Raw genomic sequence first — 115,343 nt, 5'->3', positions numbered from 1 at the left:
AGACCCTCCAGACGTTGGAGAAGACGGATGAGTTCTTTTTTGCGAGGATCCGCGATCTGACGTATTACGCCTACTACTCTCGTCCCGCTGTCATCACGGCGATCAACGCGAATCTGGAAGCGGGCAAGGACCTGAGGAACTCCCCGCAGCCGTTTGGCTATTCGGACACGATGGATGACTGGGATGAGCAGCTGCTTAGTCGCGTCCGGGGCACCTACACCCGAACCGAAGACGTACGTCCGGTGGAGGTACCGGCGGATTTACTGAAGTCACATGCAACGCCCTTCCAGGAAAGCCAGGTTTGAGCATGAAGAGAAGCAATGAAACCGATGTGCTGGTGATCGGAGCCGGTGCAGGCGGTGCTGCTGTCAGTAAGCGCCTAAGCGATGACGGCTTCAAGGTGATCTGTCTTGAGCAGGGCGACTGGCTGCACCCCTTGGACCATCCGCATATGTACGACTCATGGGAGCTGGAACGGGTCCGGTCCTGGGACTGGCATTCAAACGTCCGGAAATTTCCGGAGGACTACCCGACCACCGGAAACGCCGCACCGATGATGATGAACGGTGTGGGCGGGTCGACCCTGCATTATGCCGGAGCCTGGCCGCGCTTCAAGCCCGTTGACTTCCGCAAAGGCACCGAGCACGGAGTTGAAGGCACCATTGACTGGCCCATCAGCTACGAGGACCTTGAGCCCTTCTACGCCATCAACGACGCCGAGATCGGGGTCGCCCGCCGAACCGGCGACCCCGGCAACCCTCCACGGCCCGAAGGTTGGGGGCCCGCCAGCAAGGGTGGCAAAATCGGCAACAAGATGGGTGCCGGATTCGACAAACTGGGTTGGCATTGGTGGCCTGCCGACAACGCCATCCTGACGAGGGAAAAAGACACCAGGCTTGCGTGTAACGACTGCGGATTCTGCCTCGGGGGCTGCCCCCGCGGATCCATCGCATCCACCGATGTCACCTACTGGCCGCAAGCCATCCGCAACGGCGTGGACCTGCGCCCCAACGCCCGCGTCGAGCGGGTCAACGTAAAAGACGGCAAGGCAACCGGGGCGACCTACATCGACCGCCTCAGCGGAGAACGTCATGAGGTGAAGGCAAAGATCGTCGTTATGGCTGCCAACGCCATCGGCACCCCCCGGCTGCTTCTCATGTCGGCACAAGCCGGCCACCCCGACGGTCTCGCAAACAGCAACGGCATGGTCGGACGGCATCTGATGTTCCACAGCTGGTCCTTCGAAGATTTCTGGTTCGACGAGCCCCTCGACGGATTCAAGGGACCAGAACCGGCCGTTTCATATTCCCAGGAGTTCTATAACACGAAGACCGATCGCGGCTTCGTCAACGGCTTTTCGCTGCAAGTCGGCACCGCTCTGGGACCGGCCAACAGTGCATTGGGAACCAACACAGGCAACATGGCCCCATGGGGCGAGAACCACAGGGAATTCTTCAATAACCACTTTGCCCGGCATGCACTTGTTTACGTCCAGGGAGAGGACCTTCCTGTCGCCACCAACCGGGTGACACTCGACAACGACGTCGTCGACTCATCCGGGCTCCCGGTTCCTCAAGTTCACTATGACCTCCACGACAATGACCGGAAACTGATCGAATGGGGACGCGCCCGCGCCCATGAAGCGGCTCAGGCGGCCGGCACCGTCATCGACAGTGCCAGTACCGGAATCGGAGGAGTGGACGGCCCTCCCCCGGGCTGGCACATCATGGGTACCTGCCGCATGGGCAACACGCCGGAAGATTCCGTCACGAACAAGTGGAACCAGACCTGGGACGTACCCAATCTGTTCATCACGGACGCCAGCTCCCTGACGACCGGCGCCGCAGTCAACCCCACCAGCACGCTCCAGGCCGTCGCCGTGCGCGCCGCAGAGTACATCAAGCGCCGCTTCCCTGAAATCGTCGGGCAGCACAAGACTCCCAGCAACGCGGACGCCCCGGGGTTCTGATCCGGAAACCACCTGTCCTTGCAGCAGGTCCGCTGTTCCCGTGCGGCCCTGCTGCAAGGACTGCAAGCAGTTCCCTGCTTGCAGCACACATGACCACACACATGACGAAGGAGTCAGAATGTCTGTCCGAACAAGAGCGGCTAACCGGCTGAGCACAAAAATTGCCCTACTCACGATTCCAATCCTGCTGACAACCGCCTGCGCAGGAGGCGGCACCGGGCCCTCCGGAGCGGCCGGGCTGACGAAGATCGGCTTCGCCCAGGGGAACTTCGGCAATGGGTGGTACGAGGTGAACGCCAAGGGTGCGACCGATGAAGCTAAAAAACTTGGACACGATCTGGAAGTAGTCAGCGGCGGCGGCGACCCGGTAACCCAGAATTCGCAACTGTCTAACTTCATCACCAAAGGCGTTGCCGGCCTGATCATCAATCCCACCGATCCGCAGGCACTCTCAAGCAATCTTTCCCGCCTAAAGGATGAAAAGATCCCCTTTGTGCTGGTCAACGCGGGAGTCAAGCCGGAACTGCTGGCGGACAGCTACTGCTATGTAACGGAAGACGAAAAGGTTAACGCTGGCCTGGTCGGCGCCGAGATGGCTCGGGCACTGAAGGCCAAACAGGGAGCAACTAAGCCCGTCAAGATTCTTCTGGTCCTCGGGTTCGCGGGAGACACCAACTCTGCTAACCGCGAGGCTGGTTTCAAGGAGGGCTACGCCTCCGTCGCAGGTGCTCCCCCGGCCCAGTACCTCGAGAATGTCTACGGGAAGTGGGCTGCCGATACGGCCGTTGCGCCAGTCAGATCCGTTGCCACCGGAAACCCCGATCTGCAGGGCATGTTCGTCGGTACGGATTCCATGCTGCCGGGCGTTCAGCAGGCCCTGACATCCGTGAACATGTGGGGCAAGGGCGAAGTTGCGATTGCCAGCTATGACGGGCAGATGAAGGTGGTCAAGCAGATGAAGGAGGATCCGAACTCCCCGGTCATCGCTACCGTCGCGAACCTCCCCGCTCAACAGGGAATAATCGCGGCCCAGATGCTGGAGAGGGCCCTTAAAGGTGAAGACAAGAACGCAGCGTGCCCGGGTAACAAGATATTCGTCAAACCCACCCTCATCACACACGAAAACGCCTCCTCCTACTACAAAAGCGATTCGGACTACTGAAGCAGACATCAGAGCGAAGTCTGACGGCTCAGTGAGGAGAGGAGGAACATGCAAGAAGCAACCGGACCGCGCACGCCTGTGTTGACCCTTCGGGGGATATCCAAAAAGTATGCGGACGTTCAGGTACTGACGAACATTGATCTTGATGTCCACGCCGGAGAAGCAGTCGGACTCCTGGGACAGAATGGTGCAGGGAAGTCGACGCTGATCAAAATAATCTCAGGGGTTGAAAAGCCTTCCCAAGGCCGGATATTTCTGGACGGCGCGCCGGTGGATTTCCGTTCCACCCACGAGGCCCAAAACGCCGGCATAGCCACCATTCACCAGGAAATCATTCTCGTCCCTCAGATGAGCGTGGCCGAGAACCTCTGTTTGTCAGACCTGCCCCGAAAAGGAACGGTCCTGGATCGTCGAGCCCTCTACCAGGAAGCCCGACAGGCCATTACCGCCCTGGGTTTTGATCTCGATGTCCGGGCTCCGGCCGACCAACTGACCGCGGCGCAAAAGCAGGTTGTTCTCATCGCTAAGGCGCTGAGGCAGAAAGCCAGGATACTGCTGCTGGACGAACCGACAGCAACGCTTCCCGCACCCGATGTGACCAAACTGTTTGAGCTCCTCAGAAAACTTAAGCGGGAGGGAACAGGGATCATCTACATTTCGCATCGGATCGATGAGATGTACGAAATCTGCGACCACATCATGGTGCTGCGGGACGGCAAGCATGTGATGACAGAGAGGACCGCTTCACTGCCTCGTCAGGACGCCGTGCGGAAGATGCTCGGGACGGACCCGGTCAGCTCGCTGGAGCCAACACAGGAACGATCACGTGTATCTCCGCTCGAACCCTCGAGGAAATGGAACTTTGCCCAAGCGACGCGTGAACGCTACCAGGAGGACGCTCACCCCGCATTTGAGGTCCGGAATCTTACCGATCCAGAGCTTCTTGACGACGTGACGCTAAGGGTCAGCCCGGGCGAATCCATAGCCGTGACCGGATTAGTGGGCAGCGGCCAGTCCGAACTTGCCGCCTGCCTGTTCGGTGACCGGAAATTCTCCTCGGGACACGTTTACGTTGACGGAAAGCGGTTGCGTACGGTGCATCCCCGGGCGCTTATTGCTGCCGGCGTCGGGTGGGTGCCCGATGATCGGAAAACCCAAGGCCTGGTCCTCAACATGGACCTGAGCGAGAACTTCTCCATGGCCAATCTCCAGATGATCGCCCCCCACGGCTGGGTCCAACGGAAACTCGAGAAACGGATAGCCGACAAGGCCATCAAAACCCTGAAAGTAAAGTGCCAGGGCAGCGGCCAGCAGGTAGGACGTTTGAGCGGCGGCAACCAGCAAAAAGTCGTCGTGGGAAAGTGGCTCACGGCCGGGGCAAAAGTCCTGTTGCTGAGTGAGCCTACCCGGGGAATCGATGTCGCTGCCCGGGAAGACATTTATAAGGAAATCAACGCGTTCCTGGCTGCCGGGGGGTCAGTCATCGTCTTCAGTTCTGAAATTGAAGAAGCACTCATGTGCCACAGAATCTACGTCATGGGAAACGGCGCCGTCGTGGCTGAGTTTGATCAGCACGATACTGACCTCAACCAGGTGATGTCGTTGCTCAGGTAGCTGCCACCCACGTATTGCGCCGGCCCACCCAGGGCACTAACAGTGACGACAATGGAGTCAATTTGATGATCAAAGCAGAAGAAACAGCGGCGAAACGGCCGCATACCAAGGAGCCTCTCCTTACGCCCCTCCTCGGAGTCGTGAAAAGCAAGGGCGTTCTCCTGATGGCCGTCGCCGCGATCCTGATTGCAGGATCCGCGATCTCCCCCTACTTCCTGACCAGCCGAAACATCAGCAGTATCATCCTGACAATCGCTGTCCTGTCGGTGGTCGCCGTCGGCCAGTTTCTCGTCATTGTCACAGCCGGAATCGACCTGTCCGTAGGCGCAACAACAGCCCTGACGACGGTGATGACAGCCGTACTACTGCGTGATGGGCTCCCCGTGGCGGCGGTTATCGGCATCTCGATTGCCGTCAGTTCCGCCGTAGGACTCATCAACGGGATGTTGGTCGTGTACGGAAGGATCACACCATTCATAGCAACCCTGGGCATGACCAGTGTCGTGCAAGGCATCGCGTTCCTCGTTCAAAACGGCACCCTGGTGCCCATTAATAACAAGGACTTCGTCGCCATCTTCGCCGGCACCATAGGACCGTTCCGCTCCGAGGTGATCATCTTCGTGGTCGTGACTCTGGCCGCCGCTGCACTCATGAGGTGGAGCATTTTCGGCCGGAGACTGTACGCATTAGGCGGTAATCCCCACGCAGCCCGGCTCTCGGGGCTGCCCGTCAACAGGGACATAATAACCGCCTACCTGCTGTCAGGCTTGCTGGCCGGCCTCGCCGGTTTGATGCTGGCGGCCCAGCTGCGCTCGGGCAACTCGTTGCTAGGCAGTGACCTGGCACTGAACTCCATTGCGGCGGCAGTCGTTGGTGGCGCTTCCCTCTTCGGCGGGACGAGCACACCGCTTGCGGCTGTCTTCGGCGGACTGCTCATCGGAACAATCTCCAACATCCTGGATCTGATCAGCATGCCTGTCCAAGGCCAGCTCCTGATCAAGGGAGCCCTGATTCTCGTCGCGGTCTACTTCACGTCCGGCGCAGGGCTCAGCCTGAGGCAGTGGATCCGGGACACATTCAAAAATCGGGGGAAAAGGGCTGGCCCTCCCAGACATCCGGACCCCTTGGCCGAATCCCAGGATGAGCTGCAATCTCTGAAGAAGTAGCCGGGCAAGTGGCCCGTGCAGCCATACCAAAAGCGCCACCAGCCTGAAACCAGATGCTTTAACGCAACGCAGGAGCAGGAAGCCCGTGGGGGAGGCAGCCCCGAAGATTCGTCAGACGTAGCCCGGCAGCCCGTCAGCTATACATAATGAGAAAGTGAGCCACCCATGAGTTTGCATGGATCCAAAATTGCCCTGTTGATCGAAGATGAGTACCAGATCCTGGAGGGCTGGTACCCGCTGCTCCGCCTGCAGGAGGCCGGGGCGGATGTGCGGGTCATCGGCAGCGGCACGAAGAGCAGCTACCACAGCAAGGAGGGCTACCCCATGGATGTTGACGCGGCCGCGGCCGACGTCAGTGCCTCCGACTTCGACGCCGTTGTCGTTCCGGGCGGCTTCGCGCCGGACAACATGCGCCTTCACCCTGAAATGATCGGCCTCGTCCGGGACATGAACGAGGCAGGCAAGCTCGTCACCGCCATCTGCCACGGCGGATGGGTCCTGGTATCCGCCGGTGTGCTCAAGGGCAAGAACGCCACCGGCTACCTGCCGATCAAGGACGACGTGGAAAACGCCGGCGGCACCTGGGTCGATGAGCCCGTGGTCGTGGACGGAAACGTCATCACCTCCAGGACCCCCGTCGATCTGCCCGACTTCAGCCGCGCGATCATCGCCCACCTCGAAGGCCGCCCGACCGAAACCGAACACGCCACACACGAGCACGCCGGCCTGGACAACGTCAGCACCGGCGGCTAAGGCAAGGCAGGAAGCCCGCCAGCAGAGCCAACCAGGGGCGGTCCCGACTACCAATACGTCTGGGGCCGCCCCTCCGTGCCACCCCAAGACATCTGTCGTGTCTTGTGCCAGGGGTAGCATGCTGCTGGTCCAGAAGGATTGGCTACCCGCCCAATGTGTTCGGCGGAGGGGCGGCGCTGGGGGTGACCGGCAACGATATTGTGATGCGGAGGCGGGTGCCGCCGGTCCTTGGTGGGGCGGATACGGCCCTGGAACCGGCACCGGCACCGGCATTCTCTCGGAGCGGTTCAAGGCCGACGTAGGTAGATCAACCTGCACGTAGTTTCCCGCCGCGTCTGCTTCGGCAATCACACGGCGTTGGTAATCCGTGGATGATCGCCGCCCGTACTGCCCAGGGGACACCGGCGTGGCTGTGACAGGCTCCGTCACTGATGTCCGGATCCGCCGGTTTAGCGGCACCTTCCACGTTTCATGGCGCCGGGTCCACAGCTGGCCGAATCGAGCCCGCCATCACGACATTCCGCACTGGCCGGCCGGCAGCGAGTCGGTTAATATTTTCAATGATCTCCTGGGATCGTCCTCTGAAGGTTTCTTCGGTGACCGCCGAGGAGTGCGGCGTCATGACGACGTTGTCCAAAGATTCGAACGGCAGCGTGCTTGGTTTACCGCGGCCATCGGCTGCGGGATACCGGTACCAGACATCAATGGCCGCGCCGGCTATGCCGTGACGTTCCAATGCGGCATAAAGTGCTTCTTCCTGCACAACGGGCCCGCGTGCCACATTGACCACGAGTCCTTCGGGTCCCAGTGCCTCCAGCTGGGCTGCTCCGATGATCCCAGTGGTCTCCGGTGTCAGAGGCGTGCTGATCACGAGAACGTCAGATTCAGTCAGGGCTTTGGGCAAGTGCTCGTTCGATCCGGCCCAGCGGAGCCCGTGCGCTTTCGCGTCGACTGATCCTGACCGGGTGATGGCGACGCCTTCGGCGCCGAAGGACTGCAGGAGCTTCCATGAGGCGGCCCCGATATGACCAAAGCCGAGGAATGTCACAACCGCTCCCCGCAACGTTTTGGGTTGGCGCAAGCCTCGGCAATAGACGCCCGAGTGCCAGTTGCCGTCCCGCAAGGCTGCGTCCTGGACGATGAAGTCGCGCCGGAGCGCAACGAGGACGGAGGCCACGTATTCGGCGACCGATCCTTCATGGTGGAAGGTGTTCGCGCACACAGCTCCCGGGCGGAGGGCCTCTGACTCGATGCCGTCGAAGCCGGCCCCGGCGGTATGAATCAGCCGGAGTCTGTTGGCCGCTGCTCCCATTGCCTTGGTCGGGCGCGGTCCGACGAAAACATCGGCGTCCTCGAGCGCGGGCAGCACGCCGGGATCATCCCAGGATCTGTGCCAGGAAATGACTGCTCCCGGAGCAAGCCCCCTTTCAAAGGCGGGGCGGTGGGCGAAGAGGTTGGGGTCGGCGATGACGATTTTCATAGTGTCGTTTCCTGCGGCTCTTGACTGAACATGCCCATCGTCGGGTTGCTCCGCGGCACCGGCACTGGCTCCCGAGATGGTGCAGCCTAGCCGCGGAAAGAGTATGGGGACTTTCCCGTCACGCCCGGCTCCAAGACGAAGATTGCACCTGCATGCGGCTGGTCTTGGAGCTGCCGGGGCGTAAGGCCGTTGCGGGCGGAGGTAATGAATAACTGATTGAGAGCGGGGCCGCCGAAGGCGACACTCGTAGGCCTGATAACGGGCAGGCCGAGTGTTTCCAATAACATGCCTTCGGGGCTGAAGCGCTGGACACAACCGCCGTCCCACATTGCCACCCATATGGTTCCCTCGGCGTCGACAGCCATTCCGTCCGGCGTGGCGACCGGGTGGGGCAGTTCCACGAGAACGCGCCCGTTGCTGATCTCGCCCGTATCTATATCGAAATCGTAGGCGTCCAGCCTTTTGGTGGTCGAATCCGTGAAGTAGAAGGTTTGGCCATCGGGGGACCAGTCGAGCCCGTTTGAGATGGACACGTTCGGGAGTACCGGCGTCACCTGGAGTGTGCTGCTGATCCGGTAGAGGCTCCCGGCCGATGGTGAGAGGTCGGTTGCCATTGTCCCGGCCCAGAGACGCCCGGCGGGGTCGCAGGCGCCGTCATTCATTCGGTTGCTGGGTGTGGCTTTTTCGATGGGAACGGCGAGCTCAAAGGTGTTTCCGTCAGGATTGATGAATCCGATCCCGTCACGAACAGCGCATACCAGTCCCCCACACACGCGGCGGGCAGCCATGCCGATCGGCTGGCCGACATCGATGCTGCGGTCCAGGCCCGATGCGGGGTCAAGGAAATGGATACTGCCGGCGAAGATGTCAACCCACAGGAGTTCCTGATGCTGCTCGTCCCACCACGGTCCTTCGGCAAGGTCGGCGTGGGCGTCCAGGGCAATATCCATGTGCCTGCGCGTCATGATCGGGCTCCTCCAAATGGCGGTTTTGATCCAACGAGGGCCAAGAAGTTCTGGTGTCGCGCAGCCATATCTGGACGCGCGACACCAGTTTCACCGGTTAGGCCATTCATGCAGCTGACGCGAACCGGGAATCAGTAAGCGTGTACTTTTCCAATGCCCCATCTGCAAAGTCGATGCCCAGCCCGGGAACCTCCCGTGCTTCAACGTATCCGCCGGTGGCGGTGAGAGGCTGTTCGAGCAGCCCGTCCCAGCCCGGGCCCCCGTAGGCGTCAAATTCGATCATGGGCGCATTTTCGCAGCTGAGGATCATGTGCAGCCCTGCAGCCAGAGCCACTCCGGTTCCGGAGCTGCAGGCAATGTGGGGAACACACAGTAGGTTCCAGGAACTGGCCATATCGGCCACCCGCTTGCATTCGGAGATTCCGCCAACGCTCGTGCAGTCCGGTTGCAGGACATCAAAGGTCCGCTTGCGGAGAAGGTCGAGGTACTCGTAGCGGGTAAGCAGTGACTCGCCGCCGGCGAGTTTGAGCGATACGCGGTCAGAAAGCCACGAATGATCGTCGATGTACTGGGTGAGGCTGCGGGAAAGAATCGGTTCTTCCAGCCACAGGACACCGAGTTGTTCGAGTTCAGTGGCAAGGGTAAGCGCCTCCCGGCGGTCGAAGGCCATGTTCGCATCGACCATGATGTCGATGTCGGGACCGACGGCATCACGGACGCGGGCGACCATGTCCACGCCCTTGCTCAGACTGGGCCCGTTGCGCAGCTTCATGGCGAAGAAACCCTGCTCAACGGCGGCTATAGATTCTTCGACTATTTCCTCGGTCGGCTTCAGCGATGGCGCGTAGTACGCTTTTACCTTCGACTTAGAGGCCCCCAGGAGACGATAGACAGGCTGGTTGCTGGCCTTGCCGAGAAGATCCCACAGGGCTATGTCGATGCCGCTGAGTGCGTAGGTCTCGATCCCCCGGCGACCCCACATGTGTGTGGCGTTGAGCATGTCCTGCCAGATGGACGCAATGTCCAGTGGGTCACGCCCGATGAGCATGGGACCCAACTGGTGGTTAATGATGGGACCTACGGTGGGGAAGTATTCTGCTGAGAACCCGGCTTCGCCGATCCCTTCGATACCTTCGTCGGTTTTTACCCGGACGATGATGCCGCCCTTGACGTTAACTTCCATCGCGCCCCAGCGAAGCGGCTCATCCAGCGGCACCCCGACGGGGAAGGCTTTTACCTCTGTTATTTTCATGTTCTTAGGTCCTTTCGCGGGTGTCGCGAGTCTGCGGAAGGCGGCCCGGCACATAGGGAATACCGGGCCGCTGCGTTCCGTGTTTAGGGTTTAGTGATCGCGGGGAACTGCCTGGTTCAGGTGCGGGATCAAGTCGTACCAGTCGTAGTCGCCGTCGTAGAAGTACTCGGTGGTGTCGTAAGTGCCGTCCATCGTGTCCTTGAGCGACTTCGGGCCGGGGAATCCGATGGTTTTCCACCCCATCTGATCCTTGTTGCCCCCGTACACCGGGTCGCTGTAGAAGCCCTGACGGGTGTGCAGGCACAGAGTGTCAAAAAACGGAAGGTTCTCATCGAACGAGCCTTGGAGGAAGGTCGTGACCGGTTCCTTGGTGCCGAGTGTGACCTTGATGGGCTTCGGTGCCCCTGAGAGCGCAATCAGCACCTGGTCCTGTTGCTCCTCCTCAAGGTCGACGAAGTCTTTTCCGTCCACGTTTCGGGAAAGCGCGTCCAAAGCCTTGACGCCTTCACGGTAGAGGTCCTGCATCTTGTATTGCCGGCCGCGCCACGCGTCGGCGTGTTTGCCTGCCAGCTTCAGGAACCCGGAGCCGTCGGCCGCGGCAAATATGTAATCAATCCCCGACACGTAGCGGTCGATGAAGACGATCACCCGTGCTTCCCTGGCCCCCGGATCCTGGTCTGTGGGCATGATGCGGGCCGTTGCCGCCTCGACCGTGTTCCATTCGTGGTCGGTAAAGAAGAGCCGTTCCGTGGAATCCGGGTCCACGGGTTCGCCGACGATTTCCCATTCTGATTTCAGTGTCATTTCAGCGTGTCCTTTCCGTCAGGCCGGCTGGGCGAGCCGTTCGGCCCGGCCCTTGGAGTAGGTATTGGCGATATATTCCGAGCAGCGCCAGGCGTTGGCCATCATGGTCAGGGTGGGGTTCACCCCGGTGGCGGTCGGGAAACCGGAGCCGTCGACCACAAACAGGTTTTCGACGTCGTGGGCCTGGCCCCATTCGTTCAGCACACTCTTAGACGGGTCCACGCCCATGCGGGCCGTGCCGTGCTGATGGCAGGTATTGCCGGTCATTTTGTCCAGGTAGACCGGGACCGTCTTGCGGGCACCGGCGGCCTCGAGGATTTCAGCGTTCTTGTCCACCTGCCATTTGCCCATGGCGATGTCGTTGGCGTGCGGCCGGTGGGTGATCCGGGCCACCGGAAGCCCCCAGGCGTCCTTGACCGTCGGGTCAAGGTCAACCCGGTTCGATTCGACGGGCATGTCATGAAGGATCAGACCGATCTTCATGGCGTAGTTGAAGTAATTCCGGTCCGCGTCCTTGAGGGCGTCACCCCAGGTGGGGCGCCCAGGGAAGACCCAGTTGACCGGATGGCACGTCTGGGAAGCGGAAATGATGCAGCCTCCGATGTGTCCGCGGTTTTCATCCGTTTCGTAAAATTCGAGAGATCCGCCGGAGATGTAGTTGCCGGTGAAGCCGTTCAACGGTTCGTCGAGCTCGTTGTCGAACAGGCCGACGGCGAAGAGGTATTCGTGGAATGTGGCATTCTTGCCCACGAGCCCGGAGCTGTTGCCCAGCCCGTCCGGGAACTGCGAAGAGCGGGAGAGCAACATCAGCCGTGCGGATTCAATGGCGCCCAGGGCCAGGATGACCACCTTGGCGTCCTGCTCGACCTCATTGCCGTCCGGATCCACGTACAGGACACCGGTGGCTTTTCCGTCTTTGCCCATCTTCACCTCGCGGACGAAGCTCTCGGCGCGGACCTCGAAGTTTCCCGTGGCCAGCGCATCCGGGATGAAGGTGGTCAGGACGTTGGACCGGGCGCCGGAGGGGTCGCCGTACTGGTTCCAGAAGCTGGTTTTATTGAAAGGGTCACGTCCGTTGTGGTTGTTGGTGACCATCGCGTGCGGGATCGGAAATGCGTTAATGCCCATCTTGTTGCAGGCGTCGTAGAAGCGTTTTCCGTAGCGGGTAGGACGCAGGGGTGGGCTGGGGTACCCCTTGGAGCGGTAGGGCTCGTACTTATCGGCACCGGCGATGCCTGACACCCCGAAGGCCCATTCGACTTTCGTCAGGTAGGGCTCCAGATGTTCGTACCGGAACGGCCAGTCCGCCAGGTTCATGCCGTCGACGTCGCCATGGAGGGAGCGCAGCATAAAGTCAGATTCCCGAGGCCTGGGGACCCAGCCGGCCCAATGGTTCGTTCCGCCGCCGACCATCTGGGGCGTCGGGGAGAACGAGAACGGCTGCGCCACTTCGTCCTCGGCGTACCGGAGGGTGCGCGGGAAGAGAGTGGGGTCAGGCCACATATAGTTGCGGTTGACGAACTTCAACTCGTCCCCGGAATAGTGTTCATTGGCGCGAAGCCATGGGCCGCGGTCAAAACCGATAACCTTCAGCCCGGCCTCGCTTAAGACTTTCGCTGCCGTACCGCCGTTGGCACCCAGTCCGACGACGACGGCGTCTACGGGTTCAGGCTTCTTCGTTGTAGCCACTGAGATTCTCCTAAGATCGATGACGGCACCCGCCGTCCATACCTTCTGTCTTTCGGTTCTCCACTGCAGGAACCGAGGCTGTGCGGTTGGGCCGTGCACCGCCGAAGTAGCTCGAACGCGGCCCAACCGCTCTTATCCCACGATCGACGTCCACCGTTGCTTTTGCCGCGGACGTGACCGCACACTAGGAGACGGATGCCCCGGTCTCGTAGCGCGTGCCCGCCGGGTCCCCGGCGAGGTCCGTAGCGCGATTGTGCGTGGCGTGTTCGGTTTCGGTCGGGCGGCCTTCGAGGTGGGCGATGATCGCGCGGGTGAAGTCGGGCAGATCGACGGGGGTCCTGGAGGTGATGACGTTTCCGTCCACGACCACGGGCTCATCGACCCAGGTGCCGCCGGCGTTTTCCACGTCGTCCTTGATCGGCAGGTAGCCGGTGGCGTTCTTGCCCTTGAGCACACCGGCGGATACCAGGACCCATCCGCCGTGGCAGATGGCGGTGACGAGCTTGCCTGCCTCGTTCATGTCCCGGACGAGGCCGATCATTTCAGGGTGAAGGCGCATGTTGTCCGGCGCGAAGCCGCCCGGAACGACAACGGCGTCGAAGTCGGAGGCACTGACGTCGGCCGCGGCCGCGTCAACATCCATGGGGTAGCCCTCCTTGCTGTGGTAGCTGCTCTTCGTGCCGCTGCCGATGACCCGCACATCCGCCCCGGCCTCCTGCAGGCGGAGCAGCGGGTACCAGCCCTCCAGGATCTGGTACTCATCTTCGATCAACAGGGCAATTTTGGATCCATGCAAACTCATGGGTGGCTCACTTTCTCATTATGTATAGCTGACGGGGATTTACGTTTCCGACCACGGGCGGCTGCCCCGCCGCGATCAATCGGCCCTGAAGTTCAAACTGCCGAATCCCCGAGCCATTGATCCGGTTATCAGGTGGTCTGAACTCTTCCGTATTTGCGGATGGGTGTCAAGGGTTCTCGCGCCCGAAGATGGGCGATTCCGCGCCGGGCAGCGCGGGGAATGCAGCCACGATTGCGTGGCCGCTGGGTTGTCGACGGGGAGGGCCAATGGGAGGTTGATTGGACGCAGGACGCGGTCTTATCTGAGGGTCCTGGCCGCGGACCTGATCAGCATGGCAACGGACGTGGCCCCCGGATCGATGAACCCCCGGGAGTTCTCGCGGGCGTAGCTGGATTTGCCTTTACGGGCGACCATGTCGAAGGTAGCATCGCGGCCCGCTTCAGCCGCTGTTGCGGCCGACGCCAGGGCCTCCGATAGGGACTTCTTCTCTGTCAACTTGGCTTTCAGCGCTTGAACGGACGGCGCCAGAGCGTCGAACATGGTTTTGTCCCCTTGTTTAACCTTTCCCCGCTCAGCGACGCCCCGTGCGGCCGCTTCGAAGGCGTCAGACAGAAGCACTGGGTTGATCGTCGGTGCGTCTCCTACAGCTCTGGCCATCCGCAGGAAGATCGTTCCGTAGAGCGCGCCGCTGGATCCTCCGACAGAGGAGACAATGTGCAGGCCTACTTCCTTGAGGAACTCCCCCGGAGTCGCCGCCTGGTCCCAATCCGGCACGGACTTGAGCAGCGCTGACATTCCGCGCTCCATGTTCGAACCATGATCTGCGTCGCCGCTGGCGGCGTCCAGATCGCTCAGGACGAGGTGCTGCTCGATGATCCGGTCCGCAAAATCCAGGATCCAGCGCTCCAGATCGGTTTTTGTCAGGTTCATGTCCGTCATCATTTTCATCGGCCCCATCGCAGTACGGCTGTTTGGACCGGAGCATCCCATAGGCGGGTCAGCTCCTGGTCGAGTTCAAGGAAGGTTACTGCGGCTCCCGCCTGATCGAGGGAAGTCACGAAATTACCAACCAGTTGACGGATAACGCGCGTACCGCGGGCCTCGGCTGCCGCTGCCAGCTCTCCGGCCAGAAGATAAAGCTCGTGGTGCGGCGTGGCTCCCATTCCGTTGACCAGCATGAGCAGTTCGGCGCCTTCGTGCGGCGAGAGATCGGACAAAACCTCGTCGACCATGAGCCGGGCAATTTCCTGCGCGCTTTCCAGCGGGACCCGTTCCCGGCCGGGTTCACCACTGATGCCGATGCCGAGATCCATCTCGTTGTCGGCAAGTTGGTAGACCGGCTTTCCGCGCGCAGGGGGGGTGCAGGAAGACAGCCCAACCGCAAACGTTCCCGATCGGGAAACCACTTTCTGCGCAAGCGCCAGCACGTCGGACAGCTCCCGGCCTTCCTCCGCGGCAGCTCCGGCGATTTTTTCGACAAGAACCGTGGCCCCGAGGCCCCTTCTGCCGGCCGTCTCTCCGTCGTCCGGGATCGACACGTCATCGTTGACGACAACCTGGGCTACTTCGATGTCTTCGAAGTAGAGGATTTCCTGGGCCATCCCGAAATTCATCACCTCGCCGGTAAAGTTCTTGATGATGTGCAGAACGCCCTTTCCCGATTCGGCGCGGCGGGTAGCTGCCACGATCTGATTCGGGACCGGTGACGTGAAGATCTGCCCCGGCGCGGCGGCATCGAGCATCCCATAGCCGACGAAACCGGAATGTGTCGGCTCGCAGCCCGACCCCCCGCCACCCACGAGCCCGACTTTGGGGCGGAGAGGAACTTCCCGCCGTTGAAGTACACGGCTTCCGGCGTCCCACTCCAGAATTTCCCGGTGCGCGCCTACTAGCCCCACCACGTAATCGTCCACCGCGGCTGATGGTTCATTCATGAATTTTTTCATTGGCTTCTACTTACCTCCGGCGTTAGGGTCCGCGTATTCCGCGGGCCGCACCGATCAACCCGTTGTTGGTTCGATGATCGGGTGGTCTGACCAGAAGTGTCCCTTGGAAAACTACTCCCGTCAATCCCCACCCTCCGCCACCGGACGAAAATGTCCCCGCCATATCCCGTCCTCCGGCAGGGGCCATCGCCCGCGGCTCAACGCAGCGGCGGAAATCACAGAGGGTCTTGACAGCGGTTTTCTCATCTCATAGTGTTCAGACCACCGGATCACCTGCCATCCAGCTCTCTCTCGCAGGAGGAGGGGTCCGGTGAGGCTTGAAGACCGCGACCTCGCGGAAAACCGATGGGTGCCGGCAATGCTGCCGCCCTGCAACAAGGAGAACAAATGTCTTCACTGGACTACACCTACGAAAACATCGACAAGATCATCGACCGTTCGCACTACCTTGCTCCAACCATCGATCCCAAGAAGACGATGCTGCTCGTACTCGACATGCAGAAGGCATGTGCGGAGCCCGGCGGCGCCATGTACATTCCCAGTGTCGGAGGCGCCCCGGAGGGCAAGGACACCATCGAGCCGGTCAAGAACGTGCTTGAAGCCTGTCGCGCGAAAGGCATCCCTGTCGTCTGGTCACTGTGGGGTCTCCGCGGGGACGGTAAGGACGCCGGCTTCGCCGACGTCAAATGGGGTCTGGAAGGCCAGCTCGGGACCTTCCCGGGTTCCTGGGGCAACGGCGGTGACGAGCTTGTGGATGAGCTCAAGCCGCTCGATGACGAGCCGGTGATCCGCAAGCACCGTTTCTCATCGTTTTACGGCACGCCGCTAACCGAGTACATGCGCCGCGCGGGCGCTGACACTCTCGTTGTTGCCGGCCTCTCGACGGGCAACTGCCAGATTGCCACCGCCATCGACGGAGCCAACCAGGACTTCAAGATCATCACTCTGGCCGACACCTGCGCAGCCATCCCCTCGGGACAGGACGATCCGCTGGGCTTTGGCCAGCACTGGGAGGCGCTGAGGAACATCCAAGCCAATCACGGCGACGTTCGCACGAGCAAAGAATTCCTCGAACTCATCGACGCCGCCTAAGGCTCTTTGATTCACTGGCCCGTCCCGCCGGTCCCCGGCGGGACGGGAGCCCAGGCAGCTACGCCTTACTGCTATCCAAATATCGACCGCCGGCCTCCCCGGCCCGCATTGCGGGCACGCACGAGATCCGCGCCAAGTCATCAGACCACCGGGTTACCGGGGCACAAAGTTGCCACAGGGAAACTATTTCGACGATGAGGTTGGAATGAACAACAACGAAAACTCTCAAAGCGCCCCAGTCGGATCTGGCGATCAGCCCATCGTGTCCGTACGGGGGATTGGGAAGGTCTACCCAGGCGTCGTGGCCCTGGCCAACGTCGACATCGATCTGCGCCCCGGTGAAATCCATGGACTTCTCGGCGAGAACGGCGCGGGAAAGTCGACTCTAATTAACATCCTTTCCGGGACGGTGTCCCCAACGGCCGGAACAGTCCGGGTTGCCGACTCCGAGGTCACCATCGGGACCCCGAGAGACGCCCAGGATCTAGGCATTTCAACGGTCCACCAGGAGCAGTCACTTGCCCCGAATCTCACCGCCGTGGAGAACATCTTCCTCGGCCGCGAACTCATCTCCGGCAGGAACCGGGTAGCCGGCGTTCTCGACGAAAAAGAAATGCGCACCCGGGTCCTTGAACTCGCGCATGAGTTCGGCCTCACCGACCACGACATTAGAGTCCCGGTCGAAGCCCTGGGAGCCCTGAAGCAGCACGTCGTGCAGATCATCAAAGCATTGGCCTTCCGGACAGAGGTCCTGATCCTCGATGAACCGACATCGGGCTTGGCCGACCACGAACGCCTCACATTGTTCAGCTACATGCGCCAGCTACGCCAGAAAGGGATCTCCCTGCTCTGGGTCACACACCGTCTCGATGAGCTGTTCGGACTGGCCGATACCATCACAGTCCTCCGTGATGGCCAGCTGGTGGCAACCGTAGACCCAGCTGGACAGACGGCCGAATCGCTCGTCCGACTCATGGTCGGGCGCTCCAACCTGGCCGCACGCGAAGAGATCGTCGAGGACGGACGGGTGCACGGCTTCACCGGGGCACGGGACGAGGTCCTGCGGCTGGAATCAGTCAGCCGTCACCCGCTTCTTCATGGCATCAGCCTCTCTGTCCACCGGGGAGAGATCCTCGGGCTGGCCGGAATCGCCGGGGCAGGACGGACGGAAACTGCCATGGTTGTCCTGGGCGCCGACCGCCCGGACTCAGGAAGCATCTTCGTCCATTCCCAGCCAGCGGTCATCCGGTCCCCCCGCGACGCCCGCCAGAGGGGCATCGCCTACGTGCCCGAAGAGCGCAAAACCCACGCTATTCTCGGAGACTTCTCGATCAAGCGGAACATCACGATCTCGGATCTGAAAAGGACGGCCGCTGCAGGCCTGTTCCTTCGCGGCCGCCAAGAGACGGCTACCGCGAAAAGGTACGTCAGTGACTTGGGCGTGAAGACGGGTTCCGTGCAGGAAAAGATCCGAAATCTCAGTGGCGGGAACCAGCAGAAGGTCATCATCGCACGCTGCCTTTTCACCGAACCCGATCTGATTATTTTTGATGAGCCCACCCAGGGCATCGACGTCGGCGCCAAAGCCGAAGTTTACCGGTTGATCTACGAATTTGTTGACCAGGGAGGTGCGGCAATCGTGATCAGCTCCGAACTGCCCGAACTGATCCGGGTATCCGACCGTATCGCCGTGATGCGCGAAGGAACCATCGTGGGCGAACTCGAGAGCACCGGCCGTGACGAAACAGCGTCCGAAACCAGTGAACTCGGCGAACGTATCATTTCTCTGGCAACCCGAGGAGCGGTAGCAGTATGAGCATCTTCCAGCGTTCTTCACGAGTACTGGCCATTGACGGCGTCGCCGTTTCGATCGTCTTCCTGATCATGTGCTTTTACTTTGCCGTTGCATCTCCGTATTTCCTTAGCGCCGACAATATTTACAACACCTTCGTCGAGTCCGTTTCCGCAGTGCTGCTGGCGGCAGGCCTGACCTTCGTGCTGATCAGCGGCGGAATTGACCTGTCCATAGGCTCCAACATCGGCCTGAGCGCAGCAGTAACCCTCTTCGCCTCCATGAACGGGGCGTCCACCGCCCTTGCTGTATTGGCCGGTATTGCTACCGGGCTGATCATCGGACTCGTGAACGGGGCATTCGTGGCGGGGTTGGGCGTCAGCGATTTTATCGTCACGCTGGCGAGCCTGAGCATCGGGGCCGGGGTGCTACAGGTCTTCACAGCCCACACGCAGCTGACCGGAACTGCGGACAGTTCCTTCCTCGCTCTCGCAGGAGGAAAGATCGCCGGGATCCCGACAGGGGTGCTCATCACAGCAGTCATCCTGCTCATTCTGGAGGTCGCGCTAATCAAAACACCTTTCGGACGCACGGTCTACGCCGTGGGCATCAACCCGAACGCGGCGTACTTGGCCGCGGTCAGCGTGCGCCGGACCAAGTTCTCGGTCTTCATCATCTCCGGAATCGTTGCCGGCATCGGCGGAGTGCTCCTGGCATCCCACCTCAACTCCGTCCAGCCCGGACTCGGGGGCGGCTACGAGCTGACAGCGATTGCCGGGTGCGTAGTGGGCGGAGTCGCCCTCGCCGGTGGCCGCGGAAGCATCTGGCGCGCTGCCCTCGGGGCCTTGTTCCTATCCATCCTCAGCCGCGGCCTGCAACTGATCGGGGTCGACCCGCTCTGGTTCTCGATCGTGACCGGCGCGGCCATCGTTGCCGCGGTGGCCTTCGACCGCGGCGCCCAAAAATGGCTGCAGTCCACGCTCCGCCCGGTGTCCCCGGTAGCGGCCGCAACCCAGAATGCTCAGTGAGGCCCGATATGTCTTCTTCCCTGAACGCACCTGCCCTCGGCAACCGGATCGAAACGCTCCTCGCCAAGCCGGGATCCGGCCTGGTGGCCCTGCTCATCCTGTTCATCATCACGATGACCTTCGTGGCACCGTCTTTTCTCAGTTTCGGAAACTGGGAAAACATAGCAAACCAGGCGGTCTTCGTGCTGCTTCTCGCCCTCGGCATGACGATCGTGCTCATCGTGCGCGGAATCGATCTGTCCGTTGGTTCGGTCATGGGCCTCTCGGCCGGCGTCGCAGCTTTCCTGATCAACCAGGGGCTTATCTTTCCACTGGCCTTGATAGCAGGCATTGGTTGCGGGCTTGTCTGCGGCATCCTGAATTCACTAATGATCACTAAGCTGGGGCTGCCAGATTTCGTTGCCACGCTCGCCATGCTCGGTGTAGCGCGGGGCGTGCTGTTCCTCTGGACCAAGGGCACGCCCTTCACCCGCTACATGACCCCCGAATACAGGATCGTCGGAGGCCAGGTCAAGCTCGGCGGCATCATTAGTGTCCCGATCATCGTTGCCATCATCTTATGCATCCTCGTCTCCCTTATGCTGCGCAAATCCGTCATCGGACGCTACCTTTACGCTGTCGGGGGCAGCCCAGACGCGGCCCGGCTCTCGGGTATTTCAGTCTCGAAGGTGAAGGCATTCGCCTATGTCGTGAGCGGTGGCTGTGCCGGACTCGCTGGCGTAATCCTTGCCGGGCGTGCCACCAATGTCGCCCCGACTCTGGGCACGGGCTATGAAATCCTGGCCATTACAGCCGCAATCATCGGGGGTGCAGCCCTGACCGGCGGTCGCGGCCGGATGGTGGGCGCCGTTCTCGGCGCCCTGACCATCACCCTGATGGCAAACGCAATGAACATTGCCGGCGTCCCGTCCGAATGGCAGCAGGTCGTCACTGGAATCATCCTGCTGCTTGCCGTACTTCTTGATCGTATTACCGCCTACTTCAAGCAGCGACAGAACAGTGCGGAAATCGAACAGTCCCCGCAGCAAGAGCAAGAACCGGCCCCTACGGTATTGCCCAAACAGGCCTTGAGCTGACCCACTTACACGAAGCCTGGGACCCGGCTACCCGCTGGTAGCGCGCCCGACCGTCCCCGACAAACATCCGCACCGCACCCCGCGTTACTTTCAAAGGAGAAATACAATGGATACAACCTCGACCCCAACGGAGAACGTGACGTCAGGATCCACCCGCCGCAACATTCTCGGGGCAGGTGCCCTGATGGGGACACTCGGTCTTCTCACCGCCTGCACAACTCCTCCCGGCGGGTCCACCGGCGGCGCGGGAGGCGGTGGAGGTGACGGCGCCGAAGGCAGCGCCGAATTCACCGAGGCCATGAAAGAACTCGTCAACGGGCGCACGGTCCAGGTTGGCTTCACGCCTCCGGTCCTGTCCGAGTACTACACACAGATGGAAAACGCTGCCTTCACCCGGATGGCACAACTGGAGGACCTCTACGGGGTCAAATGGAAGTGGGAAAAGTCCTCCCCCACCGGCAACTTCAACGCCGTTGAACAACAAATCAGCACAGTCCAGACCTGGACCAGCCGGAAGTTCGACGTCATCTTCATATGCACGGGCGCCAACTTCGCCACCATGCAGGGCGTCTACAAGAACGCAATGAACGCCGGCACCAAGATCTTCCAGTTCAACCAGCCCGTCGAACTTTATCCGGTAGACCAGATCAACACCGTTTCCAATATTGGCTACGACAACCGCACACAGTCCGGCTACGTGGCCGGAAAATATATCGCGGATACCCTTAAGGGCAAGGGCAAAATCGTTCAGATCATGGGCCCCGCCGGCTCCGACTGGACCAAAGCACGGCTGATCGGCTTCAACCAGGCCCTGTCCGAAAACCCGGGCATCGAGGTTGTGGGAACGGCCGACGGCGGCTATTTGCGCGACAAGGGCCTCACTGCCGCCCAAGACCTCCTCACCCGGCACCCTGACATCAATGCGATCTACGGAGAAAACGAAGACATGGCCCTCGGCGCCTCACAGGCTGTCGATGCTGCTGGACTGAAACAGTGGGACGGGTCCCAGGGCATCGTGATCGTGGGTGCCGACGGCCTGCTTTCGGGCATGGACGCTATCCGGAACGGCAAGCTGACGGCCTCAGTGGACGTGAATTCCGTCGATAACGCAATCAGGATGATCGACACCGCCTTCCAGTCCGTAGTCCTGAAAAACTATGTCCCCAAGATCTCCAACATCACGACGCACCTGGTGACCAAGGACAACGTCGATGCCTACGCCTCTTACATCAACGGCATCATGGCCCCGAAGAAAACATACTGATCCGACGCTCGCCTCGCGTAGGAATTCAAGTACGTGAACCACCTCCCACATGTGGCCAGGCGGCGGGGGACGAACGGCTGTCGCCGACTGAGGGGTCTTTTGTCGCCGAATGGGCCGGTGTTCAGGCCACCGGACCAGTATCATATGATGTACCGAGCATTTCCGGTTGGCGAAAGAGGGATCATGACCGAATCTACAAGCAGGATCGAGCGTGTGGCGCGGCTGAGAGTTTCCGACTCCGTCGCTGCCCAGCTGACGCAACTGATCACCAACGGTGCCTACGCTGTGGGTGAGAAGCTTCCTGCCGAGCGCGTCCTCGCGGACGAATTCGGAGTAAGCCGCAGTTCGATGCGCGAAGCAATCCGGGGCATTGAGGCAAGCGGCCTGGTGAACAGCAGTCACGGCGTCGGCGTCTTCGTGGTCAGCAATACCGTCGCTGCCCACGGCCATTCAGACTTGCTCGTGTTCGAAGATTTCACTGTGCCCGAACTGTTCGAAGTGCGGCGCATGATGGAACGTGATGCGGCCGGTTGGGCGGCGCAAAGAATCACACCCGCCACTGCCGCCGCACTGCAGAGCATCATGGAAACATGCTCGGATCCGGAGCTCTCCGACGAGGAATTTGTGCAGCTGGACATAAAGCTCCACCAAACAATTGCGAAGGCTGCGAAGAACGAGTTGCTGGCAACCATCTACGGCAGCCTGGAGCCGATGCTGCTCAAATATTCGCATCGGGTGATCTCCCTGCCAGGCCGTCGCGAAGACTCCCACGCAGGACACGGCAGAATTGTCGACGCCATAGTCGCCGGGCGTGTGCGTGAGGCGCGAGATGCCGCAGTGGCCCACATTCGTGACGTCGAAAGGGACATCGCCAAAAACCTGGCACAACCGGTGGCCAGCCAAACCTAACTAGGGCTCTAAACGCCGCTCTATAGCGGGTGGTGGCAGGATAAACACCCTAATCCTGCGGGATTCTACCGCGGAACCGACTCATCATGGACGAACGGATAACGCGAAATGGTCGCATCTTCTCCCCCACAGCCGACGCTTCAGCTCACCGGTCAGGTGATAGCAGTGCTGCGCACCGATCACGCGAGCGAATATCTGCCCGTGATCGAGAGCCTGGTCGCCGGTGGCGTGCGGTTTATCGAGCTCACGCTTACAACCGGGGGCGTGTTCGATCATCTGGCAGAGATTAGGGAAGCATTCGGAGACACTGCAGAAATAGGCATCGGCACTGTCACCACCACAGGACAGGCTGTACGCGCCCTCGACGGCGGGGCCCAGTTCCTGGTGACGCCTTCAACGAACCTTGACATCATCCATACGGCTGTGGCGCGTGGAATTCCTATAGTCCCCGGCGGACTGACCCCGACCGAACTGCACGCGGGATGGAGCGCGGGCGCGGCAGCCGTCAAGGTCTTCCCCGCTTCCGTTGTGGGGCCGGACTACATCGGTCACCTCCACGGGCCGTTCCCCCAGATGCAGCTCATACCCAGTGGCGGAGTCACCATCGAGGACGCACCTCGGTGGATTTCGGCCGGCGCCCTCGCCGTCAGCCTTGGCGGCCCACTGGTGGGTGACGCCTTCAACGGCGGAAGCCTTGCCCAACTCACAGAAAGGGCACGACTCGTGACCGAACTGGTAGCTGCGGCGACCGAGGACCGTAAAGGCAGAAACCGGTGATCACTGTGGATTCTGAGGCTGATAGCCCTGCTGTCACCCCCTGCACTATCACCGACGTCGTGACCATGGGCGAAACCATGGCGCTGATGAAGGCCGAGACGCCGGGGCCCCTTGCCCATGTCGCTTCACTAAGCCTCGGTATGGGGGGTGCCGAGAGTAACTTTGCGATAGCGCTGCGCAGGCTAGGCACTTCCGTGACATGGGCAGGCAGGGTCGGAGCCGACAGCCTGGGAGAAATGGTGCTGCGTGAACTCGCAGCGGAAGCCATCAACACATTCGCCTCCCGTGATCATTCAGCTCCCACCGGGCTCATGATTAAAGAACGTAGAACAGCTGAGGCGGTAAAGGTTTGGTACTACCGCAGAGGCAGCGCAGGATCCAGGCTGTGCCGCGAGGACGTCCCAGCCGAGCAGATCGCCCAAGCCAAACTGCTACACATAACCGGCATCACCCCGGCGTTATCAGCAAGCGCAGCGGACGCGGTCAGCTACGCCCTCGACTGCGCCCACGCGGCCGGCACCCTGGTCTCCTTTGATTTGAACTACCGGGCGGCGCTTTGGTCCCCCGAAGAAGCAGGCGAACTATACCGCCGAATAATACCCAGGGCAGACGTTGTGTTTGCTGGGGACGCTGAGGCGGCCATGGCAGTAGGCGAAACACAAGACCCATGGGAACTCGCTCGGCGAATTAACGAAATGGGAGCATCTCAAGCGGTCATTAAACTCGGCGCCGACGGTTGCGTCGCAATCGTGGACGACAAACTGCACGCTCAGCATGCAGTCCCCATCCGGGCCGTGGACACAGTAGGGGCGGGAGACGCTTTCGTCGCCGGATACATCGCCGAGCTACTCAACGACCGGGACGTTCCCCAGCGCCTGCTGACCGCCGTCCGGACTGGGGCCTTCGCTTGTCTGGTGCCCGGAGACTGGGAAGGCATGCCCCGACGTACGGAGCTGGACCTTCTAGACTCCACAGAACCCGTCTCCCGATAAACACAGCACGTCCCTCACCGTCAGCGTGAAAACAAAGTTCAGTTTCCAGACGTGGACCAAGACCTCGAAAGGTGAAAAATCAGTAACCCGGCAGCCACGCCTCATGCGCGCGTCCTGGCAGAATCCCTAGCGGCCTGGCAGCTGGCTTTTGACCGGCATCGGCCCCAAGACATGGTCGGGCTCTTCTCACGCGATGCGCTTTTCCAAGGGCTCAGCCCAACTCTGCTCACCGGACGCGAAGAAATTTTCGGCTACTACGATGCTCTACCCCCCGGCATCACGGCAACCTTCCAAATAGTCCAAGCCCGCCAACTGGCCCAGCATCTCGTCTGCGGATTCGCCGCCGTCCACTTTATCTATCCGGACGGAAGTACGGTGCCGGTGCAGCTATCCCTCGTGCTCCACAGGGACGGCCAGACATGGTTCATCGCCCAGTACCACGCCTCTACAATTTCCCGAGGGAAACAACCCGGCACAGCCACGCTAGCGACCATGATGAATCCGTTCGCGGCGGGCGAAGACTGAAAGAAGCGGACAGCTTGGGACGAAGCGACCAGCCAACCGGGCCTTCCCCAACGCCGGACAGCCGACAGCCCGGGTGACCTTGGAAGCCACCACGAAATACGAGTAGCAAGAACGCATGGATGACCTCTGCCGCACGATTGTTCTCGGCCATATCGGGGAACGCAGAGAGACTCGCCCACTGCCGTCGTCGCTGGAACTGTTTTGCAACCCTCTTCATAAGCAGTAGCGCCAGCAGCCACTTCAAAGACACGGACATAAGACGGTCCCGGCGCCCAGTGTTCCTAGCAACTTGCGTGTCACCTGAGTCGTCCATCAACCCGCGGCTTGCGAGACGCAGCCACGCAAATGGGCTCCCGGGCCGCGTTCCGGCGCGTGTCGCCAGCGTGCTCGTCGCCGTGTTCAACGGGATGACCGTCGGTGACGGGCCCGTCTCTGAGAGGCGCGGCAGCCGCCTACCGCAAGTCTGCGCTGGGCGCCTTTCTTAGCGGGAACCGCCCGGACCCTATGCACGGGAGGAAAAACAATGGACGCGCGTCCAACAACGGACAAGTCTCACGGATCAACAAACCAGGACCGCCCCCGGAAGAAAGTCCGGATCCCACACACCTGAACTCTGTCGACGGATCCTACGCCAGCCATCGATAACCCCCGGAGACATTCCCGCTGAACCCTACGATCCGGGCCGCAAAGTCATGTCGCCTGCTACAGAGACCTGCATGAAGTGGTACCGGCAGAACCAGGAGGGAGGGACCAAAATGGGGGTCGAAAAGCCGCCCGTGCACGAAAGTGTGCACAATGTGCACACCCCCTTTGGCCGGACAAACCCGCGATGAGCGCACTCTGCCTGGCTCGCATAAGCAGCCATCCGCGGGAGATCCTCGAAGAAAAATCGCCTTCGTCATGTCGTCACCACAACTACTGGCCATGAATGAGTGACGGCCAACAACTGGCTACCATAAACAGCAAGAAGGTACGACACACAGCCCTAGATCCCAGCAGGCGGAAGGCCCACAAGCCAGGACCCTGATCCCGACACCAAAATAACCAAATAGGCCACCGCGGCGCCAGGCACAAACCGCGGACAGCGTCAGAGGGACCCGCCAAAGGACAATGTCCACACATTAAAGCAAAAACCCCTCTGACGAGGGGTCATGCTGTGCCCGAGGTGGGACTCGAACCGGACTCCAGCCCTTGAATTTCCGCCGCTCCCCTGAAAACCTCCGCAATCCGGCCCAGTCCGCCACCAGTACGACCCGATCCGAAGCCCCGGGTGTGCACAATGTGCACACCCCAAAATATGCCGTTCTGGGCAGCTCGCAACGCCGGCCGCGCTCCTCCGCCGAGGGGAACGCGGTTTGTGTTGGCGCTGGCAAATGTGGGACGACGGACGCGTTCGCGCCGTCCCACTCTCTGGGTGGTGCCTCCCGCGAGGGACGGAGCCCCCGATGAACAGCAGAACCATCCAACCGTGAAGGCCTTCATGTGGCTACACCTCCGACACCCATCTCATGAGCTTTTGGACATACACCCGCATGACTGGGACAAAAACGGCTACTCGACCATCCGCCCTAACTCCCAAGCCCCAGCCCACCGGACGGAACTCTGGTTATCGGCGTTACAACATCAGCCAAACGAGGTTGATGTGGAGTGACGAATGGCGATGTCCCAGGCGGCGAGGTTGTCCTTCTTGCGTTGCTCGACGACGTGTTGGCCATCTGCGTTGCATGCCGGCGCTACAGCGCTCGGTGGTACTGACTTGGCCAGTGTTCCTTCCGCTGGCCGCCCGCCAGCCGAAGCGCATAGTAGGGATCGCGCAGCAGGGCCCTTCCGACGATCACGGCATCGACGGTGGATGACTCGAAGACGTTCCGCAGGAGGTCGGGGTCCGCCATTTGCCCCACTGGGGCCACGGCGATTCCGGCAACTTGCTTGATTGACTCCGCGGAATCCAAGTTCAGGCCCTGCCTGTTCGGCGGCGGGGCGTCCGCAGCCAAGGCCCCGGATGTCACGTCAAGTAGATCGATTCCCAGCCGGCCCAGTCGCTGCGCAAACACCTTTGCCTCGTCGAGGGTGATACCGCCTTCAATCCAGTCCGTAGCGGTCATACGAACAAGCACGGGCTTCTCCGGCGGGAACGCATCACGCACGGCTTTGGCGACCCGCAACGGGAGTCGCATCCGGTTCTCAAGCGATCCGCCGTGTCCGTCCTGGCGGGCATTCGAAACCGGGGACAGGAACTGATGGAGCAAGTACCCGTGGGCGGCATGGATCTCCACCACGTCGTAGCCGGCTTCGTGGGCGTTCACCGTGGCGGCGGCGAACGCGTTAACGACGTGGTCAATGTCCGAGGCTGTCATTTCCTCGGGCGCCGTGAGTCTGCCGAAAGCCCTGGGAGAGGGTGCCAGCGGCACCCATCCCCCGTCCTGGACCGGGACTGCGCTGTTCTGGCCGCTCTGGACCCAGGGCTGCCTGTGTGAACTCTTCCGGCCCGCGCTGTTCAGCTGTATTGCGGCGACGGACCCGAGTTCCTTGATCTGCGCGGCCAGCGTCCTGTGCCCCTCGACTTGCTCCGTGCTCCAGATGCCGAGGTCGTGAGGAGTCGTTCGGTGCCGGGGGCCGATGGCGGTGGACTCCACCATGATCATTCCCGCACCGCCTACTGCCCGGGAACCATAGTGCACCCGGTGCCAGTTGGTGGGCACGCCGTCCTGGCCGGCAGAGTACTGGCACATTGGAGACATCCAGACCCGGTTGGCAATTTTGACTCCGCGCAGCTTCAACGGCTCAGTAAATCTTCCGCGGTCCATTCCGATCCATTCTCCAAATCAGGTGTCGTAGCCAACGAGGTTGTCGGCCCTGTGGTGATGCATGACGACGGCGGGCAGCGGTTCCGAAGCCGTTGCCCGCCGTCGGACTTCTCAACTGGCGGCTGCTCCCACCACTGCGCCGATGCTCCGCTCCGGGGCCTCTGCCAGGGCAGCCAGCAGACCGGCTGCAAGGCACGTCCGCTCGAGCATGCCGGCGATGCTGATCCATTCGTTCCGGGCGTGAGCGCCGTCGCCAACTGCACCGAGCCCGTCGAGGACCGGCAGGCCGAGCGCAGCGGCGAAGTTGCCGTCGCTGGCGCCGCCCACGGAAGTTTCGGCGAGCGGGAATCCGAGCTGATTGGCCACGTATTCGGCTTCGGCAAACAGCCGTGCGGTCTGCGCGGAACGAGCCATGACCGGCCGGTTCCAGTCGCCAGTGACGCCTAGGCTGGCGTTGGCATTCCGTGCGCTCAACCCGTCCAGCACCCCGTTGATGCGCTGCACTTCCGTCTCGGAGGAGACCCGGATATCGATGTCTGCTGTCGCGAAGCCGGCCTTGACGTTGGTCCGGGTCCCTCCCCGCACGAGCCCGACGTTGACGGTGGTCCCCTTCTCGAGGTCCGTTTCATCGTGGAGCTGTACGATCACGCGTGCTATTTCATCGATGGCACTGGCGCCCACCTCGGGGTCGAGTCCGGCATGCGCCTCCTTCCCGGTGGCCTTGATCTGGAAGATACCCACGCCTTTTCGTGCTGTCTTCAGGGCTCCTCCGGCGCTGGCTTCAAACACGAGGACGGCGTCTCCACGAACGACTTCGGCCTCTATGACCGGTCTCGACGACGGGCTGCCGACTTCCTCGTCCCCGTTGAGGATCAGCCGCAGGTTCGGGCGGGGAAGACCGAGTTCCCTTGATGCCTTCAGCGCCCATACCAGTTGTACGAGCCCGCCCTTCATATCGAAGGCTCCCGGGCCCGTAAACCGGTCCCCGTCGACAGTTGCCGGCCAGTCTCGGAGGGTGCCCGCGGACCACACCGTGTCGTAGTGGCACAGGGCAGTAATCCAGCCCGCGCTGTCGTCCGATGGATAGTCCAGGACGAGGGTATCGGCCCATTTTCCCCCGTCGACGAGTCGGCGGGAGGCTGGTTCCCCGATCCGGATCTGCAGCCACTCCTCCACCCAGGCAAGACCGGAGGTGAGCAGCGTCTTGTCATCCGAGGGTGTTTCCTGGGAAACGTAGGAGGTCAGGTCGGCGACCATGTCGGACTGTTTGTGGCGAACCCAGCCGGGCAGGTCCTTCAGGGTGCTCATCGGGAGGTGGCCTTCCGGTCGAGGGCGGTGAGATGTTCTTCGTCCATGGATTTTGTACCGGTTTCTAGCTGCCGGATCACGGCTACGAGCTCCTCCACGAGTGGTAGCCTCAGGCCGTGCCTGGCACCGGCTTCAATCACCGGTTCGTACTGGGTCGGGACTTCCGTGGGACGATTCCGGACGGCAATGTCGCGCCAGATTCCGGAACGTGTCTTGGTCTGCGTGGAGAGCCACTTAATGAGATCGTCCGTGGCCGCGGCGTTGCGTTCAGGATCGGCACCACGCATGTAACTCTGCGGGTCGAAAGCGTCGAAACCCTCAAGCCTGATGCCCTCCGCCGCCGCCACGTCAAAGACCTCGGCGGCGAGACCGTTCATGGCCGGCCGGTGCCGGTCAATGAGCTCGCTCATGTTGGCGTCGGCCAGCGCGGTCGCAGTCAGCATCGCCCCAAACCCAAGCTTGGACCAAAGAAACCCGGCGACATTATCCGTCACCGTCGGGGTGCCCCAATGGCGGAGATCGCGGGCCAGCTGCCGAACCCGGTCGCTGGTGCCGCCAGCATATTCGCCCAGTGCCATGGCTCCGCTGCCGCCGTCTTTGATGACGCCCGGCTCCAGCGCGTCCGCAAAGAGGTCCACAAAGGCAATCACCGTGCGGTGGGCCCCGATGTGCGCGGCGATTGTCGCCTCGTTCAGACCGTTCTGCATCGAGGCGACGTAGCCGTCCTTGCGCAGCCGCGGAGCAATCCAGGCGGCGGCGCTGTCCGTCGCCTGGGCTTTGACCGCCAGCAATACGCGCCCGAGTTGTTCCGGGGCATCGTCCAGCCCGAACACCGGGAGCCTGGAGACCAGCGTCCCCGATGGCGTGAGGATCTGCAGCCCGTTCCGCCGGATCGCAGCGACATGGGCTTCGTCGGCATCGACCAGTTGTACCGGGACGCCCTGGGCGTCCAGGTGCGCGGCTAAGGTGCCGCCGATGGCCCCGGCGCCAACTACTGTGTATGGGCTATCCTGCATGGCTTCCTTTCAATTCGCTCTCGCCTGCACGGGCGCCGCCGGCGGCGGGCCAGTGCAGCGGGAGGTGCATGGCTCCGGTGGCGGAGCCTCCGTCCACGCGCAAGGTCTCGCCGGTGATCCACGCGGCTTCATCCCCGGCCAACCACACGACGGCGCGGGCGATATCATCGGGTTCACCGCGACGTCCCAGCGGGTTGCCGGAGACTGCCGCAGCGTATTCCTCTGTGACGGGATTGATGCTGCTGTTGACGGTGACGAAGCCAGGGGCGACAGCGTTTACCCGGATGCCGTATTGGCCCAGTTCCAGCGCCGAAGCACGAGTGGCCATCTCGAGGGCGGCCTTGGATGTGGCGTAGGGTGCCGCGCCGGGACGGGCACGCAGCGCCGCTCCGGAGGAGATGTTCACGACGCTGGCCGGTCGTCCTGCTGCGACGGCCCGCTGGGCCAGCGCCACTGTGGCCAGCAGGGGCGCTCTAGTGTTGAGGTTGAGGACCTTGTCCCACGTCGCCGCATCCAAGGAGAGGAACGGCGTCGCGGGGTAGACGCCGGCCGAGTTGACCAAGACGTCCACCGGCGCGGTGGCCCAACTGTCGGCGATCATCATCTCGGCGCCAAGGTCCGAGCCGAGGTCCACGATCAGGGTGCTGACTTCTTTCGAACCGGCTTCCCGGCATGCTTCCGAGGCTTCGGCCAGCGGTGCAGGGTTGATGTCCACGAGGGTGAGCCGGAAGCCGAGACCGGCGAATCGCTGTGCAACCTGCAAGCCAATACCGCTTCCTGCGCCCGTTATGACTGCGTGCCTGCTCAATCCAGATCCTTGCCTTTGGTCTCCGGCATGGTCAGGTAGACCACGACGCCGATCGCCGCGGCAACCGCGCAGTACAGCCATACAAACTGGCCTAGGCCGTTGGTGTTCATCCAGGTGGTCAGGTACGGTGCGGTCCCGCCGAAGATTGCCACTGCAAGCGCGTATGGCAGGCCGATGCCGGTGGCGCGGACTTCTGCCGGGAACTGCTCGGCCATGATTACGGCGCAGTTGGCGGAGTAGCCCAGCAGCAGGATGATACCGATGACCTCAATCAGCAGGAGCATCCAGAAGTTGCCGTTGAGCAGGGCGAAAGCGGGCCAGGAAAAGAGCAGGAAGCCTGCGGCGAAGGCCGTCATGGTCGGCTTGCGGCCGAATTTGTCCGAGAGGATTCCGGCGAAGGGCAGAAGGACCAGGAACAGCCCGACGGCGATGAAGTTGGCCAGGAGTGCTTGGCTGAGGGGGATGCCGGTGGCCACAGCAGCGTACGTGGGCATGTACGAAACCCACATGTAGTAGAGGAGAGTTCCGGCGATGGTGATGCCGAAGACGCGGAGCGTCGACTTGGGGTGCTTCACGAACATGGTGAAGACAGAGTTGGTGCGCTTCTCGCCGCTGGCTTCGCTGCGGGTCTTGGCGTTGACGAATGAGTCTGTCTCCTCCACCGAGGAGCGCAGCCAGAGGCCGACGAGGCCCAGCAGAGCGGCAACGATGAAGGCCAGGCGCCAGCCCCAGCTGTCCAGGGCTTCTTTGGACAATGTTGAGGTAATGATGGCGCCCATGCCTGAGGCCAGGAGGACGCCGGCTCCGACGGAGACCTGCTGCCACGAACCGGCAAAGGCTCGGCGGCGGGGTGCGGCTGATTCAACGAGGAAGGCCGAGGATGATCCGAATTCGCCTCCGGCGGAGAATCCCTGGACCATCCGGGCGACCACCAGGATGATCGGGGACAGGATGCCGACCGTTTCGTAGGTGGGGGCGAATCCGATGACGGCTGTGGCCCCGGCCATCAGGCCGATCGTCAGCACCAGGCCCTTTTTGCGCCCGTGGCGGTCAGCGTAAGCGCCCATGATGGCAGCGCCGACGGGCCGCATCACGAATCCGACGGCGAAAATTGCGAGGGTTGCCAGGAGCGCCGCGATGGGATCGCCCTTGGGGAAGAAGTGGTGGGCGAAGATGGACGAAAACGTGGTGTAGACCGCCCAGTCCACCCATTCAACGGCGTTGCCGATGCCTCCGGCGATGATGGCTTTGCGTCCCCGGGCGGAGAGCTTGGTGTCGTGGACTGGTTCCAGTGTCGATATTTCACTCATGAGATGGTCATCCTGGTGGTGAGTTGGGAGGCAACGTGCGTTGCCAGGTCTGCGTGCGTGGTGATCCAGACGTCGTCGAACGTGCGGATGTGTTCCATCAGTTCCGCCAGGACGAGCATCCGGGAGCGGTGCCCGATGATGTGCGGGTGCATGGTGAGCTGGAAGACCCCGCCCTCCGCGTAGGCTGCATCGAATTCGTCCTTCCATATCTGGACGAGCTGGCGGGGCGGCATATGGGGACGGAGCCCGGAGAAGCGGTCCATCATCAGATACGGGGCGTCGTCGCGGATCCACTCCACCGGGACCTCCACGATTCCTGTCGGCGAGCCGTCGGCCAGCAATTCGTACGGTTCGTCGTCCGCCATCAGCGAGGAGTCGTAAACGAACCCGAGTTCCCGGATGACGTCCAGCGTGGAGTCGGAGAAATCCCAGGAGGGCGTCCGGATTCCAACCGGTCGGCTCCCCGACTGGCTGTGCAACACGTCTGTGGCGCGGCCGAGCAGGTCCAGCTCCTGTTCGTAGCTAAGCAGAGTGTTGCGCTCGTGGATCCAGCCGTGCACTGCCACCTCGTGGCCCTGTTCCACGTAAGTGGGGACCTCGTCCGGGCGGAGCAGGGCGCAGACCGCGGGAATGTAGAAGGAAGCCGGAGCCTCAAAGCGGCGGAGCATCTCGAGGATGCGCGGTACGCCTACCCGGGCGCCGTACTCCCCTTGCGCCATCCTCCCCGGCGACGTCTCGCTGTCGCGCAGGGAGGGGGTCTCATGGTCAGAGTCGAAGGACAGCAGGACCGCCGCCTTCGCACCGCCTTTCCAGCGCAGGGCAGGATCCGGGTGGGCCAGGGACTGTCCGGCGCGGACTTTGTTCACGTGACCGCGCCATTGAGACTCGGGCCACTGCCAGGACGGGGCGTCGTTCAATCTGCACTCCTTATCATTCGCGTGGTGCATTCCGTTCGGCGGGTATTCGGTCCGCCCGTGCCGAGGAAACAACTCCCCCGCAAGTGATGCAGCTCTCAATTCATAAATGTAGGGCAGATCATGCTCCCAGACAAGAGTTGATGGGAAAATCATTCACAAATTTGCCTTCAAACGGTTTTTTCTTCGCCTAAGAGTATGCTGGAAGGGTAGTCTGGACGTACTGCGAGGTGGGATAACGACGGTGGAGGCAGACATTTCTTTCATGGACGAAACGGACTTGGACATTGTCGCTGCCCTCCAGGTGGCCCCTCGTGTCCCCGCGAACAGTCTTGGCGAGATTCTGGCGGTCCCAACCAGCACCATCACCCGCCGGCTCAACCGGCTCCAGAACGAGCGCCTGATGAAGGTGATCGGCCGCTTCGCGTGGCCCCTGATCCTCTCCGGCAACCCACAGCAGCTCTGGGTGCGCTGCCTTCCGGGCCGGACTGCCCAGGTGGCGGAGCAGCTCAAAGCCTTCTCGGAGATCCAGTTCGTGATGACCACGTCGGGGACCTGCGACATCTATGCGGACCTGTTTCCCTTGCGCGGCTCCGATGTCAATGATCTGATCAGTAACCGCATTCCATCCCTGCCCGGTATCAAATCGGTAGAGAGCCGTCTGGTTCTCGATTCCCGCCGCGTGGGCCAGTCCTGGCGCCTGGGGCGGCTGTCGCGGGCACAGACCGAAGCATTGGCTGCGCACATTGTCCCCGTGAACCAGCCAGCCCTGCGCTTCATGGAGGAGCTGACCGACGTCGAATTCGGGACGATGATCGAGCTAGGACGCAACGCCCGAGCTTCAGCTGCCGAGGTGGCCAGAACCCTCGATGTCAGCAGTTCATCGGCCTACCGAGCCATCCAAATGCTCCTGGCTACGGGAGCAATTTCCCCGCGTGTCGAAGTGGAACCCAGCGCCGTGGGCTTTCCACTGAGCGCCGTCATCTCGCTGCAGGTCAAGCCCAAGTTGATTGGAACAGTGCTGGACCGGCTCGCCACCCACGACTCCGCCCGCATGATCTCCATGGTCACCGGCAAGGCGCCCGTGGTGTTTCACGGACTCTTCAGGGGTCCCGATGAACTGGCAGAATTCATCATCCGAGACATCGGCGCCCTCCCAGGCATCCAGACCATGGACACCTGCGTGGGCGTCAACGTGCTGCGCCGTTACTGGATGGATCGTGAGAGTGTATTCATCGGAGAACAGGTGGAAGACCTGCTCCGGCGATAAGGGGGCGACAACTGATGCCGGTCAGGTTGGGCAGGAACCCCTAACAAAAAGTCGAGGCCGGGGTTTGTCATTCGTGCCTTTCGTTGCGGCACTTTGGGCCGCCTCTAACCATGTACTAGATATTTGTAAAAGCTGATTGCTTGAGGCAACGAAAGGCGTGGATATCCGTTGAGGGATGACCCAGGTCAGCGGGCCCCCAGTTTCTAGGCTCCTCTAAACTCTCTCGCACTCGCCTATGACATTTCCGCGCAGCGGCGGATTTCGGGTCAGCAACGTCTTCCTGGAAGGACTAGGCCCTCCTGCGGCTAACCACAGACGACTTGCCTGAAGATACTTGCTTTCCGAAGATTCTGTCCGAGTGCGGTGACAATTGCCCGGGTAGAGCCTCCCACCAGTAATACACGTGCAACAGCGAGTTGTAGATTGACTGACGGCAGCGCTCACGCGTTTTGCTGTCGGATGAATCCGCTAGGAACGGCAGGATGGGCCCGCACGACGTAGCTCCCGGCACCAGTACGGGTCACCAAGATACCGGTTCCATGGTGTTCGGCGGATTCGGCGACGGCTGCAATTGCTTCCTTCAGTGCCTGAGCCAGGTCGGCGGCGGTGGTGACATTTACTTCCAGCATCCCCGGATGGCGCCAGTCCCCTCCGCGGGCTGACGCAGGGCCCGGAGTGGATCCGGCCCTTCCTGTGGCTTCCATCGCCTTCGTTCCTCCGAGGTAGCTCTGTCCGGGCAGCTGGTTGTATCGCCGTCGTCCATCCTTGATCAGGAGTCGGACCGTTTCTGGAAACGAAGTCAGTCGGCCGCTGCCGACACTGATGTCTTCTGCTGCTGCCGTGCGATCTCTATGACTTTTAACACTGCCACAGCGTCGCGAGGGTCTACCGGAGCGGAACCCACACCGTGCAGTGCCTGTGCCAACTGCCTGTAGAACCGGGGATAATTGCCATTCAGAGTGGGCACTGAAGTGCTGATGTCTGAAACGCCGATGCTGCCCCAGGTTTCCGGTGGTTCTACACCGTATTGGGCATCATTCGGCACCTGCCCCTCCGCGAGGGCCTTCTCTTGCCCGTCAAGCCCCCATTTTGTGTAGGCAGCGCGGGATCCCATGACGTGAAATCGAGGACCAGGCCGTGCAGCCTGGCCATTCATCCACAGGCGTGAGCGTGTGCCGGACAGGTGCAGCAGGGAGAGGAAGGCCTCCTGCTCTGCGTCTGACTGGGTGACGTCGCCGTGCCTGGACGTCTCTCCGTGTACTTCTGTCACCGGGCCAAACAACTGGATTGCTTGGTCGATGAGGTGGGCGCCGAGGTCATAGAGTATGCCGCCGCCTTCGGCCACCAGCGCCTCATCCCGCCAATTGCCGAAACCCTCCGGCATCCACCATTCAAACCGGGATTCAAAGGTCCGAATTTCGCCTAGTTTTCCGTCTCGGATAAGACGCTGAACGGTCAGGAAGTCGCCGTCCCAGCGGCGGTTCTGGAACACGGTGAGACATCGACCTGCTGCTGCTGCAGCAGCGATCAGCTCCTCCCCCTCCTCGGATTTCGGGACAAACGGCTTGTCTACGACGACATGCAGACGGCGTTCAAGGGCCGCTTTGGCCAGTGTCTTGTGGGTGACAGGTGGTGTGCCGATAACGACTAGCTCCAGTGCGAGGCTGCCCTTATCGATCCTGGAAAAGAGTTCTTCTGGGCTGGCGAGGACACGCGCGCGGGGATACGCCTTCCGCACTGCCGCAGCCCGCTCTGGGTTGGAAGTCACGATCGCTTCGAGAGCGTATGACTCATCTCCCTCAATGAGGGGGGCGTGAAAGACGCGCCCGGAAATCCCGAAGCCAATGATTGCGGTTCGCAGCCGAGAACTGCCGCCCCTGCGTGGCTCTTCCGGATGTGTCGTGCCCTCACGGCGGTTGAGTTGTTCCTGTCGGGTCATTGATCATCCTCTTATCGGTTGAGTTCGTGCAGCACGGCAAGCTCCGCAGGGGCAACATGGCCCCTTGGACCGGCCTAGTCCCGGCTAAACCGTGCTGGCCGGAATGATGCCAGCATGGGATGCTTCTGGCCGGTGAGAATTTCATAGGAGAGCAATTCTCCGGCAATCAGCCCCACGGTTGCCCCAGAGTGCGAGAAGGCCACGAAGCAGCCGGGCAACTTGTCGAGTTCTCCAAATACGGGTTCGCCGTCTTCGGGGATCGGCTTCCGGCCAATTTTCCAGCTAGCAGGAGTCAGCTGCGGATTTCCCTCGAGGAGCCGCGAGGCTTCCTCTGTCAGCTCCTGGACGACCTCTTCTGGAATTGAAAAAGAGCCATCTGCCTGTTCAACGATCTGCTCTTCGTACCAACCATGGTCAAGGGCGAGCGTCCCGCCAGGGTTAGGCCGGACTGCGGCGCGGGGGGTATTAAGGACAGCTTTTAGCTTGTGCTCGGCGGGTTCAGTGATGACGAGCGCAGACACGGGCGATCCATCTGCAATGTAGATGCCGTGCTCTTCGACGACGGCAGGTGTTGCTGCACCGCAGGCAACCACCACCTTGCCGGCGGCATAGATGCTGCCGTCCTGGGTGCCAATACCCCACGCCTTTCCATCTCGTGCAAGTACCCGCGACTTGCCGGCATCGGCAATCAGCGTTCCGCCCCGAGCATTGAATTCCTCCATCAGGTACTCGACCAAGTGAGGCAGGCTAACCCATCCCTCACCAGGGTTGAAGACAGCGACGTCCGCGACGGCCGTCTCGTCAATACCAGGGGTAAGAGCGGAAATCTGTTCTGGTTTTACCAGCTTCGAATCGTAGCCATGAGACTTTTCGTACTCATGTCGGGCTTCTGCCCTGGGGGCCTCTCCGGCCGGCGCCCAATACAGGCCGCCATCGAATTGAATCCATTCCCTGGAGGGATCCGCAGCATATAGCGTCCGGTACCGGTCAATCCCGGCCTCGCGGAGGAGATGGTAAGCATCAGATCGTTTGCCAGCGGAGTTCAACCAGGACAAGGACCGTCCTGTAGCGCCGCTCGCAAGACTGCTTTCGGTAATGAGGACAACGGAGGCACCCCCTCGCAGGAGGTGCACTGCCGTTGACACCCCGAGGATGCCACCGCCCAGAACCGCAACATCAGTTTCAATCGTCGGGGAGGTCATTCTTAATCGCTCACTTTCTGTGTGTTTGCACTGCCATCCGGCGCGGGCAGACTTGGTTTCATCCGCGAAGCTTGGTCGTCCTTGTAGATCCATCTCGCTGGCGTTCCCGTGGCGGGAGGCATCAGCTGGCCTTCGGGCACCCATACAACGACGCTCTGTTCCCCCCTGTCGGCGGCCCACGTTCCGGACCGGGGGCAATGAGTACCAGTCTTCGCTTCGAGCCGGCTACCTGCACCCTGCTTTGGTGACCAAAGGGGAAGTCTCACAGCGGTCAATCGGTTTCAGGCCGTGCGCAGGCAGGACAGGAAGGGCTGGAGTCAGAATCCTCCGCACAATAGTCATGCGGCCGTTCAGCATGTGCGGTATGGGCCGGTAATGACGTTGCAGTGCCTGCGGACCCCAACTTTCGCCTCTTCATCGGTTTGAACCTTCTGTGTCGCGTTTTCGGCGGGAACGTTCCCAATTGCTTTTTTGTGACACTACAGAGCCGTTCGCCGCTACGTCAAGACCTTCAGCCCGTCGAAATACTGCGGGCGGGACGGGCAGATATCAAGAAAATGAGAACGATCCCAAAAATTTGTTGACGTGTGATCCACGCCATGTCAGACTCTAAAACCAGATCAATGGGAACCTTCCCAGTCCCAGTGCAACTTTTGATCCCCCGAACTTTCACCATCAGCTGCGAGCACAGTCAGGAAAAAAATGAGTTTACGAATCGGTGTCGATACCGGAGGAACGTTTACTGATCTCTGCGCCTTCGATGAATCCACCGGACAGGTCCATGTCCGAAAGGTGTCTTCGACGCCGGATGACCCCGGTCGCGCCATTATTCAGGGGGTCCACGAGCTGCTGGACCAAATTGGTGGGCGCACCATTGACGAGATCTCCTACTTTGCCCACGGAACGACCGTTGGTACCAACGCCCTCCTGACCGGACGGGGGGTCCGAACGGGCCTTATCACTACCAAGGGCTTCAGGGATTTGCTGGAACTGGGACGTGGACGGCGCCCGCACATGTATGACCTTCAGGCGGATAAGTCCGAACCTTTCGTCCCCCGCGATTTGAGGCTGGAGGTGACTGAACGCGTACGCCACGACGGCCGTGTGGAGATTCCCCTGGATCTGGATGAGGTGCGGGCTGCAGTTCAGGAGCTGAAGCGTCACGGTGTGGAGTCGATCGCTGTCTGCCTGCTGTACAGCTATGTTCGCCCTGAACATGAGCAGGAGATTGGCCGGATCATCTCCGAAGAATTCCCGGAAGCCTATGTCTCGCTTTCCAGTGAGGTCCTGCCGGAGTTCCGAGAGTTTGAGCGTCTATCGACGGTTGTGACAAATGCGTATGTAGGACCCGTCGTTGCCAGGTACCTCGCGCTGCTCCGCCGCAACCTTGCTGATGCCGGGCTGAAATGTCTACCCCACGTCACTCAGTCCAACGGCGGCATCATCCCCTTCCCCACCGCAGAGGAACTGCCTGTCCGTCTTGTTCTTTCGGGCCCGAGCACGGGAGTCGTAGGTGCTGCTGCTATCACTTCAGCTGCAGGCAGCCCGGATATCATCACCTTCGATATGGGCGGGACATCTTCGGACGTTTCCCTCGTGCAGAACGGCACTCCAAAAGTAACCTCCAGCATGGAGCTCGACGGACGACCAATCCGCTCCCCCATGCTCGACATCCACACGGTCGGCGCCGGCGGCGGATCGATCGCTTGGATTGACAGCGGCAACCATCTGCGGGTGGGACCTGCAAGCGCCGGCGCGTATCCGGGCCCCGCGTGTTACGGCAATGGGCTGGAAGCAACAGTCACAGACGCAAACGTCGTGCTCCAGGTCCTGAACCCTGAATACCTGCTGAACGGTCAGCTGAAAATTGACGCCCAGGCCTCCCACCGCGCCATCAAAGCTTTGGCGGACCCTCTCGGGCTCACCGTGCAGGAAACCGCGCAAGGGATCATTCGCGTAGTTACCGCCAACATGGCGCGTGCCATCCGTGTCATCTCGGTTCAGCGCGGTTACGATCCGCGCGATTATGTGCTGGTTCCATTCGGCGGCGCAGGGCCACTGCATGCTTCCAGGCTGGCCCTCGAGCTCGGATCCAGCAGGATTTTGGTCCCTGAAACGCCGGGCGCGCAGTCCGCACTGGGCCTGCTCATGACGGATATTCGCAGTGACTTCATGCGAACCCAGATCATGCTCGCGTCCCCGGCCGCGACTACGGACTTCAACAAGGTCTTCACCGAACTGACAGATAATGCCTCTGAATGGTTTGAAGAAGAGGGCATAGAGGAGCACCGTCGCTCTCTGTCCCGCCGGGTGGAAATGCGTTACGCGGGTCAGAACTACGAACTCGCCGTAGACGCACCCGATGGCGACATTACCGCCGCCGTCATTGGCGAACTGATCGGCAGCTTCCAAAGCGCCCACGATCGGATGTACGGGTACAGCGCCAACGAGGAGGTAGTCGAAGCCGTTACCTTCAGGGTGCAGGCCATCGCAACAGTCCCACGGGCAGACTTGCGCCGGTCAGCCTTCGAAGGGCGTGCCGTGGAAACCGCGGTAGTCGGTACCCGAGAGGTGTACCTGCCCGAGGAAGGCGGCTACACCCCCTGCCCCGTATACGACCGTTCCCTCCTGGATGTCGGACACCGCATTGTCGGGCCCGCCATCGTCGAACAAATGGACACCACCACACTGCTGCTGTCGTCAGATGTCTGCGTCGTCGACGACCTGCGCAACCTCGTCATCGAAATCCGTAGGAGTACCAGTGAATAACACTCACGCCGCCGCCGCTGAGACCCTGGACAGCGTTCTGGTAGAAGTCATCGGATCAGCCTTATCCACCGTGGTTGAAGAAATGGGCGGCACACTCGTCCGGGCCGCCTATTCCACCAACATCAAAGAACGCCGTGACTGCACTGCCGGACTCTTTGACGCCAAGGGCAGGGGCATCGCCCAGGACGAAGGCGGCTCCCCCCTTCACCTCGGTTCACTCATGGGCATCGTTGACGCGATCCTGGACAGGTACCCGGCGGAGGAAATCAACGATGGGGACACGTTCATCGGCAACGACCCCTTCAGCGGCGGTGGATCCCACCTGCCTGACATCGTCCTCGCGACGCCCATATTCGTCGACGGAATCCTCTCCGCCTGGGCCGCCACGCTCGCCCACCACGCTGATTTCGGCGACCGCGGGCATGCACACATTTTTCAGGAAGGCCTGCGCATCCCTCCCGTCCGGCTGGTCCGCCGAGGAGAGCTTCAGCAGGAGATGCTCAACCTGATCCTGCTCAACTGCCAGGTACCGCACGAGCGTAAGGCAGACCTCCGCGCTCAACAGTCCGCAAACCGTCTCGCTTCCCTGCGGTACAAGGACCTGTGCGCCCGGTACGGCCGTGAAATTATGGCCCAGGCCGCAGAAGAACTGCTCGACTACACCGAACGCCGGACCCGCGCCGCCATCGAAAAGATGCCCGACGGCGTCTACACCTTCGCTGACAAGTTTGACTGCCCCGAACTGGACGAAGAACTTGACCTCCAGGTCAAGGTCACGGTCCAGGGTGATGAGATTATTTTCGACTTCGCCGGAAACCCGCCTCAAGTCCGGGCCAGCGTGAACGTTGTCTGGACGGCTCTTTACGCTTCGGTCTACTACTCCCTGAAAAGCTTGGTGGATGCCGATATCGTCGCCAACGCAGGGTTCTACCGCCCGATCAGAATCGAAGCGCCCCTCGGCTCGATCATCAACTGCCAGGAGCCGGCAGCGGTTAACGGGCGCAGCGAAACCTGCCAACGCATCGTGGACCTCATTCACGGAGCCCTCGCAGAGGCCGTTCCTGAGCGGGTAACCGCTGCCAGCAACGGCGCCAACACCGGCGTTCACTTCTCAGGAAGGAACTCCCGCACGGGCAAGGAATTCGTCTACCTCGAAACCATCGGCGGCGGCTGCGGGGCAAGGGCCACCAAAGACGGACTCGACGGTGTCCAGGTACACATGACCAACACCTCAAACTTGCCGGTGGAAAGCCTGGAAACGGAATACCCCTTGGTCGTTGAGGCCTATGAACTGATCCAAGACTCCGGCGGAGCCGGCCATCACCGGGGAGGCCTCGGCATCCGCAGGGCTGTCCGCGTCGAAGGCGAAGACATCCACTTCTGGCTGGACACCAGCCGGCAGAAGTCACAGCCATGGGGCCTGGACGGCGGCACCGCCGGTGCCAGCGCCAAGGTTGTCCTCAACCCCGAAGCCCGTCCCATCGACCATGGCTACACGGTTCTTCAACCAGGGGACCGGGTCTCGGTGGAAACAGCCGGCGCCGGAGCCTATGGGCACCCGACGAAAAGAACAGTTGAACAGGTAGCACGTGACCTCGCCGAAGGAAAAATTTCCCAGGCCGATGCCGATCGCTATTACCCCGAACAAACGGCGGCCCTGACGGCTGCCGCAAAGAAAGACACCCCATCCCTCCCCTCACAAGGAAACTAACGATGTTCAAAAAGTTGAAGTACGCGGCCACCACCGCAGCCATCGCAGCCTCTGCCCTTGGCCTTGCCGCCTGCGGAGGCGGAGGAACAACACAAGGGGCGGCCCCCGCGCAGGAACTGCAGTTCGGTCTCTCCGGGGACGTTCCCAAGCTGCAGCCGCACCTGGACCAGGGAGCAGCAGCCATGATGCTGGACTCCGTCCTCCACCGCGGTCTCCTCGGCTATGACGCCAAAGGCGAAATCACCACCGCCCTGGCCGAAAAGTATGAGCAGACCGACTCCACAACCTACAGATTCACGCTCCGCAAGGGGCTGACGTTCCACGACGGCAGCCCTCTGACCAGCGCCGAAGTAAAAACCTCATTCGAGGACCTGGCTAACCCCAAATCGTCAGCTAAAATTGTCGCCGTCAGCCAGGCGATCAGCAGCATCGAAACTCCCGATGCCGAAACCGTGATCATCAAGCTCAAATCCCCCAACGCCGCCTTCCTGAGCTATATTGCAGACACCACCGCAGCGGTCCTGCCCCCTGCGGCATTCACCGCCGGCGGAGAAAGCTGGGTGGGTGCCGGTCCATTCAAGTTGGCCTCGCACGACAAAGGCGTGTCTTTCGTCGTGGAGAAATTTGACGGTTACTATAACGCCGAATCAGTAAAGCTGAACAAAATCGACTTCCCCATCTACACCGATGGGCAGGCCAGAACAAACGCCTTGCTGGCAGGGGACGTCGACCTTATCGATTTCGTTCCGTGGGAGGAGTTCGACCGGGTCAAATCTGATTCGAATATCACCCTTGATGCCCAGAGCGGTCCGTTCATGTACTTGAACTTCAATGTAACTAAAGGCCCCTTCTCCGACGCGAAGGTGCGCGAAGCAGTCGCCCTCGCCGTGAACCGGGACAACGTGGTATCCGCTGCCCTGTCCGGCAACGGAACGCCAATCCAGGGCGTCCCGGTCCCGGAAGACAGCCCCTTCTACAACAAGTCACTGGCTAACGGCTGGCAACAGAACCTCGACAAGGCAAAGTCCCTCCTAGCCGAGGCGGGCTATCCTGACGGGTTTACCGCCAGGATGCTTTCCACCTCGCAGTACGCCTTCCACAAAGACACAGCCCTGTCGGTCCAGTCCGACCTTGCCGCAGTCGGGATCAAACTCGACCTGGACCTGCCGGACTGGGCAACCAGAGTCTCCAAGGGTAACGCCGGCGACTACGATATCGCCGTCTCCGGTTCCGCCGGCGTCGTCAACGACCCGTCATTTCTCAGCAAATTCGTCCAAGGCCCGGCCGAACACACCCGTTCCTTCGGCTATGACAACGCTACCGTCAATGCGCTGCTGGCACGGGGCCTGGCAGAAACGGATGAAGCTAAACGGAAGGCCACCTACGACGAGCTGTCAGAAACCATTCTGACCGATGCGCCGTTCGTGTCCCTCGCCGGCCGCGCGCAGGCTTTCGCCTACCAAAAGTCGGTTACCGGTTTCTCCAACCTGCCCGGATTCCTGACCTTCAATTCGGGTTACACCCTCACGGAAACCTCGATCGTTTCCCCATAACTGACAGTCGGAGGCACCCCTTGCTGAGATTCGTGTTGAAACGATGTTTTCTAGGCCTGTTCCTGGCCTTCGTCGTCCTCACCTTGATCTTCCTTTCGCTTCACATGGTCCCTGGTGACCCTGCGGAGATTATTCTGACCGGCGAAGGAGGGGGTGCCGCCAGCCCGGAGGCTCTGGCGAAAGTCCGCTCAGAGCTCGGCCTCGACCAGAGCCTCTGGGCCCAGTACGTGCAGTACCTCTCAGGCATCCTGAGCGGCGATCTCGGATCGTCCTTCCGCGACAACAGCCCTGTGACAGCAGCAGTCGCGGAACGGTTGCCGCGCACCCTGGAGCTCGTCGCGGTGGCCGTACTACTGGCTCTCGCCATCGGTATTCCACTCGGCAGCCTTGCCGCCAGGCGCGGTGGCGTCATCGACGCCGCCATCAACTTGGTTACCAGCACAGGCATATCGGTCCCCGTGTACGTCATCGGTACGGTCCTAGTCCTCGCTTTCTCGCTCAAGCTAGGATGGTTTCCCGCCGGGGGCTATCGGGCTCCCGACGCCGACCTCGCCGGTCACATTCAACGGGTCCTGCTTCCCGCTGTGGCCTTGTCTTTCGGGATCATTTCAGTGGTCTCGAGGATGACCCGATCGGCCGTCCTGGAAGTCATCGGGCTGGATTATGTCCGCACAGCTAAAGCCATCGGCCTTAGCCGCCCCACCGTGTTCAGGAAACACGTCCTGCGGGGTTCGCTGAATCCCGTGGTCACAGTTGTCGGCCTTCAAGTGGGAACCCTGCTCGGCTCAACCGTCCTGGTAGAGCGAATCTTCAACTGGCCCGGGCTTAGCGGGCTACTTGTCGAGGCAGTCCTGCAGCGGGACTACCCAGTCGTGCAAGGGATCGTCATCGTCATCTCGGTGATATTCATCCTTATCAACATCATCGTCGACATCTCGTACGGCATGCTCGACCCGAGAGTGAGAACATCATGACCGCATTCCTTAAGCGGTTCCACGAGCACGCGACTCCCCTGCGCTACATCGCGCTGGCGGTCGTGGTCGCGGTTGTCGCCATTGCCCTGTTCGCACCCCTATTTGCGCCGCACGATCCTATCGCTCAGGATGTTGCGAACAAGCTGCGCCCGATCGGGACTCCCGGGCATCCCCTCGGAACCGACCAGTTCGGCCGAGACAGCCTCTCAAGGCTCATCTACGGGGCGCGGATAGAAATCGTCGTAGCACTCGGAGCGACGCTGTTTGCCTGTACCTTTGGCACCTTTCTTGGCCTCATGGGCGGCTACTTCGGTCGGCTCATCGAAACAGTCACCATGCGTCTGACCGACGTAATCCTGGCTTTCCCGCCCATCATCCTGGCACTTCTCATAGTGACAATTTACGGGTCCGGTGTCATGACACTGATCGTGGTCATGGGGCTGCTTTTCGCGCCGAACTTCGCGCGCATCACCTACGGACAGGTTGTAGGCGTCAAACACGCCGAATACGTCGAAGCGGCTAAAGCCATGGGAGCGCCAACGCACAGAATCCTCCTCCGGGTGGTTCTGCCCAACATCATGTCTCCCATAGCAGTGCAAATGTCCCTCACCCTTGCTTCCGCCATCCTGCTGGAATCCGGCCTGAGCTTTCTCGGTCTCGGCGTAGTACCGCCAACAGCTTCCTGGGGACTCATGGTGGCCGAGGGCCAGCGGTTCATGGCTTCCAATCCGGACCTGCTTCTGGCACCTGCCATCGCGGTAGTGGCCACCATCTTGTCCTTCAGTGTCCTCGGAGACGCCCTTCGAGACTGGCTGGACCCACGCAGCCGCAAGGCAGCACGCCCGAAAGCCGCCGCGCTGGCCGAGGTCCGCGCGTGAAATTCGGTGTCCACAGCTTCATGATCGTTGATGATATTGATAGGCAAACTATTGATGAGCTGGCCGCCACGGCTGCCTCGTGGGGCGCGGACGGCATAGAAGTCCATACGGACCTCGCCTCAACGCTTCCCACACAGGACCTGAAGAAGGCCGGGGCCCGGCACGGCGTGGAGTGGACGCTTGGTGTCGTGCTCACTGCCGAGAACAATCTGGTGAGTCCTGACCCCGCAGTTCGCCGAGCCGGAGTTGAGCACATCACCAGCGCCGTGCACGCAGCAGCTGATATTGGCGCGACCAAAATCGGGGGTGTTCTCTCGGCGGCGGGCAGGGTTTTCTCCGGACGGCCCGTAACCCCGGCCGAGCTCGAAAGGGCGGCGGAGGGGCTATCTGAAGTATCAGCCGTGGCCCAAGCCCTGGACGTCACAGTCAGCATCGAAGCGACCAGCCGTTACCTCGGCTATGTGCTCAATACTGCAGAGCAGGCACGTGCCCTTATCGACCGCGTCGGTTCTTCGCACATCAAAATTCAACTGGACACGTTCCACATGAACATTGAGGAAGCCTCTGTACCGCAAGGGATCCTGGATGCCGGTACGCGCCTGGGTTATGTGCAACTCGGCGAAAGCCACCGCGGGCTCCTGGGCAGCGGGCACATCCCATGGGTGGAAGTGATGGAATCGCTTCGAGCCGTGGACTTCGACGGTTGGCTGACCTTTGAAGCGTTCACGCCCGCCCATGCAAACATCGCAGCAAAATCCAACACCTGGCGCCACCTCTGCACGGAGAAGGCAATGGTCACCGAAGGCATCGACTACTTGCGAGGACTGACATGAGTAACAACACCAGCGAAGACCTGTCGATGGAGGCTGTCAGGCGTTGCCCGCCCCGGGAAGAGCGGCCCGTTCTGGCAATCCGGGAAGTATCGGTAGATTTCAAAATCGGCGGCGAACGTGTCCAGGCAATCAAGGATGTCTCCTTCGACGTCTACGCAGGAGAAATCCTTGCCGTCGTCGGGGAGTCCGGCTCCGGGAAAAGCGTCTCAAGCCTAGCCTCCCTGCGGCTGCTGCCTGACACAGCCAACGTCACCGGGTCCATCACGACTGCAGGGACGGACGTATTGTCGGCTACAGAAGCCGAAATGCAGGCCCTCCGCGGTGACGACGCCGCAATGATCTTCCAAGAGCCCATGACCGCGATGAACCCGGTCTACACGATCGGCCACCAAATCAGTGCAGCACTGCGGGCCCACCGTACAGTCAGCGCAAAAGAGGCACACCAACTCGCAGTCGACATGCTCGAGCGTGTCGGCATGCCCGAACCCGCCCGCCGCGCCAAGCAGTACCCTCATCAGCTCTCCGGGGGGCAACGACAAAGAGCCATGATTGCCATGGCCCTGATTTGTGATCCTAAAGTACTCATTGCCGATGAACCCACAACTGCCTTGGACGTCACTGTGCAGGCAGAAATACTCGACCTCATCAAAGACATCCAACAAAGAACCGGCATGGCCGTCGTATTCATCACCCACGACATGGGTGTCGTGGCCGACATCGCCGACCGAGTAATTGTCATGAAAAAGGGAAAGGTAGTTGAAGAGGCCTTCGTTAACGATCTCTTCGATGACCCACGCCACGCGTATACCCGCAAACTCCTGGCAGCAGTGCCACGCCTAAGCATCAGTGAAGGAGTCACGCCAGTCAGCGTGTCAGCTATCGCTGAACCCCAGCACGATGTCGTCCTAAGCGCGAAGGATCTCGTTGTGGAATATCCGGGCCGACTAGGCCGGCGGGGCTTTAGAGCGGTTCAAAACGTCAGCTTCGAAGTGCACCGCGGAGAAATCCTGGGTCTCGTGGGGGAATCAGGGTCAGGAAAATCTACCGTAGGCCGATGCGCGGTGGGCCTGCTCAAAGCCACCGAAGGCGAACTCAGCGTCTGCGGGCATGACATTTCCCAGCTTTCCAGCCGAAGCATTCGACCGCTTCGGAAACGCTTCGGCATCGTCTTCCAAGACCCCGCCTCGTCTCTGAATCCCCGAGCCAGCATCGGCGACAGCATCGCCGAACCGCTCCGCCTTCACGGCGATCTGACTTCGGGCAAGGAGGTTCGGAAGCGTGTTGGTGAACTCCTTGACAGCGTCGAACTGCCCGCTGCATGGTACGAAAGGTTCCCGCATGAACTCTCCGGAGGTCAGCGTCAGCGCATAGGAATTGCAAGAGCGATTTCGCTGGAACCCGAACTGCTGGTCGCTGATGAGCCCACGTCCGCTTTGGACGTCTCAGTGCAGGCCAAGGTTCTGGAGATCCTCCTCGAACTTCAGGGGAGAATGGGCTTCTCCTGCCTATTCATCAGCCACGACCTCGCTGTCGTTGAGAGTCTTGCTTCCAAGGTCGCCGTCATGAGGAACGGAACGATTGTCGAGTCTGGTTCAATCAGTCAGGTGCTGAAACAGCCTCAGCAGGCATATACCCGAGGGTTGATCGCCGCCGCACCTATTCCTGATCCACGGGAGCAGCGACGCAGGACAATAGAACGCAGGGCCATGTCAGCAAACGAGGTCTCTCGCGCCTGACGGACACACCAGGCAACAGGCCGGTCAGCGCGGGCGCGGCCGGCCTGTTGAATCTCGTACGATCAATCGGCCACTCAATGTCCGATTCCGCCGGGTACCCCCAGGATCAGCAATTGCCCCGATGGCCTCTTCCGCTGATGCCATCCCCAACTGGTAATTGGGCTGTTCAACCACGGTGAGGCGTGGACGAACGAGGGTCGCCCAGTCCTGATCATCGAAACCGATGAGGGAGATGCTGCCCGGACACGATATCTCCAGATCCTGCAACGCGGCGAAAGAACCCGCGCTGAGCTCACTATCGGTGCAATAGATTGCCGTAATCTCGGGATGCTCGTTCAGCAAGCGCTCAGTGGCCGCCCGAGCGGCACTCTTTGAGTACGCGCTGTGAGCTACATACTCGTCTCGAAACCGTATACCGGCCCCCCGCAAAGCATTTCGGTATCCGACGAGGCGCGCCGCGCTGGGGCGCAGCGAGAGGGCATCTCCCGAGTCCACTGCTTCCTGCCAACCGGAAGGCATTACTGCCTCGGTCACGATTCCAATTTGCCGGTGCCCGAGGTCCAAAAGATGGTTCACCGCCATGCTCGAAGCCCCTATGTGATCAACAGAAACGTACGATGCCGTCTTTACCTGTGGTGCTGGCCTGTCAAGCAACGCAACAGCAATGCCCTGCTCGGCGAGCTTCTCTAAGTGAGCGGTGTCCTCGGTAGATACGGGAGCAACAATGATTGCGTCCACACGTTTTGCTGCCAGCAGGTCAACTGCTCTTCTCTCCAAACCGAGATCACCATCCGTGCTGCTAAGCAATAACTCATATCCTGCTTCACGGGCGGCCGTGGAAATGCCTCGTAGTGCATTAGCAAAGAAGTGGCTGCTGATATCAGGAATCACAACGCCAACAGTGTTGGTCTGTCCGGTTATCATGCTCCTGGCAAGGCTATTAGGCTGATAGCCGAGTTCCCTCGCAGCCTCTTCGACCCTTTGCCGGGCCTTCCCGCTCACTGACCCATAACCAGCTAAAGCCCTTGCTGCAGTGGACTTGGAAACCCCGGCCCGGAGGGCGACATCGATAATCGTAGCTGCATGAAGAGGCGATCGGGACACGGACAACCCTTCAAAGTGACAAATTGGGAACGCTACCATCTTCTCACGACGGCGGCCAGCAGCGTCATCTATTTAGGGCGCTATTTATAGGGCTTCCTGAGCGCAGGCTCCTTCACTTCCACTCCCGCGGGTGCTTTTCCAACTGGACGTGAACGTCGATGGTGGACGTTTCGTCAACCCACCGAGGCATGCCTATTTACAAGGTCGGGAGAAGGCAAACGGAAGGCAGTCATTCCAAAGTCTGGAATCAGGGGCCTGATCCTGGCATCGTCGGGCGATTTCCCACCACCCGGCGGAACCGTACTGCTGCCATAACCGACGCACAGAATGGTTCCGTTCTCCCTCACGGCATCCAAGGGTCACCGTCAATGGACCTCTTCCTTAAGGACGGGCCAGGCCCCTATACCTTGGCCCAAGGCGGACACCATCTCGCGTCTGGGCCACTTGTGTGCAGGTCACATGCGTGGTCCTAATCGTCAGACAGGAACGCGGCGTCGAAGCTGGTTTGGGACGCGGGGAAGTCGAACTTTTCCAGGGCGGCGAGGGCTTCGGGGGCGCCGTGGAGGCGGTCCATGCCGGCGTCTTCCCATTCGACCGAGATGGGGCCGTTGTAGCCGATGGCGGTCAGGGCGCGGAAGGACGATTCCCAAGGGACATCGCCGCGTCCTGCGGAGACGAAGTCCCAGCCGCGGCGCGGGTCGCCCCAGGGCAGGTGGGAGCCCATGACGGTGTTCCGGCCGGTGGGGCGGAGCTTGGTGTCCTTGCAGTCCACGTGGTAGATCCGGTCCTTGAAGTCCCAGATGAAGGAGACGGGGTCGATGCCCTGCCACATGAAGTGGGACGGGTCCCAGTTCAGCCCGAACGCGGGACGGTGGCCGATCGCTTCGAGGGTGCGGACGGTGGTCCAGTAGTCGTAGGCGATTTCGGAGGGGTGGACTTCGTGGGCGAAGCGGACTCCTTGTTCGTCGAAGACGTCCAGGATGGGGTTCCAGCGGTCCGCGAAGTCCTGGTACCCGGCCTGAATGACCTTTTCGGGGACGGGCGGGAACATCGCGACGTACTGCCAGATGGAGGAGCCGGTGAATCCGACGACGGTGTCCACACCGAGGGCTTTGGCGAGCCGGGCGGTGTGTTTCATTTCTTCGGCGGCGCGTTGGCGGACGCCTTCGGGGTCGCCGTCGCCCCAGACCTTGGATCCGACGATCGCTTCGTGGCGGAAGTCGATGGGGTCATCGCAGACGGCCTGGCCCTTGAGGTGGTTGGAGATGGCCCAGACCTTCAGGTTGTACTTCTGAAGGACGGCGAGCTTGGACTCGACGTAGCCGGGTTCGTCCCAGCGCCAGGCGTCGAGGTGGTCCCCGGAGACGGCGATTTCGAGGCCGTCGTAGCCCCAGCCGGAGGCCAGCTTCGCGACTTCCTCGAAGGGGAGGTCGGCCCACTGGCCGGTGAACAGGGTGTACGGGCGGGGCATGTCAGGCTCCTTCAATGGCGGGGACGGGGGAAGTGGCGAGCTGGATGATGGAGGACTTGGCGTTGGCGGATTCTTCGATGGCGGCCAGCACGCGCTGGACGGCCAGTCCGTCCTCGAACGACGGCGACGGCGGGGTGCCGCCGTCGATTGCGGCCAGGAAGTCCCGGATCTCGTGCGTGAAGGTGTGTTCCCAGCCGATCACGTGGCCTTGCGGCCACCAGGCGGCCATGTACGGGTGCTCGGGTTCATTGACCAGGATGCGCCGGAACCCCTGCTCCCGGACGGGAACGGTGGCGTCGAGGAAGCCTAGTTCGTTGATGGCTTCAAGGTCGAAAAGCAGGGAGCCCTTGTCCCCGTAGATCTCCAGTTTGAGCGAGTTCTTTTGCCCGGTGGCCATGCGGGAGACCTCCACCGAGGCGATGGTCCCGGTGTCCAGGGTCAGCGTGGCCCAGGCGGCGTCGTCGACCGTTACCTCTTCCGGCCCGTCCGCTCCGGGGCGGTGGGAGACGAAGGTGTGCAGCCGGCCGGACACCTCGGTGACCGTGCCGCCGAGCAGGAACATGACCTGGTCGATCGCGTGGGAGGCGATGTCGCCCAGCGCCCCGGACCCGGCGGTTTCCTTGTTCAGCCGCCACGTCATGGGGGAGTCGGCGTCCACCAGCCAGTCCTGCAGGTAGGCGGCGCGGACGTGCCGGACCGTCCCGAGCCGGCCTTCGGTGATGAGTTCCTTCGCGAGGGCCAGGGCCGGGACCCGCCGGTAGTTGAAACCGATCATCGACTGCACGCCGCGATCCCGGGCGGACCGGGCAGCGTCCGCCATGGTTTCGGCTTCGGCCAGGGTGTTGGCCAGCGGCTTCTCGACCAGGACATGTTTGCCGGCCTCGAGTGCCGCGATGGCAATCTCGGCATGCATCCAGCCCGGCGCGCAGATATCCACGACGTGGATGTCGTCCCGGTCAAGGACCGAACGCCAGTCCGTCGCCGACTCGGCCCAGCCGTACTTCTGCGCGGCCGCCGCGACCTGCCCGGCGTCCCGGCCCACGAGCACTTTTTGCTCGAAAGCCGGGACGTCGAAGTACGAGGCCACGTTGCGCCAGGCGTTCGAGTGGGCCTTGCCCATGAACGCGTAGCCGATCATCGCGACACCCAGCGGCGGGTTGTCCGGGTTGGTGCCGTCCGTGCTTTCGGGGGAGTCCATTGCGTGATTCCTAGAGAGTGGAAGCGGTGGGGTTCCAGTCCTCGGGGAGGGCCGGGGACGCGGGCGCGGAGCTTTCGACGTTGACAAACGTGCCGGATTCCACGGATTCGGAAATCGAGACCATGGTGTCCAGCACGTGGTAGGCGAGGTTGCCGGTGGCGCGGTGCGGAACCCCGGCCCGGATGGACCGGGCCATGTCCAGCACACCCATGCCGCGGCCGTTGGACGGGCCGGTGGCGGGAATGACGGTCCACTCTTCATCCCCGGCGCGCCAGAGCCGCACGTCGCCGTCGAAATAGTTGGGGTCCGGGAGGGAGATGGTGGCTTCCGTGCCGGTGATCTCCACGAAGCCCATCCGCTGCCGCGGCGACTCGAAGGAGAAGACGCTGTGCGAGGACTGGCCGCCCTCGAACTGGGCCATCGCGGACACATGGGTGGGGACCTCGACCGTGAATTCCTCGCCCAGTTTGGGGCCGGAACCGATGACCCGGACTTCCTTGGACTTGGAACCGATCGCCGCCACCTTGCGGACGGACCCGAAGGTCTGGACCAGAGCGGTGAGGTAATACGGGCCCATGTCGAACAGGGGACCGGCGCCGTACTGGAAGAGGAACGCCGGGTTCGGGTGCCAGGACTCCGGGCCGGGGGTCTGGAATGTGGTCATGGCGGTCAGCGGGGTGCCGATGTCGCCGCGTTCGATGATCCGCCGGGCGGTCTGCAGCCCCGCGCCGAGGAACGTGTCCGGGGCGCAGCCGAGCCGCAGCCCCGCGGCGTCGGCGGCCTTGAGCAGCCCCAGCCCGGATTCGCGGTCCAGCGAGAACGGCTTCTCGGTCCAGACGTGCTTGCCGGCGTTGACGGCCGCGGTGGCTACCTCCACGTGCGCGGCCGGGATGGTCAGGTTGACGATGATTTCGACGTCGGGATGGTTCAGGGCCGCGTCCACCCCGCCGGACTCGGCGATTCCGTATTCCTTTGCCCGGGCGGCCGCGGCGTCCTCGAACAGGTCGGCGATGACGTGGACCTTCAGGTCCGGGAACACCGTCAGGTTGTCCAGGTACTGCTTGCTGATGTTGCCGGCGCCGATGACGGCGACGCCCACCGGGCCTCTCTTCGTGGAGGTGCTCATGCCCGCGCTCCTTCGCTTGCCTCGGTGTTCAGGAACGCCAGGCTCTGGGCGATGCCGTCGAAGATGTCTCCGGAGTAGTCGTCAAACTCCACCACGCCCACTTCCAGGGACTCGGCGGCGCCGATGACATCCCAGACCGCGATCTTGCCCTGGCCGGCGGGCTGCTGCGCCTTGGTGTCGGTGTTGAGCGGGCCGTCCTTGATGTGGATGAACTTCACCCGATCCCCGAGTTTTGTCAGGATGTCCACGGGGTCCTGGCCGCCGACGGCAACCCAGTAGGTGTCCACTTCCAGGACCAGTTCGGGGTCGAGGAGGTCGGCGAAGTATTCGAGCGCCGTGCGGCCCTCGATGCTGGACTCCAGTTCCCAGGCGTGGTTGTGGTATCCGACGCGGATGCCGTATTCGGCGCCCTTCTTCGCTGCCGCGTTGAGTTTCGCAGCCGTGGCCTGGATGTCCTCGGCCTTCTGCCAATGCTCGGCCGGCAGGAACGGGTCGATGACGGTGCTGATGCCCAGTTCCTTGGCAGCGGCAAAGATCTCGTCCTGATCCTGGCTGAGCAGCGGTGCGTGGCCGGACGGCGCGGTGAGGCCGTTCTCCTTCAGCGCGGCGCCGAGCTCCTTGGCCGTGGCCACAAAGTTATAGGGCTCAACCTGGGTGAAGCCGATCTCAGCTACCTTCCGGATGGTGCCGGGCAGGTCTTCCTGGATGGCATCGCGCAGGGTGTAGAGCTGAAGTGAGTAAGACACGGGATTCCTTTTCATTGTTGCCTACGGACGATGCCGTAGGCGGTCCGGGACGCTTCTGCGATGGGAGTGCCCCGGCCTGTTTGACCGGGGCACTCCCATCACGAATTCGCTGATGTGTGTTCAGCGGGCACGCGCTTATTAGACGTTGGCGAAGTATGCTTCGATGGCGTCGATGTCCACGCTGCTGTCCGGGCGGTAGCCCAGGTTGGCGTAGTGCTTCTTGCGTGCGGCCATATCGGCGAGCAGGATGGCACGGGCGTGCACGGCGACCTCCTGTGCGACGTGTGCCGGTACGACTACGACGCCGTCGTCATCGGCGCCGACGATGTCTCCGGGATTGACCTGCACGCCGCCGCAGGCAATGGTGGTCTGCGTCTCGATCGCCTGGATACGGCCCGGGATGATGGTGCGCCCGCGGTGGCGGGCGACTACGGGGCTGCGCTGGGCTGCGACCTCGGCAGTGTCGCGGCAGTAGCCGTCAGTGATGATGCCGACAGCGCCGCCGAGGACGGTTGCCATTGCGTTTTCCGAGCCCCAGAATCCGACTTCGGGCCCGCCGCCGGCGTCCATAACCACAACGTGGCCTGGCTTGAGGTCTTCAGGGAGTCGGGCATGGGAGGTTTCAGCGAACCAACGGCCGTGGGCAGCGACGATGTCTTCGGTGGTGTCCAGCTTCCACATGGGCTTATTCGACGGGACGCAGCGGATGGTCGCCGCTTCTCCCCAGAAGTTCATGCCTAGCCAGAGAGGGCGGACTTCGGGGTCCATCAGGCCGATGTTGAAGTACCCGATGCCGTCCAGGGCGTCGACGACGTCGCAGACCCTCAAGTGCTGGTAGAGGCTGCCGAGGTTTTTCGGATCGGCCTGGGCGTAGGAGAAAGGCGTGTGAGCGGTCGTGGTCATTGGGAAATGCTCCTTGTTTTCTATTTTTGTGGTTGTGCTGGTCTTTGGGTGGAGAACTTGGGTCTAGCCGGTCGTGGGCGCGGCGGTGGCGGGAACCGGTAGCGAGTACCATTTTTCGGCTGTGCCGCCCTTGAGGAGGGCCTGGTCCGCTTCATCGGGAAAGACTTCCCGGATAGTGGACGAGAGGTCCTGCCACGCTCGTTGGTAGTCGGCTTTGAGTAGGATGACGGGCCAGTTGCTTGCCATCATCAGGCGGGACGGACCGAAGTGTTCGGCCACCCATTTGACGTATGGGACCAAGTCCTCGCGCTGCCAGGATTTCCACGTGGTGAGGACGTCAATGCCGACTGAGACTTTCACGGCGACGCTGGGACATGCTGCGAGCTCTTTGAGGTGATTGGCCCAGGGCTGCCATCCTCCTGTGTCCAGCGGGGGGCGGCCAAGGTGGTCTACAACTATCCGCAGCTCGGGCACAGCAGCGGCGAGCTTGAGGACGGAGCTGATCTGTTCAGTGGTCACGGGGACGACGTCCCAGGCCAGGCCCCGTCGCGCGATCTCCCGGAAGAGCTCAACGGATTCCGGGCGTGCCAGCCAGGCCAGGGGGTCCTGGGCGATGAGTGTCCGAACACCGCAGACCTTGAGCGGATTCATTCGGTCCAGCTCGGCGAGGGCGGCGTTGGGATCGGCGAGGGGCAGCCAGGCCACGACCCCGGCGACGAGGTCGCTTTTGGCGTATTCGGCCAACCGGTCATTCTCAGCGGGTTCGTCCACCGACTGCATGAGAACTGTGGCGTCGATGTTCGCCGTTTTCAGCTCTGTTTCCAGGTCTTCAGGGCCGAAGTCTGCTTCGAGGGCGACGTGGGCATCGGTACGCCACGGCTGCTCCTGGGCGGCAGTTCGCCAGAAATGGTGGTGCGCATCTATGGTGCGGCTCATCTTATTGTCCTTTCCAGACAGGATGTCGGTGTTCGAGGAAAGCCGTGACGCCTTCGCGGAAGTCTTCGCTGCCGTAGCAGAGGCCGAGCAGGTCATCCGAATCGGGAATCGCCCCGGATTTCTCCAGGCGGCGGCTGATTTCCTTCACTGAGGCGAGCGTCAGCGGAGCTGACGTTGTGATTCGTTTAAGCATTTTGGAGAGTCCATCGGTGATATCCCCCGGCGCGAGCACCTGGGACACGAACCCTGCGGCATAGGCCTCCTCGGCCGTCAGCATGGTGGCCGTGAGCAGCATTTTCATGGTCCGGTTCACACCGAGCCGGCCCTGCAGCTTGGCGATCACCGGCGCTGGCAGGCAGTTCCCCAAGGTGCGCGCGATCGGCGCACCGAACACCGCTCCGGGGGTGGCCAAGACGATGTCGCACACCGCGGCGACTGCCAGCCCGGCTCCCACGGCCGGGCCGTCCACGACGGCGATGGTGGGGACCTTGATGCCGGAGAGGGCGTCAAGAATGCCCCCCACCCTGTGCTCATAGGCGATGCCCTGGCAGCCGTCCCGGAAGTCAACGAACTGGTTGATGTCGGTTCCAGCAGCGAACGCAGCCCCGCCCGCACCGCGGAACACCACGGCGCGCACCTCGGAATGAAGGTTGACGTACTCGGGCAGCAGCGCCAGTTCGTCGTACATCGACCAGGTGAAGGCATTCAGGCGGCCCGGGTTGGACAGTTCAACCCACGCAACGCGGTCGGAGACCGAAAACGTCACTCTGCCTTTGCCTGTACCCGCCTCATTGCCCGTGGCGGCACCCGCAGGCCCGGGCGTGCCCCCGGTCTTCACGAGCCGGCACTCCGGGAAGCCGGCACCCGGATTTCGGCGAGGATCTCCTCGGTATCGGCTCCCAGAAGTGGCGGTGCCTTCCGAATGGTGGGCGGCGTGCCCTGCAGCCGGATGGGTGAGGCCAGGACGGGCAGTCGGCCCTCTACCGGGTGGTCGAAGGAGGCGACCATGCCGCGGGCCTTGACGTGGGGATCCTCGTCCAGCACTTGGGCATAGTTCCGGATGGGACCGGCCGGAACACCGGCCGCCAGGAGCAATTCCACCCAGTCGTCTGTGCTCCTTTGGGCGAAGTACGGCTCCAGGACCGCAACCAGCTCGGTCCGGTGTTTCATCCGCAGGTTGTTGTTGAGGAACCGCTCATCGTGGACCAGGTGCACGGCATCCATCGCCTGACACAGGTTCCGCCAGAGCTTCTCGTTGTTCGCCCCGATGGTGACGTACCCGTCCTTGGTGGCAATCGCCTGGTACGGGGCGGACATCCGGTTGGCCGATCCCAGCGCCACCGGCGCTTCTCCGGTGGCCCAGTACTCGGTCGACTCCCAGACTGAGAGCGCAACCGCGGTCTCGAACAGTGAGGTTTCCAGGTACTGCCCGGGCCCGTCCTGACCACGGGCAATGACGGCTCCCAAGATGCCGATGGTGCAGAACAGCCCGGCTCCCAGGTCTGCTACGGGCAGTCCGCACTTGACCGGCGCGCCGCCCGGTTCCCCGGTAATGCTCATCACTCCGGTCATGGCCTGGGCGATCAGGTCATAGCCGGGGTAGTTGGCGTACGGGCCGGTCTGACCGAATCCGGAGATGCTGGCATAGATAATCCGCGGGTTCACGGCGTTGAGGGTGTCGTAATCGACCGCGAGCCGCTTGGCGACGCCGGGGCGGAAGTTTTCCACCACGACGTCAGCGGTGGCGGCCAGGGCGTAGAAGTCCTGGAGGTCCTCGGCCTTCTTCAGGTCCAGGCACACGCTGCGCTTGTTCCGGTTCAGAGACAGGAATGCCCGTGAATCCTCGCCTTTGACCGCGTATCCCCACGATTTTCGAGTCTGGTCCCCGGAGCCGGGCTGCTCGATCTTTATCACGTCAGCTCCAAGGTCACCGAGCATCATGGTGCTGAAGGGCCCGGACATTACCTGGGTCAGATCGAGAACCCGGATTCCGTCGAGGGCACCCTTCGGACGGGCTGGGTTGCCCTGATTGGCGGGGCTGCTGCTTTCAGTCTGTGTCATTACAGTGCATTTCTGTCGTAGTCCAGGGGCCTTTGTCAGGTCCTGCCAGGGCCTACTGGCCCAGCTTGGCGTTGGCTTCCGCGAAGAACTTGTCCGCAGCAGCATCGATGCTCATCCGTTCGAAGGCCACCTCCTCATAGGCTCGTTTGAAGGAGTTCTCGAAGATGGACTGGTAGCCGGGAGGAAAGACGATGGTCGGCGGTTCGTTTGAGACGATTTCTTTGTAGAGTTCCAGCTCGTGCTTCTTCGTGCTGGAGATAGCCGGGTCGGCCAGTTGCGCGTCCAGGACCTTGGTGTTGGTGGCTGCGCCGTTATCCGAGCCGAAGAGCTTCCCTGCCTCAAGGTCGTTGGTGAAGAAGTTGATGAACGCTGCTGCGGTCGGGATATTGTCGCAGTTCGAGGACACCGCGAAACCCGATGGGTACAGTGCGTTGCCGGACCCGCTCGGGCCGGAGGGGTACGGCAGTGTGGTGAGCGTGTTGCCCGGGGCGGCGCCGCTGAGCGTCTTAGTGGCCGGTGTCAGGGCATTGCCGGGAAGCGTATCGGACATCACCTCTCCGTGGGCGAGGTAGCTTTGATCCGGGGCGGTGGGCTCTTCGGCTGCCTTCTGGGGGGAAACCACGACACCGGCCTTCCGCAGGTCGTCCCACATCGTCCAGTACTGGGCCAGGTCTTCTTTGGAGAAACCGAGCTTGCCTTCGTCGTTGAACAGCGTCTTGCCGTTCGCCTGGGTCCAGGCAATGAAGTAGTTGGGCCGGCCGCCACCGTTGTTGGCGGCATTCGTGCCCTCGGGCATTCCTGCCTGGGCCTTGGTCAGGTATTTGGTGAAGGTAGGCCAGTCATAGTTCTCCGGGAGTGTGCCGGCTCCGGCTTTTTCAGCGAGCGTGGTGTTGATGCCGACGGCGTCGTAGGCTGCGCCGTAGGGCAGGAAGTACAGTTTGCCGTCAGTGCCCCGGCCTGCATCCACTACGGACTTGGGGATGTCGCTAACGTCAATGGCGCCGGAGTCCACCATGGGATCCAAGGGGAGCAGGACGTTTCTCTTGGTGTAGTCATTGATCTGGCGGCCCTGCAGCTGGACCACGCAGGGAAGATTCTTACTGGCTGCCTGGACGTTGAGCTTGTCGAAGTACTTCGCGAAGTCGGCCGACTGACGGTCCACGGTGACCCCGGCGTTCTTGGCCACGAACATGTCAATTACTTTGTTGGTTTTCGCGTTGCGGGACTCCCCGCCCCACCAGGAGGCCTGGATGTCGCCTTTGATTTCCCCTTTGCCGTCGGCGCCTGCACCGCCGGCGCCGGTGGTCGCGGAGGTTCCACCGCCGCAGCCGGCGAGCAAGAGTGCGGCCACGGAGGCTCCTGCAAGGAATGTAGTGCGCTGGAATTTCATGGTGTTGCCTTTCGGTTTATTTGAGTCCGGTGGTTGCGACGCCTTCAAGGAGGAGCCGCTGGGAAACGATGAAGAAGCCCACGATCGGGGCCAGGGACAGCACAGACATGGCGAACAGTGCGCCGAAGGAGCTTTCGCCGGTGGCGTCCAGGAATGAGTTCAGTCCCAGCGGGACGGTCCAAAGATCCGTGCGGTTCAGGTAGAGCAGGGGACCCAGGAAGTCATTCCAGGTGTTGATGAAAGTGAACATGGCGGTGGTGCCGATCGCCGGCATCGCCAGCGGCAGGATGATCCGTGTGAAGATCCGAAAATGGCCGCAGCCGTCGATCCGGGCGGATTCGTCCAGCTCACGGGGCAGGGTCCGGATGAACTGGACCATGAGGAAGATGAAGAATGCGTCCACGCCGAACCAGTGGGGCACCACGAGCGGGAGGTAGGTGTTGATCCATTCCAACTTGTTGAACAGGATGTACTGCGGCACCAGGGTCACTTGGGATGGGAGCAGCATGGTGCCCAGGAGCAGTGCGAACAGGACCTTCTTACCGGGAAACTCCAGCCGGGCAAAGGCGTATGCCGTGACCGAACACGCCGCCAGGTTCCCGGCGATGGAGAGCGCGGTGACCAGGAAGGAGTTCAGGAAGTAGCCGGAGAAATTGAGTGCTCCGGCGCTCCACCCGCTGGCGTAGTTGTCCAAAGTGAACCGGGAGGCGAAGAGCCCGAGGCCGTTGAAAATCTCATTTTCCGGCTTGAATGACGCGGCAACCATCCAGATGACCGGGTAGAGCATGATCACCAGGAAGCAGATGATCAGGGTGTGGCGGATGAGCGCGCCGAGCACCGGGTTGGTGACCTTCTTCGCGGGAAAGATCTGCATCGGCTTCGGCCGGGCGGCGGTGTCGGTGGCGGTGGTGGTCATTTTTCATCTCCATAGTGGACCCAGAACTTAGCGGTCCAGAAAAAGAAGGCGGAAAAGGCTGCGAGGACGGCCAGGAGTACCCATGCCATGGCTGAGGCGTAGCCCATGTCGAGCTGACCGAAGCCGCGCTGGTACAGGTACAAGGTGTAGAAGAGAGTGGAGTCTGCCGGGCCGCCGGTTCCTCCGCTGACGACGTATGCCCCGGTGAAGGACTGGAAGGCGTGGATGGTGCCCATCAGCGTGTTGAAGAAGATCAGCGGGGTCATCAGCGGCAGGGTAACGCTGACGAACCGTCGCAGCGTGCCAGCGCCGTCCATGGTGGCGGCCTCGTGCAGTTCCTTCGGAATTTGGCGGAGCCCGGCCAGGAAGATGATCATCGTGGAGCCGAACACCCACAGGGTCAGGGTGATGATGGTTGTCAGCGCATCGTCCGGGTTGCCCACCCAGCTGCCGTGTTCGATTCCCAGCAGTGCCAGTGCCTGGTTCACCAGGCCGTCGGCGCCGAACACCAATCGCCAGAGTGCCGCGATGGCCACGCTGGCTCCCATGAGTGAGGGAAGGTAGAACAGGGCGCGGTAGCCGGTGAGAAACTTCATGTTCTTGTTCAGCAGCAGCGCCAGGAGCATCGAGACGATCAGCAGCAGTGGCACGGAGACGGCGACGTAGATTAGCGTCACGCTCACGGACTTCAAATAGCGGGGGTCGGCCGTGAACATCTGTGTGTAGTTCGCGAACCCTATCCAGCGGGGGTCGCTGAGGAGGTCGTAACTGGTGAAGGACAGGTATAGGGAGTAAAGCATGGGACCGAGCGTCAGCAGGACCATGCCCAGGATCCAGGGGGTGAGGAAGGCATAGGCGACCAGCGCCTCTCTGGTTTTGCTTTTCATGTTGCGCGGCGTGCGCATCGGCCGCGGCGCTTCGTCTGTGATGGTCCCCAGATCATCGGGACGGACCACATCCGAGAGCGTCTTGGCTACCGGGGCATCACTCATCAGTGGCACCTTTCGTCAGGTGCGTGAACGTGGCGTGGCGGGCGTGTTCTTCGACAAGGCCTGGCAGTAACTGGGTCAGCAGAGCCGCGAAGGGCACGCCTACTTCGGCTGACCGGGCGGCCATGACGGCCTCGGCAAGGTCTTTGCTCCACGGCCGGTCCGTCACGGGCGTGCCGGTCCGGTTGTACTCGGCGGCCACGTCATCGAAGAAGCCCCAGTTCCGGCCTACCCAGGTGTCCCCGGTGCTCGTGGAGAAAGCCTTGAGCGCATCCGTCTCGGCCACGCCGTAGGCTGCGGCGAGGCTGAGGGCCTCGTGCGCTCCGGCCAGCGCGGAAAACATCATGAGCTGATTGGCAAGCTTGGTTGCCGAACCTGCTCCTGGTTCTCCCAAATGGATCACGTCCGTTGCAACCTCGGAAAACAGCGACGCCATAGCGGCAAGTGCCTCCTTTGTGGCCCCCACCATGAGGGTCAGTTCCCCGCGCCGTGCACGGTGGGCTCCCCCGCTGACGGGAGCATCTAAAAACGCGACACCCGCCGCGCCGAACTGTTCTGCCAGTAACTGTGCAGTTGTCGGCAGGATGGTGCTGTGCACGACAAGACTTTGGTGCGGCTGCATATGGCCCAGCAAACCGGACGGGCCGAGCGCAATCTGGGTGACGGCGTCATCGTCGGGAACGGCTAGGCAAATGATGTCGTGATCCTTGATGTCAGACAGGTCAGACGCGACGGCTGCTCCCGCAGCGCGGACACGATCGAGACGGTTAGCGACGCGGTCCAGGACCGAGACCTCCCACCCGCGCTCCAGCAGGTTCAGAACCATGCTCTCGCCCAAATTACCGATGCCGACGAAGCCGATCCTCCGTTCATGGGATCGCTCTCTCACTGGCTAACCTCCTTGTTAGATGCCTGTTTCCGCGGCCGGGTATTTGCGGCGGTTTGAGGCGACAGGTTTGTGATCTTGCTAACGTTTTTCCCTGCTGATAATGTCTACATCATCTTGTAGACAAAATGCAAGAGACTTTCACAACGACGAGATCAGCCGTCAGCCAGTAGTAAGGAACTCGGACAATGACCTTCTCGAATGACTCCGGCGGTAATCAGCGCAGGCCTTCCAGCCCCCTGACATCGTTGGTACACCCGCCAAGCCTGGTCGCTTTGGCTGCCGACGCCATCCGGAAGAAGATCTTGGCCGGCGAATACGGGCCGGGCGAGCGTCTCCTCGAAGAACGGCTGACGGAAGAACTTAATATCAGCCGTCCGCCTCTGCGCGAGGCCCTTCGCACACTGGAAAACGAGGGCCTGATAGTCACCCGCCCGCGCCGGGGTTCCTTCGTGTCGACGCTGACCGACAAGGACGTCTACGAAATTCTGACGCTCCGTTCCACTCTGGAAAGGATGGCGTTCGAGCTGGGAATCCCGGTCAAGGACCGGGCCCTTCTGGAGCCGGCCAGAAAAGCCCTGCTGGAGATGGAGCGGGCCGCCCAGGACGAGGATCGCGGAAGCCTGGTGCAGGCTGGTTATGATTTCCACTACGCGCTGGTGGGGATCGCAGACCATCAGCGTCTGAACCAGACGTACGCATCAGTTCAGCGGCAACTGCTTCTGTGCATGGCGAGGAACCTCATCGCACGGGAAACGTACTACGAAGATCTCCCGAATCACGTCGCACGGCACAAACATCTCTTTGAGCTCGTCGAATCCGGCAACCGCGAAGCGGCGCTGGCTGAGCTTGCCGTCCACGGTGAGCGCTCTTTCGAAAACATAGCCAAAACCGCTGAGGAGACGGGCTGAGGCCAGACCGGCGCAGCCGGGCTCACCTTTCCCGCTTCACCCATTCCCACTGATCGTTCAGTGTCACTTTGCGCTGCCCGCTAGCGGGCAGGTCCCTGATGAAAGGCTTTCATGAACAACCCTGTAGCCGGAAGCAGAGTGCTTCCGGAAAATTATGCAAGCGCCACGCTCGTCGGCAGAATATTTGACCCCGCAGATGCCGGGCCGACGGTCGTCACCGTCCGTGGAGACTTACTGGTCGATGTCTCGCGCATTGAGCCGACAGTGTCCATGCTCCTCGAGCGCGAGGATCTCCCGGAACTCCTCGCGAACGCCGCGTCGGAGAGAACATGGGGTCTATCCGAGGTTCTTGATGCAACGCTCGGCCAGGACTACAGCCGTCCGCACCTCCTTGCCCCCGTGGACCTCCAGGTCATCAAAGCCGCCGGGGTGACCTTTGTGCACAGCATGCTCGAACGCGTCATTGAAGAACGCGCAGCCGGGGATTCGCAACGGGCCGAAGGAATACGCGCCCAACTCGATGCCGTCATCGGGAGCGCCATTGGCAGCGTCCGTCCAGGCACTCAGGAAGCGGCGGCGGTCAAGGACGTTCTGCTCCGGGAGGGACTGTGGTCTCAGTACCTGGAAGTGGGCATCGGGCCTGATCCGGAGATCTTCACCAAGGCGCCGGTGCTTTCTGCCGTGGGCACAGGTGCAGCCATCGGTGTGCTGGCCCGGTCGACCTGGAACAACCCGGAACCGGAACTTGCCCTCGCCGTGACTTCTACGGGTCGGGCTGTGGGCGCCATGCTGGCCAACGATGTCAACCTCCGCGACTTCGAAGGCCGTAGTGCCCTGCTGCTCACCGAGGCTAAGGACAACAACGCTTCCTGCGCGCTCGGCCCCTTCATCCGGATCTTTGACGACTCGTTCAGCCTGCAGTCCGCCAGAACCCTGGACATCGAGCTTCAAGTGCACGGGGCAACCGATGGATTCGAAATGACCGGAACCAGCTCCATGTCGGCGATCAGCCGTGACCTGCTCGACCTCGTCGGCCATGCCTGGGGTCCCCACCATCAGTATCCGGACGGTTTCGTGCTGCTGACTGGCACGCTTTTTGCACCCACTCAGGACCGTGGTGAGGCCGGGGCAGGCTTTACCCATCACGAAGGCGACACGGTCGTTATCTCAACGCCGGCCCTCGGTTCGCTCATCAATACGGTGACCACGTCAGAAGCTGCGCCCGACTGGGTGTTCGGGATTTCGGCTCTGATGCGGAATCTGGCCGGCAGAGGCCTGCTCTCCACCGGGGCGGAACTCCGGGCATGACGGCCAGGGTTGTCGTAGCGGACCAGGCGTTCGGTAACGTCACGCGGGAAGAAGCCGCCGCGCGCCGGTTCGGTGCGGTCTTCGACTCACGTCAATGCGTCAACGAGTCCGAAACCATGGATGCCCTGGCTGGGGTTAGTGTTGCGTTTGTTAATTTCGCCCCCGTCACGCGCGCAGTGCTGGAAGCCATGGCGCCGGGGGCACTGGTCATCCGCTACGGCATCGGCTACGACAATGTCGATATCACAGCGGCCCGCGAACTCGGAATCTCTGTCAGCAATATCCCGGACTACGGGGCGGACACTGTTGCCGACCATGCCGTCACCTGCATCCTCGCCCTGCTTCGTAAAGTCAAGCAACTCGACTCCCGCATCCGCAGCGACGGATGGCTCCGTCCCAACGACCTCGGGTCAATGCCCGGGTTCTCCGAGACCACCGTCGGGCTCGTCGGTACCGGCAGGATCGGCAGAGCCGTCGCGGCCAGGCTCAGTCCTTTCGGTTTCCGCGTAATCGCGCATGATCCCTTCGTTGATGCCGCCGCTCTGGAAGGCACCGGAATCACCCCGGTCGAGCTGGACGGGCTGCTCGAAGAATCCAACGTCGTGTCTTTGCATGCTCCGCTGACGCCGGAAAACCACCGCCTCATCAATGCAACAACAATTTCCCGGATGCGGTCCGGAGCGATACTCGTAAACACCTCTCGTGGCGGACTCGTGGATGAAGAAGCTCTCGCAGACGCCCTCATCGAGGGCCATCTCGGAGGGGCGGCACTGGACGTTTTCGATCCGGAACCCTTGGCTCCTGAATCACGGCTGAGAAAACTCGAAAACGTCCTCCTCACCCCTCACGCAGCGTTCTTTTCAGATGAATCACTGGCGAACCTGCAACGGCTGGCAGCAGAGGAAGCCGCGCGGTACCTCGCGGGAGAAACTCTTCGCTGCCCCGTTACCTGAGCACTGCAACCACCCACACGATGCATCCGAAGGATCATTCCATGGACACCACTCAATATCGTCACCTCATAGCCGGGAACTGGCAGGGGGAAGGCGGCACGCCGAACATCAACCCCTCGGACACGGCAGACCTCGTAGGGATAACGCCTTCAGCGACTCCGGAGGAAATCCACGACGCGATATCCGCCGCTGATGCGGCCCGCGACGAGTGGGCCCAGTCCACACCCCAACAAAGATTTGACGTGCTGGATACGGCCGGTACGGAAATCCTCGCGCGCGTACCGGAGATCGGCATGCTGCTCGCACGGGAAGAAGGAAAGCCCATCAACGAGGCCATGGGAGAGGTCACCCGGGCCGGACAGTTGTTCAAGTTCTTCGCCGGCGAATGTCTGCGCCTCGGAGGAGAAACCATTCCTTCGGTGCGCTCAGGAATGACCGTGGAAATCCTGCGGGAACCCGTCGGAGTCGTCGGGATCATCACCCCCTGGAACTTCCCGATCGCCATACCGGCATGGAAAATTGCCCCCGCCCTCGCGTGGGGCAATACCGTGGTGTTTAAACCCGCCAGCAACACACCGGGCTGCGCCTGGGAACTCGCCAACATCCTCACACGCGCGGGACTGCCGCCGGGAGTGCTGAACATGGTCTACGGCAGCGGCTCAGCCATCGGCGCAGCAATGACCGAATCAGGAGTCATCAATGCCCTCAGCTTCACCGGATCAGTAGACGTGGGTAAGAGGGTTGCCATGGCGGCAACGGAACACGGCATACGCGTGCAGACAGAGATGGGCGGGAAGAACCCGATGGTCATCGTGGACGACGCGGACCTGGACCTGGCCGTGGACGTTTGCATCAACGGCGCCTATTTCTCCACCGGCCAGCGCTGCACCGCTTCCTCCCGGCTGATTGTCACGGAAGGAATCCACGACAAATTCGTTCTAGCCCTCGAAGAACGGATGCGGATGCTCACCGTCGGCAACGCACTGGACCCCAAGACCGTCGTCGGTCCCGTCGTGGACCAGGGGCAATTGGACCAGGACCGGCACTACATCGAGCTTGCCGCGGCAGAGGGGGGCGAGGTAATCGGCGGTGACCTGCTCGAACGGCCCACAGACGGATACTATCTCTCCCCCGCTCTCGTCAAGGGAACGACTCCGGAGATGACCATCAACCTGGAGGAAGTCTTCGGCCCGGTCGCTTCGATCATCCGGGTCGCCGATTACCAGGAAGCCCTCACCGTGGCGAACGGAACACCCTTCGGCCTTTCCAGCGGCATCTGTTCCACCTCATTGAAGCTGACCTCACATTTCAAGAGACACTCACAGTCGGGGATGGTGATGGTCAACGCCCCGACCGCGGGAGTGGACTACCACGTCCCTTTCGGGGGCACAAAGGCATCAAGTTACGGAGCCCGGGAGCAGGGCAGTTACGCCAAGGAGTTCTACAGCACCACAAAGACCGTCTACACCAACCCCTAGAACCTTCTTGCCCCCAGAAAGTAGAACCATGCCTTACTCACCCCTCACGCACGGGTGGACGGTGACCCCGGTAGGCGGCGAAATGCCGACGGATTTTTCCGGCCGCCCCTCTCCCGCCACAGTTCCCGGTGTCGTCCACACGGACCTCCTGCGAGCAGGAGTCATCGCTGATCCCTTCGATGCCGACAACGAAACCGGGCAGCAGTGGATCGGCAGGACCAACTGGCGGTACGAGACAAGCTTCGAGTGGGAACCGGACGGGTCCCAACGATACGACCTCGTTGCCGAAGGCCTGGACACCGTGGCGTCCATCGAATTGAACGGCCACCATATCGGTGCCACACGCAACCAGCACCGCTCCTACAGACTGGATATCCGTAGCGCCCTGCGCATCGGGACGAATCGCCTGTCCATCACTTTCACTGCCCCCGTGGCCGAGGCCGAACGCCTGGCCGCCCAACACGGCGAACTGCCCCACACGAATCACCACCCCTACAACACCTTGCGCAAGGCCGCATCAAACTTCGGCTGGGACTGGGGCATAGACGTCGCCACGAGTGGCATCTGGAAACCCATTGGGATTGAAAGCTGGTCCGGCGCCCGGGTCTCGTCCGTCCGTCCCCTTGTCTCGCTCGAAGGATCCGACGGCGTGCTGACCACCACCATCGGGCTGCAGTGGGCTTCCGAGGAGATCCCTGGGCGGCGGGTCTCCGTCACCATCGCCGGAATCACGGAGGCCGCTGAGGTCGCACCGGGACAAACCTCCCTGACGCTGCGCTCCCGCGTGCCCAACGCCAACCTGTGGTGGCCGCGCAGCCACGGCGCCCAGCCCCTCTATGACGTGAGCGTGTCGAATGGAACGGAGACAGCAGCATGGCATGGCCGGGTCGGTTTCCGCACCATCTCCCTTGACACGTCACCGGACGAGCACGGCAGCCCGTTTACCGTGCGAGTCAACGGAGAAACCATCCTCATCCGGGGAGCCAACTGGATACCCGATCACGCGTTCCTGCCTGAAATGAACAGGGACCGCTACCGCCGCAGGGTCGGCGACGCTTCCGAAGCCAACATCAACCTGTTGCGCGTATGGGGCGGCGGAATCTATGAATCGAAGGACTTCTACGAAGCCTGCGACGAACTCGGCATTCTCGTATGGCAGGATTTCCTTTTTGCCTGCGCAGCCTACGCCGAAGAAGAATGGCTCGCATCAGAAGTTGAAGCGGAAGCCGCGGAGGCCATCACCACACTCTGCAGCCACCCGTCGCTGGCCATCTGGAACGGCAATAACGAAAACATCTGGGGCTACGTTGACTGGGGATGGCGTCACCGACTCGCCGGGCGGACCTGGGGCAACGGCTACTACCGGAATCTGCTCCCGCGGCTGGTCGCAGAACTCGATGGCACCAGACCATACTCCCCCGGAAGCCCCTTTTCCTACGATGACTACCTTCATCCCAACGACCAGTATCACGGCACAATGCACATCTGGGACGTCTGGAACCAACGGGACTACTCCGCATACGCCGAATATGAACCCCGCTTCGTTTCGGAGTTCGGATTCCAAGGGCCGCCCGCGTGGACGACCCTGACCGGCGTCGTCCATGATCACCCCATGGACCCGTATGGCGCGCAGATGCTCATCCACCAGAAAGCCGCAGATGGGAACCTCAAACTCGAAAAAGGCATGATCGGCCACCTGCCTGCGCCGGCCTCAATCGAGGAATGGCACTGGGCCACACAACTCAACCAGGCGCACGCCGTGAGGTTCGGAATCGAGCACTTCCGCTCACTGGCACCCCGCAACACCGGCACCATCATCTGGCAGCTAAACGACAACTGGCCCGTCGTTTCCTGGGCAGCTGTCGACTTCGCCGAACGACGGAAGCCGCTCTGGTACGCAATCAAGGAAGCCTACCGCCCGCGCCTGGCCACCCTCCGGCCCCGGGGCGGCTCGACAGCGCTTGTACTCCTGAACGACACGGCTGAGCCGTTCGACGGGTACATCACCGCCCGCCGGATGACCTTCGACGGAAGCGTGCTCAACGAACACACCTTCCGGGCTGAAGTACCCGCACGCGGACAACAGGAACTACCTCTGCCCCGGGAGCTCATGACGGCCACCGACCCCACTGCCGAAATTCTCGTGGCAGAGACCGGATCAGACTCCGGATTCAACCGGGCCTTCCACAATTACGCCGAGCCAGCGGACCAGCTCCTTGACCCTGAGGCCTTCAAGACGGAGATCGAACCGAGCAGCGCTGGCTTCAATGTCACAATCACGGCCAGAAGCTATGTCCGCGACGCATTCATACAGGCTGACCGCTTACACCCGGGAGCCCGCGTGGACGCCGGATTGATCTCGCTCCTGCCAGGGGAAAGCTTCACCTTCCGCATGCAGGGGGCCACCGAGGCGAATAGTGAGGATTTCAACGCCCCGTTCGTCCTCTGCTCCGTAAACTCTCTCCACACAAGCAGAGTACCCGACGGTGCCGCGCCCTTCCCGGCCGGCAGTAGTCGCCAATGAGCACTATCACCGCCGTGGAAACCCAGGACATACGCTTCCCCACGTCCCAGGAGTTGAACGGTTCGATGCGATGAACCCGAACCCGGACTACTCCGCCGCCTATGTCGTCATCAGAACTGACGAGCCGGACGGACCCACAAGGCACGGGTTTGTCTTCACGATCGGGCGCGGGAACGAAGTGCAGACAGGCGCCATCGCTGCACGGGCAGAACACATTCGGGGACGCGGCGTCCTTCTTCGAGCAGTTGTTGAGGCCGTCTTGCCCGGTCCGGTTCGGCGGCACGGAGGATCCCGAAGGCCTCCTCCGGTGTCAGCGTATCCGGATATCTAGTTGACGAAAGGCCACTATCGGCGATCAAAGAGGGGGCGGGGAGTAATGGATGCCACGGCCGCAGGGGCGCCACTCCCCCGCCCAGTTATCGTTTCCGTTCTGGTTATCCGGGTCGGCGGTTTTCAACGCAGCTACTTAAGTGCGCGCGTCCAGGTATCCCCCGGGTGGCGTCAGAGGTGTCGCGCCTAGATTCCCCAACCTTTAAGGTCACGAAAGCAATCAAACTGCGCTCCGCACATGCCCTGGACCTCACCGACTTCGGCGCCTCGGCGTAGGAGCTCGGCGCGGCAGTGCCCTGTTCGATACACGATCTGCGGATCCTCTAAGGTGCCGGGAGGCCTCGTCCTCATCCTGATGCTGACGTGGCGCAGTTCGAAGGATTCTTTCCGAAATCGCCATGATTAGATTGCGGACGTCTGTGCCCGCCGACAGTAGCCTGCACTAAAAATAGCTGAACCCTGCCCTCACGGCCGCCGAAGGCCAACATCCTGGAAGTCTGACCCGTACACACAGAATGCGCGCAGGTTTATCACAGGTAAGCCGCAACCGACATAAGCCCTGCCTAGTTTTTCCACAGTATGGATTAACGGAGGGGAAGGCGCTGCTAGCTTCGAAGTACCGGGGGATTTCTGCTGCGGATGCCGTTGTTCCATGAACAGGAACAACTATTGGCAGCGGGATGATCCGCCCGGGTTTTGCATCCTCACTCCACTTCCATCAAAGGTCTCAAACCCATGCGTAGCTTTTCCCGTGTTTCCCTTGTTGTAGCAGCTTCCGCCGCCCTTGTCGGTTCCATGGCTCTGCCGGCGTCGGCAGCTGACACCACCGCGACCGTCCAGGTTCCGGTCGGTTCCCTGTCGGTTTCCGCACCGGCCGGTGCAGACCTCACCACAATCACTCCCGGCGGGGGCGCTTCGGCGACGCTGACCGGAGTGCAGGTCACCGACACCCGCGCCGGTGAAGCTGGCTGGTCCGCTCAGGTTGTCCTGTCCAACTTCGTGGGTGCCACCCCCACCAACGTCATCCCGGCGACCGCAGCTGTTTACACCCCGTCCGTGGCTGTTGCGAGCGGAACCGTCACCGTTGAGGGGGCCGTGCAGTCGGACCTGTCCACCGCCAAAACGGTTCAGACCGCAACGGCTGTGACCGGCAACAACGCCGCCACCTGGGACGCGAACCTTTCCGTCACTGCCCCGGCAGACGCACTGGCCGACGTTTACACAGCGACGCTGACCCACTCGGTCCTCTAAACCGACGAGATCCCCCGTCCGGGGGTGCCTGTGCCGCGCGCAGGCACCCCCGGGAAGGGGCGGCTTCGCCCGCTTATCCACTCCGCTTTCCCAACCACACCGAGGTCCCGTTTTGCGCTTCCTGTCGACACTGTTCGTGATGATCATGCTCGCCTTTTCAGCCGCGCTTCCCGCCACGGCAGCGGGGCCGCTACCGGCCGATACTGCTCCCTCCCCTGCCGGGATAGGCATCAGGCTGCTGGATATCCCGGCCAGCACCAAGGATGATCCGAGAGCCCGGACCTACATCATTGACCGGCTTGCCCCGGGCAGCGAGATCAGCCGCCGGATCCAGGTGGAGAACAACACAGGGGCCACTCAGACGATCCGCCTGTATGCCGGTGCCGCGCACATCGTGGGCGGTGCCTTCATCGGGGAGGAGGCCGGGTCCACTAATGACCTCAGCACCTGGACGGCCGTGAGCCGGCCGCAGGTTGACCTGCCTGCCGGCGGTAAAGCGGAGGTTCCGGTGACCATCAAGGTTCCTTCCGACGCGCCGGAAGACGAACTGTATGGTGCCGTGTGGGCCGAGGTCCGCAGCGCGGCGGACAAGGGCGGCGTCGTGCAGGCTAACCGGGTCGGCATCCGCATCTATCTTTCGGTCGGACCCGGAAACGGGAAGCCGGCTGACTTCAGCATCACATCGCTCACCCCCTCACGGAATCAGCAGGGGAACCCGCAGCTCAGCGCCCTCGTGACCAACACGGGGGGCCGCGCCCTCGACGTTACCGGCGACCTGCGGCTCACGGCCGGTCCCGGAGGGCTTTCCGCCGGGCCCTTCGGCATCCAGAACGCCACCACCATCGCACCGGGCAAAGCAGAGAATGTCATCTTCACGCTGCCACCGGAACTCCCCAATGGTCCATGGACCGTCGGCGTCGACCTGAAGAGCGGCCTGCTGGAGAAGGCAGCGTCCGCGACTGTCACCTTCCCTGAAGCCGGCCCGGGCGAGACCGCGGCCCCGGCAGCGGATACCGGGCTGCAGTGGCTCGCTCCGGCTGCGGCCGCTGCCGTGTTGCTCACCGCGCTGCTTCTCATTTCACTCCTCCTCATGAGTCGCCAGCGCAGGCGCCTGTCAGCGCCCGAGGCGGCCGCGCCTCCTGCCGGGACCCGCAGGGCCGGACGCCGGAGCGCCGATGCCACGCGGTAGAGAAAGGGCCCTGCCCGGTTCGGGACCATCAGCGTCACGCAGTAGCGGTGCAACCGGCGCGACGCGTGACACGCAAGCGACTTCCCGGGCGCTCACGCCCAGCACTTCTGCGGAGGCTCTTCCTCCGGCGTGTGGCCGGTCCGACAGCGATGTAGCCATCGTGGTTTCCTGGCTTGCGCTTGCCCCTGTGCTGGACCCGTGCCGCCCCGGCCAGGCGGCCGACGGCGGGCACATCATGGCCCGCGTCCTGGCAGTTCAAGCCGTGTTCGCGCTGGGCATGGCGGCCGGCCTGATGTTCCCGCCTGCAGTCCTGCCCGCCCATCCCGGCGTGCAGGTCCTCGCCGGATCACTGCTGCTGATCCTGCTGGCCGCCGCTTCCTTTGGCCTCAGCAGGATCGCCAGGGCTCACCGGAGAGAACGGACCCGGGCAAGGAGCGCCGTTGACCTGGTCGACACCGTTCTGTGCACGAGCCGGGAATGGCTGTGGGCTGTAGATGACCTGGGATATTTCACGTTTTCCAGCAGTGCGAGCGAAGCTTTGCTCGGCTACGACGCCTCGGAACTGATCGGCAAGCCCTGCACTCTGGTGATCGGGGCCGAAGACCTGACCCGGGCCAAGGAATCCAGGAAGTCCGCCCAGGACGCCGACACCTCCCTCTGGACGGGCGTCGTCGTCCGCTGCCGCCATCGTGACGGCAACACCGTTTGGATGGAATCCTCCGGAAGGACCAGCCCCGCCAGGGCGGGACGGCGGGGCGGATTCCAAGGCACCAGCCGGCTCCTTGCGCCCGGGACAGCGGCGGAGTCCGCCGCCGATCACAGCAAGGCCCTCGTCCGGAAAGTCATTGACGGGCAGCTGATCGTAACGGCATTTCAACCCGTCCGCGATCTCGGCTCCGGAAACGTCATCGGCGTCGAGGCGTTGTCCCGATTCGTCAGCGATGACGGAGCCACGGCGGATTACTGGTTCGATGAGGCCGCTGCCGTCGGGCTCGGCCCAGAGCTCGAATTCGCTGCGCTGGAAGCCGCCCTCTCAGCCGCGCGCCCGATTCCCGCCGACGTGTATCTGGCGCTGAATCTGTCCCCGGCCACGTGCCTGGACCACCGGCTGCCCGAGCTGCTGGACCTCTCGCCCGTCCCCCTGGACAGAATCGTCCTGGAACTGACCGAGCACCATGAAGTGGCGGATTACGACCACCTCACAGCGGAACTGGCCCACCTGCGGAGGCGGGGACTCCGCCTCGCCGTGGACGACGCCGGCTCCGGCTTCGCCTCCATGCGCCACATCCTGCACCTGCGACCGGAGATCATCAAACTCGACCGCAGCCTCATCGCCGGCATCAACGACGACATCGGCCAGCATGCCCTCGGTGCGGCCATGGTTGCATTCGCCCGGCAGGTCGGCGCGACCCTGATAGCCGAAGGCATCGAAACGGCCGCCGAACTCGCTGCCGTGAACGGACTCGGAATGACCGCCGGGCAGGGATACTACTTGGGCCGTCCAACCATCCAGCCGGAGGAATGGGCCAAATGGGCCGTAGGGCCCGGGGACTGGCCGATAAGCGGCGAAGCAGCCGTACTCTCGTCCGATCCGGCCGGCAGCGATCATGCTTCATTTCCGGTTTACCGGCCTTACAACCAGGCCAGCCCGAACTGACCAGACCGGCGCCGCCGACCCCGAAACGCTACAGAGAACGCACTCCATATGAGGCCCCCTGTACGCAGGGAAGAGCGACGCACTTCCCTGCCGAGGCGGATGTTACTCCGCGGATTCCGGACGGCCCGCTAGTATCATCTCGGTTCCCCCGCCGGAGGGCTTCTTGCCATGGATGGCACCCGCAATCTGACCAGTCTCGCGATTTTTCTCTCCGGCTCCCTGCTGATCATGACCACCACATCCGTGATTCTGCGCCGAATTCCCTGTCCACGACCAAAGCCCCGCCGCTGAGAGGTAATGGACCATGCCCTACATCGACATCAATCCTCATCGCTCACGGCCGAAATGGCCGGCATACGCCCTGCTGGGACTCCTTTTGATCCTGACCACCGTCGTCGTCACCATAGCGCTGACCGCCGGATAGAGCACAGTAGAGGTAACGTCATCAGGGATCCTGGGCATCTTCGTGCCTCCAGTAACTCCAGTGGACTGCAGGCGCACCCCGGCGGGCACGGGACATGGCTGCCCCCGCAAGGAAACCACAAGCTTTCCGCAAGATCCGCCTCGTGCAGGGCAATGGCGGCATCCGGGCACGTAGCCTTAACCTATGTCCAGTTCAGCTCCCGATCCCGGCGCCCCCAGTTCGGACCGCGCCGACGCGCGGTCCCGCGACGGGCAGCAGCCGCGAATCCCGCGGCCAGGTGGCGAGGAACTGCCATTGGTGGATTGGGCGGTCCTCGCGGAGCTGGAAGAAGAACTGGGCAGCCCGGTCATCGCCTGGAACTTCGCCCGGGACTATACCCTGATCTGGCGGCGCCGCCAGCGAGCACTCGCATCGGCACTGGAGCAACGCGAACAGCATCAGGCGCTTGACGCGGTCATCAGCCTGCGGGTATCGGCGGCCATGATCGGCGGGATGCGCCTGGCACAACTTGCACAGACACTCCAGCTCCTCATCCAGGAAGGCGATCTGGAGGGCGGCGAGGCGCTTCTGGGAAGGGTCGATGACTACGGTAGCGGAACGACGAGGGAACTTCAGCGCAGCTATCTCCTAACGACCGACTAACTGCACTGCCCGCAAGCGGGCCGCACGCAGGTGCGTTAAGACCGGCCGTCCCGGCGTTCTGCACGCTCCGGCGCCAGCCGGTATCCGACGCCTCGGACGGTCAGCAGCCACCGCGGCGATTCCGGGTCTTCCCGGAGCTTTCGGCGGAGATTTCCGATGTGCACTTCGACGGCACGCTGATCGGAATCGCTGATGTAGGTGTCCTTGCTGTAATAATCGCCCCGCACCACACGCACCAGTTCTGTTCTGGACCGCACGGCCCCCGCCGCACGCAGCAGGTCATGGAGGAGGTCAAACTCGCTCCGCGTGAGTTCAAGGGTTTCCCCTGCCACCGCCGCGGTCCGGCTCCCGGAGTTCAAGCACAGCCCGTTGTGCTGCAGGACCGACGCATCCATGCGGTCCGGGGTCGTTGACCGTGCCGATGGCGGTACGGGCGGTTCCTGGGTGGACGCGTGGTGCCGGGGACGACGCATCATGGCACCGATCCTGGCCCGCACTTCCCGGGGGCTGAACGGCTTCGTGATGTAGTCATCAGCGCCGAAATGCAGTGCGGTCAGCAGGTCCGGCTCCTCAGTCCTGCCCGTGAGCATCATGACGTAGGCGGTACTGAACTGCCGCAGGCGCCGTAGCACCTCGAACCCGTCTATGTCAGGCAAGCCAATATCCAACGTCACCACAGTGGCCTGCGTGTTCCGGACCATTCCCACTCCCTCACGGCCGTCCGAGGCAGAATGCACCTCGAACCCGGCCTGAAGAAGCACCGCCTGCAGAAGATTCCTCAAATCGTCGTCGTCTTCAATGACGACCGCCACGCCCAAGTCGCTCATGGCCCCCCGCTTTTATCTGCTGAATTCCCCGTTTCAGCCCAGTACCGAAACGGAACCAACCCTACTTTCCACGGTACAACGCTAAGCCTGCTTTGCATAATCTTTATTGAACACATGAAATGAATCGAATTCAGTAAAGTCACCCGCGATAGGAAAAAATAATATGGACTATCCGGGCACCCACAGCGTTCGAAAACCCGCCCAAGCCGCCCGTTGCGCCCGTAGATCCGCGGGCTGTACGGCCGGTGAAAGACGCGCAAGGCTGGCGGCACACGCATTTCTGCAGGGAGGGCCCTCTGCTGATTTGTGCAGCAAGAGGTGATTCACCCCTCTCATTTCTCTGCTTAGACGTAAGGATCGAGGATGATGCATTTGTTTGTCATATTTTAGTGACATGAGCGTAAAGTTACGCTGTGTTCACTTTGGTGCGTGAGCATAAGGAGCTTACGGTTCCGGAGCAGTTCAATAGCAGTCCAGGGGTGACAATGGCGGAAGTTTCGATGGGGGCAGGCATAGGTACGGTTGAGCTGTCGGCCGGGATTCTCCACCTGAAATGGTCTCCCGGTCAGGCCATCAACGAAGAAGACGCCCGGGCGGCAGTGACAGCGGCGCAGCAGCTCAGCGGAAACCGCCGTTATCCCATGCTGGTGATGATGGCCGCACCGGTCTGGCTAAGTTGCAAAGCGCGGAAGGTTCTTGCCCTACCGGACAAGCCACTCGAATCGCCATCCTCGGATCTTCCCCGGTTGACCGTGTGATCGCCAAGTTCTTCCTCACCGGCAACGTCATGCCCTGCCCGGCGCGTTTCTTCACATCGACCGAGAAAGCCCTGACCTGGCTCAATGCCCTGACTGACCCAAGAGACGGGTCCTAGTTATTCGGTCTTGTCGCCATTCGGGACCGTAAAGCACACGGTTCCGGCCCGGGGGCCATCCCTCCGCGTCGAGGTTCCACTCCTTTGGGCCGCGCTGTATATCAGCCAATAGGCGCAGACCGGGCCCCGGGGGCAGACGCGCGGCGTCTATCCCGTGGAGATTGAAAACCCGGAGCCGCCGTTCTCCGCCACATGGTCCTCCATATCGTTGAAGTTCCGGTCGATGAGGACGTGTCAGGGCCCCGCGGCCGGTGGTTTTGTGACCGGCGCGGGCCAATCCCCGCTTAAGAGGATCCCGTGCCGGGATGCGGACAGGTCCGGGCAAGCCGAAGTCGCTGTCATCGACGATGACACGTCAAGAATCCGGAGGACAGGGTCTTCCGGCCCGTCCACCGATCCACATCTTGTTGATTGAAGAAGCAGACCAGCTACCCCGTGCTAGCCTGCGCGGCGGCGCCAGGGCGGTGGGTATTCAGCCACCCCTATCGGACGTGCGGTGACGGTTCCTGCCCGGGACTTCCAGCGGTAAGTGCTGTCAGCCAGGACGGGACGGGGGCTGGCGGCATGGGTTTGCTCCACAGGAAGCCTTGAGCGTGCCGCACACCCAGCCGGCGGAGTTCTGAGAGCTGAACCTTGGATTCCACCCCCTCTGCTATCACGTCGAGGTTGAGGCTGCCGGCCATGCCGAGCACGAGTTCGATGATCGTCGCACCGTGAGGGTCGCTTCCCAGCTCCTCCACAAAGGTCCGGTCTATTTTCACGGTCCGGGCTGAGAGCCACTTCAGATAGCTCAGGGACGAGTACCCGGTGCCGAAGTCATCTATTGAGAGCCCGATGCCAAGGCGGGAGAGCCGCTGCAGGGTTTCCTTGGGTAGGTCCGGCTGGTCCATGAGTACTGTTTCGGTGACTTCGAGATGGACGGCGGCAGGGTCAATCCCCGAAAAGAGGATGGCCTCTTCCACAATCTCCGGAAAGTCTTTCGCCACCAGCTGCCGACCGGAGACGTTCACGGCTGCCGAGAAATTCTCCGCGGCGGGCACGCTCCTGCGCCATTCCTGTACCTGCCGGAGGGCTTCGCGGAGCACCCAGGCACCGATCGGAAGGATCAGGCCAGTCTCCTCGGCGATGGGAATAAAGGTGTCCGGCATAATCAGTCCCTGGTCCCGATGTCGCCACCGCAACAATGCCTCGAACCCGACAGGCATTTCGGTGGCAACGTCCATGATGGGCTGGTACTCGAGGGAAAGCTCGTTGCGGCCCAGAGCCAGCCTCAAGTCCGATTCCAGATCCAGCCGGCCCACGGCCCGCCCCGTCATACGGACGTCATAGACAGCAGAAGAATCACCGCCGGCCGATTTGGCTTTGGCCTTGTACATGGCCTAATCAGCCCCCTGCAGCATCAGCTCGGCCGTGTCGTCAGCACCTGCCGCTGCGATGCCGACGCTGACATTCAGGTACACCCGGCGTCCGTCAACCTCGAAAGGGCGCCGCGTGGATTCCCGGATTCGCTCGGCCAGCTCCTTGGCACCCCGCATCAGCAGGTTCTCGCAGACAACAACGAACTCGTCGCCTCCGAACCGGGCCACGGTATCGTCGGCCCGCACGGCAGCTTTCAGCCGCTTCCCAAGGAGTATCAAAATGGTATCGCCGGCTGCGTGTCCGATGCCGTCGTTGATGAGTTTGAACCGGTCGACGTCGACAAACATCACCACCGGGCGGGAGCCCGGTCAATGCAGCTCTGGAGCACCTCGGTGATCATATATCTGTTCGGAAGACCGGTCAGAGCGTCATGGCGTGCCTGCCACTCCAGAATCTGTTCCGCGTCCTTGCGTTCCGTGATGTCCAGGACGGTGTCCAGAAACCGCAGGGGTTTCCCGCCCGGGACCTTCACACTCCGGACACGTGAATGCAGCCAGCGCTGCTCGCCATCGGCCCTGATGATCCGGTATTCGAAATCCGCTGCGTCAGCCCCGTTGTCCAAGCTCTTCCACACCTGGCGAACCGGATCCTGGTCCTCCGGATGGGTCAGCTCCAGCATGGAATCCCGCGAGTGCACAGCCTCCTCTGCCCGTCCGATAATCCGGGAGAACTCCTCCGAGTGCCACGTCTCCCCGGTCGCGACCGTGTATTCGACGCTTCCGACATGGGCCATCTCCTGGGCAGCCAGGAGCCTCTCACGCTCGGCCGCGGCTGCCGCCTTCAGCCGTTGAATCTCCGTAACATCCCTGGCGATCGCGGAAGCACCAACCTGGGCGCCGTCAGGGCCGTAAACCGGAGACACCGTCAACTCCACGTCGATCAACGACCCGTCCTTACACCGCCAGCGCGCCTCCACACCGGTGACGAACCTTCCGCTGCCAATGCGCGCTGCAACTTCGTCGTCGAAACCGGAAGCCGCCCCCCGTATTCAACAGCCGGTAGCTCTGTCCGACGGCGTCCCTGGAGCTCCAGCCGAACATTCGTGCGGCTCCCGCGTTCCAGCTGGTAATAGTCCCAGCCAAATCCGCGCCGATGATCGCATCCCCGGAAGATTCCACCATGGCTGAAAGCCGGCGCAGGATCGCCTCGCTGGGCTTACGGTCCGTGAGGTCCTTCGAGATCGCCACTACCGCGACAGGAACTGTGTGCCGGCCCCGGATCGGGCTGACCGTAGCGTGAACCGGGAAGTCAGGACCGGCACGCCGACGCATCCACAGCTCACCGGCCCAGTCCCGGCCGCGCGCGAGTGTCTCCACGATCTCTTGGGCAGTCGGACTTTGCCCTGGTGGCTCAGCACCGCCGACGATGGCGAGATCGGTGATCCCTTTCCCCAACACCTCCACCTGGCTGTATCCGTAGAGCCGCTCCGACGCCCGGTTCCAATAAGTTATCCTCCACTGATCGTCCATGCCGATGACCGACTGGCCGATATCATCGAGCAACAGCGACTGCATAACCAAATCATCATGGTGCGCCTCAGCCATCTATATCCCCCCGGACAACCACCACTAACAGGCACCCTTTGCCACAGCGGCGTCAGAGCGATGTGCCATTCTGATTTTGTAGCCTAGCCCGGACTCACGGCAGGAACTATAGAAAGCACACCGGGTTTTTCGCCGCCTGAATTTGAAGGCCCACCAAAAGTGTTGACTGGACAGGGTGCCAGGACAGCAGCATTGGGCTTCATGTCGCAAACTGCTGCAAAGGCGAAACTGGCCTATTCAGGTTGCCGAAACCCCGCAACTGACCGTCACTCCGCAGGCCCGGTCAGTCGATGACGCGAACCCTCTCGCGGGAGCAGATCCAAGGAAAGTCGAGACAAGCATCGCCTTGATAACACAGCTGAATACAACAGCCCCTCGAGGGCAGGTCGCAGGTTCAAAATCCCGCTCGAGGCGCCCAAGTCTTGACGCAAAGCGTCCTGAGTTCCGGCTTCCGAGGCGTCATGCCGCCCCACTCCCCCGCGCCTATGAACCACCAGAAGCATCTTCGCTGTTTGTCATTCTGATCCCCATCATCGCTGGGCGGATCCTCCACGCAACCAGGGCGCTACGCGCCGGTCACGATCCAAAGTTTCGTTCGGCGCTCCTCCGTCGCTTATTTCCTCGCGAAACTTTGAATCGCTCCCGGTTCCCCAAGTTGCCCTCCGGACCCTCAAACCCAGCGGTGACTCCATGTATCAGAACGACGCACAAATCTGACAGACACATCCGGTGCCCGCCAGTTGCTGAAGGAGAAGGAACATGGAACCGCTCACCATCAAAACCCCGGCCGACGTCCTCAGTTTCGTAGGGCACACCCTCGGATTCTGGCCGCACGAGAGCCTCGTCTGCATCACCCTGGACGCCAACCGCGTCGGCGCAACACTCAGAGTCGACCTCCCTAATCGCGAAGGCGGACTCAGGTACGCTCGCACAGTGGCCGACTACCTCGCCCACGACACCAGCGCCGCCAGCGTGCTCTTCGCCGTCTACACCTCCGAACCCCAGAAACCCGGGCAACCCCAACCGCACGCAGCCACCGTCGCAGCACTGACCTGCGCACTGGCCGAACGCGGAATGACCATCCGCGACGGGCTCCTCGTCGGAGACAACACCGTCTCCCCATACGACGACGATCCCCACGAAGGACCGACACTCCCGCTGAAGGCGACCCAGTCCAGCCAGATCAACGCCGAATTCGTCTACCGCGGCAGCACCATCGCACCGACAAACCACATCACCCTGCCGGCCTCGACCAAAGAAAGCCGCACAGCGGACGCCGTCGATGACCGCGTAAAAACAATTCACAGCATGAACGCGGGCGAGGCCCTCGAGCAAGCAAGGACACTTTGGGAAGGCATGTTGGACGCAATCTCCTACCCGGACGACGATCAGACCATCGCCCTGATTGCCAACTTCCAGGCCCCCGCCATCCGCGACCAGCTCATGGCCGACATCCCGGGAATCGACGAACCAATGGACAGGGTTCTCCTGGCCCAAACACACGGCGGGCCACAGTGGTCCCGGGTCGAATGGGCACAACAGCTGCTGCTCCACGCGTACACACACAGCAGCACCAAACACTCGGCCCCCATCCTCACCGCCATCGCCTTCATCAACTGGTGGGAAGGCCGCGGCAGCAAAGCCCACCAGTTCCTGCAACTCGCCCTCGAAGCAGACCCCGCCTACCGTCTGGCCAGGCTCAGTGACCTCATGATCGGCTCCGGAATGGTCGCCGGCTGGAACATGGACAAGGACAGGGCCTTCCGCCCCTGGGGCCTCGAAGCCTCCTAGCCGCTGTCATAGGGATACGGACGACGACGGCGGGACGTTCCGGAGCCAGTCCTCCACCGCCGCGTCCCATCCATCCGGATCCGCATTCCACTCCTGCGTATGCTCCGCGGACGGGAAAGTGAGCAGCGTTGCCAGCCCGGGGAGCCGGCTGACGAACTCGCGGGAAATGGCAAAGGGCGTCGAGCGGTCCCCTTCATTGTGGATGACAAGAATGGGAACTCTGAGTTCGTCCGCCCGGGCCAGGAAGTCCAGGGTAGGAAAGCTCAACGGAGCATCCAAGCCCGTGATCCAGCGCGTACCAGATGACCCAAGCATGTGCAGTCCAAGCCGGGCAACCCAACCGGGAAGCATGCTGGATCGGGCGTTGGCCACCAGCGTGCTGCTCCAGTCGATAACGGGGGCATTGAGCACCAGCCGAGAGATCAGGTCCCGAGACTCCGAGGACGCAGCCAGCTGAAGGGCAATTGAGGCACCGAGGGACCAGCCGAAAAGCACTATCTGGCGTGCACCTTGCCCCACGGCATAAGACACCGCAGCTTCAACGTCATGCCATTCGGACTGCCCCAGGTGATACCGGCCGTCCGCGGATGCAGGCGCATCCCGGTCGTTGCGGAGGGAAACAACCAGGGATGTATATCCCAACCGGTCCGCAACCGGCACGCCGCGCAGTGCTCCGGCTTTCGATCCGCCCAGGCCATGGATATGGATGGCCCACGTGGACGAATCTGCGGACGCCTGCCTCGGTGTGAATTTCCAGGCGGGAGCTACACCGTTCTCGACTGGAATCTGAACGTCCGAGTGGGGCAGCCCTAACGGTTCCGGCGTCGGGTAGACGTATCCGCTCCAGATGCCGGCCTTGGCAGTCATGAGATCGCCTGAATCCACCCGTTCAACGCGGCGGGTTACCGTCCCCGCGGCATTCTCAGACGACACGACCTCTCCAATGCAGGCATGCCCTGTGCCATTGGCAAACCAGATGCTGTAACGGCCAGGCGCCGTCGTCCGTGCCGATGCGGCCAACTCCACCATCAACGTTTCGTCGGCGCCGAGGAAGACACGACGGATTTGCAGATCTTCCCTTCGCAGCGTCTTGGGCACCACAACTTCTCGAGCAAAATAGGCCGCTGCGAGGAAGGCGGCAACGCCACAACCTACGGCGACAACTCCAGCGGCCCTACGCATCGGCGTCGTCCTCGGAAGCTTTCAGACGTTCGTCGATGGCTTTGCGTAGGCGCAGCAGCGTCTCCGGAGAAATGCCCTGCAGTTGTCTTGCAGCGAAGTTTCTCACGCGGTTTTCGCGCAGGGTGCGCAGTAGTTCGAGCTGCGCATCCACCAAGTCGGGAACTTCGCCGGCGTCGTCCAAAAGGTATCCGGGGTCAACGCCGAAGAATTCCGCGAGGTTCTGTAAAAGCAACGGGTCCGTCGCCAGTGAACTGTCGCCGGCACGCATGTAGGCCCAGCGGGAGCGGGACAACGGCGTGCCGCGGTCCGACATGTGCTTGCTGATCTGCGGATAAGTCAGGGGCGCTGAACCCTGGGCCTCAAAAAGATCCAGGAGGAGATTCAACTTCCGCGCGAGTCTCGCCTGCGGCTGCTCGGGGATCCCAGCGTCGCTGTCGGTCACGGCGTCGTTTCCCCCTTCCGTGAAAGCCTCAGTGGCCGAACCCTGGATGCTGCCAACCGGGTTCCGAGGTGCTGCTCCGTTTCTCGCAGAACATCCAGATCATTCTCGCTCAGCAATTGGGCAAGGTGCGGGTCCACGAACAGTGCGTCCTGGATCTCCACCAACATCCGATGCAGTCGGCGCTTGGGGGCATCGTGGCGGCCGGTCGCAGTTGGAGGCAAATCTAGTCGGATCTCGGATCGCTCAGACGTGAGTCGGTCCCAGACGCCAGACAGTCGCTCGACGAGAACAGCTGCGGCCCGGGCATCAGATCTGCGCTCCAGCCGACGCGCGACGGGCGGCAAGGCCAAACCCACGCAAAGGAGGACCATGGCGCCCATAAGCGCGACGTCGTAGACGTAGGAGAGCCGCGTCATCGCTGCCAGATCCCCCATGAGATGAAGAACGTCCATCCCCAGCACGGCAAGGACCAACACCACAGCCAAAGCGCAGCCCAGGCCGATGAACTCAAAAGCGATGCGAAAGTACGGCCTCGCCATCTCGCCGCGGAACCTGAAACAGGTCAGGCCGGTGATGGCCACCACCACGCCGATGTAGAGGAATTGAACGCTTGAGTACACGGCTGCCGGCCACTGGCTTCCGAAGTCCCTCATGAATGCGGTGGAGGTCCGCGGAGCATCAACCAGGCTGAAGCTGACAATGAGTGCCACAACCACAATCCCGAGAACCGTTAGCCCTGCTCTGCCGTGAATGTCCACCGTCTCGCTGACATCGGCTGCGCGCAGGATCGCACAGGAAAGGAAGTAGATACCAACAACCATGAAGATATTGGCTATGAGGTCGAGCAGATTGCGGTTACCGAGGACGTGGTCTCCCGCGATATAGATGCTGTCAACGTTGAGCGTGAGTGCAGTGGCGATGGTTAGTGCCGCCGCTAGGATGCTCTTGTCTTTGCGCCGCTTCAGATCCGGCAGTAGGCACAGAGCCAGACACCAGATCACGGCTGCGGCAATTTCCTGGATCATCCGAAGATCCGTTCAAATGACCGCGGCTCGAGGCTGCTATCCCGGATTGCTGCGGCAAAGAGATCGGCCAAGGTTTCGGCAGCTGCCTCGATATGGTCCAGGAAGTCGCTTCGCCCCAGGATCCGAGACACCTTTTCGCCGGACAGGTTGGGAAACAACGTCTCCGCATAGTTTGAGGACACCACCAACTCATCGTGCCGGAGCACCATATGGCCCAGTTCGTGAAGGATGAACTGCTGGCGATGCAGTGCCGACGGCGTCGGCGCGTGCAGGATTATCTCCGTGCTGTCCGTGGACAGCCACAAACCGCAGACTGATCCTCCGTTCAGGGACTCGGAAACATCGACCTCAATCCGGCGATGCCGGAGGTTCTCAACGATCGATATCAGCCGCTCCAACGAAAGGCGGCTCGGCAGATTGAGTGCCAAGAAGCCTGCTGCAGCGCATCGCGCCGCCGAATATTTGGCGGAAGCTGTGCCGTCCATCGGAACCCCATCCTGCGGCCGCCGGAGTGTGCCGCACAGTCGCCGTTTCATCCAAAGGCCCCGTCTTCCTGGGACCGTCAAGAATCGCCTAACTTCCATTGAACGCCCCTGCTCTGGACATGTCCAGAGCCTGACTGACTCCAGGTATTTCCAGCGCACAGGTCAACCGCCCATGGTTATGATCCGCGACCCCTCACAAACCCTGGCGGGCTTGAGCGTCCGTGGTGTTTGGTGCACCCGACTTTGAACGAAACGGCAGTGTGTCCAGACGACTTTGAAAGGGAGTCAGACCGGTGATGGGGGCGTCGGTTCTGGCAGGATGAACATGAGTTGAGGTGGTAAACGTACTGGAAAAGGTGATCCTGTGGAACCGGTTGATATCGATCAATATGAAGTCGAATCGGACTTCGAGCTACCTGTTGACCAAATCGGGACGGGCACCGGAGGGAAAGTTCTCCTCGCCGCAGGGGGAGCCGCACTTGGGGCATTAGTCCCAGCGCTAGGCGTCCCTATAGCTGCGGGAACGGCGGCACTTGAGGTGCTGCGTGAAAAGCTTCAAAAGCAGCAGGAAAAGCGCATGGAAATCCTTATTCAGGCGGCCTCTACGCAAGCCGAGACTGATCCTGTCAAGTTGGTTGAACGGATCGTCCAAAGTGATGACCTTGCACTCCTTGCCGCAGAAGCTATCGATGCTGCGAGGCGTACGAGACTCGACAGTAAGGCCGCTTCCTTGGGACGGTCTCTCGGCGCAATACTGCAGGACGACGCGCTGATAGACAAGGAGAGCATTTGGATCAGAATCCTTTCCGTCATCGAGCCGCCTCATATTCGGGTGTTGAAGTATTTTGTCACCGGCAAGAAGTTGCGAAACGGTTCAACCTACTGGAAGCCAGGGCTAGCAGTATCGGTGCAGACCGTCAGTGATGGCCTAGGGCTGGAGGATGCGGTCCTTCCCTTGGTCCAAGATCTGCTGCGCTGTGGCCTGCTGATGAATCCCGGCGGCATCGACGGAGGGACGGCTGAAAGGTTAGTTCCTGACTCCCTGAGTGAGGAACCAAGGGCCACGCAGCTTGGAGCGGAGCTGTTCAAGCGTTTGGAGTTCGCGGCCGACGAAATCTGAAACGTTGGTGTGGCACTGAGCCCGCTCTCTCGAATCGTGGCCCCCCTCGTCTAATTGCCAGGGCGTTCTGAATGAGGCGCGTACATCTTTGTCGTAGCCGTGTTGGATCAAGTTGGGGGCACCGTCTCTCATGCGTCGACACGGGAGGGGGAAACCCAAGGGCGTTGCCGGCACTTGATAGTTCAATTGGTGTCTTCAGGAGGCCGAAAGGGGATCCTCCCACGTCTCCGGCCATTCGGGATGACTGCGATCAATGGACCTTCTTAGCTGTGTCCGAAGGAAGTCACCAGGATTGGCATCGGCCGGCTCTAGGTCCTGAAGTACGGAAGCAACAAGGGTTCGTGCGCTGTCAACAACCATCAGATAGTCAACGAGTGCGGTTGCCTTTGCCTCAGAGTCGTTTGAGACTGCTCGGATCAGGACCCCCCCGAAGCTGAACTCTGTGACTGGAATCCGTGCAAGGAGCGCCAAGACTTTTTTTCTGACCGGCGCTTTTACGGATCTGTCGTTGGAGAGATGGGGCGTGATTACTGCCGCAAGATCCCTCGTTCCGCTATGTGTGAGCGCCTTTCGGCTCCAGCCTTCTAATTGCGCAACTTCAGGACGCCCTTCTGAAAAGTGGAGAAGAGAGCCTCCCGTTTGTGGATCGAGGCTTCGCATCGCCGGATCAAGCTTGCTGCGTCCAAAGACACCTGCCTTGTCGGTACCCCTCTTCCAATTGGCTAGGAGGAAAAGTGTGGCAACTCTGCCGGGTCCACCGTTCTTAAGGTGGAGTTGAATACCTTCTGTGACCAGTTTCCAGGATTCAGGATCCGCCTGGGCTATGTCTTTAAGCACGCCATTCAGCTTCATTGTGTGAGCACCGGGAGCAACTGCTAGAAGATCCAACGCTATCCGCGTCAGCCGGCGACGGTACCGTGGCGAGTTCGTGGCTATGTCATCATCCAGGACGTCGAGGGCAAGAAGCGGGCCCAGACAGCAGGCACGGGACACATGCGACTGGGTGCTGATGTCGTCGACAAGCGCTACGAGGCTATCCCGCAGCGTCTCATGTTCTTCAAATAGACGTCCGGCCCCAAGCAGCCAGGTGTGGCGCCAGTGGGTTGAATGGGCCGTCGCTGCGAAAGGCTCGAGGGCGTAGTGTTCCCCTCTGCTGAAGAAAAAGGAAGCGGCCATGAACTCTTGGAGGCTGCGCAGCTCAAATCCAACATGACCGGCGGCCCGAGGAACCAGCAGAACGAGTCTGGTCAGCGCCGCCTCCGAGAGGTCTTTCCGGATACGATCGGCCGTCTCTTGTGAAAAGTCCTCACCCGCACGGAGCCGTTTCTCTATGACTTCTTCGAACTGTGATTTCGTAAGGAGCGCATCGGAATGACCTACGAGTTCTGCTTTCTGCTGAAGCGCCAGTCCGACGCGTTGATGTACGAACTCCACATTTTTTCTCTGCTCCCGGAGCAGCTTTGCCAGATGCGAGTGACTTTTGTTCATTTCGCGTTCGTAAATGGTGGAGAAGTAGGAACGAAAGAGCTCATGCTTACTCTCTGGCAAACTGACCCTACGAGCCAGCAACAGCGTCATGATTGTTACCTGCAGCGGCGTGACCATCAATCGTGAAGTAGCTTCCCGGGTGAGAGCTTCTCCGGCCTGTTCGTTCACCCGAAGACGAAGTTCTTCGTCGTCGGCATACTGGACCGCAGACAGCTGTTCCACATAGTTCTGCGCCTCTTCCGGGGCAAGCGGCGCCAAAGTCATGTGCTTATAGACAGCAGGGTTCATTTCTTGGGCGTAACCCTGTGGCCTGGTCGTAGCAACGACAAAGAGATCTGCTTCGACGTGGCGGGCATCCGTCAGAAAATCTTCTATTGTTTCAAAGACCTTGTCTCGAACAGACTGGGACGGCACCTCATCTAGGCCGTCCAGGATTAGTATCCAGGGCCACTTCACGAGCCACTGCTTGAGTTTTGCTGGTGTCACCTCGCCTTCAACGGACGTTAGTTCGCTCATTTTGCTGGCCATAAACCGTAAGATGCTTATGTCTTTGCCCCCTGCAACGGCATCACCCAGCTCGTTGAGCTTGATAGTGAAAGGCCACCTTCTATTTGAAGGTAGGGGAATCCCAAGGTCACTGAAAATATGTTTCGTCAGAGTCTTCCGAATGTTTTGCTCTGTAGGGTCAAGCTTGTGATCCGGATACTCCTCCAACAAGGCCAACCGGTATGCCTGGCTCAGCAACTGGCTGAGGGTAGATTTTCCCTGCCCCGGGCCGCCCATGATGACGACATTGGACTGATCCGGTTTGTGCTCACTGGGTCGAAGCATCCTGTCACCCTGGGCGATGGTCTGACTCAATACTCCGTTTGCACGCCTATCCGCTGGCGACTCCGCAGCAATCCGGCGACTCGGGTCCAGTACCGGGAGATCTATCGCAACACGGGAAAGCGGCAGCCTGGTGGTTGGATCCCCACCCGACTCTCCTAGCCGCACCCACTGATCACGCTTCAGGCTCTTAATCGTGTGGGTTTCGTATACGCTCTGCAGGCTGTTGTCCGACAATCCCAACGCTTCCTGCATTTGGCCTAGAAGGTCGCCCGGAGTAATGAACCCGCTGTAAGCACTCCGGATGCTTCCATGCACGTCCAACAGCGTGCATATCTTGTCCCCGTCCCAAAAGTCCCATCCCTTGAGGCCCAGGTCGCCGAGTTCGTCGTCGAGGTAATTCTTGATTAAGTCGACTCCTCCCGTCTTGGGAACAGCAGACAGGAATACGTTGGTCGTGATGAGTAGATATTCAGGAAGTGTTCCGTGTGCCCGGCGCGCTTTGGTCTTGTCCTTCCATCGATCGAGTTCAGCCTTTATCTCGCCCTTCAACCAAGTCGCATTCCGTCCTACGTCCGCAGGCCGTTGTCTGAATTTTGCTTGTACGACCCCATAACCGTGCCAGCGGCCCTGCGGAGGTGCCGGCTCGGGATATTTCGTGGCGCCTTCAAAAGTTGCTTCTCTACCGCCGTCCTTGCCATCGCCGAAGGGGCGCACGGCTGCGCCGAGCACTGCCACGGCTAAAGCCCGAGTTACATGCTCGAACTCCCGCGTTCCGAGACGTTCAAGTTGATAGTCGCTCATCGAATCTCCTGCTTGGTGAACCTGCGCGTACTTGTGAATCTATAGCAGTGAACGATCGCACCCTGCAGTTTTGCGGCGAAAAACAACATCTATCCGGTCGAATCGTTCCTGAACCTCAAACAAGTGATGACCACTCGCGCAGCTGAGCGCCAGATGATGTTTCTAACGGCGTTTCAGCGCCGCGTCGGACGCGATTTCGCGGTGGGCCCGTCCGCACAGCGGCGTTAGCCGCTCCGTACCTGGGCCTCGGAATAGAGCCGCTGTAAATCCTGGCCGCCCGGCCTAATCATTGATGTCAGGTTAGTGAATTTCAGGAAAGGCACGCTGATGGCTGCGGAATTGCCAAGATTGCAGAGGATGCAGCAGCAAAATCACGGACACGCTGGGCCTCACCAACCCTCATCGATGAGGCCATCGCCGAAACACTCGGGGTATACAGCTCTGGCAGGTCGGCGCCGGCGCGCTAACACGCCAAAGCTCAACCTTAATGGCTTGGTGTCGGGCCCGAAAAATCGTCCTCACGTGGCTCGGGTCAGGCTGATAGCAGCCACGTTTGCATGGTTTTCCCTCGATGACTCTGAAGGTCCGTCGGCGACGGCCGTTCGACTCCTCGCCCCTAACCTCACCCCTCCAACCTGACCCCCTCACACCTCTGGCATCCAAGGCATTCACCGTGAGCGCGGACTCACGGCAAGTCATGTCGTAACCAGAGCTTTCAAAGATGAACCACCGTGAGCGGGAAGATTTGCGGGGAATGTGGCGTGAGCTTCGCGCCGGCGCGCTCGTCGCAGCGCTTCTGTTCCACGCGCTGCGCCAACCGACAACGCGATCGACGACGACGGCACGCAGGTGCCGTGGCGAACCCGGCTCCCACTGCCCCTGCTCGACGCCGGGGTTTCGATACAAATCTCGCCCCAATGGAGACTCACCGCAAGGCGTCGGCAAGGCTGACTGCCGCTCTCGCCAGCAGCCGACAAGGCCAAGACGCCCTCCGCAGCCAGCTCCGATCCCAAGCCGAGGACATCGACCGACTCGAAGCCGAGAACGCCGAGTGGCGTGACGCCATCAGGACCCTCCGCGCCAACCTCGCACGACTCCAATCCATCCATCAGACCGATTCCCAGGACCTGGTTCACCTCGCCGGCAAGCTGCTGGCCCTGACCCAGGCAACCGGCGTCGAGCTCCACAGCAGCACCAAGGCACTCTTCCGCCGCCGAGGCTGGACGGCCACCAAACGGAACCCAGAAACCCAAAGCCAATGACCATGTCCATCGCCCGGCTCTCCGCTCAGTCGGGCCTGAAGTATCTCTTCAAGACCACCATGATGGACGATCTGACAATCACCCCCGCCGACGCGACCACGTACTACATGAAAGCCGGAACACCGCAGGGCCGTTGGCTCGGCTCCGGTTTGCCAGGCATCAACCGGACCGCCGGAGACGTCGTCACGGAGCCGGACGCCAAGGCAATCTTCGATCACGCCACTCACCCGGACTCCGGTGCAACTCTGGGCCGCCCCCACGGCCAACCCACCATCGTGCAAAACAGCCAGGGCCGCACAGAGACGCGGCACGCCGTCGTCGGCTTTGACCTGACTTTCAGCGTCCCCAAATCCGTCTCCGTCCTCTGGGCACTGAGCCACCGGGCGCTCCAAGACAGAATCCTGGCGACACACCACGAGGCCGTCAGCGCCACTTTGCAATGGCTCGAAACTTACGTCATCCACACGAGGGCCGGCCGCAACGGTGTCGCCCACCTCGGCACACGGGGAGCCATCGCTGCTGCCTTCGACCACTGGGAGTCGCGAGCCGGGGATCCGCAGCTCCATACGCACATGGTCATAGCCAACCGCATCCAGCGCATCACTGACGGCGCATGGGTCACGCTCGACTCGCGGACTCTGTACAAGGCTGCGGTGGCTGCCAGCGAGCACTACAACGGTCTCCTCTTCGACGCCCTCCACCGGCGCCTAGGCACCGATACGGACGTCCGTGTGCCGGCCGCGAACAACCACAACCCCAGCCAGCAACTGACCGGTGTCAATGATGCGCTTATCCGCGAATTCTCCAACCGCTCGCGTCTTATCGATCTCGAAACCGACCGGCTGGTGGCCGAATGGACCGCCAGTCACGGCGCTCCCCCGACCGCGACAACCACCATCAAGCTCCGACAGCAGGCAACTCTCTCGACCCGAACCGCCAAACCGGAAACAGCCATCCCGCTCCACCAGCTCTCCGCCCAGTGGCGCGCACGGGCAGCCGCCAAGGGCTTCGAATCCGGAGAAGTGCTCGCCAACACCATTAGGCGCTCCCGGACAGTGCCGTTCCGCACCGGTGACTTCACCCCGGACTGGGTGGACGCGGTGGGCTCCCTGACCCGCGAGCGCGTCGCCACGAAGCGCGCCACCTGGAACCGGTGGAACCTTCTGGCAGAAGCCGAACGCGTCTGCGCCGAAATCCGCTGCCACACTCCGGCGGACCGACACACCCTGATCGATGCGATCGCCACGGCTGCCGAAGCCCAGTCCGTCCCACTGAACGAGTACCGGTACACCCTCCCTGCCAACGCCCAGGCCGATCTCCGCTTCGCAGACCACAGCATCTTCGACTTCCACGGCTCCCGTCTCTACACGGACGCTGCCACCCTCGCCAATGAGGACGTCGTGTTGGGAGCAAGGAACGACGACGGCGGCCCGGCGGTGAGCGCCGCCGTCGCCATGGAGTCACTGGCGAGCTACAAACACGGTGGTCGGCTCGATCTGCACAGCGACCAACGCGCGGCGGCAGCCAACGTCCTGCTTAGCGGCAATCGGCTCGACGCCGTTGTCGGTCCTGCCGGAACCGGCAAGACGACCACCCTCGGCGCGGTCAAGGCAGCCTGGGAAGCGGAGTTCGGGGCCGGAACTGTGGTCGGGTTGGCGCCGGCGGCTGCGAGCGCCGAGGTCCTTGGGCGGGAGCTTGCACTGACTACGGAGAACGTAGCCAAGTGGCTCTACGAATCTGTCGGTCAGGGCGCCGGCAACCGGGCCGCACAGTTCTTCGACACCGAGCAGCGGTTGGCCAATCACGTGGCGCCCAGAGGACCGCACGCCACTCGCCTCGCCCAGAGAGCCACCCGGCTTGCCGCAGAACAGGACAGGTGGCGTTTTCATCCCAACCAGCTGGTCGTCGTCGACGAAGCCTCCATGGTGTCCACCCACCAGCTGTCGGCACTTGCACAGCAGGCCCGGGATGCCGGAGCCAAGGTGCTACTAGTGGGAGACCCAAGGCAATTGGACGCCATCGACGCCGGCGGTGTCCTCGGGTGGCTGGACCGGCAAGGCAAAACAGTGCGGTTGAGCACGATTTGGCGGTTCAAGGAGGCATGGGAGCAAGGCGCCTCGCTGAAGCTTCGTGCCGGGGACTTCGGTGCCATTGCTGACTACGACAGCCACGGGCGCATTCAACACGGGGTGCACCTCGACATGGTCGACCAGGCGTACCTCAGGTGGAAGGCCGACATACTCGCCGGCAAGTCGTCCATTCTCATCGCAGCCGACAATGACACGGTTGGCATGCTCAACCAGCGCGCCCAGGTCGATCGCGTGGTCCAGGGCGCCGTGGATGCGGAAGACTCGGTACGGCTCAGCGACGGACTTCATGCCGGCACTGGCGACACTGTCATTGCTCGCCAAAATGATCGGGCCATTACCGATAGCAGCGGTGACTTCATCCGGAACGGAACCATGCTCGACGTCGTCCGTACAGGCAGGCGCGACGGCTCGCTGACCGCAGTTCGCCGGGACAGCGGCGCAACGATTAACTTGAGCCGTGACTACGTTGAGGCGTCAGTTGAGCTGGGATATGCGACGACGGCCCACCGCTCGCAGGGCCTCACCGTGGACACGGGCCACACTGTGGTGACACGAGGCAGGCTGACTCGTGAGCTGTTGTACGTGAGCATGACACGGGGACGCTCAGTTAACTACGCGTACGTTAGCGAGAATGATCCGTTAGATGACGAGCCTATGGATCCCGCCATGCAGGCCTCGTGGCGGCAGATCCTGGGCGAAGTCCTTGCCGCCGAAGGCGCCGAACGGACGGCTCACGAAGTCCGTGATGCCGAGCAGTCGAAAGCGGACAGCTTGGAGCGTCTCAGTGCTGAGTACGACTACCTCGCACAACTGGCAGCGGCTGACGATCTGAGGGAGTTCCTCGAATCGCGCTCGCCGGGCAGGGCCTCCGAGCTACAAAAATCGCCTTCGTGGGGTGCGGCTGTAGCTGCGTGGCGCAGGTCAGTTGGAGTCAGCCGACCGAGCACGCAACGCGCTGTTGCCGCCGCGCTGGAACCGAGCGCATCCGCTCACGACACAACGGCGGTCGTCCATTCCCGGCTCCGGCAGTTCCTGTCCGCGATGCCCGCGGGCGGAATTGATCCCTTGACCGAGGAACTCCGCACCGTTCGTCCCGACCTTGCCAACATGATCACCCAGGTGCGGGAGCGGATGCAGCGCAGGACGGACCACGTCACGAAAGCCGTGATGATGAGTGACGGCGAATGGAAACGGAACCTCCTTGAGGCCTTGGGACCGTTCGTCACTCATGAGGAGGCAACTGGTGTGTTTCGCCGAATTGCCATCTATAGGGATCGATGGGACGTCGACGATTCGCCGCTGCCTCTCGGGCCAGTTCCTGCGGCTTATGAGTGGGAGCAAGAAGAGCAGCGTGCAAGTATCGATCGACTCGTTGAGCAAGCAGGCGCCTCCTCCCCCAGCCCCATGGAATCTCCCAGCTGGACTGATGACCCGAATACGTGGGAAGACCGCCTTATCAATGTCGGCTGGCAACTCTAAACTGGTCGGGAAGGTAATCCATGGATACGAACCCAGTCCTGAAGCCGAAGCTGGCGACACCTGCGCTGATTCTGAGCAGCGTTGCAATCGCTGTCTGCGTCGTCTATCTCGTCGGGACCGCGGCCGCCCATGGGCCGGATGACTTGCTCTTGCCACTAACCGCGGCCCTGGCAGTCCTCGCCGCCGCTGTCGCCGGGGCGGTCTGGTTGGTCCGAGCACGTCGTCGGCGTGCATGGATGGCTGGCGCTAACGAAAAGTGGGATCACTTCAACGACATGAAGCGAAGAAGTGGCACGACGGCAGAGGTCACGGTTGTGAGCGTTGACGCTCTTGAACCCACAGGATCGTGGATCACCATCAGATGGAACCGCTTCGACCACGTTCAGGGTGCCTGGCTAGAAGCCTTACAGGACCCAATTTGGCCAGGCTCCGTGCTGCTTATTTCACCGGATCCAGCGCAAGTCTGGCCCGGCGCACCGTGGCCTGCAAATTACTATCTTAGAGCTTCAGATTGCTTGGCCTGGGCACCGCCTATTCAGGCCCCCGCCAGGGCACGCTACTCGCCACCGGTTCGGACGCTCTCAGCACCAGAAATTCAATCTCACTCAATGAACAGGACTACAGGGGCCAACTACGAAGCATGACCTCAAGTCATCGGTCGTCATAGGCAAATATCCTGCTGCGATCGTCGCGCTTGGGCGCAAATTTCCCTTGGCGCTCAAGTGCCGCAAGCACGGGTGATCGGGCGCGGGCCTCAAGGTGTACGAGGCGCACCGGGTATCAGTTTGCCCTACGAGGTTACAGCTGGGCAGCAGAGCCCGTCAGGGGCCGGGGCGCCCTCGAGCTATGGGATCGACTCGGCGGGCGGACCCGCAATTAACCGGGCCGTTCCGGCGACGTCGGGACGAGCAGTGTTACCGGCAACGAGACCACGGTCTGCCGTGCGGAGGTCGCCTTGCACCAGGCTGCAGTCGGCTCCAGTGATTGTTGAATTAAGAGATGGGTCCTTCTTAGGCAGAATCTCCCCCGCTTGCCGAACCTTCGACCTACGCGACCCTAGGCCGACGCCCGCACCAGAGTGGCCGGCCGCAGCTGTCAGCCGGCTGGTTCACGTTCAAGTCGGTACTTCACTAAGCGTCCTGGTGTCTGGAGCAGGACATACGTCCTCCCCTCGATGTCATGGTGACCGAGAATGGTGGGGCTGTCGAAGTGGGCAATGACCTGTAGTTCCACTTCCTGCTGGCCGATCGTGAACTCCAAAGGTACTGATGCCTCAAAGGATCCCTCGGGCGTTACGCCATCGAGGTCGATAAGGATCCCGTCTTCTTCTCCATAGGTCACCAAGGCTTCTACTCCTTGAAGTAGCTTTTCCGCCAACTGCCAACCTTTGACCTGCTCGTCTTGTACAGCGGCAGAGTCGGGCACCTTGATCACGATGCCCGTCTCGGCCTGCAACCTTGCAAGGAAGCCGAAAAGCTGCACCATCATGGTTAGTTGCTTTTCAAGCGCTTCAGGCCATTGGAAGGCGAGGTTTGAATCGAGGATCCCCTTCTCAGCAGGTGTGTAGCGTCGACTCAGCCGACCCACGTTCGGTGCATGACAATGGCTCAGAAAAGTCAGAGCCGGCAGAACTTTCGCCACTGGCATGCCTGTCAGGTCATTGAAGGTCAGACGCCGACTCGAATCGTTGCCGGAAAGGTTGTAGCGATCCTCCATTTCGAACACCCCGTTGATTTCCTGCAGAATGACTCTGTATCCCTCTGTGCCGTGGCTTCGGTCGGTGCGGTCCAGGTCCACCGCTCCCAGCACCTTCAGATCCGGAGTAAGAATCTCCAGATGAAGCTCGGGATCATCCCCCAATTCTTTATTGGTCGACCAAGCGGAGACAGTCGCTCCGTCCAAGGTTCTACCGAGGCCGCCGGGAGCGTCGAGCTTGCCGCTGAAGGATCCGTCAGGGCTCTGGAAGGGAGAGCCGTACGATACGAAGTCTTGAAAGGCTTTGTGGGCGGCGCTGCCAGCCTCAACCGTCAATTTGCCGTCAATGTGAATAGGTCGCTCAACCGATGACGCCGCGCAACGTGCGATAACGTCCACCACTGACCATTTGCCGGTGGCGTTGTCTTGGCTCGCCATGTGCAGCACAAGCCCTGGACGGGAGGAAAAGGAGGGCAAATCCCCGCTTCCGAATCGATGCTCATAACGGTAGTGAGGATCATCTTCAAGTGTGCGCAGCGCCCCCTCCACCAGTTCTTGCACGCTAGGGACGCTCAAACCGCTCGCTGTGTTGGCTACACCAAAAGCAGTCGCGACCACCTTGTAGGCCTCCTCCATCCGGGAGCGGCCGCCGTGAAGGTAGTAGTCAATGACTTCCGGATACTTGGTGGCTAGCGCTTCAACATGTGCCAGCCCGTTCCAGATCGTTTTGACTCCTTGTTCTTTGCCAAAGTCCTGCAACCATTTGTCAGCTTCCGGCGAAGGGTCCCAAGGCAGAACAAGGTGCCATTCCTCCACGTTGAGGCCGGCCCATCGAGGGTCTTTCATGAGTGTCTTGAGCGATTTTTCTACCGCGCCCTTCTCGGTTGAACCGAGCGGTTCCGTATAGCGCTTTACCTGGTAGACGACATCGCTGCCCCCTGGCCCGGCACCACGGTCAAGAATGTCGACTCCGCCGTCGCCTTTTGAAGGAGTAATGCGTGTGGAATTCGGATGCTCACGGTTTACAAACATCGCAACAACGGCTTCTACGTCAGCTCCGTCCAGCCTTGTCCATTCAACTCTTGTCATCTGGCTATTTTGCATGAACCAAACTATTCGGAAGGGACAACGCGCCTTCTTATCGGAGATGGGCCCCAAGTACGGCCGGCAGAGCATCGTCGACTTGTTTGCGGACCTGCCCCTGAGGGGCCGTGCGAGATTGTCTGTACCTGTGATTGGCGTTGAGATCCCCTTTTACGATTCACACGGTGTACATTGCGGAGGCATAGACCAAGGACTGTTTCTGCGGTCAAGGACTGGAGTTTGGGGGCTTCACGGTGCGTGTGATCATTGCGGGAGAGTCAGTGCCGATTGATCGATCGGTGTTCGTTGATCTCCTGGAGAACTCTGTGGTGAACGGGCGTGCACCGTATGTCCACGCCCTCGAGCAGTCGAAGATCCAGTACTCTGAGCTCTTGAAGCTTGCCCGTAAGGCGGAGGTTCCGCATCCACTGTTCTTCGCTCCGCCGGCCGTAGTCCAAGCACAATTGCGTACCAAGACCACGAAGCTGCTGCAGGGCGTTGCGCCCGACACGTTCACAGTGAACACGCGGACGACCGTGAAACTGCGCGATGTCGAGTTGATCGTGAAGGACCTCCTCCGCAAACAGGAACTGGCCCGAAAGCACGACCCCACGCTCGTGAAGAACAAGATCATCGGACTGCTCCGAAAGCCACGACCGACCGTACGGGAAGACGCCGAGGCGCTGATCAAGGAGATCGGGCTCGACCGTGATGCCATCCGTCAGGCACGCAAGAAGGAAACCGCGCTAGAGCTGATCGTCGAACGGCTCGAAGCCAATCAGGTGCTCGTGTCCCGGAGCGTGAGAGGCTACATGCCCCAGCTCATCGAAGTGCACTTCAGCGGCATGACCGTGCGCGACTCAAAACTGCCGTACATTTTCCTGACAGGAGGCGACCACGGCGACTTCCAAGAGCCTCATGGTCGGCAGATCTTCACCCTCGTCCTGATGGCTGTGCTCGTTGCCCGGGGGATCTTCGCTCCAGTCAGCTATGACGCGAACAGCACCGCTCCTGACGCAGGCCGCGAGTATGACATAGTGGGTGAAATCCTCATGCCCGCGGCCGAGCTGCAGAGAATCCCATTCGAAGACCTCGATGATGTGAAAGCCGCTGCAGACCTGTTCAAGGTGACCCCGAGCGCCGTGGCCGTCAGGGCGATGCGCCTCGGCAGGCTCAGCCCACTGACCGCGACCGGGTACCTGCGCGAGCTCGAAGAGGAGTTCCGCGCCCGGAACAAGCCGAGCCGGACGAGCCAGCCGAAACCCGTCAACGCGGTAAAGAAGTACAGCGGCCGCGAGCTGACGGCGCGCATGCTCCGCGCGGTCGAGGAGGGCCGGCTCTCCCAGCGCGAATTCTGCCGGGTCGTCTGCCTGAATCGGATCGGTCCCAGTGACATCGGCGAGCTGAAGGCGGCGCTCCGATGAACGAGGAGATGTACCTCATCGATAACAACGTGCTTTCCCACTTGTCGCCGGCACAGCAAACAAGTGAGTTCTTCCATGCGCGCTGCCGGATCCCGTCCGAGGTGATCCACGAAGCGGACGGGTACTCTGACGCCGAGGCGGTCAAGGAGGCCGAATACCCGACCACAGCGAGCGTGCTGAAATTCCTCCAGAGAGTCATGGCCTCCGTGCCTGAAGACGACACTGCGCTCGTGAACCTTTACGCAAACAAGGGAGCAGCGGACCCGATGCTCGTGGCGTGCGCGCTGGACGGGATGCAGGAATCCGCGAACTGCCTGTTCGGCCCGGCATGGATCATCGTGTCCAACGACAATGCCGTCCGCGCGAAGGCGGAAGAATTCGCAGTCGAGTCGTGCTCGCGAGAAGAATTCGCCACCCGGACGCAGCAAAACTGGAAAGTTTGAACTGTGGGTTACCAGTAGTCGTCCAGGCCGTATTGGCTGCTGAGGTAACGGTCTTGGCGTTCCCTCAGAGTCTCCATGGAAACAGCTTCTTCCTTCAGATCGAGAGACAGAAGCGGGAAAGTCCATTTCTCACGAATCAGACGTAAGGCACTGCCTAGCCCCTCGGACGGACCTGTGTCCGGGGCCAGGGCCGCTGTAAGTACCTCCTGGGCCTTGTCCCGGCAGAACTCCCAGCGAGTACCTGAGTCGAACGATGCTCCCTTCCACACGCCCGCCGTAGCCCGCACCCCTCTCTCGGTGAGAAGTCCTGCATGCTTCATGGCGAGAACGAGCCGGGCCGTTTCAGTGTCGATGTGAAACTGGTCCGGGTCTCCTCCCGTCCACATGTAGCCCTCATCTGTCTCCTCGTAGTCAACATAAAGGGCGTTCTCTCGGGTCCTGAGCAGATTATTGCGCCAGATCCAGTCCACGTCATTGGGTCCGTCGAGATAATGACTCGGACGAAGCCATGTGAGGTAACGTTCGATCTCACCGAAATCTGCAGGATTGCTGGCGTGGACATTCGCGTAGATCAAGCGCGGCAGGTGCGAGTAGAAATAGTCGCAACCCTTGCGAGCCATCTTCTGGTCATGCGTGCGCGCGATATCAAGGAGAATGAGCGCCTTGGCGCTCTCCTCGAGGCAGATGGCTTGGAGTGCTCCCGCCCCGGACTTTTGGCCTTCCCTCAAGAGTCGTTCTATCGACAACATCAATTGCTGAACATGGGCTCCCAGATGCTCCAGCCCGTCGCCGATGACGGAAAGTCGTTCCTCCCGCTTCAGATCGAATATTCGGTGAAGTCTGCGTGCCTGCTTCATAGTGCCGGCCCTTCGGAAGAGATTGAGTTATCCAGAACCATCGCACGTCATGCTATCTGAATCGAATCGGACCTGCCGCGTCACCAAAAGGGTTACCGTCAGCCGCGGCATGGGATTCTTGTGGCACCTAGGAGCGCCGAACGTCCTGGACTGTCCCGTTTAGCGCCCGAGCAATGTCATACACGCCCATTCCGTCGCCTGCGACCCGAAGGCTGACTTCGAGTGCCTCTACGTTCTTGGAATCATCGAGGTATAGCGTGACGTCGTAGCCCTCGTCCCTCATGGTAAGCAAGATGCCGTCCGACGAGCTCTGGAGCGGTGCCGCCACTCCGATGCTATTTCGAAGGGTGTCCAGAACGGCAGCGACCGTGCCGAGTACCTCCACCTCAACCTCACTCCACGGCTCGAAGCCTTCGTCCGATCGCCGTTCTGACAGCCGTTGCAAATCCGTCGGGCGAAGAATCAAGAAGTGCTGGTCGTAAGGATGACTTGATTCGTACTCTTTCAGGTTGTCGTATTGCACCTCAGGTCGGCAGACTCCCGCTTGTTGTCTGTAGCTGCTGTCCAGGTAACGCCAGCTGTTCCTTCGGACACTAGATTCAACCTGCTCTTGAGAGTCGAGAACGCGTTGAGTACTTAGTATCTGGAGTATTTTGTATGCAGGCGCAACGACCCCAACCTGCGAGTGCATCCCGGTAGCTTGCGTATTGGCCTTTTGACTAGCCTGCTCCAGAAGGACTTGACTTTCGGGATTCTGCTTAGCATCTTCAGCTTGATGGCGCTCCTTGAAATGACCAACGTGGACGCCCAAGAGCCGGTACTCCCCGTTTTCGAGTTGAGCGAATACCGGGGCTCCGCTCATTCCCCGGGAGGCGCTGCTTTCTACAAGATAAGCAGCCATCTTTCCCCAAGCTCCTTCGATGGTCCCAACGGGCACCATGGCGAGCCGACCAAAATGCGCCATGGGCTCCAATCGCAATGGGTCCCCGGGCACGAACTGGAGTAGTCCGACTGTGAGGGTGGGCAAGCCTATTGGTGCAAGGTCGCTGTACCGCTCCCTGCGGAATTCCAGGAACTGGTCGGCACGTATCGCACGGATCGATCTCCCCACAACCTCATCAGAGTACAAACCCGAATCTAACCGTTGAACGGCAACATCTATCCAGGCTTCATCAACCCAGTCGTCATCTTGGCAAAGCTCGTCGCATTTCATAGTTGACCAAGCGTTGGGGTCTAGTTCAGCCGATTGGATTCCCACGTCGCCCATCCAGGAGCATTGGGCAGTTAGATTGTGCGGATCCCCATACTTTGCAGAGGTGCAGTGGCGTGCAGTCACCACGTATACGTGGTGATACTCCCGCCCACCTATGGGCCGCGAGAATGGAACGGTCACTACGAAGCAGGTAGCTACCCTTAGTCCAGCCTCGTTAGTTAGGAAGAGAGCGGTGTCCAGTGCTGAGCTGGCGGTACAAAAACCTCCTGAGCGGGGAGAGAAGTTTTCATTTACTTCGGGCAGGTCTGACAGCGCAATCATCCTTCTATTCGGTTGAGCTACTCACCAGCTCAACTCCACATTCTTGGGGCGCGAACTCCTCAAAGTCAACCTGTCGTCACAAGGGATCCGATGATGAGTCGGAGTGGATCGAGAAGACCCCCGGTCAAGCGAACTGCGCCTGGGCCACTCAATGCATCCGTTCGCCTGCGTCTTCCCACCCCGCTAAGGGGTCCTCTTCAAAATCATGTCTCATTACTCTCAGTCGTGTGGATATTCCATATCAGCCCAGCGGGACAGGTTTCGATGCTTTGGACAAACTCGACCGAGTCGACAGGAGCCGGCTGAAGCGCAGCTACGGACGAGGCACCGTTTCGCTCGGCGATGCAGAAGACGTGGCCCTCGCCATCGCGGGCGACGTGCCGCGATCGCTAGCTGCCCTTCGAACAGATCCTTCCACGGCAATCGGTGACGGGCTTTACTCGAACATCTGTCACCAGGCACGGTTCATCAAGCAACGGCCCATGCGGTGCCCTTTATGGCAGCTGTCACGGCCGGCGACGTGCCGGATGGGTTCAGGAGGCGCTACGAAGACGACGGTGCCACAGTTGGCCATTCTCAAAAGTTGACAAGTCGCATCGATTGAAGACTGAGTCGATCATTGGTTCTGGACGTTACTAACCATGGACCGACTCGGATGGGATATTCCTTTGCCACAGCACCCTAAGCCACTGAGCGTTTTACAGTCCAAAGTCTTGAGATGGGTCAATGACGGCTGCCCGGGCAGCATCTTCGAAGGCTACTCACATCGGATAGCCGCCCGAGCCTTGGCGGACGATCGCTACATCACCATTAAAGGCAAGGGTCCGACCTGGACCGCCAAGATCACCCAGCGGGGTGTGGAGCTCCTTGAGGGTATCGATGACTCCGCTGCCAACAACCACACCCACGAATCTGAGGCCGACAAATTTATACAGAAGCTCACTGCCGCTGGTGGAGTTCTTGAGGTCGAGGGCGGATACTCGCACACCGCAGCCAACGATGCCCTGATCCGTGACGTCATGAAGTCAACTCTGCGCCCGAAAGGCTACAAGCTCGAGATAACGAGCGTCGGGTCGTGGCAGAGCCCAAAGTACGAGGCACGGTGGACGCGCCATTTCCCTGATGACGTCGACGAGCGTCCGGTCCCGGTCCCAGACACGGTGAGCAAATATCACCCGGTCGCCAAAGTGTTCCGGGACGGCACACGGGGCGTGTCGAAAGAGCACGTCGCCCGTGCAGCCAAGCTGCTTCACGCACTGGCCACCGAAAGTACAGCCCGCGGCTACGAAGTCACACTGCCGTCGAGCCACAAACGCACCGACACCCGGAGAACTACAAGTCTCGATGGCGACATCGCCATCACGATCGGCACAACCACCGTCCCACTGGAAATGCGAGAGCTGGCTGTGACAGGTTTGGATGGCCCCGGTAGGACGGTTATTTCTGGCCCCACTTCGTGACTCGCCGGGCATCTTGTGACGGTTATTCGTGGCCCCACCTTCAACGTTGGATTCATCACTGGATGGATGCGGCGGAGGGCTGGTCTGGATGGAGTCGAGAGTGGAGTTGTTCGCGCGGATCCGAAGGGACGCCCGGGTTGAGGGCCTGTCGGTTCGTGCGCTGGCAGTCAAGCACAAGGTTCACCGAAGGACGGTGCGGCAGGCTCTGGAATCAGCTGCCCCTCCGGAGCGCAAACCGAGACAAGGGGTGGCGTGGCGGTTGGAGCCATTCAAGTCTGCGATCGACGCCATGCTGGTTGAGGACACGAGTGCCCCGCGAAAGCAGCGTCATACCGCGCGCAGGATTCTTGCCCGGCTCGTCGAGGAGCACGGAGCGGAGGATCTGTCGTATTCCACGGTGCGTGACTACGTGCGGGTCCGCCGGGCCCAGGTCGATGTGGAAGCCGGCCGCCGGGTTGAGGTGTTCGTCCCGCAGGAACACCCGCCGGGAGCCGAGGCCGAGGTGGACTTCGGTGAAGTCTGGGTCGTGCTGAACGGTGTCAAGACGAAGTGCCACATGTTCGTCTTCCGCCTCTCCCACGCGGGCAAGGCCATCCACCGTATTTACCCGACCCAGGCGCAAGAAGCTTTCCTGGAAGGCCACATCGATGCCTTCAACGAAATCGGCGGCGTGCCGGTCAGGCACATTCGTTATGACAACCTCACGAGCGCGGTCACAGCGGTGGTGTTCGGGCAGGGCCGGCAGCGCCAGGAGAACGACCGGTGGGTGTTGTTCCGTTCGTTCTATGGCTTCGATGCCTTCTATTGCCAACCTGGCATCGCGGGGGCGCATGAAAAGGGAGGGGTTGAGGGCGAGGTGGGCTGGTTCCGCCGCAACAGACTCTCCCCAATGCCGGTCGCGGAATCCTTAGATGAGCTCAACGACCGGATCCGGGCCTGGGAAGTCCAGGACGATCGCCGCCGGATCAACGACAGGATCCGCACTATCGGCGAAGACTTCGCAGCCGAGCAGCCGTTCCTGGCACCGCTGCCAGCGGAGGAGTTTGATCCTGGTCTGGTGCTGAACCCCAGAGTTGATAGGTCTTCGATGGTCACGGTGCGGATGGTGAAGTACTCCGTCCCGGCACGGTTCATCGGTAGAAGGATTCGGGTGTCCTTGCGGGCCTCCGAGGTCGTGGTGTTCGACGGCCGTTCCGTGGTCGCCAGGCATCCACGGATCGTTGCCAAGAGCGGGCAGTCAGTCCAGCTGGACCATTATCTGGAGGTTCTCAAGACCAAACCCGGTGCGCTCCCCGGTTCCACCGCTCTGGCCCGGGCACGGGAGTCCGGGGCGTTCACCAGCGCCCATGAGGCCTTCTGGGCTGCCTCCCGCCGGGTCAACGGCGACGCCGACGGTACCCGTGAGCTCATAGACGTCCTGCTGCTCCACCGCTCGATGGACGCCGGGGACATCTATTCGGGGATCACCGCGGCGCTAGGAGTGGGGGCGGTGAGCGCCGACGTCGTTGCGGTCGAAGCCCGTAGACACGCAACTATTTCGTCCGGGGGTGGGGCCGGTTCGGACCGTCATCCCGGTGCTCATGCTGAATTGGATGTGCAACGGGTTGTCAGCCTGACGCAGCGCCGGCTGATGGACCCTGCCGCGGTCATCGCAGGACTCCCGCCAGACACCCGGCCCGTGCCATCGGTGAGTGCGTATGACGAGCTGCTGGCCAAACGCACCGAACACCATGCAGGAACCGCGTCGAAGGAGAATATCTCATGAGCCCCACCGCCCAGGCCGCCACCATCACCCCGACCCTGCGCCGGCGGCGCGGCCTGACCGAACAGGCTGCCGTCGCCGCCGTGGACCAGGCATGCCGCCGGCTGCGACTGCCCACGGTCCGGGCGGTCCTGGACGAAGCCCTGACCGTCGCCGGGAGGGAACAACTGAGCTACCAAGGCTTCCTGGCCGAACTGCTGCTCGCGGAGTGCGATGACCGGGACCGGCGCTCCTCGATCCGCCGGGTCAAGGCAGCGAACTTTCCGCGGGACAAATGGCTCGGGGATTTTGATTTCGACGCGAACCCGAACATCAACGCCGCGACCATCCACACTCTGGCGACCGGGGACTGGATCCGCAAGGGCGCGCCCCTGTGCCTGATCGGCGACTCCGGCACCGGCAAATCTCACCTGCTCATCGGGCTCGGCACCGCCGCGGCGGAGAAGGGCTACCGGGTCAAGTACACCCTCGCGACCCGGCTGGTCAACGAACTCGTCGAGGCCGCGGATGAGAAAGTTCTGGCCAAGACCATCGCCCGCTACGGTCGGGTCGACCTGCTGTGCATTGACGAGCTTGGCTATATGGAACTGGACCGCCGCGGTGCTGAGCTCCTCTTCCAGGTCCTCACCGAGCGTGAGGAGAAAAATTCCATCGCGATCGCAAGCAACGAATCCTTCTCCGGCTGGACGAAAACCTTCACCGATCCGCGCTTGTGCGCCGCGATCGTGGACCGGCTGACCTTCAACGGCGCCATCATCGAAACTGGTACGGACTCCTACCGGCTCGCCCACACCCTCGCCCAGCAGACCACAAGCTAGACGCGGGTCCTGACCCAGGCTTTCATGCCCGGCATTGATCAGGTGACTTCCAGAAGAGCCGTGCCTGATGGGAGCCCCGGACGGCTTGCTGTCCGGGGCTCCCATGCCGAATGCTCGGTGGCTATCCCTGTGCCGGGACCGGGGACCGGTCTATGTCCCGGGCGCTGTCGTCTCTGATGGGCGGCGTTGGCGGCGCTTGACCGCGTCCACGAGCGTGTCCAGGACGATGAAGGCCAGCAGGCTGTAGCCCAGCAACGGCAGGAAAAGCCCGACGGCGACCATTACGGTGACCGCAGTCAGGACACCTGCCCAGTGCCCGCGCAGGAAGGCGCCCCGCGGTGCCGGGCGGCCGAAGGCCCGGGCGCTGCCGCGGGTGGGACGGCGCTTCCACCACATCACGTAACCCCAGATGACCATGGCGGCCAGGCCCGCGGCGATTCCGAGCAGGACGAGCTGGTTCGGCAGGCCGAACAGCATCCCCATGTGCGCGGCGATACCCCAGCGGGTGAGCTTGGCTGCGAGGTTGAAGTCATCGAAATCGAGGCGGTTGGTGATCTGGCCCGTGGCCGGGTCGATGGCGACGGCGCTGGCCGAGGCGGGCCATTCCCGGCCGGTTTCGGTGACCGACCATGCTGTGCCGGGTTTGGTCGGGGGTTTGATGTCGATCATCGGTGCGGTAATGATGTCGGCGCGGGCGATCCTTGTCACCGTGTCGAACATGGCCGGATCCGGGGCCGGTGCCTGGGCCGGGGCGGCGGTGGATGAGTGGCCGGAGTGGTCTCCTGCCGCGGCGGAAGCGGGGCCTGTCAGGGACGTCTTCAGGGTCGGGGTGGTCCAGTCGAAGGCGGTGCGCAGGGTGCTGACGTTGGCGCCGGCGTTCTCTGACCAAGTGAGACCGGTAGCGGAGAGGAACATGAAGGCCGCGAACAGGATGGTTCCGGTGGTGCCGTGCAGCCACACGGTCCGGGCGCGGCCCGTGGCCGGGCGCGGTTTCGCGGCGGTGTTCTTGGTGGTGGTGCCCTTCCGGCGGATCCTCTCGATCCACAGCAGCAGGCCGCCCAGGGCGATGACCCAGAGCCAGGATGCTGCGAGCTCGCTGTAGATGCGGCCGGGTTCGCCCAGGTTCAGGGAGCGGTGGAGGTTGGAGATCCAGGTCCGCAGCGGCAGTGCACCGCTGCTGCCGTAGGTGGGAAGGTCCCCGCGTATTTCCGCCGTGCCCGGGTCAACGAACAGTGTCCGGTATTGGGATTCGCCCAGGGACGGGTCGGCGAACAGCACCCGTGTGGTGTCTTCCGGTCCGGGGGCTGGCCGGACGGTGACCGGGGCCGCGCCGCCGGCGTGGTCCATGGCCGCTTTGACCTGGGCCGAGAGCGGCAGCGGGTCGGTCACGGCGGGAACGTGCAGTTCCTTGGAATACATGGCCTGCTCCAGTTGCGGGGCCATCGCATACAGGCCGCCGCTGACGGCCGCGATGAGCAGGAACGGTCCGGCCAGGATTCCGGCGTAGAAGTGGATCCTGAGCAGGAAGGCCCGGAACCAGCCACGGTCCGCGGCCGGCCGGGTGGCCGGATCGGGTTGCGGTGGAGTGTGTGATGCCCCGGCAGGGGGCTTGGTCAGAAGAGTCATGAGTTGTTTTTGTGTCTTTCAAGAAGTAGTTTCCGGGCACGCGACAGGGCGCGGCTGGGTGCGGAACGGCCGCGCAAAATGTGGCCGCGTCGCCGTGGAATGCGGGCAGCACGGAACCGGCCGTGCCGGTGGGTCCGGAACAGGCCGGGTCGTGCGTGTGGCCGGTGGAGGGTTAGTTGCCCTTGGCGGGGCGGGTGCGGGCCAGTGCGGTGACGCCGGCGGCCAGGCCGATCAGCCCGGCAGCGAGCCCGAACCAGCCAGCCGTGGATCCGCCATCCCCGGCGGACGCGGTCGCTGCCGCCGGCGCAGGGGTTGCTGCCGCGGACGATGTCGGGGCGGTCGTCTCGGTGTCCTTGGCCGTGGTGACGAACGAGGGCGCAGGGTGTTCGGGCTCGGTCTGTCCCTCAACGGTCTTCTCGTCCCATTTCACGATCGTGCCGTCGGTGTAGGTCTGGGAGGCGGGGAGCGTCACGGTGGTGCCGGCATCCGGCAGGATGCCGACGGAGAGGGCGAAGGCCTGGTACTCGTTCTGGCCGATCTGGTGCGCGGCGTCTGCTGTCCAAACGACGGAGCTGGGGGCCTTGGTCACCGTGGTTCCGGCAACGGTCACGGGCTTGGGGAGATCGGCGATGATGACCTGGGCGGTCCAGCCCTCGACGGGCTTCACGGACACCGAGGTGAAAGGGGTGTCGGTCGGGAGGGTCACTTCGAGCTTGTTCGTCTTGGCCGTGGCCGATTCGTTGGGCACGTTGAAGGTCAGGTGGGTGTAGCCGCCTGCTGCCGTGTCGTCAGGATCAACATGGACATGGGCGGACGCGGCGGTCACGCCGAAGGCGAGCAGCCCGGCGGCCATCGTGGCGGCCGATATGGTTTTGAGGGTACGGCGGAGAGAAGACTTCATGGCAGGGATGCCTTTCACAAAAAGAACGGTTGGGAACCTGGGCACGGAACACGTCCGGGCCGGTGGAGGGTAGCGGTCTGCCGCCGGGTCCCTGCCCGTTCTGGAAAGGTAACGGTGGGTTTAGGCGGCGTTCAGCATCGTCGGTGGGCCGCGCCGTGCGGGCATGCGCCGGACCAGCTGGTCCCGGGGAAGGACGAGGGGCGCCACGCACGGTCCGGGAACGCGCGCCGGAACGATGGTGCACGATACGGGAAGCTGGGCCAGCGGGCGCAACCAGGCGGCCAGCGCCCACAGGGCCTGCTCACCACGGGCCAGCACCGCAGCGGTGGCGAGGGTCGCCACAGCATGGGCGGCGAACATCTGCCAGTCACCGGCCGCTACGTGGGCCGGTGGTGCGGCACTGAACGAATCGACGGCCGGGACCGGAGTGTGGTGGGCGTGGCCGGACACGGCCGGGCCGGCTGAAGGCGCCGCGCCGGAGAGAGCGTGGAAGGCCCAGTGCAGCCAGAGCTGTCCTGCGCCGAGCAGCGCGGCCAGGACGGGCGTGCTCAAACGGAACTTCGTTAGCATCGAGACGGGCAGCACCGTCAACGCGCACAGTGCCATGAGGACGGCAGGTTCGGGAAGGTTCCCGCCGCCGGCCAGGTGTCCTCCCGCGGCGAGGCCCAGAATGGTGGAACCGATCAACCCGGTACGGAGCAGCCGGAAGGAAGCACGCGTCGTCATTGGCGGTCCTTTCCGGTCTGGGCTCAAGCGGTCATCACGACAAATTCTACGGTTCCCGCGTTGCCGGAGCCCCCTATGGGAATGTTCGTGACGACGCCCGATGTGCTACTGCTCTTCCACGGGATCGTTTACGGACAGGCGCCGCCGGACGTACAGGACCCAGACAACCAGCCCGCCCAGCAGCACGGCACCCCCGGCAGCCACCACGCCCCAGGGAAATTCCGCTGTCGCCGGGGGCTTCGGCGCCGGCGTCGTAGGCACCGACGAAGTGCCTTGGCCGACCGTGAACGAGAACGTCCCCTCGATCGGATGGGAATCAGAAGAGACCACGCGCCAGATCACGGTGTACCTTCCGGCCGGGGCGCCGGCCTTCACCGCCTGGGAGACATGGTTATCAACAATCGACACCGGGCCCTCGGCCTGGTTCGTACCGCTTTCAACCTTAACCAGGACCTCGGAACCAAGCGCGAGTGGCGTGTTACTGAACGTCAACCGAACCATGGAAGGAACCGAGGTAACCGCCGCCCCATCAGCCGGCTCGGTAGCCTCAAGCACGTCATGCGCCGCAGCCGGCGACACCGGCAGCAAAACCAGAGCAAACGCCAACGCCCCTAAAATGCAAGACGCTAAGACGCGCCGCATCAGCCCACCGATCCACACAACATCCACGACAACCATCTTCCGACATCCCGATCAGCACTTCTACCCAGTGTAGAACCACGAACAAGATGGCAAGGACCTCAGCCAGGATTGCCCCGGAAGCCCACCCCACCCGTCAAGGTGGTCCTGGTTCAAGCTTCACAGCGGTCCCAAATTAGCTTGACATACTCATGTCAGCGCCGCTCCTCCGCGCGTCACGCTCCACGGGCTTGCTGCTGATAATTTTCAGGTATGAAAGCACGTCCCGGCCTCTGGTGACCCCGGGACCGGCACGCCGCACTCCCTGGCCCTGGTCTTCCTTGCCGGCGCCATCATGCTTGTCGCGTTCGCCCGCTTCAGCAATGACAAGAGCTTCGCCGTCCTGGGACAGAACAAGCCGTTCCTCGTCGCCATGACGCTGGGCTCCATCACCGGGACCGTGATCGGCGGACTGCTGCTGGGCGTTGTTACGAGCCTGGTCCTGATTCCCCTGCTCGTCCTGCTCCTGCTGCCGTCATCGATCAGAGTCTGAAATCACGACAAACCGCCGTTCCCGTCATCGCAAGCCCCGCAACCCTACGAACTAGCCTCATGACGTGGGGCCAGAAATAGCCGTCACAGTGGGGCCAGAATTGGTTGACAAACTCAAGAGCTCCCCCCGAACGGCGGATCCGCAAGGCCATACATCCCCAAATACAACTCCCGCAACCAGTCCTGGACGACTGTAAGCAACACCGATTTCGTATCAACGGGGCGGCTCCAACTGGAGCTGACACAAAAATACTCAACCAACGGGCGTCAGGAGCGGTTCCGCGACGGCAAGCGACAGCAACTCGACACCGCCCTGCCGGCCATACTTCGCGAGATCGAAATTCAACATCTGGAAAACGAGTGGAAGCGCGAGAAAGCACGCCTCAAGGAGGAGGAAACGCAGCGACGGTGGGAAGCAGCCATGAAGCGCGCCCGCATACGAATCCAGGACCACCACAAGGCCTAGCAGCTCAAGATACAGGCTGACGCATGGGCAGAGACCGGCTTGCTGCACAAGTACGTGGATGCCCTCGAGGCGCGAGTGTCCTTAGAACGGGATGAAGAGCTGGTCAATCGCGGGATGGCCTGGCTGGCATGGGCACGCGACTACATCGACGCCAACGATCCTCTGCTCCGCCCCGTCGAGGTTCCCGTCTTGGCAGACTATCGCGATGAAGACCTTGTGCCGTTTCTCGACGGTTGGAGTCCACACGGACCGCATGGGATCAGGTAGAAGCGTATCGCTTTGAGCATGCGATAATTTCTGCCAATTCCCGGCCCTTCCAGGGCACTACGCCAGTCCAACAAAACGAGGACTGGTTCGCATAGCCTAGGGCTTACGACTATTGGGGGAACCAGTGAATCTAAGTCCAGCTTTCGGTGTTATTGGTGTTCTGTACGCTGTCTTTACGATCGTGCTGGCCGGACTGGCGGTATACGCCCTGGTCCTCGTCATCGTGTTCCTCCGGCTGCGCATTACTGAGCTGAAGCAGGCTCGACGGCCCAAGGACGACCCCCTGCGGTGATGACACTGGCAAGCAAATGACCCAGACGAAGCGCACCGCGCCCGATCCTGAGTGGGTGCTGATGTACCGGCAAGGCATTCCCACGTCGAAAATCGCCGCGGTCACCGGCGTCGCTGAAACCACGGTCAGGTACCACCTGGCCATTGCCGCCAAGCTGGATCCCCGCATCAGGGCTGAGCATCAGGCGGCGCTTCCCGCCGCACTCCCGCGTCTAACAGCAGCTGGCCGGCGGAACCAGGAAGACATCCTCTCCGTCTACAAGACCAAAGGCCAGTTGCCAACCTTCAGCCGCTCGGCCCGCGAAAAGGCACTGGCAGTGTGGCTGCATCGACGCCGTAAGGAAGCAGCGCAGGGAACCCTCTCCCCTGCCTACGCTGACGCCCTGGACGTGATCCCGAACTGGCGGAAACCATCGACAAAACAGGCTGACGACGAAGCGCGCTGGACGCAGCGCCTTACCGAGGTCGCAGAGTACCGGGCTGCCGGCAACAATTGGCCCCGGCACAACAAAACCAACGACCCGTTAGAACGAATGCTTGGCGTGTGGCTGCACGTCCAACGCATCAACGACCGCGCCGGCAGGCTGGAACCCGTCAGGAAAGACCAGCTGGACACGGTAATCCCGGGGTGGCGGCAGGGCAGGGCCAGGAGAGGTGCTAACAGCAGGATAATCAGGCAGGGTCGTCTGCCCTAAAAGGGGTCAGATGAATCACTTCCTCGGGTCTCGTCCAAGAACTTCGTCGACACACAAGCGAGTCCCAGTTAACTTCCCCGGTGGCGTCCATCCTGCACAGCCACCGGTCTCCTATGTCAGTTTGGGCGTCGGCACCTCCGCCCCTGAACGTCACCAGCCCAGACCCAAACGGACCCAGCTCGTAATTTTTTGACGGTAACGCCCACCAGTGAACGGCTACTCACCGTCTGGCTCCCCCTCGTCTATGAGCTCACCGGCGGCGATGCGTTCCGCGGTGCGCCGGTAAGCCTCAGTGACGTAGTCCTCGATGTCCTGGCGGCCGATGCGCCACTGGCCGCGCCCACCGATCTGAATGGCGCGAAGCTCACCTGTCTTCAGCAGTGCCCGGATCTGGCTGTGGGACACGTTGAGTTCCTCGGCTGCCTGCTCGATGGTCAGGAATCGGAGCTTCTTGGGTTCTTCGGTCACCCGTTCATCCTATGTGCGGGCCACCCGGCTAGGGGTACGAACAAATAACGAGACAAGATACCCGCCTTCGCGACGCCTCCCCTGGGCCAACCTGGTTTCCCCAGGCTTAGCACGGAAGCACCCGCGAACGCGCGGGTAGATAGCTCAACAGATGTTTAGCGGCCTAAAGTTCATTGAATCCCGCACCCACTCGCTACAGCCCGCCTCCGCCCTTCCACTCTTCAGGTTTCACCCGCTTGATGCTGGACGAATGCGCCCAACCCACGTGGTATTTGCCGGATGAGTCGAGCCATTCAATCAGGCCATAGTTCCGGGTCCAGCCCACAGCTTTGCCATAGATGCCGCTCACGTAGACCAGGGGCGGGCCATACTTCGGGAACTCTCTGATGGGAGCCGGGTCATCAATCGGTCGCCTCTCTTCCGCTTGGATCCGGGCGAACATACGCTCAGAGTCCTCAGGAGTACCTCGCTTGATCACGGCTTAATCATAGAACATATATTCGAATAGCTTCGCCTGTGAGCCTCGAGCAAGCAGGTCTGCGCATGCGCCGCGCCGCGTGCAGGTCGGAGCATTCGACGGCTTCGAACCTGCCGGCGGTGAAGTAGGCGACTATCCGGTCATAGGCAGGACGCCGCTTCGTCTTGGTGAATCACCCATAGCTCGTTGGAAGTGTGACTCGTAAACTTGGTCGACCCATCGGATCGGGCGCGCAAATCGCTGTTTCGCGGAGATGCGCTCCCCTAGCGGTGCCGCCGCTCAGTTTCATCACGCCCGTTCGTCTTCGCCCCACTCCTCGTGCCCGAGCGGGGCTTCGTTCAGCTCGTCTCGACGTGCCCGCCAGTCGGGAAGTGCGAGGTCCATCAAGGACACGAACTTCTCGCCGTGACCACGCTCCAAGAGGTGCACGAGTTCGTGGACGACGATGTACTCCAGGCAACGCGGATCCTTCTTCGCCAACTCCGGGTTGAGCCAGATCGTCCGTGACGTGGTGACGCAGGTGCCCCACTTGGTCTTCATCCGGCGCACGACGAACTTGTCAGCCTCGACCCCGAGGATCGGCTGCCATTTCTCCAGCAGCGCGGGTACGGCGGCCTTCAGCTCACGCCGGTACCAACGATCCAGTGCGCCGAACCGCCCGGCGGCGTCGGTTCCGGATGGAGTGATCACCCAGAGCGTATTGCCCTTGATCTCGACACCGTATGCGCCGCTCGACTTGGAGACGTCGAGGAGATACCGCTGCCCCCATACGAAGTGGGTCTCTCCCGAGACCATCCTGCGCTCTGTCTGCCTGTCTGCATTCTGGAGCTGCTCCCGCTGACGCTTGATCCACGAGAGCCGCTGCACCACCGCGAGCCGGATAGCTTCTTCAGTAGTCCGCTGCGGTGCGGCGACCCGCACCCTGCCCACCGGCGGGTAAACAGAGATGTGCAGGTTCTTGATGTTTTTGTAGACGACGTCGACGCCAAGGCCCGCGACGGTGAGGTAGGCGTTAACGGTACTCATCGTTGTTCTTCAACAGTTCGATGAACTCCGCAAGTGAATCCTCTTCGACGCCTGGGAGTTCCTTGCGCAGCTCACGAGCGAGGGCGCGTTCCTTCATCTTGCCGGCACCGGCGTCGGCCCATCCGTGCTCCTTGCTCGCTTGGATTCGGTGATGCAGTGCTTCGTGGTCGACAGCCAGATCTTCTGGACGCCACCCGAAGTCCATGATCGCCCGACGCGCTGGTGTGCTCGCCCATTCCGGGTAGGCCTTGCCGTCTGCTGCCTCCCGGGTGCCGACCTTCTTCGTCAGCTCGATGAGTTTGCGGAGGTAGTCTGCGTAGTCCTCGGCGTCTTCCTTCTGCTTCTCGATGAGTGCGTCGAGGAGTTCGGACATGTGCTCGTAGTAGCGCGGGTTCATCGCGTGCTCGTCGACGATCGTCTTGCGGACGTTGTTAATGATCGTCTCCGCTGTGGCTGCGCTGCTGCCCCTAATTCCAGGTGGCAGCGTGTCGACCGCGTCGGGCCCGCGCTCGACGATCAGCTGGACCAGGGTCTTCTCCAGGTCGGCGACCTGTTCAACGGGTTTGGCATTGATGTAGTTGTCGAGCAGTTGGCGCATCCCTGCCTCATACTGCTTCATGTCGATGTTCTCGCCGGCTCCGGCCTCGACCTCGCTCTTGACGGCGGCGTAGTGGGCGACCTCGTCCTTGATCGACGCCATCTCAGCGGCCGTGTAGCCGGCGGCTTCCATGTCGCTGGCGACGGCTCCGAAGGCGCGTACGAGGGTGGCAACGGACTTGTAAAGCAGGACGCGTTTGGGTTCGTTGTCCTTGATCTGGTCGGCATCGCCGGGCGTAGACGCAACGAAGTAGTGCTGGTATTCGAGCGTGCCTTTGGGCGGGGCGACCGGCTCGCACAGAGCACGGACGGCGTCGAGAGCCTCCTCGAGATCTTTGCGGTCCTGCTCATTGCGGTCGCTGATCAGTCCGTCGACGTCATCGGCCTCGTACTCCCCGAATGCTTCGGAGGTATAGTCGGTGACAGTCTTGTCGAGCGACTTGAACAGGTCACGGTAGTCGACGATGTACCCGTAGGTCTTGTCGTCGCCGTCGAGACGGTTGACGCGGCAGATTGCTTGGAAGAGACCGTGGTCGCGCATTCTCTTGTCGATGTACAGGTACGTCGCACTCGGCGCGTCGAAACCGGTCAGGAGTTTGTCGACCACGATGAGCAGCCGCATCTGGCCGGGCTCGTTGACGAACTTCTTCTTGGCATCGGTCTCGAACTCTTCGACCCGGCTGATGGCCTTGTCGGGGTGCTCGCCGAAGTAGTCGCCGAGCATCTGCCGGTAAATCTCGTACTTGCGGAGCTCTTCCGTGTCGCCCTCACCCGCGTCTTCCTTGGAGATCGCGGTCGGGTTGGGCTTGTAGCTGGTGACGATCGCGACCTTGCCCCTGAAGCCGCTCTTCACGAATGCCTCGTAGAAGGTGCAGGCCTGATAGACCGAATCGCTCACCAACATGGCGTTGCCCCGGCCGCTGATCAACCGTGGCTGGGTCTCCATGTCCATGAGGATGTCCTGGACAATCTGCGCCGAGCGGGGTGCAGAGGAGAAGACCTTCTGGATCGTGCCCCACTTCTGCTTCAGCCGAGCCTTCGACAGGTCGGTGAGGTTCCTGGTCTTGGCGTCGAACCACTTGTCGACCGCCGCGGATCCCTGGAGCTCCTGCTCGACCTTGCGGGCCTCGTACTTCAGATCGAGTACGACGCCGTCGCGGACGGCCTCGTCGAACTTGTAGGTGTGGATGAACGACCCGAAGGTCTCGATGCTGGTCTTCTTGTCACTCTTCAGCAGCGGCGTGCCGGTGAAGCCGACGAACATCGCGCCCGGCAGCAGGTCCTTCATGATGCGGTGCATTTTGCCACTCTGGGTGCGGTGGGCCTCGTCGACGAACACGAAGATGTTGCCCTTGGCCCTGAAGCCGTCGGGGATCTTCGTCTTGAGCTCCTTCGCGAAGTCCTCGGCGTCCTTGTCGCGGACCTCGTCGTCGGTGCCGCGGAACTTGTGCACCAGGGAGCACATGAGCCGCGGGTTCGAGGTGTTGAGCATCGCGAGCATGTCCGCGCCCGACTGGGTGCGGACGATCTTCTCCCCGACCCCGGAGAACCCGCCCTCGATCTGCTCGTCCAGCTCAGTGCGGTCGGTGATCACAAGGACGCGGGCATCATGCTGGGTCTCCAGGATCCACTTGGCCAGCCACACCATCGTCAGGCTCTTGCCCGACCCCTGTGTGTGCCAGATGATGCCGCCCTCGCGCTTGGCGATGCGGGCCTGAGAGGCCTTGACGCCGAAGTACTGGTTGTGTCGCGGGGACTTCTTCACGCCTGCGTCGTAGACGATGAAGTCGTGGATGATCTCCAGGAAGCGCTCTTTGGAGCACATCTGGGCGATCGCCAGGTCAAGGTCAGCGTTCTCGCCTTCCTCCTTCCACCGCAACCAGTACTTCTCCGGGGTCTCGATCACCCCGTAGTGCAGCCCCTCGACATCGTTGCCCGCGAACAGCAGCTGGACCGTTGTGAAGAACGGGCGGACGAAGTCGTGGCGCTGGTTGCCGATGTTCTGACGGATACCGCTGGCGACGCTCACCGTCGAGCGCTTCAACTCCACCACACCGAGCGCGATCCCGTTCACATAGAGGACGAGGTCGGGTCGCTTCGTGTGCTGACCCTTGACCGTGACTTCTTCGGCCACGACGAAGTCGTTCTTTGTCGGATTGGTCCAGTCGATCAGGTGGACCGACTGGGTGGTCTGGTCGACGTCGGTCTTGACCTTCGCGCCGTATCTGAGCAGCTCATAGACTTTGCGGTTCTGGTCGTACAACGAAGAGCCGCCGCCGAACGCTGCAGCGGTCATGAGTTCATGTACCGCTCGAGAGACCAGAGCCTCGTCGTACCCACGACCGAGCAGGTAAGCGCGGAGCTTGGCTTCATCGACGCAGCGGTTGTCCTGGTCTTTCAGGTTCCCGCCGTAGATGT

General features: G+C 61.7%; 96 protein-coding genes and 1 pseudogene (2 of these 97 only partly in view). 47 read left to right on the top strand and 50 right to left on the bottom strand.

Annotated features, from left to right (window positions below; translation table 11 throughout):
- The 6 genes from ACSQ12_RS09435 to ACSQ12_RS09410 form a co-directional block, all read left to right on the top strand.
- A protein-coding gene (locus ACSQ12_RS09435) for a gluconate 2-dehydrogenase subunit 3 family protein (RefSeq protein WP_436065184.1) crosses the window boundary here: on the top strand, positions 1-305 show its final stretch. The gene continues 340 nt to the left of window position 1, outside the view; 305 of the gene's 645 nt are visible here — the last part of the coding sequence; its start codon lies off the left edge, out of view; its stop codon occupies positions 303-305.
- A 2-nt stretch (positions 306-307) separates the two neighbouring features.
- Positions 308-1,969, top strand: a complete 1,662-nt coding sequence (locus tag ACSQ12_RS09430) for a GMC family oxidoreductase (RefSeq protein ID WP_436065183.1) — start codon at positions 308-310, stop codon at positions 1,967-1,969.
- A 118-nt stretch (positions 1,970-2,087) separates the two neighbouring features.
- Complete coding sequence (locus tag ACSQ12_RS09425) at positions 2,088-3,131, top strand: sugar ABC transporter substrate-binding protein (protein WP_436065182.1); 1,044 nt, start codon at positions 2,088-2,090, stop codon at positions 3,129-3,131.
- Positions 3,132-3,179: 48 nt separating this feature from the next.
- Complete coding sequence (locus ACSQ12_RS09420) at positions 3,180-4,745, top strand: sugar ABC transporter ATP-binding protein (RefSeq protein ID WP_436065181.1); 1,566 nt, start codon at positions 3,180-3,182, stop codon at positions 4,743-4,745.
- 65 nt (positions 4,746-4,810) lie between these two features.
- Positions 4,811-5,911, top strand: a complete 1,101-nt coding sequence (locus ACSQ12_RS09415; protein ID WP_436065180.1) for an ABC transporter permease — start codon at positions 4,811-4,813, stop codon at positions 5,909-5,911.
- Between the two features lie 165 nt (positions 5,912-6,076).
- Complete coding sequence (locus ACSQ12_RS09410) at positions 6,077-6,664, top strand: type 1 glutamine amidotransferase domain-containing protein (RefSeq protein WP_436065179.1); 588 nt, start codon at positions 6,077-6,079, stop codon at positions 6,662-6,664.
- Positions 6,665-7,133: 469 nt separating this feature from the next.
- Here the strand turns inward: ACSQ12_RS09410 and ACSQ12_RS09405 are convergent, their stop codons facing one another.
- The 8 genes from ACSQ12_RS09405 to ACSQ12_RS09370 form a co-directional block, all read right to left on the bottom strand.
- Complete coding sequence (locus ACSQ12_RS09405) at positions 7,134-8,144, bottom strand: 2-hydroxyacid dehydrogenase (protein WP_436065178.1); 1,011 nt, start codon at positions 8,142-8,144, stop codon at positions 7,134-7,136.
- A gap of 86 nt (positions 8,145-8,230) precedes the next feature.
- On the bottom strand, positions 8,231-9,109 hold the full coding sequence (locus ACSQ12_RS09400; protein WP_436065177.1) for an SMP-30/gluconolactonase/LRE family protein: 879 nt from the start codon (positions 9,107-9,109) through the stop codon (positions 8,231-8,233).
- Between the two features lie 106 nt (positions 9,110-9,215).
- The gene (locus ACSQ12_RS09395) at positions 9,216-10,361 is read right to left on the bottom strand and encodes a mandelate racemase/muconate lactonizing enzyme family protein (protein WP_436065176.1); all 1,146 of its coding nucleotides are present in this window, start codon (positions 10,359-10,361) and stop codon (positions 9,216-9,218) included.
- Positions 10,362-10,451: 90 nt separating this feature from the next.
- On the bottom strand, positions 10,452-11,165 hold the full coding sequence (locus ACSQ12_RS09390) for a gluconate 2-dehydrogenase subunit 3 family protein (protein ID WP_436065175.1): 714 nt from the start codon (positions 11,163-11,165) through the stop codon (positions 10,452-10,454).
- A gap of 18 nt (positions 11,166-11,183) precedes the next feature.
- Positions 11,184-12,854: a GMC family oxidoreductase gene (locus ACSQ12_RS09385; protein ID WP_436065174.1), complete on the bottom strand. Its 1,671-nt coding sequence runs from the start codon at positions 12,852-12,854 to the stop codon at positions 11,184-11,186.
- Between the two features lie 184 nt (positions 12,855-13,038).
- Positions 13,039-13,656 (bottom strand): type 1 glutamine amidotransferase domain-containing protein, encoded by a 618-nt coding sequence (locus ACSQ12_RS09380; RefSeq protein WP_436065173.1) that lies wholly within the window; start codon positions 13,654-13,656, stop codon positions 13,039-13,041.
- 297 nt (positions 13,657-13,953) lie between these two features.
- A complete protein-coding gene (gene dhaL / locus ACSQ12_RS09375; RefSeq protein ID WP_436065172.1) occupies positions 13,954-14,586 on the bottom strand; it encodes a dihydroxyacetone kinase subunit DhaL in 633 nt (210 codons plus the stop codon).
- Positions 14,587-14,600: 14 nt separating this feature from the next.
- Positions 14,601-15,602 carry a dihydroxyacetone kinase subunit DhaK gene (locus tag ACSQ12_RS09370; protein ID WP_436065171.1) on the bottom strand — a complete coding sequence of 334 codons (1,002 nt, stop codon included), beginning with the start codon at positions 15,600-15,602 and terminating at the stop codon, positions 14,601-14,603.
- A gap of 387 nt (positions 15,603-15,989) precedes the next feature.
- On the opposite strand from ACSQ12_RS09370, the gene ACSQ12_RS09365 reads away from it, so the two are divergent.
- From ACSQ12_RS09365 to ACSQ12_RS09325, 9 genes are all read left to right on the top strand, one after another.
- Positions 15,990-16,694, top strand: coding sequence for a cysteine hydrolase family protein (locus ACSQ12_RS09365; protein WP_436065170.1), 705 nt, complete (start codon positions 15,990-15,992; stop codon positions 16,692-16,694).
- A gap of 205 nt (positions 16,695-16,899) precedes the next feature.
- Positions 16,900-18,510, top strand: a complete 1,611-nt coding sequence (locus tag ACSQ12_RS09360) for a sugar ABC transporter ATP-binding protein (RefSeq protein ID WP_436065169.1) — start codon at positions 16,900-16,902, stop codon at positions 18,508-18,510.
- A complete protein-coding gene (locus ACSQ12_RS09355) occupies positions 18,507-19,514 on the top strand; it encodes an ABC transporter permease (protein WP_436065168.1) in 1,008 nt (335 codons plus the stop codon). Before ACSQ12_RS09360 ends, ACSQ12_RS09355 begins: the two co-directional genes overlap by 4 nt.
- A gap of 8 nt (positions 19,515-19,522) precedes the next feature.
- Entirely contained in the window at positions 19,523-20,590 is a 1,068-nt protein-coding gene (locus ACSQ12_RS09350) for an ABC transporter permease (protein WP_436065167.1), read from the top strand.
- Between the two features lie 106 nt (positions 20,591-20,696).
- Positions 20,697-21,854 (top strand): sugar ABC transporter substrate-binding protein, encoded by a 1,158-nt coding sequence (locus ACSQ12_RS09345; RefSeq protein WP_436065166.1) that lies wholly within the window; start codon positions 20,697-20,699, stop codon positions 21,852-21,854.
- A gap of 183 nt (positions 21,855-22,037) precedes the next feature.
- Entirely contained in the window at positions 22,038-22,763 is a 726-nt protein-coding gene (locus ACSQ12_RS09340) for a FadR/GntR family transcriptional regulator (RefSeq protein WP_436065165.1), read from the top strand.
- A gap of 108 nt (positions 22,764-22,871) precedes the next feature.
- Positions 22,872-23,540: a bifunctional 4-hydroxy-2-oxoglutarate aldolase/2-dehydro-3-deoxy-phosphogluconate aldolase gene (locus tag ACSQ12_RS09335; protein WP_436065164.1), complete on the top strand. Its 669-nt coding sequence runs from the start codon at positions 22,872-22,874 to the stop codon at positions 23,538-23,540.
- Entirely contained in the window at positions 23,537-24,532 is a 996-nt protein-coding gene (locus ACSQ12_RS09330) for a sugar kinase (RefSeq protein ID WP_436065163.1), read from the top strand. Before ACSQ12_RS09335 ends, ACSQ12_RS09330 begins: the two co-directional genes overlap by 4 nt.
- A 78-nt stretch (positions 24,533-24,610) precedes the next feature.
- Positions 24,611-25,057 (top strand): YybH family protein, encoded by a 447-nt coding sequence (locus ACSQ12_RS09325; protein ID WP_436066966.1) that lies wholly within the window; start codon positions 24,611-24,613, stop codon positions 25,055-25,057.
- Between the two features lie 1,733 nt (positions 25,058-26,790).
- Here ACSQ12_RS09325 and ACSQ12_RS09320 read toward each other — a convergent pair.
- From ACSQ12_RS09320 to ACSQ12_RS09295, 6 genes are all read right to left on the bottom strand, one after another.
- Complete coding sequence (locus ACSQ12_RS09320) at positions 26,791-27,864, bottom strand: NADH:flavin oxidoreductase/NADH oxidase (RefSeq protein WP_436065162.1); 1,074 nt, start codon at positions 27,862-27,864, stop codon at positions 26,791-26,793.
- Positions 27,865-27,975: 111 nt separating this feature from the next.
- Positions 27,976-29,172 (bottom strand): M20 family metallopeptidase, encoded by a 1,197-nt coding sequence (locus ACSQ12_RS09315; RefSeq protein ID WP_436065161.1) that lies wholly within the window; start codon positions 29,170-29,172, stop codon positions 27,976-27,978.
- A complete protein-coding gene (locus ACSQ12_RS09310; RefSeq protein ID WP_436065160.1) occupies positions 29,169-30,188 on the bottom strand; it encodes a ketopantoate reductase family protein in 1,020 nt (339 codons plus the stop codon). Before ACSQ12_RS09310 ends, ACSQ12_RS09315 begins: the two co-directional genes overlap by 4 nt.
- Complete coding sequence (locus ACSQ12_RS09305; RefSeq protein ID WP_436065159.1) at positions 30,178-30,996, bottom strand: SDR family NAD(P)-dependent oxidoreductase; 819 nt, start codon at positions 30,994-30,996, stop codon at positions 30,178-30,180. The genes ACSQ12_RS09310 and ACSQ12_RS09305 overlap by 11 nt, the downstream gene beginning before the upstream one ends.
- Complete coding sequence (locus ACSQ12_RS09300) at positions 30,993-32,306, bottom strand: MFS transporter (RefSeq protein WP_436065158.1); 1,314 nt, start codon at positions 32,304-32,306, stop codon at positions 30,993-30,995. Before ACSQ12_RS09300 ends, ACSQ12_RS09305 begins: the two co-directional genes overlap by 4 nt.
- Positions 32,303-33,172, bottom strand: coding sequence for a polysaccharide deacetylase family protein (locus ACSQ12_RS09295; protein ID WP_436065157.1), 870 nt, complete (start codon positions 33,170-33,172; stop codon positions 32,303-32,305). The genes ACSQ12_RS09300 and ACSQ12_RS09295 overlap by 4 nt, the downstream gene beginning before the upstream one ends.
- A 313-nt stretch (positions 33,173-33,485) precedes the next feature.
- Between ACSQ12_RS09295 and ACSQ12_RS09290 the strand changes: the two genes are divergently transcribed.
- Complete coding sequence (locus ACSQ12_RS09290) at positions 33,486-34,490, top strand: Lrp/AsnC family transcriptional regulator (protein WP_436065156.1); 1,005 nt, start codon at positions 33,486-33,488, stop codon at positions 34,488-34,490.
- Between the two features lie 799 nt (positions 34,491-35,289).
- Here ACSQ12_RS09290 and ACSQ12_RS09285 read toward each other — a convergent pair.
- Together ACSQ12_RS09285 and ACSQ12_RS09280 are read right to left on the bottom strand one after the other, a co-directional pair.
- Entirely contained in the window at positions 35,290-36,429 is a 1,140-nt protein-coding gene (locus tag ACSQ12_RS09285; RefSeq protein ID WP_436065155.1) for a Gfo/Idh/MocA family protein, read from the bottom strand.
- A 74-nt stretch (positions 36,430-36,503) separates the two neighbouring features.
- Positions 36,504-37,631 (bottom strand): NAD(P)/FAD-dependent oxidoreductase, encoded by a 1,128-nt coding sequence (locus ACSQ12_RS09280; RefSeq protein ID WP_436065154.1) that lies wholly within the window; start codon positions 37,629-37,631, stop codon positions 36,504-36,506.
- A gap of 702 nt (positions 37,632-38,333) precedes the next feature.
- Here ACSQ12_RS09280 and ACSQ12_RS09275 point away from each other — a divergent pair.
- From ACSQ12_RS09275 to ACSQ12_RS09245, 7 genes are read left to right on the top strand one after another with little or no spacing between them, the layout of a single operon-like run.
- A complete protein-coding gene (locus ACSQ12_RS09275; protein WP_436065153.1) occupies positions 38,334-40,400 on the top strand; it encodes a hydantoinase/oxoprolinase family protein in 2,067 nt (688 codons plus the stop codon).
- The gene (locus tag ACSQ12_RS09270; RefSeq protein WP_436065152.1) at positions 40,393-42,111 is read left to right on the top strand and encodes a hydantoinase B/oxoprolinase family protein; all 1,719 of its coding nucleotides are present in this window, start codon (positions 40,393-40,395) and stop codon (positions 42,109-42,111) included. The genes ACSQ12_RS09275 and ACSQ12_RS09270 overlap by 8 nt, the downstream gene beginning before the upstream one ends.
- A gap of 2 nt (positions 42,112-42,113) precedes the next feature.
- On the top strand, positions 42,114-43,664 hold the full coding sequence (locus tag ACSQ12_RS09265) for an ABC transporter substrate-binding protein (RefSeq protein ID WP_436065151.1): 1,551 nt from the start codon (positions 42,114-42,116) through the stop codon (positions 43,662-43,664).
- Positions 43,665-43,684: 20 nt separating this feature from the next.
- Complete coding sequence (locus ACSQ12_RS09260) at positions 43,685-44,638, top strand: ABC transporter permease (protein WP_436065150.1); 954 nt, start codon at positions 43,685-43,687, stop codon at positions 44,636-44,638.
- Complete coding sequence (locus tag ACSQ12_RS09255) at positions 44,635-45,516, top strand: ABC transporter permease (RefSeq protein WP_436065149.1); 882 nt, start codon at positions 44,635-44,637, stop codon at positions 45,514-45,516. Before ACSQ12_RS09260 ends, ACSQ12_RS09255 begins: the two co-directional genes overlap by 4 nt.
- Complete coding sequence (locus ACSQ12_RS09250; RefSeq protein WP_436065148.1) at positions 45,513-46,349, top strand: sugar phosphate isomerase/epimerase family protein; 837 nt, start codon at positions 45,513-45,515, stop codon at positions 46,347-46,349. The genes ACSQ12_RS09255 and ACSQ12_RS09250 overlap by 4 nt, the downstream gene beginning before the upstream one ends.
- On the top strand, positions 46,346-48,085 hold the full coding sequence (locus tag ACSQ12_RS09245) for an ABC transporter ATP-binding protein (RefSeq protein ID WP_436065147.1): 1,740 nt from the start codon (positions 46,346-46,348) through the stop codon (positions 48,083-48,085). The genes ACSQ12_RS09250 and ACSQ12_RS09245 overlap by 4 nt, the downstream gene beginning before the upstream one ends.
- A gap of 24 nt (positions 48,086-48,109) precedes the next feature.
- Here the strand turns inward: ACSQ12_RS09245 and ACSQ12_RS09240 are convergent, their stop codons facing one another.
- From ACSQ12_RS09240 to ACSQ12_RS09180, 13 genes are all read right to left on the bottom strand, one after another.
- Positions 48,110-49,228 carry a LacI family DNA-binding transcriptional regulator gene (locus tag ACSQ12_RS09240; protein ID WP_436065146.1) on the bottom strand — a complete coding sequence of 373 codons (1,119 nt, stop codon included), beginning with the start codon at positions 49,226-49,228 and terminating at the stop codon, positions 48,110-48,112.
- 430 nt (positions 49,229-49,658) lie between these two features.
- Positions 49,659-50,660 (bottom strand): sugar phosphate isomerase/epimerase family protein, encoded by a 1,002-nt coding sequence (locus ACSQ12_RS09235; RefSeq protein WP_436065145.1) that lies wholly within the window; start codon positions 50,658-50,660, stop codon positions 49,659-49,661.
- A gap of 1 nt (position 50,661) precedes the next feature.
- A complete protein-coding gene (locus ACSQ12_RS09230; protein ID WP_436065144.1) occupies positions 50,662-51,858 on the bottom strand; it encodes a Gfo/Idh/MocA family protein in 1,197 nt (398 codons plus the stop codon).
- Positions 51,859-51,868: 10 nt separating this feature from the next.
- Positions 51,869-52,984: a Gfo/Idh/MocA family protein gene (locus ACSQ12_RS09225; protein WP_436065143.1), complete on the bottom strand. Its 1,116-nt coding sequence runs from the start codon at positions 52,982-52,984 to the stop codon at positions 51,869-51,871.
- Positions 52,981-53,730 carry a sugar phosphate isomerase/epimerase family protein gene (locus tag ACSQ12_RS09220; RefSeq protein ID WP_436065142.1) on the bottom strand — a complete coding sequence of 250 codons (750 nt, stop codon included), beginning with the start codon at positions 53,728-53,730 and terminating at the stop codon, positions 52,981-52,983. The genes ACSQ12_RS09225 and ACSQ12_RS09220 overlap by 4 nt, the downstream gene beginning before the upstream one ends.
- 138 nt (positions 53,731-53,868) lie before the next feature.
- Positions 53,869-54,633: an RraA family protein gene (locus ACSQ12_RS09215; RefSeq protein ID WP_436065141.1), complete on the bottom strand. Its 765-nt coding sequence runs from the start codon at positions 54,631-54,633 to the stop codon at positions 53,869-53,871.
- A 63-nt stretch (positions 54,634-54,696) separates the two neighbouring features.
- Entirely contained in the window at positions 54,697-55,569 is an 873-nt protein-coding gene (locus ACSQ12_RS09210) for an amidohydrolase family protein (RefSeq protein ID WP_436065140.1), read from the bottom strand.
- A gap of 1 nt (position 55,570) precedes the next feature.
- Complete coding sequence (locus tag ACSQ12_RS09205; RefSeq protein WP_436065139.1) at positions 55,571-56,335, bottom strand: enoyl-CoA hydratase; 765 nt, start codon at positions 56,333-56,335, stop codon at positions 55,571-55,573.
- 68 nt (positions 56,336-56,403) lie between these two features.
- Entirely contained in the window at positions 56,404-57,630 is a 1,227-nt protein-coding gene (locus ACSQ12_RS09200) for a CaiB/BaiF CoA transferase family protein (RefSeq protein ID WP_436065138.1), read from the bottom strand.
- A gap of 52 nt (positions 57,631-57,682) precedes the next feature.
- Complete coding sequence (locus tag ACSQ12_RS09195) at positions 57,683-59,020, bottom strand: ABC transporter substrate-binding protein (RefSeq protein WP_436065137.1); 1,338 nt, start codon at positions 59,018-59,020, stop codon at positions 57,683-57,685.
- 16 nt (positions 59,021-59,036) lie between these two features.
- Positions 59,037-59,936, bottom strand: coding sequence for a carbohydrate ABC transporter permease (locus ACSQ12_RS09190; protein ID WP_436065136.1), 900 nt, complete (start codon positions 59,934-59,936; stop codon positions 59,037-59,039).
- The gene (locus tag ACSQ12_RS09185; protein WP_436065135.1) at positions 59,933-60,928 is read right to left on the bottom strand and encodes a carbohydrate ABC transporter permease; all 996 of its coding nucleotides are present in this window, start codon (positions 60,926-60,928) and stop codon (positions 59,933-59,935) included. The genes ACSQ12_RS09190 and ACSQ12_RS09185 overlap by 4 nt, the downstream gene beginning before the upstream one ends.
- Positions 60,921-61,814 carry an NAD(P)-dependent oxidoreductase gene (locus ACSQ12_RS09180; RefSeq protein WP_436065134.1) on the bottom strand — a complete coding sequence of 298 codons (894 nt, stop codon included), beginning with the start codon at positions 61,812-61,814 and terminating at the stop codon, positions 60,921-60,923. The genes ACSQ12_RS09185 and ACSQ12_RS09180 overlap by 8 nt, the downstream gene beginning before the upstream one ends.
- A gap of 272 nt (positions 61,815-62,086) precedes the next feature.
- Here ACSQ12_RS09180 and ACSQ12_RS09175 point away from each other — a divergent pair, with 272 nt between their 5' ends.
- From ACSQ12_RS09175 to ACSQ12_RS09130, 10 genes and pseudogenes are all read left to right on the top strand, one after another.
- Positions 62,087-62,722 carry a GntR family transcriptional regulator gene (locus tag ACSQ12_RS09175; protein WP_436065133.1) on the top strand — a complete coding sequence of 212 codons (636 nt, stop codon included), beginning with the start codon at positions 62,087-62,089 and terminating at the stop codon, positions 62,720-62,722.
- Positions 62,723-62,833: 111 nt separating this feature from the next.
- Positions 62,834-64,030 (top strand): fumarylacetoacetate hydrolase family protein, encoded by a 1,197-nt coding sequence (locus ACSQ12_RS09170; protein WP_436065132.1) that lies wholly within the window; start codon positions 62,834-62,836, stop codon positions 64,028-64,030.
- Positions 64,027-64,983 carry a C-terminal binding protein gene (locus ACSQ12_RS09165; RefSeq protein ID WP_436065131.1) on the top strand — a complete coding sequence of 319 codons (957 nt, stop codon included), beginning with the start codon at positions 64,027-64,029 and terminating at the stop codon, positions 64,981-64,983. Before ACSQ12_RS09170 ends, ACSQ12_RS09165 begins: the two co-directional genes overlap by 4 nt.
- A 41-nt stretch (positions 64,984-65,024) precedes the next feature.
- The gene (locus ACSQ12_RS09160; RefSeq protein WP_436065130.1) at positions 65,025-66,461 is read left to right on the top strand and encodes an aldehyde dehydrogenase family protein; all 1,437 of its coding nucleotides are present in this window, start codon (positions 65,025-65,027) and stop codon (positions 66,459-66,461) included.
- A gap of 28 nt (positions 66,462-66,489) precedes the next feature.
- On the top strand, positions 66,490-68,985 hold the full coding sequence (locus ACSQ12_RS09155; RefSeq protein WP_436065129.1) for a glycoside hydrolase family 2 protein: 2,496 nt from the start codon (positions 66,490-66,492) through the stop codon (positions 68,983-68,985).
- A pseudogene (locus ACSQ12_RS09150) lies at positions 68,982-69,217 on the top strand (fuconate dehydratase); the annotation flags it as partial. The gene ACSQ12_RS09155 and the pseudogene ACSQ12_RS09150, both read left to right, overlap by 4 nt.
- Positions 69,218-70,050: 833 nt before the next feature.
- Entirely contained in the window at positions 70,051-70,566 is a 516-nt protein-coding gene (locus ACSQ12_RS09145) for a hypothetical protein (protein ID WP_436065128.1), read from the top strand.
- Positions 70,567-70,711: 145 nt separating this feature from the next.
- Entirely contained in the window at positions 70,712-71,755 is a 1,044-nt protein-coding gene (locus tag ACSQ12_RS09140) for a hypothetical protein (RefSeq protein WP_436065127.1), read from the top strand.
- A gap of 160 nt (positions 71,756-71,915) precedes the next feature.
- Positions 71,916-73,412, top strand: coding sequence for an EAL domain-containing protein (locus ACSQ12_RS09135; protein WP_436065126.1), 1,497 nt, complete (start codon positions 71,916-71,918; stop codon positions 73,410-73,412).
- 607 nt (positions 73,413-74,019) lie between these two features.
- On the top strand, positions 74,020-74,478 hold the full coding sequence (locus ACSQ12_RS09130; RefSeq protein ID WP_436065125.1) for an Hpt domain-containing protein: 459 nt from the start codon (positions 74,020-74,022) through the stop codon (positions 74,476-74,478).
- Between the two features lie 35 nt (positions 74,479-74,513).
- On the opposite strand, the gene ACSQ12_RS09125 is transcribed toward ACSQ12_RS09130, so the two are convergent.
- The gene (locus ACSQ12_RS09125) at positions 74,514-75,305 is read right to left on the bottom strand and encodes a response regulator transcription factor (RefSeq protein ID WP_436065124.1); all 792 of its coding nucleotides are present in this window, start codon (positions 75,303-75,305) and stop codon (positions 74,514-74,516) included.
- Positions 75,306-75,718: 413 nt separating this feature from the next.
- Between ACSQ12_RS09125 and ACSQ12_RS09120 the strand changes: the two genes are divergently transcribed.
- The gene (locus tag ACSQ12_RS09120) at positions 75,719-76,063 is read left to right on the top strand and encodes a DUF7793 family protein (RefSeq protein ID WP_436065123.1); all 345 of its coding nucleotides are present in this window, start codon (positions 75,719-75,721) and stop codon (positions 76,061-76,063) included.
- Entirely contained in the window at positions 76,060-76,179 is a 120-nt protein-coding gene (locus ACSQ12_RS09115) for a hypothetical protein (RefSeq protein ID WP_436065122.1), read from the top strand. The genes ACSQ12_RS09120 and ACSQ12_RS09115 overlap by 4 nt, the downstream gene beginning before the upstream one ends.
- Before the next feature lie 482 nt (positions 76,180-76,661).
- On the opposite strand, the gene ACSQ12_RS09110 is transcribed toward ACSQ12_RS09115, so the two are convergent.
- From ACSQ12_RS09110 to ACSQ12_RS09095, 4 genes are read right to left on the bottom strand one after another with little or no spacing between them, the layout of a single operon-like run.
- Complete coding sequence (locus ACSQ12_RS09110) at positions 76,662-77,555, bottom strand: putative bifunctional diguanylate cyclase/phosphodiesterase (RefSeq protein ID WP_436065121.1); 894 nt, start codon at positions 77,553-77,555, stop codon at positions 76,662-76,664.
- A gap of 3 nt (positions 77,556-77,558) precedes the next feature.
- Positions 77,559-77,885 carry a diguanylate cyclase domain-containing protein gene (locus ACSQ12_RS09105; protein ID WP_436066965.1) on the bottom strand — a complete coding sequence of 109 codons (327 nt, stop codon included), beginning with the start codon at positions 77,883-77,885 and terminating at the stop codon, positions 77,559-77,561.
- Positions 77,885-78,514: a sensor domain-containing diguanylate cyclase gene (locus ACSQ12_RS09100; protein ID WP_436065120.1), complete on the bottom strand. Its 630-nt coding sequence runs from the start codon at positions 78,512-78,514 to the stop codon at positions 77,885-77,887. The genes ACSQ12_RS09105 and ACSQ12_RS09100 overlap by 1 nt, the downstream gene beginning before the upstream one ends.
- A complete protein-coding gene (locus ACSQ12_RS09095; RefSeq protein ID WP_436065119.1) occupies positions 78,492-79,142 on the bottom strand; it encodes a PAS domain-containing protein in 651 nt (216 codons plus the stop codon). Before ACSQ12_RS09095 ends, ACSQ12_RS09100 begins: the two co-directional genes overlap by 23 nt.
- A gap of 759 nt (positions 79,143-79,901) precedes the next feature.
- Between ACSQ12_RS09095 and ACSQ12_RS09090 the strand changes: the two genes are divergently transcribed.
- A complete protein-coding gene (locus tag ACSQ12_RS09090) occupies positions 79,902-80,933 on the top strand; it encodes a DUF4192 domain-containing protein (RefSeq protein ID WP_436065118.1) in 1,032 nt (343 codons plus the stop codon).
- Positions 80,934-80,939: 6 nt separating this feature from the next.
- Here ACSQ12_RS09090 and ACSQ12_RS09085 read toward each other — a convergent pair whose 3' ends face one another.
- The 4 genes from ACSQ12_RS09085 to ACSQ12_RS09070 all read right to left on the bottom strand — a co-directional run bounded on the left by ACSQ12_RS09085 (position 80,940) and on the right by ACSQ12_RS09070 (position 84,010).
- Positions 80,940-81,800: an alpha/beta hydrolase gene (locus tag ACSQ12_RS09085; RefSeq protein WP_436065117.1), complete on the bottom strand. Its 861-nt coding sequence runs from the start codon at positions 81,798-81,800 to the stop codon at positions 80,940-80,942.
- A gap of 307 nt (positions 81,801-82,107) precedes the next feature.
- Complete coding sequence (locus tag ACSQ12_RS09080; protein ID WP_436065116.1) at positions 82,108-82,557, bottom strand: hypothetical protein; 450 nt, start codon at positions 82,555-82,557, stop codon at positions 82,108-82,110.
- A complete protein-coding gene (locus tag ACSQ12_RS09075; protein WP_436065115.1) occupies positions 82,554-83,582 on the bottom strand; it encodes a hypothetical protein in 1,029 nt (342 codons plus the stop codon). The genes ACSQ12_RS09080 and ACSQ12_RS09075 overlap by 4 nt, the downstream gene beginning before the upstream one ends.
- Entirely contained in the window at positions 83,579-84,010 is a 432-nt protein-coding gene (locus tag ACSQ12_RS09070) for a hypothetical protein (protein ID WP_436065114.1), read from the bottom strand. The genes ACSQ12_RS09075 and ACSQ12_RS09070 overlap by 4 nt, the downstream gene beginning before the upstream one ends.
- A gap of 421 nt (positions 84,011-84,431) precedes the next feature.
- On the opposite strand from ACSQ12_RS09070, the gene ACSQ12_RS09065 reads away from it, so the two are divergent.
- A complete protein-coding gene (locus ACSQ12_RS09065) occupies positions 84,432-85,187 on the top strand; it encodes a hypothetical protein (RefSeq protein WP_436065113.1) in 756 nt (251 codons plus the stop codon).
- A gap of 195 nt (positions 85,188-85,382) precedes the next feature.
- Here the strand turns inward: ACSQ12_RS09065 and ACSQ12_RS09060 are convergent, their stop codons facing one another.
- Positions 85,383-88,307, bottom strand: coding sequence for an NACHT domain-containing protein (locus ACSQ12_RS09060; protein WP_436065112.1), 2,925 nt, complete (start codon positions 88,305-88,307; stop codon positions 85,383-85,385).
- A 917-nt stretch (positions 88,308-89,224) separates the two neighbouring features.
- Between ACSQ12_RS09060 and ACSQ12_RS09055 the strand changes: the two genes are divergently transcribed.
- Both ACSQ12_RS09055 and mobF read left to right on the top strand, forming a co-directional pair.
- Positions 89,225-89,569, top strand: a complete 345-nt coding sequence (locus ACSQ12_RS09055) for a hypothetical protein (protein ID WP_436065111.1) — start codon at positions 89,225-89,227, stop codon at positions 89,567-89,569.
- Positions 89,566-93,138: a MobF family relaxase gene (gene mobF, locus ACSQ12_RS09050; RefSeq protein WP_436065110.1), complete on the top strand. Its 3,573-nt coding sequence runs from the start codon at positions 89,566-89,568 to the stop codon at positions 93,136-93,138. The genes ACSQ12_RS09055 and mobF overlap by 4 nt, the downstream gene beginning before the upstream one ends.
- A 1,095-nt stretch (positions 93,139-94,233) precedes the next feature.
- On the opposite strand, the gene ACSQ12_RS09045 is transcribed toward mobF, so the two are convergent.
- The gene (locus ACSQ12_RS09045; protein ID WP_436065109.1) at positions 94,234-95,937 is read right to left on the bottom strand and encodes a restriction endonuclease; all 1,704 of its coding nucleotides are present in this window, start codon (positions 95,935-95,937) and stop codon (positions 94,234-94,236) included.
- A gap of 278 nt (positions 95,938-96,215) precedes the next feature.
- Here ACSQ12_RS09045 and ACSQ12_RS09040 point away from each other — a divergent pair, with 278 nt between their 5' ends.
- Both ACSQ12_RS09040 and ACSQ12_RS09035 read left to right on the top strand, forming a co-directional pair.
- Complete coding sequence (locus ACSQ12_RS09040; protein WP_436065108.1) at positions 96,216-97,340, top strand: DNA-binding protein; 1,125 nt, start codon at positions 96,216-96,218, stop codon at positions 97,338-97,340.
- Entirely contained in the window at positions 97,337-97,783 is a 447-nt protein-coding gene (locus ACSQ12_RS09035; RefSeq protein WP_436065107.1) for a hypothetical protein, read from the top strand. Before ACSQ12_RS09040 ends, ACSQ12_RS09035 begins: the two co-directional genes overlap by 4 nt.
- Positions 97,784-97,791: 8 nt before the next feature.
- Here the strand turns inward: ACSQ12_RS09035 and ACSQ12_RS09030 are convergent, their stop codons facing one another.
- Together ACSQ12_RS09030 and ACSQ12_RS09025 are read right to left on the bottom strand one after the other, a co-directional pair.
- Entirely contained in the window at positions 97,792-98,640 is an 849-nt protein-coding gene (locus ACSQ12_RS09030) for an AbiV family abortive infection protein (RefSeq protein ID WP_436065106.1), read from the bottom strand.
- Between the two features lie 127 nt (positions 98,641-98,767).
- A complete protein-coding gene (locus ACSQ12_RS09025) occupies positions 98,768-99,907 on the bottom strand; it encodes a hypothetical protein (protein ID WP_436065105.1) in 1,140 nt (379 codons plus the stop codon).
- A gap of 908 nt (positions 99,908-100,815) precedes the next feature.
- Between ACSQ12_RS09025 and ACSQ12_RS09020 the strand changes: the two genes are divergently transcribed.
- From ACSQ12_RS09020 to istB, 3 genes are all read left to right on the top strand, one after another.
- Positions 100,816-101,634, top strand: coding sequence for a hypothetical protein (locus tag ACSQ12_RS09020; RefSeq protein WP_436065104.1), 819 nt, complete (start codon positions 100,816-100,818; stop codon positions 101,632-101,634).
- Positions 101,635-101,722: 88 nt separating this feature from the next.
- Positions 101,723-103,399, top strand: a complete 1,677-nt coding sequence (istA, locus tag ACSQ12_RS09015) for an IS21 family transposase (protein WP_436065103.1) — start codon at positions 101,723-101,725, stop codon at positions 103,397-103,399.
- The gene (gene istB, locus ACSQ12_RS09010) at positions 103,396-104,214 is read left to right on the top strand and encodes an IS21-like element helper ATPase IstB (RefSeq protein WP_436065102.1); all 819 of its coding nucleotides are present in this window, start codon (positions 103,396-103,398) and stop codon (positions 104,212-104,214) included. The genes istA and istB overlap by 4 nt, the downstream gene beginning before the upstream one ends.
- Positions 104,215-104,364: 150 nt before the next feature.
- On the opposite strand, the gene ACSQ12_RS09005 is transcribed toward istB, so the two are convergent.
- The 4 genes from ACSQ12_RS09005 to ACSQ12_RS08990 form a co-directional block, all read right to left on the bottom strand.
- Positions 104,365-105,840, bottom strand: coding sequence for a PepSY-associated TM helix domain-containing protein (locus ACSQ12_RS09005; protein ID WP_436065101.1), 1,476 nt, complete (start codon positions 105,838-105,840; stop codon positions 104,365-104,367).
- A gap of 172 nt (positions 105,841-106,012) precedes the next feature.
- Complete coding sequence (locus ACSQ12_RS09000) at positions 106,013-106,741, bottom strand: YcnI family copper-binding membrane protein (RefSeq protein ID WP_436065100.1); 729 nt, start codon at positions 106,739-106,741, stop codon at positions 106,013-106,015.
- A gap of 120 nt (positions 106,742-106,861) precedes the next feature.
- The gene (locus ACSQ12_RS08995; protein WP_436065099.1) at positions 106,862-107,467 is read right to left on the bottom strand and encodes a hypothetical protein; all 606 of its coding nucleotides are present in this window, start codon (positions 107,465-107,467) and stop codon (positions 106,862-106,864) included.
- 105 nt (positions 107,468-107,572) lie between these two features.
- A complete protein-coding gene (locus tag ACSQ12_RS08990; RefSeq protein ID WP_436066964.1) occupies positions 107,573-108,109 on the bottom strand; it encodes a copper resistance CopC family protein in 537 nt (178 codons plus the stop codon).
- A 331-nt stretch (positions 108,110-108,440) separates the two neighbouring features.
- Here ACSQ12_RS08990 and ACSQ12_RS08985 point away from each other — a divergent pair, with 331 nt between their 5' ends.
- The 3 genes from ACSQ12_RS08985 (at position 108,441) to ACSQ12_RS08975 (ending at position 110,356) form a co-directional block, all read left to right on the top strand.
- A complete protein-coding gene (locus ACSQ12_RS08985) occupies positions 108,441-108,638 on the top strand; it encodes a hypothetical protein (protein ID WP_436065098.1) in 198 nt (65 codons plus the stop codon).
- Between the two features lie 856 nt (positions 108,639-109,494).
- Positions 109,495-109,662, top strand: coding sequence for a hypothetical protein (locus ACSQ12_RS08980; RefSeq protein ID WP_436065097.1), 168 nt, complete (start codon positions 109,495-109,497; stop codon positions 109,660-109,662).
- Positions 109,663-109,678: 16 nt separating this feature from the next.
- A complete protein-coding gene (locus ACSQ12_RS08975) occupies positions 109,679-110,356 on the top strand; it encodes a helicase associated domain-containing protein (RefSeq protein ID WP_436065096.1) in 678 nt (225 codons plus the stop codon).
- A 216-nt stretch (positions 110,357-110,572) separates the two neighbouring features.
- On the opposite strand, the gene ACSQ12_RS08970 is transcribed toward ACSQ12_RS08975, so the two are convergent.
- The 4 genes from ACSQ12_RS08970 to ACSQ12_RS08955 all read right to left on the bottom strand — a co-directional run.
- A complete protein-coding gene (locus ACSQ12_RS08970) occupies positions 110,573-110,824 on the bottom strand; it encodes a helix-turn-helix domain-containing protein (protein ID WP_436065095.1) in 252 nt (83 codons plus the stop codon).
- Positions 110,825-111,017: 193 nt separating this feature from the next.
- Positions 111,018-111,302 (bottom strand): hypothetical protein, encoded by a 285-nt coding sequence (locus ACSQ12_RS08965; RefSeq protein ID WP_436065094.1) that lies wholly within the window; start codon positions 111,300-111,302, stop codon positions 111,018-111,020.
- Between the two features lie 288 nt (positions 111,303-111,590).
- Positions 111,591-112,328, bottom strand: coding sequence for a M48 family metallopeptidase (locus ACSQ12_RS08960; RefSeq protein ID WP_436065093.1), 738 nt, complete (start codon positions 112,326-112,328; stop codon positions 111,591-111,593).
- Positions 112,315-115,343, bottom strand: partial view of a type I restriction endonuclease subunit R gene (locus ACSQ12_RS08955; RefSeq protein ID WP_436065092.1) — the 3' portion only. Its footprint extends 73 nt past the window's final position; 3,029 of the gene's 3,102 nt are visible here — the last part of the coding sequence; its start codon lies beyond the right edge, outside the window — the gene reads right to left on this strand; the stop codon is at positions 112,315-112,317. Before ACSQ12_RS08955 ends, ACSQ12_RS08960 begins: the two co-directional genes overlap by 14 nt.

The organism is Arthrobacter sp. LjRoot14 (genome assembly GCF_964253905.1).
Lineage (GTDB): Bacteria > Actinomycetota > Actinomycetes > Actinomycetales > Micrococcaceae > Arthrobacter.
Note: the sequence above shows the minus strand (reverse complement) of the source record. Positions and strands in the feature narration are given on the sequence as shown.

Excerpts from the sequence above, each read along its gene's own strand:
- ACSQ12_RS09430 (WP_436065183.1), top strand. The coding sequence starts at position 308 with ATGAAGAGAAGCAATGAAACCGATGTGCTGGTGATCGGAGCCGGTGCA.
- ACSQ12_RS09425 (WP_436065182.1), top strand. The coding sequence starts at position 2,088 with ATGTCTGTCCGAACAAGAGCGGCTAACCGGCTGAGCACAAAAATTGCC.
- ACSQ12_RS09420 (WP_436065181.1), top strand. The coding sequence starts at position 3,180 with ATGCAAGAAGCAACCGGACCGCGCACGCCTGTGTTGACCCTTCGGGGG.
- ACSQ12_RS09415 (WP_436065180.1), top strand. The coding sequence starts at position 4,811 with ATGATCAAAGCAGAAGAAACAGCGGCGAAACGGCCGCATACCAAGGAG.
- ACSQ12_RS09410 (WP_436065179.1), top strand. The coding sequence starts at position 6,077 with ATGAGTTTGCATGGATCCAAAATTGCCCTGTTGATCGAAGATGAGTAC.
- ACSQ12_RS09405 (WP_436065178.1), bottom strand. The coding sequence starts at position 8,144 with ATGAAAATCGTCATCGCCGACCCCAACCTCTTCGCCCACCGCCCCGCC.
- ACSQ12_RS09400 (WP_436065177.1), bottom strand. The coding sequence starts at position 9,109 with ATGACGCGCAGGCACATGGATATTGCCCTGGACGCCCACGCCGACCTT.
- ACSQ12_RS09395 (WP_436065176.1), bottom strand. The coding sequence starts at position 10,361 with ATGAAAATAACAGAGGTAAAAGCCTTCCCCGTCGGGGTGCCGCTGGAT.
- ACSQ12_RS09390 (WP_436065175.1), bottom strand. The coding sequence starts at position 11,165 with ATGACACTGAAATCAGAATGGGAAATCGTCGGCGAACCCGTGGACCCG.
- ACSQ12_RS09380 (WP_436065173.1), bottom strand. The coding sequence starts at position 13,656 with ATGAGTTTGCATGGATCCAAAATTGCCCTGTTGATCGAAGATGAGTAC.
- dhaL (WP_436065172.1), bottom strand. The coding sequence starts at position 14,586 with ATGAACCTGACAAAAACCGATCTGGAGCGCTGGATCCTGGATTTTGCG.
- ACSQ12_RS09370 (WP_436065171.1), bottom strand. The coding sequence starts at position 15,602 with ATGAAAAAATTCATGAATGAACCATCAGCCGCGGTGGACGATTACGTG.
- ACSQ12_RS09365 (WP_436065170.1), top strand. The coding sequence starts at position 15,990 with ATGTCTTCACTGGACTACACCTACGAAAACATCGACAAGATCATCGAC.
- ACSQ12_RS09360 (WP_436065169.1), top strand. The coding sequence starts at position 16,900 with ATGAACAACAACGAAAACTCTCAAAGCGCCCCAGTCGGATCTGGCGAT.
- ACSQ12_RS09355 (WP_436065168.1), top strand. The coding sequence starts at position 18,507 with ATGAGCATCTTCCAGCGTTCTTCACGAGTACTGGCCATTGACGGCGTC.
- ACSQ12_RS09350 (WP_436065167.1), top strand. The coding sequence starts at position 19,523 with ATGTCTTCTTCCCTGAACGCACCTGCCCTCGGCAACCGGATCGAAACG.
- ACSQ12_RS09345 (WP_436065166.1), top strand. The coding sequence starts at position 20,697 with ATGGATACAACCTCGACCCCAACGGAGAACGTGACGTCAGGATCCACC.
- ACSQ12_RS09340 (WP_436065165.1), top strand. The coding sequence starts at position 22,038 with ATGACCGAATCTACAAGCAGGATCGAGCGTGTGGCGCGGCTGAGAGTT.
- ACSQ12_RS09335 (WP_436065164.1), top strand. The coding sequence starts at position 22,872 with ATGGTCGCATCTTCTCCCCCACAGCCGACGCTTCAGCTCACCGGTCAG.
- ACSQ12_RS09320 (WP_436065162.1), bottom strand. The coding sequence starts at position 27,864 with ATGGACCGCGGAAGATTTACTGAGCCGTTGAAGCTGCGCGGAGTCAAA.
- ACSQ12_RS09315 (WP_436065161.1), bottom strand. The coding sequence starts at position 29,172 with ATGAGCACCCTGAAGGACCTGCCCGGCTGGGTTCGCCACAAACAGTCC.
- ACSQ12_RS09310 (WP_436065160.1), bottom strand. The coding sequence starts at position 30,188 with ATGCAGGATAGCCCATACACAGTAGTTGGCGCCGGGGCCATCGGCGGC.
- ACSQ12_RS09300 (WP_436065158.1), bottom strand. The coding sequence starts at position 32,306 with ATGAGTGAAATATCGACACTGGAACCAGTCCACGACACCAAGCTCTCC.
- ACSQ12_RS09290 (WP_436065156.1), top strand. The coding sequence starts at position 33,486 with ATGGACGAAACGGACTTGGACATTGTCGCTGCCCTCCAGGTGGCCCCT.
- ACSQ12_RS09285 (WP_436065155.1), bottom strand. The coding sequence starts at position 36,429 with ATGACCCGACAGGAACAACTCAACCGCCGTGAGGGCACGACACATCCG.
- ACSQ12_RS09280 (WP_436065154.1), bottom strand. The coding sequence starts at position 37,631 with ATGACCTCCCCGACGATTGAAACTGATGTTGCGGTTCTGGGCGGTGGC.
- ACSQ12_RS09275 (WP_436065153.1), top strand. The coding sequence starts at position 38,334 with ATGAGTTTACGAATCGGTGTCGATACCGGAGGAACGTTTACTGATCTC.
- ACSQ12_RS09265 (WP_436065151.1), top strand. The coding sequence starts at position 42,114 with ATGTTCAAAAAGTTGAAGTACGCGGCCACCACCGCAGCCATCGCAGCC.
- ACSQ12_RS09255 (WP_436065149.1), top strand. The coding sequence starts at position 44,635 with ATGACCGCATTCCTTAAGCGGTTCCACGAGCACGCGACTCCCCTGCGC.
- ACSQ12_RS09245 (WP_436065147.1), top strand. The coding sequence starts at position 46,346 with ATGAGTAACAACACCAGCGAAGACCTGTCGATGGAGGCTGTCAGGCGT.
- ACSQ12_RS09240 (WP_436065146.1), bottom strand. The coding sequence starts at position 49,228 with ATGGTAGCGTTCCCAATTTGTCACTTTGAAGGGTTGTCCGTGTCCCGA.
- ACSQ12_RS09235 (WP_436065145.1), bottom strand. The coding sequence starts at position 50,660 with ATGCCCCGCCCGTACACCCTGTTCACCGGCCAGTGGGCCGACCTCCCC.
- ACSQ12_RS09230 (WP_436065144.1), bottom strand. The coding sequence starts at position 51,858 with ATGGACTCCCCCGAAAGCACGGACGGCACCAACCCGGACAACCCGCCG.
- ACSQ12_RS09225 (WP_436065143.1), bottom strand. The coding sequence starts at position 52,984 with ATGAGCACCTCCACGAAGAGAGGCCCGGTGGGCGTCGCCGTCATCGGC.
- ACSQ12_RS09215 (WP_436065141.1), bottom strand. The coding sequence starts at position 54,633 with ATGACCACGACCGCTCACACGCCTTTCTCCTACGCCCAGGCCGATCCG.
- ACSQ12_RS09210 (WP_436065140.1), bottom strand. The coding sequence starts at position 55,569 with ATGAGCCGCACCATAGATGCGCACCACCATTTCTGGCGAACTGCCGCC.
- ACSQ12_RS09200 (WP_436065138.1), bottom strand. The coding sequence starts at position 57,630 with ATGACACAGACTGAAAGCAGCAGCCCCGCCAATCAGGGCAACCCAGCC.
- ACSQ12_RS09195 (WP_436065137.1), bottom strand. The coding sequence starts at position 59,020 with ATGAAATTCCAGCGCACTACATTCCTTGCAGGAGCCTCCGTGGCCGCA.
- ACSQ12_RS09190 (WP_436065136.1), bottom strand. The coding sequence starts at position 59,936 with ATGACCACCACCGCCACCGACACCGCCGCCCGGCCGAAGCCGATGCAG.
- ACSQ12_RS09185 (WP_436065135.1), bottom strand. The coding sequence starts at position 60,928 with ATGAGTGATGCCCCGGTAGCCAAGACGCTCTCGGATGTGGTCCGTCCC.
- ACSQ12_RS09170 (WP_436065132.1), top strand. The coding sequence starts at position 62,834 with ATGAACAACCCTGTAGCCGGAAGCAGAGTGCTTCCGGAAAATTATGCA.
- ACSQ12_RS09165 (WP_436065131.1), top strand. The coding sequence starts at position 64,027 with ATGACGGCCAGGGTTGTCGTAGCGGACCAGGCGTTCGGTAACGTCACG.
- ACSQ12_RS09160 (WP_436065130.1), top strand. The coding sequence starts at position 65,025 with ATGGACACCACTCAATATCGTCACCTCATAGCCGGGAACTGGCAGGGG.
- ACSQ12_RS09155 (WP_436065129.1), top strand. The coding sequence starts at position 66,490 with ATGCCTTACTCACCCCTCACGCACGGGTGGACGGTGACCCCGGTAGGC.
- ACSQ12_RS09145 (WP_436065128.1), top strand. The coding sequence starts at position 70,051 with ATGCGTAGCTTTTCCCGTGTTTCCCTTGTTGTAGCAGCTTCCGCCGCC.
- ACSQ12_RS09140 (WP_436065127.1), top strand. The coding sequence starts at position 70,712 with ATGCTCGCCTTTTCAGCCGCGCTTCCCGCCACGGCAGCGGGGCCGCTA.
- ACSQ12_RS09130 (WP_436065125.1), top strand. The coding sequence starts at position 74,020 with ATGTCCAGTTCAGCTCCCGATCCCGGCGCCCCCAGTTCGGACCGCGCC.
- ACSQ12_RS09125 (WP_436065124.1), bottom strand. The coding sequence starts at position 75,305 with ATGAGCGACTTGGGCGTGGCGGTCGTCATTGAAGACGACGACGATTTG.
- ACSQ12_RS09110 (WP_436065121.1), bottom strand. The coding sequence starts at position 77,555 with ATGTACAAGGCCAAAGCCAAATCGGCCGGCGGTGATTCTTCTGCTGTC.
- ACSQ12_RS09105 (WP_436066965.1), bottom strand. The coding sequence starts at position 77,885 with ATGTTTGTCGACGTCGACCGGTTCAAACTCATCAACGACGGCATCGGA.
- ACSQ12_RS09095 (WP_436065119.1), bottom strand. The coding sequence starts at position 79,142 with ATGGCTGAGGCGCACCATGATGATTTGGTTATGCAGTCGCTGTTGCTC.
- ACSQ12_RS09090 (WP_436065118.1), top strand. The coding sequence starts at position 79,902 with ATGGAACCGCTCACCATCAAAACCCCGGCCGACGTCCTCAGTTTCGTA.
- ACSQ12_RS09085 (WP_436065117.1), bottom strand. The coding sequence starts at position 81,800 with ATGACTGCCAAGGCCGGCATCTGGAGCGGATACGTCTACCCGACGCCG.
- ACSQ12_RS09075 (WP_436065115.1), bottom strand. The coding sequence starts at position 83,582 with ATGATCCAGGAAATTGCCGCAGCCGTGATCTGGTGTCTGGCTCTGTGC.
- ACSQ12_RS09060 (WP_436065112.1), bottom strand. The coding sequence starts at position 88,307 with ATGAGCGACTATCAACTTGAACGTCTCGGAACGCGGGAGTTCGAGCAT.
- ACSQ12_RS09055 (WP_436065111.1), top strand. The coding sequence starts at position 89,225 with ATGGAGACTCACCGCAAGGCGTCGGCAAGGCTGACTGCCGCTCTCGCC.
- mobF (WP_436065110.1), top strand. The coding sequence starts at position 89,566 with ATGACCATGTCCATCGCCCGGCTCTCCGCTCAGTCGGGCCTGAAGTAT.
- ACSQ12_RS09045 (WP_436065109.1), bottom strand. The coding sequence starts at position 95,937 with ATGCAAAATAGCCAGATGACAAGAGTTGAATGGACAAGGCTGGACGGA.
- ACSQ12_RS09035 (WP_436065107.1), top strand. The coding sequence starts at position 97,337 with ATGAACGAGGAGATGTACCTCATCGATAACAACGTGCTTTCCCACTTG.
- ACSQ12_RS09030 (WP_436065106.1), bottom strand. The coding sequence starts at position 98,640 with ATGAAGCAGGCACGCAGACTTCACCGAATATTCGATCTGAAGCGGGAG.
- ACSQ12_RS09025 (WP_436065105.1), bottom strand. The coding sequence starts at position 99,907 with ATGGGCGACGTGGGAATCCAATCGGCTGAACTAGACCCCAACGCTTGG.
- ACSQ12_RS09020 (WP_436065104.1), top strand. The coding sequence starts at position 100,816 with ATGGACCGACTCGGATGGGATATTCCTTTGCCACAGCACCCTAAGCCA.
- istA (WP_436065103.1), top strand. The coding sequence starts at position 101,723 with ATGGAGTCGAGAGTGGAGTTGTTCGCGCGGATCCGAAGGGACGCCCGG.
- istB (WP_436065102.1), top strand. The coding sequence starts at position 103,396 with ATGAGCCCCACCGCCCAGGCCGCCACCATCACCCCGACCCTGCGCCGG.
- ACSQ12_RS09005 (WP_436065101.1), bottom strand. The coding sequence starts at position 105,840 with ATGACTCTTCTGACCAAGCCCCCTGCCGGGGCATCACACACTCCACCG.
- ACSQ12_RS09000 (WP_436065100.1), bottom strand. The coding sequence starts at position 106,741 with ATGAAGTCTTCTCTCCGCCGTACCCTCAAAACCATATCGGCCGCCACG.
- ACSQ12_RS08995 (WP_436065099.1), bottom strand. The coding sequence starts at position 107,467 with ATGACGACGCGTGCTTCCTTCCGGCTGCTCCGTACCGGGTTGATCGGT.
- ACSQ12_RS08990 (WP_436066964.1), bottom strand. The coding sequence starts at position 108,109 with ATGCGGCGCGTCTTAGCGTCTTGCATTTTAGGGGCGTTGGCGTTTGCT.
- ACSQ12_RS08985 (WP_436065098.1), top strand. The coding sequence starts at position 108,441 with ATGCTTGTCGCGTTCGCCCGCTTCAGCAATGACAAGAGCTTCGCCGTC.
- ACSQ12_RS08975 (WP_436065096.1), top strand. The coding sequence starts at position 109,679 with ATGACCCAGACGAAGCGCACCGCGCCCGATCCTGAGTGGGTGCTGATG.
- ACSQ12_RS08960 (WP_436065093.1), bottom strand. The coding sequence starts at position 112,328 with ATGAGTACCGTTAACGCCTACCTCACCGTCGCGGGCCTTGGCGTCGAC.